The sequence below is a fragment of the Nocardia sp. NPDC050697 genome (genome assembly GCF_040654395.1).
Classification (GTDB): Bacteria; Actinomycetota; Actinomycetes; order Mycobacteriales; family Mycobacteriaceae; genus Nocardia.
This window is the reverse complement of record NZ_JBFAHY010000002.1, coordinates 564095-676987: the sequence shown is the minus strand read 5'-3', so window position 1 is coordinate 676987 and position 112893 is coordinate 564095. Positions and strand designations below refer to the sequence as shown.

Here is a 112893-nt window from a genome sequence, read left to right as displayed (position 1 = left end):
CGCGAGGTGCACGGTGCCGAGCCGCCCGGACCGCGGCTCGACCAGCGGCAGCACCTGCATGGGCTGCTCCGCCAGCAGCTGGACGCACTCGGCGACGGTGGCGCAGCGATCGAGGAAGTACTGCCCCCAGAGCGAGACCGCGAGCGCTGGCAAATCCGGAGCACGCTCCCCGAAGCCGGACTCGGCGAGCCACAGCACGTGCGCCCCGAGCCCGCGCTCGTTGATGCCGTCGGTGCTCGCGCCGTCCCACACGGTGGCGGCAACACTGCCGTAGGTCGCCGTCCAGCGCAGCGGATTCGGGTCGCTACCGTGGCCGACGCGGGCGGCGCCGCGCGGGAGCGCCCAGAGGTTGGTGTCCATCTCCTCGGGCCAGTCCATATTCCGCCCGACCAGTACGCCCTGCCCGCTCGCCGCCCACATCGCCCGTGTGCACATGCGCTCTCCTCGCGCTCGGCTACCGCTGAGTTACCTGGCGCACATGCTACTGCCGATCAGCCGTGCAGCGCGGTATGCAGCGTGGCGGCCCACTGCTGCACGATCAGCTTCCGCCGCACCGAGTCGTCGGTGAGCACATCGGCCAGCCCGAGCCCGCGGGCCAGGTCCAGGGTGGCCTGGACCAGGTGGTGCGCGACCGGGTCGGAGTCGTCGACGCCGAGCGCCTCGACCGCGCGCCGGTGCGACACCCGGCCGAACTTGGCCTCCAGCGGGACGATGCGCTGGCTGAGCACCGGGTCGGCGGCGGCGTGCGTCCACACCTGGAGCGCCGCCTTGAAGAGCGGGCTGGTGTAGGACTCGACCAGCCCGGAGACGACCGCCTCGGTGCGCGCGACCCCCGAGGTGTCGGCGAGCGCGGCCGACTCCGCCCGCGCCTGGCCGGTGCGCACGTCGAACATGTACTCGAGCGCCGCGGTGATCAGATCCTCCCGGGTGGGGAAGTGGTGCTGGGCGGCACCGCGCGAGACCCCGGCGCGCTCCGCGACCACCGCGACCGTCGCTGCGGCCCAGCCGAATTCGGCCAGGCAGTCGATGGTCGCCTCGAGCAGCCGCTGCCGGGTGGCGCGGCTGCGGTCCTGCTTGGGTTCGTGCGGAGTCACCATGCGCTCATTCTGCCCAGGAGGGCGGGCGGCGCTGCAAAAAGGCCGTCATCCCCTCGCGCACCTCGGCGCTGCCGAAGAAGCTCGCCGAGCGCTGCGCGAGCTCCTCCGCCGAGCTGTCGAAACCCGCCAGAATATCGGCATTGACCAGGCGTTTCGCCTCGGCCAGGCCCTGCGGCGCGCCCTTGCGCAGCTCGGCGAGCAAACGGGTGATCTCGGCGGCCGGATCCTCGGCGGCAACGGTCACCAATCCGATCGCCGCCGCGACCTCCGGACCGAACTTCTCGCCGGTCAGGTAGTAGCGGCTCGCGGCGCGCTGATCCAGCCGGGGCAGCAGCGTCAGCGAGATCATGAACGGCGCCAACCCGATTCGCACCTCGGTGAGCGCGAAGCTGCTGCCCGGCCCGGCCACCACGATGTCGCAGCCCGCCACGATGCCCATGCCGCCGGCCCGGACATGGCCGTCGATCCGGGCCAGCACCGGCTTGGGGATCTCGACCAGCCTGCGCAGCACCCCGATCATGCCGCGGGTGCGCTGGTCCGCGGCGACCGCCGGATCGGCATCGCTCGCCTCGCTCAGATCCGCACCGGCGCAGAAGGTGGTGCCGGTGTGGGTGAGCACGATGCCGCGCACGGCGTCGTCCGCGGCGGCGGCGTCCAGCCCGGCCAGCAGCTCGGCGACGAGCCTGCTGGAGAGCGCGTTCCGGTTGTGCGGCGAGTCGAGGGTCAGCGTGGCGAAGCCATCGCCCACCTCGTAGCGCACCAGCGGCTCGGCCATCAGTACGACTTCGGCAGGCCCAGCGAGTGCTGGGCGACGAAGTTGAGCACCATCTCCCGGCTCACCGGCGCGATCCGCGCGATCCGGGCCGCGGCCAGCATGGAGGCGAGCCCGACCTCCTTGGTGAGCCCGGAGCCGCCGTGCGTCTGCACCGCCTGGTCGAGCGCCTTGATGCTGGCCTCGCCCGCGGCGTACTTGGCCATATTGGCGGCCTCGGCGGCGCCCATCTCGTCGCCGGTGTCGTAGAGCACGGCGGCCTTCTGCATCATGAGCTTGGCCAGCTCGACCTCGACCTTGGCCTGCGCCAGCGGGTGCGCGATGCCCTGGTGCGCGCCGATCGGAGTCTTCCACACGGTGCGCTCGCGGGCGTACTCGACGGCCCGGTCCAGCGCGTAGCGGCCCATGCCGACGGCCATGGCGGCGCCCATGATGCGCTCCGGGTTGAGCCCGGCGAAGAGCTGCATGAGCGCGGCGTCCTCGCTGCCGACCAGCGCGGTGCCCGGCAGCCGGACATCGTCGAGGAAGAGCGTGAACTGGGTATCCGGCTCGATGATGTCCATCTCCTGCGCCGTCTTCTCGAAGCCGGGGGCGTCGGTGGGCACGATGAAGAGCGCGGGCTTGAGCTTGCCGGTCTTGTGGTCCTCGGTGCGGGCGACGATCAGCACCGCCTCGGCCTGGTCGACGCCGGAGATGTAGACCTTGCGGCCGTTCAGGATCCAGTCGCCGCCGTCCCGGCGCGCGGTGGTGGTGATCTGGTGCGAGTTGGAGCCGGCGTCCGGCTCGGTGATGCCGAAGACCATCTTGGCGGAGCCGTCGGCGAGCTTGGTCAGCCACTCCCGCTTCTGCTCCTCGGTGCCGTACCGGGTGATGATGGTGCCGCAGATGGCGGGCGAGACCACCATGAGCAGCAGCCCGGCGCCCTGCGCGGCGAGCTCCTCCATCACCAGCGCGAGTTCGTACATGCCCGCGCCACCGCCGCCGTACTCCTCCGGCAGGTTCACCCCGAGGAAGCCGAGCTTGCCCGCCTCGTCCCAGAGTTCGTGCAGCGGTTCGTGGTTGCGCGCCCGCGGCAGCACGTAATCCAGGTAGGAGTACTTGCCCGCGAGCGCGGCGACGGCCTGCCGCAGCGACTTCTGCTCGTCGGTTTCGATGAAACTCATGCCTTCTCCTCGGATTCCGCGGGGTCGACCACCGCGAGGACGGTGCCGACATCGACCTGATCGCCGACGCCGACGTGCACGGCGCTGAGCACGCCGTCGGCCGGGGCCGCGATGGTGTGCTCCATCTTCATGGCCTCCAGCCAGAGAATCGGGGTGCCCGCGGTGACCGCGGCCCCCACCTCGGCGCCGAGCCGGATCACGGTGCCCGGCATGGGCGCGAGCAGCGAACCGGTGGCCACCAGGTCGGCCGGGTCGGTGAAGCGCGGCAGCTTGCGCAGCGCCACCGGGCCGAGCGGGGAGTCCACCGCGACCAGGTCGCCGTACCTGGCGACGGCGAACTGCCTGCGCACCGGCCCGCGCTCGCCCGGCACCGCGAGCACCACCCGCTCCGGGGTGGCTTCCAGCACCTCCAGCCCGTCGTGGCCGTCGACCGCGATCACCCCGCGGGTGACCAGGTAGCCGATCTCGTGCACGGCGCCGTCCCTGCCCTCGAACCGCTTGACGGCCGGCTGCGAGGGCAGGTTGCGCCAGCCGCTCGGCAGCCCGGGCACCGCCCGCGCCGCCGCCCGGTTGGCGGCGGCGTCGGCGAGCGCGGCGGCGACGGCGGAGAGCTCGGTGCCGCCGGCGTCGGTGAGCGGCGCGGCGAGCGCGGCGAGGCCGTGCGTGGCGAAGAAGGCGGTATCGGTGTCACCGGCCAGGAAGGCGGGGTGCCGCAGCACCCGGACCAGCAGGTCGCGATTGGTCACCAGGCCGTGCAGCTCGGCCCGCTGCAGCGCGTTCGCGAGCAGCCTGGCCGCCTCGCCGCGGGTCTCGGCGACCGAGATGACCTTGGCCAGCATGGGGTCGTAGTGCACCCCGACCACCGAGCCGTCGACCACGCCGGTATCCAGCCGGAGACCCGAGCGCGCGGGTAGGTCGAACTCGGCCAGCACGCCGGGAATGGCGATCCGGTGCACGATCCCGCTCTGCGGCTGCCAGTCCTGCGCCGGATCCTCGGCGTACAGCCGGACCTCGATGGAGTGCCCGCGCTGCGCGGGCGGCTCGGCCGGCAGCGCCGCCCCGTCGGCGATCTCCAGCTGCCAGCGGACCAGGTCCAGCCCGGTGGTGCACTCGGTGACCGGGTGCTCCACCTGGAGCCGGGTGTTCATCTCCAGGAAGAAGAAGTCGCCGCGCTCGTCGGCCAGGAACTCCACGGTCCCCGCGCCGGTGTAGCCGATCGCCTCGGCGGCCAGCCGGGCCGCCTCGAAGAGCCGCTCGCGCATGCCGTCCACCCGCTCGACCAGCGGCGACGGCGCCTCCTCGACCACCTTCTGGTGCCTGCGCTGGATCGAGCACTCGCGCTCGCCGACCGCCCAGACGGTGCCGTGCGTATCGGCCAGCACCTGCACCTCGATGTGCCTGCCGGTCTCCAGGTAGCGCTCGCAGAAGACGGTGGGGTCGCCGAAGGCGGACTGCGCCTCGCGGCGGGCGCCCGCCAGCTGCGGTTCCAGCTCGGCGAGTTCGCGGACCACCCGCATGCCGCGGCCGCCGCCGCCCGCCGATGCCTTGATCAGCACCGGGAGCAGGTCCGCGGTGACCTGCGCCGGGTCCAGCTCGGCGAGCACCGGGACCCCGGCGGCGTCCATCATCTTCTTGGCCGCGACCTTCGAGCCCATCTGCTCGATCGAAGCGACCGGCGGGCCGATCCAGGTGAGCCCGGCCTGCTCGACCGCGCGGGCGAATTCCGCGTTCTCCGAGAGGAAGCCGTAGCCGGGGTGCACCGCGTCGGCGCCGGCGGCCAGGGCGGCCTCGATGACGAGGTCGCCGCGCAGGTACGTCTCACCGGGGGTGTTGCCCGGAAGCCGGACGGCCGCGTCGGCCTCCGCCACATGCGGCGACGCGGCGTCCGCATCGGAGTACACGGCGACGGTGCCGAGCCCCATGCGGCGGCAGGTCGCGAAGACCCGTCGCGCGATTTCGCCACGGTTGGCGACGAGCACTGTTTCGACAGTCACGGAGACGCCCCTACATCCGGAAGACGCCGAAGCCCGCGGCGCCCTCGATCGGTGCGGTGTGCACGGCGGAGAGCGCCATGCCGAGCACGGTGCGGGTATCGCGCGGGTCGATCACGCCGTCGTCGTAGAGCCGCCCGGACATGAACATGGCCAGCGACTCCGCCTCGATCTGCGCCTCGATCATGGCCCGCATCCCGGCGTCGGCCTCCTCGTCGAAGCCCTGCCCGCGCGCCTCGGCGGCGGTCCGGCCCACGATGGAGATCACCCCGGCCAGCTGCGCCCCGCCCATGACCGCGGATTTCGCGCTCGGCCAGGCGAAGACGAAGCGCGGGTCGTAGGCGCGCCCGCACATGCCGTAGTGCCCGGCCCCGTAGGAGGCGCCCATGAGCAGCGAGATGTGCGGCACCGTCGAGTTGGAGACGGCATTGATCATCATCGAGCCGTGCTTGATGATGCCCTTCTGCTCGTACTCCTTCCCGACCATGTAGCCGGTGGTGTTGTGCAGGAAGAGCAGCGGGGTGTTGCTGCGATTCGCCAGCTGGATGAACTGCGTGGCCTTCTGCGACTCTTCGGAGAAGAGCACGCCGCGCGCGTTCGCCAGAATGCCGACCGGGTACCCGTGCAGCTCGGCCCAGCCGGTGACCAGGCTCGATCCGTAGAGCGGCTTGAACTCGTCGAACTCCGAGCCGTCCACGACCCTGGCGATCACCTCGCGCGGGTCGAACGGGATCTTGAGGTCGGGCGGGACGATGCCGAGCAGCTCCTCGGCGTCGAAGAGCGGTTCGCGCACCGCGGCGCGCGGCGCGGGGCCCTGCTTGCGCCAGTTCAGCCGCCGGACGATGGAGCGGCCGATCCGGATGGCGTCCTGCTCGTCCACCGCGTAGTAGTCGGCCAGCCCGGAGACCCTGGCGTGCATGTCGGCGCCGCCGAGCGATTCGTCGTCCGACTCCTCGCCGGTCGCCATCTTCACCAGCGGCGGCCCGCCGAGGAAGACCTTGGAGCGCTCCTTGATCATGACCACGTGGTCGGACATGCCGGGGATGTACGCCCCGCCCGCCGTGGAGTTGCCGAAGACCAGCGCGATGGTGGGAATTCCGGCCGCCGAGGCGCGGGTGAGGTCGCGGAACATGCGCCCACCGGGGACGAAGACCTCCTTCTGCGTGGGCAGGTCGGCGCCGCCGGACTCGACCAGCGAGATCACCGGCAGCCGGTTCTCCCGCACGATGTCGTTGACCCGCAGCGTCTTCCGCAGCGTCCACGGATTCGAGGTGCCGCCGCGCACGGTCGGGTCCGGCGCCACGATCATGCACTCGACGCCCTCGACCACCCCGATCCCGGCCACGGTGCTGCCGCCGACGTGGAACTCGCTGCCCCACCCCGCCAGCGCGCAGAGCTCCAGGAACGGCGAGTCCTCGTCGATGAGCAGCTCGATGCGCTCGCGCGCGGTGAGCTTGCCGCGCTTGCGGTGCCTGGCCAGCTTGTCCGGCCCGCCGCCCGCGACGGCCTTGGCGAACTCCGCGCCGACCTCCAGCAACTTCTCTTCCATCGCCGCGGCGGCCGCTTCGTACTCCGGCGCGGCGGTGTCGACGGTACTGCGCAGCACGGTCATGACTGGTACCCCAATCGCTTCGCGGCCAGTGCGGTGAGGATCTCGGTGGTGCCGCCACCGATGCCGAGGATGCGGATATCACGGTACTGCCGCTCGACCTCGGCCTCGCGCATGTAGCCGAGCCCGCCGAAGAGCTGAACGGCCTGGTTGGCGACCCACTCGCCCGCCTCCACGGCGGTGTTCTTGGCGAAGCAGACCTCGGCGATGAGGTCGGTCTCGCCCGCCGCGGCGCGCTCGACCACGTGCCGGGTGTAGACCCGGGCCACGTCGGTGCGGCGGGCCATCTCGGCGAGCGTGTTCTGCACCGCCTGCCTGCTGATCAGCGGCCGCCCGAAGGTCTCCCGGTCGCGGCACCACCGCAGCGTGAGGTCGAGGCAGCGCTGCGCCTGGCTGTAGGCCTGCGCGGCCAGCCCGGCCCGCTCGCTCACGAATGCCTGCGCGATCTGGGCGAAGCCGCTGTTCTCCGGGCCGACCAGGTTGCCGACCGGCACCCGGACGTCCACGTAGGAGAGCTCGGCGGTGTCCGAGGCGCGCCAGCCCATCTTGTCCAGCTTGCGGCTCACCGTGAAGCCGGGCGTGCCCTTCTCCACCACCAGCAGCGAGACCCCGCCCGCGCCCGGCCCGCCGGTGCGCACCGCGGTGACCACGTAGTCGGCGCGGCAGCCGGAGGTGATGTAGGTCTTGGCGCCATTGACGATGTAGTGGTCACCGTCCCGGACCGCGCTGGTGGTCAGGTGCCCGACGTCGGAGCCGCCGCCCGGCTCGGTGATGGCGAGCGAGCCGATGAGCTCACCGGCCAGCGTCGGCCGCACCCACCGCTCGATCTGCTCCGGATCACCGGCCGCGACCAGGTGCGGCACCGCGATGCCGCAGGTGAAGAGCGAGGCGAAGAGCCCGCCGGAGCCACCCGCGTAGTGCATCTCCTCGCAGACCAGCGCGGCATCGATGCCGTCGCCACCCGCGCCGCCGACGGCCTCCGGGAACTGGATGCCGAGCAGCCCGAGCGCGCCCGCCTTCTTGTGCAACTCGCGCGGGAGCTCGCCGTCGCGCTCCCAGTCGTCGAGGAACGGGAGCACCTCCCGCTCGACGAAACCGCGGACGGTGCCGCGCAGTTCGCGCCGCTCCGGGGTGTTCCAAGGATTGTTCACAGCAGCTCCGTGGGAATCTCGACGTGCCGGGACCGCAGCCATTCGCCGAGCCCCTTCGCCTGGGGATCGAATCGGGCCTGGTAGGCGACGCCCTTGCCGAGCAGGCCGTGCACGACGAAGTTCAGCGCGCGCAGGTTCGGCAGGACGGTCCTGGTGATCGGGAGCTCCGCGGTCTCCGGGAGCAGGGCGCGCAGCGCGTCGACGGTGAGCGTGTGCGCCAGCCAGCGCCACTGCTCCTCGGTGCGCACCCAGACGCCGACATTGGCATTGCCGCCCTTGTCGCCGCTGCGCGCCAGCGCGATCGTGCCGAGCGGCAGCGTCTCGGTGGCGGAGGTCGGCAGCGGCTCCGGCAGCTCGGGTTCGGCGACCTCGAGCAGGTCGCGGGTGGCGGCGGGGGCGCCGATCCGCACGATCGCGCCGTCCGGCAGCACCGCGGTGTGCCTGACCGCCTCGGCGGGCACGTACCCGGGGGTGAAGACGCCGTAGGGCGCGCCGTTGCCGGGCGGCGAGGTGAGGGTGAAGCCGGGGTAGCTCGCCAGCGCCAGCTCCACCGCGACGGAGGAGAAGGCGCGCCCGACCTTCTTCGGGTCGGGGTCGCGCACCACGCAGCGCAGCAGCGCGGAGGCGCGCTCCTCGGTGTCGGCGTCCGGCCGGTCCAGCCGGGCCAGCGACCACTCCAGCTCGGCCGGGCGGGTGGGCAGCCAGGACTCCAGCTGCCGCCGCGTGAGCTCGGCCTTGGCCTCGATATCGAGGCCGGTGAGGACGAAGGTCATCTCGTTGCGGAAGCCGTCCAGGGTGTTCAGCGAGACCTTGGTGGTGGGCGGCGGCGCCTCGCCGCGTACTTCGTCGATTCGCACCCGATCGGGACCGTCCTGGGTCAGCCGGATGCTGTCCAGCCGGGTGGTGACGTCCGGCCCGGCGTAGCGCGCGCCCTGGATCTCGTAGACGAGCTGCGCCGCGACGGTGTCCACGGTGACGACGCCGCCGGTGCCCGCGTGCTTGGTGATCACGCTGCTCCCGTCCCGGCGCAGCTCCGCGATGGGGAAGCCGGGGCGGCCCAGGTCGGCGATCTCGGTGAAGAAGGCGAAGTTGCCGCCGGTCGCCTGGGTGCCGCACTCGATCACGTGCCCGGCCACCACCGCGCCCGCGAGGGCGTCGTAGTCGCCGGCACCCCAGCCGAAGTGCGCCGCCGCCGGACCGGCGACCAGCGCCGCGTCGGTGACCCGGCCGGTCACCACGATGTCGGCGCCCGCGCGCAGGCACTCGGCGATCCCCCAGGCGCCCAGGTAGGCATTGGCGGTGAGCGGGGTGCCGAGGCCGAGCTCGGCGGCGCGGTCGAGCAGGTCGTCGCCGGTGACGTAGGCGATCTTCGGCTGGAGGCCGAGCCGCTCCGCCACCGCGCGCAGCTGCTCCGCGAGCCCGGCGGGGTTCAGCCCACCGGCGTTGGCGACCAGCTTCACGTTCTGCTCCAGGGCGAGCCCCAGACAGTCCTCGACCTGGCGCAGGAAGGTCTTGGCGTAGCCGAGCGCGGGGTCCTTCATCCGGTCCCGGCCCAGGATGAGCATGGTGAGCTCGGCCAGGTAGTCGCCGGTGAGGACGTCGAGCCCGCCGCCGTCGAGCATCTCCCGCATGGCGACGGCGCGGTCACCGTAGAAACCGGAACAGTTGCCGATCCGGAGCAGCTCCGGGTCGGCCGCGAGACTGGTCACGCGGGTGCCCTCCTGTGCAAGCGTCGTAGCGGTTCGAGGGTGACACCGGGGCGATAAAAAAGCAAGCCCGCGTGCTTGTTACTGGGTTCGGTACGCTGCGGTCGTGTCCTCGAACCTCACCGTGCTCCTGCTTCTCGCGCTGGCCGGGTTTCTGCTCGGCGGGGCGATCACCCTGTGGAAGACGCAGCGGTGGCTGGCGGTTTCGCTCGGCGTGTGCGCGGTGCTCGCGGGGGTCGGGGCGTTCGTCTGGGGTTAGGCGTCGCGGACGTCAAGGCCCCGCTCGGCGAAGGCCTTGAAGTCCTGCATGTGCTGCCGCGACTGCTTGCGGAACGAACCCGGCATCAGGCGCCCGAGCAGTCGGACGATCCTGCTGTCGAACCGATACTCGCTCTCACTCTCCCAGAGCGTCGTCTCCGGACCGGCCACGGTGAGCCGGTCGCGGACGGCGCTCCACATGCCCGGCCCAGCGATCTCGCGGTCGAAGTGCACGGTGACCTCGTCGGGGATATCGCGCAGCTCGACCGGCTCGCGGCGGGTGATCGTCTCGACGCACTCCGTCTCCCGCGAGCCCTGCCGCATGATCACCCGCGACTCGGTGCCGAGCTGACCGTGTTCGCCGCGGATCGGCTCGTGCACCACTACCCCGCGCAGCCATTTCGGGATGTTCGCCGGGTCGGCGAGGAGTTGGGCGACTCGCTCGCGGGGGAGGGCGATCTCGATCGAGGTGGTGTATCGCACGATGCCGAAGTCTATCAGCCTTCACTTATATAAGCCCGGCTGCGGCCCGCCGTCCGACGGGCCGCGCCGAGCGACGAACTACCCCGCCGGAGCGAGCTCCAGCAACCGCCGGGCCCCGGTGACCTCCGCACCGGCCCAGAACGTCTCCGTACACCCGTCGCCCGCACCGCGCACCCCCGATGCGGTCAGCGCGCAGGACTTGAAGGCCCGCCCCGCAACGCTCACCCGATGTCGAGCGGGCCGCATGCGGCGGCCGAGCTCGTCGGGCGGCGGTCCACCCCACAGCACCGTCTCGGAGTGCCCGCCGCCGAGGTGCGGCACCATGTCGGCGCGGTAGCTGTCGACGGCGATGGCGAGCACGTCCGGCCGGATCTCCCTGACCGCGGCGGCGGGCCAGTGCTCCAGGTCGAGCGGGACGGCACCGAGGATTTCCAGGGGGCGCACGGCGGCGGGGTCGGAGACGGGGACGATCACCTCCCACCCGGAGGCCCGCATATCGAAGAGCCAGCCGCCGAGGTGGTGCACCACCTCGGCGACGGCGGGCGCGACCACCACTAATCGATAGCGGAGCTCGCATCGGCGGGCATGCGCTCGCCATTCGGTCGGTGAGTAGGTGCCGAAACCACGTTCGGGCAGGTTCGCGGATCGTACTGCCATGTTCCATCCGTTCTCGATGCCACACCGGCGGCAGCTCACCCGACCATGACCGCGCGGCACGAAGGCGCGCGCGATTCGCCTCGACGAGGAACGGGCGACGACGCACCGGGACTGGGGGCTGGGCGTCGCGCTCGGGCGAAAGCGTGCCGCATCCACGGTAACGGGGTTACTGCGATCGGTTCGCGAAACGGCGGATTCCGACCGGTCCGCTCGAAACCGGGACCGAGCGGTCGCCCGGCGCTCTGACTTATTCCGCCATGAACTGCGGAAACCTCCCCGGTAACGCGCCGCCGGGATTGACACCGGCGAGACTCACTCTCAGGTAACCATGTTACTGTCCAGTCGGACCACATCGTGACCCGTCGCACAGCGCGGGCCGCGGGGTGACCGAGGACATCCCGGCGAAGGGGCCGGGGTGGTGGCCAGGGAGAGTTCGGGATGGATCGACAGCAGCGGCAGCCGCGGTGGCGGGGCCGGATGACGGCGGCGGCGCTCGCGCTCGCCTGTGCCGCCGGGCTCACGGCGGTGGCGGCCCCCGCGACGGCCGAGCCGGTGAGCGGCTTCTACGTCCCGCCCGCGCAGATCCCGGCCGAGCCGGGCGCGGTCATCAAGACCCAGCCGCTCTCGCTCTTCGCCACCCTGCCGACCGAGCAGGGCTGGCCGGGCAAGGGCGAGCTGATCATGTACACCAGCACGCTGCAGGACGGCACCCCGGTCGCCACCACCGGCACCTTCATCGCCGCCGCCGGACCGTGGGCCGGCCCGGGCCCGCGCCCGACCGTGGTGATCGCGCCGGGCACCTCGGGCCAGGCCGATCGCTGCGCCATGTCGGTGGCCTTCTCCACCGGGCTCACCGCCTTCGCCGACCCCTCGCCGAGCATCTCGGCCAACCAGGAGCTGCCCTCGTCGGCGGCCTGGGCCGGGCTCGGCGCGAACGTGGTGATCCCGGACTACATCGGGCTCGGCACCCCCGGCATCCACACCTACGGCAACCGGTTCGAGCAGGGCCACGCGGTGCTCGATGCCGCGCGCGCCGCCAACTCCCTGGCCGGCGTCGGCCCGGAGACCCCGCTGGTGCTCTGGGGCTACTCGCAGGGCGGCGGGGCCACCGCGGCCGCCAACGAGCTGCTGCCGGAGTACGCGCCGGAGCTGAACCTCAAGGGCACCTGGGCCGGCGGCCCGACCGCCGACCTCTCGGCGATCCTGAACCAGATCGACGGCGCGCTGATCGGCGGCGCCATCGGCTACGCCATCAACGGCATGCTCGCCCGCTTCCCCGACCTGCAGCGGGCGCTGGAGCGGGTGAGCAGCCCGGCGGGCCAGAACATGCTCGCCACGCTCAGCGAGACCTGCATCGGCGACCTGATCTTCCGGCACCCGTTCCTGCGCACCAATTCGCTCACCGTCGACGGCCGCTCGCTGAGCGAGCACCTGGCCGACATGCCGGAGGCCGCCCCGGTGCTCGCCGAGCTGAAGGTGGGCACCCTGAAGCCGCACGCCCCGGTGCTGATCACCAGCGGGCGCAATGACGACACCGTGCCGTACGGCCAGGCCAAGCAGCTCGCGAACGACTGGTGCGGCCTCGGTGGCACCGTCGAATTCCGCACCAACGAGCTGCCGCCGATCCTGCCGGGCTTCACCATCCCGAACCACTTCGGCCCGGAGCTCATCGACGGTTTCAGCCCGAACAGCGTGATCGCGTACCTGCTCGACCGGCTCGCGGACAAGCCGATCTCCGGCTGCTCCATCGACTGATCGGAAACATCGTTCTACCATTCCGAGAATCGGAATCTCGGATCGAGGGCGCGTAATGGGATCGAGCACGGTGCGCAGGGTGGCGGCGGTGCTGGCCGGGGCGGTGCTGCTGCCGGTCGGGGTGGTGGCGGCCCAGCCGCCCGCCGCGGTGCGGCACATCGCGACGGTCGCGGACCGCGCGGCCGCCCCGGCGGCCTGCGGCCCCGGCTCAACGCCGGAGACCGGGCTGCAGGGCGAGGTGCCCGCCGCCGATCGGGCGAGCGGGCGCAGCGCCGCCGGATACCGGTGCAATATCACCCGGATCGGCGGCTTCGACGGCCCCGGCGGCGGCATCGTCTCGGCCGCCTTCGAGCACTGCGTCTACGTCGGCAGCTTCTTCCCCGGCAGCCTCACCGGCCCGAGCCCCGGCGTGCAGGTGCTCGATGTCGCGGATCCGGCGAACCCGGTCCCCACCGCCACCCTGACCGAACCGGCCATGCTGGCAGGCACCTGGGAATCGCTCAAGGTGCACGAGGGGCGCAAGCTCCTGGCCGGCGCGGGAGTGCCGCTGCTCACCGGGGCCGGGCTGCTCTCGGTCTACGACCTCACCGACTGCGCGCACCCGCGGCTGCTCAACCCGGGGCCCGGCACCGCCGCCACGCAGCCGCTGCCGATCATCGCGCACGAGGGCGGCTTCTCCCCCGACGGCCGCACCTACTGGTCCTCCGGCACCGCGCCGGGGCTGCTCAGCGCCGTCGACCTGACCGACCCGGCGCAGCCGCGGGTGCTCTGGCAGGGGCTGCCCGGGCTCTCGGTGCACGGCATCGGCTTCAGCCCGGACGGCGACCGGCTCTACCTCGCCAACAACTTCGGCGGGCTCACCGTGCTCGACACCTCGGCGGTGCAGCGCCGCGACCCGGACCCGCGGGTGCCGACGCTCTCGGCCACCAGCTGGACCGACGGCTTCGCCACCCAGCACGCCGTCCCGGTGACCTACGGCGGGGTGCCACACCTCTTCGTGGTGGACGAGGCCGGGTCCGGCGGGGTGAAGATCTTCGACGTCGCCGATCCGGCGCAGCCGAGACCGGTGAACTCCATCAAGCTGGAGATCAACCTGCAGGCCAACCAGGACACCGCGCTGGCCTCCAGCTTCGGCGGCTCGCTCTTCTCCTACGACGCGCACTACTGCGCCGCCGACCGGCCGCGCGACCCCACCGCGCTGGCCTGCGGGTGGCTGGCCTCCGGGATCCGGGTTTTCGACGTGCGCGACCCGGGCGCGGTCCGGGAGATCGCCTACTACAACCCGCCCGCGCGCACCGGGCAGCCGGCCGGGGCGAACTCGCCGCAGTCGCTCTTCTCCATCGCCGGGGTGCCGCTGCTGAACTCCGGCGCGCTGATCCAGGCGCTCGCGGCCGGGGTCTTCGATCCCGCGCAGGCGCTCAGCGGGGTGCGTAGCGATCGGCTGACCGGGGATCAGTCCGCGGACCTGTGCTTCTCGCCGCCCGCGTGGCGCGGAAACCAGCTCTGGGTGACCTGTTCGGACAACACCTTCCAGACGCTCGCGCTCGATCCCTCGGTGTACACGCCACCGGCGGATCAGCAGACGACGGTCGGCTCCTAGTCGCGCTTGCGGCCGGACTTCGGCCGTCGCGGGGCCGCGGCTGCGGGTTTCGCCGGGGCGGGATCGCGCGGCGCGGTCCCGCCCTCGGCAGGCGCCTGCCCGTTCCGCGCGGGCTTGCCCGCCTTGGCCGCGTTCGCCTTCGGCGCCGTGCCCTTGCGAGCCTTCGGCGCGGCGCTCGCCCCCGGGCGCGGCTCGCCGACGCTCAGCACGAAGAGCCGCAGATCCTCCGGGACCCCGCTCAGCGGCGCCGCGAAGAGCCCGCGGCGGTACGGCTTCACGCTGCCGCCGAGCAGCTCCAGCGTCTCCGGCTGCAGCGCGCGCAGGGTGGCCTCGGAGAGCATGGTGTTCCCGTTGCCGCCCGCCTCCATGACCCTGGCCGCGATGGTGACGTCGACGCCGAGCCAGTCGCCGCCGATCTCCCGGGGCGAGCCGGTGTGCAGCCCCATCCGCATGCGCGGGCGGTAGTCGCCGAAGTCGACGGCGCCGAGCGCGCGCTTCATGGCGACGGCGGCGGCGAGCGCCTGGTCCGGGGAGTCGAAGACGGCCATGAGGCCGTCGCCCATCCGCTTCACCACCGTCCCACCGCGCTCCGCCACCGGCGGCTCGATGGCCAGCGCGACCCGGCGCAGCAGGTCGAGCGTGGCCTGGTCACCGGCGGTGAGCGACCAGCGGGAGAAGGCGACCAGGTCGGTGAAGAGCACCGTGACCTCGGTGCTGCCCCGGCCGCGGCCGACCCGCTCCAGCATGGCCTGCCACACCTGCAGCGCGCCGAAGCCGACCTCGCGGGCCGCGCTCGGGGTGTCGCCGACGAGCCGGTCGGCGGCGCGGGCGACGGCCCGCGGCCCGCCGGGGCCAGTGACCGAGAGCGGGTCCCCGAACGCCGGGTCGCCCGGTAGCTGGTGCCTGGCCCGGCGCAGCGCGCCGATGATCTCCTGCCGCCGGTTCGCGGAGTTCATCAACTCGGCCAGCCGTTCGCGCCGCGCGCGGTAGCCGAACGCGGAGGGGTCGGGCACCGCCTCCGGCTCCGGCTCGGGATCGGCACCGCCGGATGTCGGTCTCACGGTGCGAGGGTATCGCAGGGCCTGCCGGGAAAGCGGGGCCGAAGGTCACAGGTATCCGGAAAACGGCAGCGCAACGGCGGAAAAGGGCGATGGACGCACCGGGCCCGGTGTGGCTGGTGCCACACCGGGCCGGCGACAACGACCACCGGGCAGTGGCGGCCGATGTGGGGCCACGACCTCCGGGGAGGCCGGGGCCGCACCCGAGCGGCGAGGGACGTCGGCTCGGGTGGCTCCGGGGTCGCCCCCATTCCGGGAGTAACCGATTGTTAGCGGTTCAGGCGTCCCTGCGGTCCGCGTACACCAGGGCGGCGACGTAGACCACCGCGACGAACGCGATGAAGTAGAGCAGGCTGCCCCACACGCCCCAGTGCCAGTTGCCGCCGACCTCGGCGACGGTCAGGAACCGGTTGATGTTCTGGAAGGGCAGGAAGGGTCCCACATTACGCCCGAAGTTGCCGAAGGCACTCAGCAGCGGCTCCAGCAGCAGCGACCAGAGCACGATCAGCGAGATCGCCGCGGCCGACTGCCGGACCAGCACGCCGACGCCGACGGCGAGCACCACCGCGAGGAAGGCGTAGATCGGGATGCCGTAGACCGCCCGCCACTGGCCGTCGAAGGTGAGCGCGACGGTGGCCTCCGAGCCGCCGACCACCTTGGCCACCGCGACCGCGCCGAAGGCGACGAGGGTGCTCAGCACCGCGCCGTACACCCCGACCAGCCCGGCCTTGGTGAGCAGCACCGTGTACCGGTTCGGCACCGCCTGGAAGGTGGTCCTGATGACGCCGAAGCGGTACTCGCTGGTGACGGTGAGCGCCGCCAGGATCATCAGCACCATGATCCCGAAGCCGGTGACCCCCGAGGTCGCGGTGCTGACGTCGAGCGCGGGCATGCCCGCCTCCGGGTCACCTGCCGAGGTCCGCACCACCAGGGCGAAGAGCGCGGCGAGGCCGAGCCCGAGCGCCACGATCACCGCCGAGCACCACCAGGGCGACCTGGTCGAGGTGAGTTTGATCCGCTCCGCTGCCAGCACGCCCATCAGAGCGCACCTCCCATCACCTGGTCGACTCCGCTGCCGTGGTACTCGACCGCGCCACCGGTCATCCGCATGAAGGCGTCCTCCAGCGAGGCGCGCTGCGGCGCCAGCTCCAGGAGGGTGATGGCGTTCTCCCCGGCCAGCGTGCCGACGGCATCGCTGGTGACCCCGGCGACCACGAGCGCGGGGCCGTCCTGACCGGCGCCGTCCTCGCGCACCGTCATCCCGGCCGAGGTGAGCAGGCTGCGCAGCTGGTCCAGCTGCGGGCTGCGCACCCGGACGGTGGCCTCGGAGGCCCGCTCGATGAACTCCTGCGTGCTGGAGTTCGAGATCAGCTCGCCGCGGCCGATCACCACCAGGTGGTCGGCGGTCTGCGCCATCTCGGAGAGCAGGTGGCTGGAGACCAGCACGGTGCGGCCCTCGCCGGCCAGCCGCTGCATGAAGCGGCGGATCCAGAGGATGCCCTCCGGGTCGAGGCCGTTCACCGGCTCGTCGAAGAGCAGCACCTCGGGGTCGCCGAGCAGCGCCCCGGCCAGGCCGAGCCGCTGCGACATGCCGAGCGAGAAGCCGCCCGCCGCCTTGTTCGCCACCTCGGAGAGGCCGACCAGCCGCAGCACCTCCTCCACCCGGTCCCTGCCGATGCCGTTGGAGGCGGCCATCCAGTGCAGGTGCGAACGCGCGGAGCGGTTCGGGTGCACCCACTTGGCGTCGAGCAGCGCGCCGACGGTGCGCAGCGGGTTCTTCAGCTCCCGGTACGGCACCCCCTTCACCAGCGCCGTGCCCGAGGTGGGGGTGTCGAGTCCGAGGATCATCCGCATGGTGGTGGATTTGCCGGCACCGTTCGGCCCGAGGAACCCGGTCACCTGCCCGGGCCGGACGGTGAACGTCAGATCCCGCACCGCGACCGTCTGGCCGTACCGCTTGGTCAGGCCCTTCAGTTCGATCATTGCCCCAGCATTCCGCACCGGGGGTGCTCCGCGCGTCGGCAGCAAGTCGCGGCGCGCGTCATCCTCGCGGAGGACCCGGCCCGGATTACAGCTCGGGCGAGGAGGCCTGCGCCCAGAAGCGCTTGGGGATGCGCCCGGCCAGCCGGGCGGCGTACCCGGAGCGCACCGCCTCGGCCATGGCGGCGGCCATGAGCGCCGGTTTCCTGGCCCGCGTGACCGCGGTGGCGAGCAGCACGGCCGAGCAGCCGAGCTCCATGGCGAGCGCGGCGTCGCTGGCGGTGCCGATGCCGGCGTCCAGGATCACCGGGACCCCCGCCCCGGCCACGATCATCTCGATATTGTGCGGGTTGCCGATGCCGAGGCCGGTGCCGATCGGCGAGCCGAGCGGCATCACCGCGGCGCAGCCCGCCTCCTCCAGCCGGCGCGCCAGGATCGGGTCGTCGCTGGTGTAGGGGAGCACGGTGAAGCCCGCGTCGACCAGCTGCTCGGCGGCGTCCAGCAGCTCGACCGGGTCCGGGAGCAGGGTGCGCTCGTCGGCGACCACCTCCAGCTTCACCCAGTCGGTCTCCAGCGCCTCGGCGGCGAGCTGCGCGGTGAGCACCGCCTCGGCGGCGGTGCGGCAGCCCGCGGTGTTCGGCAGCGGGGCGATGCCGAGCCGCTTCAGCAGGTCGAGCACGCCGGTGCCGCCCGCCGCGTCGATCCGGCGCATGGCGACCGTGGTGAGCTCGGTGCCGGAGGCGAGCAGCGCCTCCTCCAGCACGGTCAGGTTCTCGGCGCCGCCGGTGCCCATCACCAGCCGGGAGCCGAACTCCCGGCCCGCGATGCGCAGCGGCTCGAACTCCGCGGCCTGCACCGCGGCGGCCTCCGGCGTGGCCAGCTCAGCCACCCTGGACCGCCGTCAGCACCTCGATGGACCAGCCGCGGCCGACCGGCTCGTCCCAGCGCGACTTGGGGAACACCGCGCCGTCGACGGCGAGCGCGACCCCCTGCGTCGGCAGCTCCAGCCGGTCCAGCAGCTCGCGCACCGAGAGCGGCTCGGCGAACTCGTGATCGGCGCCGTTCACGGTGACCCCGATCGGGATGGACGTCGTCATCGCACTCCTCCTGTATCTGCGGTGGTGCTCCGGGCGAGCAGCCGCCCCGGGTCCGCGGCCGCGGCCTCCGGCAGCGGGTCACCGTCGAGTAGCGCGAGCACCGCGTCGGCGGTGAGCGGCACCGCGAGCATGCCGTTGCGGCCGTGCCCGGTGGCGGCGAGCACCCGGTCGTCCAGCGCGCCGATGAGCGGCAGGTTGTCCGGGGTGCCCGGCCGGGAACCGGCGCTCGCCTCGGCGAACTCGTACTCGGCGATGGCCGGGAAGACCGCCTCGGCGTCGGCGATCAGATCGCGCACCCCGCCCACGGTGACGGCGGTGTCGAAGCCCGCCTCGTACTGGGTGGCGCCGACCACGATCCCGTCGCCGCGCGGCACCAGGTAGAGCGCGCGGCCGTGCACCCTGGCCCGGATCACCCGGCTCGGCGCGGGGGCGGCTCCGGGGCGATGCCGCAGCCGGAGGATCTCGCCCTTGACCGGGCGCACCGGGAGGCCGGGCCAGAGCCGGGCGGAGGCGGCGCCCGCGGCGAGCACCACCCGATCGGCGTCGAGCGCGGCGAGGTCGTCCACCCGGTCGGCGTCGACCCGGACCCCCGCCATCTCGGCGGCGGCGCGCAGCGCGGTGATCAGCGCGCGGTTGTCGATGGCGGGTTCGCCGGCGAGCAGCCCGGCGCGCACTGTGCGGGCCAGCCCGGGTTCGTGCTCGCGCACCCCGGCGCGGTCGAGCAATTGCAGCCGGTGGCCGTGGTCCGCGGTGAAGTCGGCGATGGTGCGCAGGTCGGCGGCGTCGGCCTGGTCCAGCGCGACGGTCAGCGTCTGCTCGGCGACGAAGAGCGGGATGCCGGTGCGCGCGGTGAGCCGGTCGGCGAAGCCGGGCCAGCGCGCGAGCGCGGCGGCGCCGAAGCCGAGCACCCGCTCCTCGCCGGGCCAGCCCTCGGAGAGCGGGGCGAGCATGCCGCCCGCCACCCACGAAGCGCCGGAGGCGATCTCCGGGTCGGCGATGGTGACGGACCACCCGGCCTCGGCGGCCCGCCATGCCACGGCGAGCCCGATGGCGCCGCCACCGACGACGGCCAGAGTCCGCATCCGCTCCACCTGCCTCCTTGTCCGTATCCACGGTAGCGCGGGGAGCACCCCCGGTTCCCGCACGGGCCGCCGCGCGAGCGAGGCCGGGTCGACGGGCGGGAGCGGGGTGACTACCGTCCTTGTTCATGCAACCCGGCCACCCGGTTCCGCCGATCACCCCCGCCCGGCCCGTTCCGCCGCGGGACCGGCTCGGCACCGCCCGGCTCTACCTCTGCACCGACGCCCGCCGCGAGCGCGGTGACCTGGCGAGCTTCGCCGAGGCCGCGCTGGCGGGCGGGGTCGACATCATCCAGCTGCGGGACAAGGGCTCGCCGGGCGAGGCGAAGTTCGGCCCGCTGGAGGCCAAGCAGGAGCTGGGCGCGCTCGCCGAGCTCAAGGCCGCCACCCGCAGGCACGGCGCGCTGCTCGCGGTGAACGACCGCGCCGATATCGCGCTGGCCGCCGGTGCCGATGTGCTGCACCTGGGCCAGGACGACCTGCCGCCCTGGTACGCCAGGAAGATCCTCGGCCCCGACGTGGTGCTCGGCCGCTCCACCCACGACCGCGACCAGGCCCGGCTGGCCGCGCTGGACGAGCACATCGACTACTTCTGCACCGGCCCGCTCTGGGCCACCCCCACCAAGCCGGGGCGCGAGGCCGCCGGGCTGGAGCTGGTGCGCGAGACCGCCGAGGCCGCGCCCGCGCGGCCCTGGTTCGCCATCGGCGGGATCGACGCGGAGCGGCTGCCGGAGGTGCTGTCGGCGGGGGCGTCGCGGGTGGTCGTGGTGCGCGCGATCACCGCGGCCGACGACCCCGAGGCCGCCGCGCGGGCGCTCAAGTCCGCGCTGCTGGCGGATGCCTGAGCCGTGCGGTCAGGAGAGCACCTGGCAGCGGGTGAGCGCGAAGACGGCGGGGGCGGGGGGCGGCACCGCCGCGGCGACGGCGGATTCCCGTGCCTCGGCGTCCCGGTCGACGATCCGGGCGAACTCGCCGGGGCCCGCGGGCTCGGCGTGCAGCCAGACGAAGCCGCGGTCGGCCAGGTCGACGGTGCGCGGCAGCGCCTTGGCCAGCCGGTCGTCCTCGGTGAGCCCGGCCGGGTCGATCCGCGCGGGGGCGGCCCGCAGCCCGGGCCAGGCCAGCGCGAAGCCGGGGTGCAGCGGGCGGTCGGCGACGTCGTCCTCCGGCACCCAGGCCAGCTCGGTGCTCTCCCGGTTCCCGGTGAGGGCGAGGGTGAACGGCGCGTCCGCGACGACGGTGGTGTAGGTCCAGCCGCTGGCGGCCTCGGCGGTCACCCGCTCGGCGCGCACCCGGACGTCGTCCGGGCGGATGCCCGCCTCCTCCCACGCCTCGCGCACGGCCGCGTGCACGTTCGTCTCGTGGCTGTCCCGTGCGCCGCCGGGCAGCGCCCAGGTGCCGCCCTGGTGGCTCCAGAGCGCGCGGTGCTGCAGCAGCACCGCCGAACCGCCGCCGGCCAGCGGCGCCCGCAGCAGCAACCCCGCCGCACCGAAGCGGCCCCAGTGCTTCAGGCCGTCCGGGCCGAGCGACCAACCGTCCCCGTCACCACGCATCCGCACAACCCGCTCTCGTCCGGCCGCGGTGCTCCCGCCGGGGGCGTCGTACACACCGCGACTTCCGTACGACCACAATAAACTCCGAACGCGCGCAGGTGCTCGCCCGGAACTGGAGGTGGAGATGACGCCGGTGGATACCGACGTGCGGATCTTCGCGGCCTCCTCCCCCGGCAAGCTGCTCGCCATGGGCATGCTGCTGGTGCTGGTCTGCCTCACCGCGGGGCTCACGACCTCGGACGAGGTCGGCGGCAGGCAGGACGCGCTGCGCACGCTGCTCGCCGACTCCGAACCCGACGCGTACTCCGCGCACAGCCTCTACACCGCGCTCTCGGTGGCCGACGCCGCCGCCGGGACCGCCTTCATCGCGGGCGGCATCGAGCCGCAGCCGGTGCGCGACCGGTACAGCCAGGCGGTCGGCGAGGCCGCCGCCGAGCTGGTCGCGCGCTCCGGGCACAGCGGCGAGCCGGCGGACGGCCCGGACACCACGCTGCGCACCGGGATCGCCACCGGGCTCCCGGTCTACACCGGGCTGGTCGAGACCGCGCGCACCGCGAACCGCAGCGGCTACCCGGTCGGCGCCGCGTACCTCAGCGAGGCCTCCAACCAGATGCAGACCGTGCTGCTGCCGATGGCGGGCGACCTGCACGAGCACCGCTCGGCCGCGGTGGTGCAGGCCCAGCGCGACCACGTCCGCCCGCCGTGGAAGGCGATCCTGCTGCTCACCGTGGCGCTGCTGGCGCTGCTCTGGGCGCAGCGGGAGCTCGCGCACCGCTGGCACCGCACGCTGAACCCCGGGCTGCTCACGGCCAGCGTGCTGCTGCTCGCGCTCTTCGCCTGGACCGTGGTCGCCGGCTCGATCTCCGCGGTCGCCATGGTGCACGGCCGTGACCAGGGCGCGGTGCCCGGCTCCCGGCTCACCGAGAGCCGGATCCTGGTGCAGCAGGCGCGCGCCGCCGAGACGGTGAAGCTGGTGCGCCGGGACGCCACCGGCGACTACGACCGCACCTTCGAGGCCGGGATGGCCCGGCTCGGTGAGCTGCTCGACGGCTACCCGCCCGGCGCCCCCGCCGCGGACGATATCGCCTCCGCCCGCGCAGCGCTGACCCGCTGGCAGGGCGCGCACCGGCGGATGAACGACACGCTGAACCGCGGCGACTGGGTCGGGGCCGCGATCGTCGCGACCGGGCCCGGCTCGGCGGACTCGGCGGCCCAGGTGGAGGCGCTCGACACCGCGCTGGAGCACGCCGTCACCGAGACCAGGGACCGGCTGCGCGGTGAGGTCGCGACCGCGCTGCGGGTGCTGAACCTGCTCGCGCCCGGCGCGTACCTCATCGGCATCGTGGCGGCGGTCTGCGTCGTCCTCGGATTGTGGCCGCGGCTGCGGGAGTACCGATGAAGGCGACGATTCCGCTGCTCCTGCTGCTCGCGCTGACCGCGGTCGCCGGGTGCGCGGAGCCCGCCGCGCCCGGGGTGATCACCCGCACCGCCGAGTACACCGCGCCGCCGCTGCCCGCGCAGGCGGTGCCGATCACGCCCGGCGCCCCGCTGCCGACCGCCGCCACCGAGGACTGCGGCGACCCGACCGCGAGCCTGCGCCCGACCGGCGCGCGCACCGGCCCCGCGGTGGACGCCATCCGGAGCCGCGGGCGGCTGATCGTCGGGCTGGACGCGGGGAGCAACCTGCTCAGCTTCCGCGACCCGGTCTCCGGCAGCATCGTCGGGTTCGACGCCGATATCGCGCGCGAGGTCGCACGGGATCTGTTCGGCGACCCGAACGCGGTGGAGTTCCGCAGCCTCGGCTCGGCGGACCGGGAGCGCGCGCTGGTCGACCGCACGGTGGACATGGTGGCGAAGACCATGACCATCACCTGTGAGCGGCGCCGCAGCGTCACCTTCTCCAGCGTGTACCTGCGGGCGCAGCAGCGGGTGCTCGCGCTGGAGAACTCCGGGATCAACGGGATCGGCGATCTGGCCGGGCGCCGGGTCTGCGTGGTGCGCGGCACCACCTCGCTGGACCGGATCCGGCTGCAGCAGCCCGCCGCCACCGTGCTCACCGTTCCCACCTGGGCCGATTGCCTGGTCGTGCTGCAGCAGCGGCAGGTCGACGCGGCCAGCACCGACGACACCATCCTGGCCGGGCTGGCCGCCCAGGACCCGTACACCCGGGTGGTCGGGCCGGGCATCGCCGACGAGCCGTACGGGATCGGCATCCCCAAGGGCGACGACGACCTGGTGCGCGCGGTCAACGCCACACTGGAGCGGATTCGCGCCGACGGCACCTGGAGCGCGATCCACCGCCGCTGGCTCGCCGTGCTCGGCCCCTCCCCCGCCCCGCCCGCTCCGACCTACCAGGACTGAGCGCCATGCCCGAATCCGCTGCCCCGCCCCCGGACGAGGTGTCGCCGGAGACGCAGCGCGTCCCCAGCTCCGCGCCGGAGACCCGCCGCGTCCCGTTCCCCGGCGACGGGGAGTCCAGCTCCGCGCCGGAGACTCGCCGCGTCCCGTTCCCCGGCGACCGGGTGCCGAGCGCCGCGCCGGAAACTCGGCGCGTTCCATTCGGCGACGACCCCGGCACGCAGCGCGCCGACGGCGCGGCGACGGGGGCACTGGCCCCGACCGGAACGGCATCCGGCCGCACCGCCTCGGTGCGCAGCACCCGGACCACCCGCACCCGCCCGACGGTGCGCAAACTCGGCGCCGGGCTGGTCACCATCCCCGCGGTCCCCCCGGCCGACCCGCTCGCCGCGGTGCTCGACGACCCCGTCGTCGCCGAGGCCAAGCGCTTCTGCTGGCGCTGCGGCTCCCCGGTCGGCCGCGGCCGCGAGGGTGCCGCGGGCAGCACCGCGGGCACCTGCCCGACCTGCTCCGCCCCCTACGACTTCCGCCCCGCCCTGCACCGCGGCGACATGGTCGCGGGCCAGTACGACATCCAGGGCTGCCTCGCGCACGGCGGCCTCGGCTGGATCTACCTCGCGGTGGACCGCAATGTCGACGACCGCTGGGTGGTGCTCAAGGGCCTGCTGCACGCCGGCGACGCCGAGGCGCAGGCGGTCGCCATGGCCGAGCGCCGCTTCCTGGCCGAGGTGGCGCACCCGAGCATCGTCAAGATCCACAACTTCGTCGAGCACACCGCGGGCGCCGGGGCGAGCATCGGCTACATCGTCATGGAGTACGTCGGCGGCCACTCGCTGCGCGATGTGCTGGACAGCCGCCCGCGCCCGGAGCGCATGCCGGTCGCCGAGGCCATCGCCTACGTGCTGGAGATCCTGCCCGCGCTGGAGCACCTGCACGGCATGGGGCTCACCTACAACGACCTCAAGCCGGACAACATCATGATCACCGAGGACCAGGTCAAGCTGATCGACCTCGGTGCCGTCGCCCCCATCGAGGCGTACGGGAACCTGTACGGCACCAAGGGTTTCCAGGCGCCGGAGATCGCGAACACCGGCCCAACCGTCGCCTCGGACGTCTACACCGTCGGCCGCACCCTGGCCGTGCTCACCCTCCGGCTACCCACCGAGGGCGGCCGCTACCTCGACGGCATCCCGGACCCGGCCGAGCACGAAGCGCTGCGCCGCTACCCCTCCTTCCACCGCCTGCTGCTGTGTGCCACCGACCCCGAGCCGGAGCACCGCTTCCCCTCCGCCCGGACCATGGCGGCGCAGCTCACCGGCGTGCTGCGGGAGATCCTCGCGCTGGACACCGGCGCCGAGCACCCGCAGCTCTCCACCGTCTTCAGCCCGCCGCGCGCGGCCTTCGGCACCGAGGGCATCGTCCGCCGCACCGACGCCTACCTGGACGGCATCGCCAGGAACGAGACGCTGGACGCCGCCGAGATCGCCGCCGCGCTCCCGGTCCCGCTGCTCGACCCCGCCGACCCCTCCGCCCCGCTGCTCGCCGCCACCGTGCACCCGGACCCCGAGCAGACCGTGCGCGCGCTGCAGGATGCCCGCGAGCGCGCCGCCACCGATCCCGCGAACGCCCCGGAGACGCTCGATCTGGAGCTCACGCTGGCCGAGGTCAAGGTCCGGCTGGACCGCGGGGAGGCCGAGCGGGCGCGCGAGGTGCTCGCCCGGCTCGGGGACGAGGACGACTGGCGGATCCCGTGGTTCCACGGCGTCGCCCAGCTCCTCGACCGCGAGCACCACGCCGCCTACCGCGATTTCGACCGGGTCCTCGATCTGCTTCCCGGCGAGATCGCCCCCAAGCTCGCCCTCGCCGCCACCGCCGAGCTCCTCGCCCGCGACGCGCGGCCCGACCCGGCCGAGCCCCCGCCCTCCGCCGCGTACCGAGCACCCGCGAGCGGGACCGCCGAGCAACCGCCGACCGGCAGTACCGCCACACCGACACCGCCCGCCGGGCAACCACCGGCGGCGAGCACCGTGGTCTCGGCACCCGCCGACGACTCCTGCGATTTCGCGACCATCGCGCGCCGCTACTACGAAACCGTCTGGCGCACCGACCGCGCCGTGGTCAGCGCCGCCTTCGGCCTGGCCAGGCAGTGGTCGGCCCGCGGCCGCACCGCGGAGGCGGTGCGCGCCCTGGACGAGGTCCCGCCCACCTCCAGGCACTATGCCACCGCCCGCACCACCGCGGTGGTGCTGCTGCTCACCGCGCACCCGCCCGCCGCCCTGGACGAGAGCACCCTGCAGCGCGCCGCCGCCCGGGTGCAGGCGCTCCCGGAGGGCGAGCCCCGCGCCACCCAGCTCCGGGTGCTCGTCCTCGGCGCCGCCCTCACCTGGCTGCAGGCCGGGAACGAGCCGGAGCGCCGCACCCTCTTCGGCGCCCCCCTCACCGAGCGCGCGCTCCGCGACGCCACCGAATCCGGGCTGCGCGCGCTGGCCCGCGCCGCCCCGACCCGCACGCACCGCTACGCCCTGGTCGACCTGGCGAACACCGTCCGCGCCAAGACCTGGTTCTGATCCCCGCCGGAGCGCCGACGCGCTGGGAGACCTACCCCTCCACCACCGCGACCGCCGCCCGCGCGATGGCCAGCTCCTCATTGGTCGGCACCACCAGCACCGCCACCTCGGCCCCCTCCGGCGAGATGACCCGCGCCCCGCGCTCCTTCGCGATATTGCGCTCCGGATCCACGGCGATCCCGTACCGCTCCAGCCCGGCCAGCGCATCGGCGCGCACCCCGGAGTCGTTCTCCCCGACCCCGGCGGTGAAGGTGATCGCCTGCACCGCACCGAGTTCGACCAGGTACGCCCCCAGGTAGCGCCGCAGCCGATGCACATACACGTCGTAGGCCAGCCGCGCCGCCCCCTCCTCGGCCTCCAGCAGCCGCCGCAGCTCCCGGAAGTCGTTCACCCCGGCGAGCCCCCGCAGCCCGGACTCCCGGTTCAGCAGCCGATCCACCTCGTCCACCCCGACCCCGTTGCGCAGCAGGTGGGTGAGCACCCCGGGGTCGATATCGCCGCCGCGGGTGCCCATGACCAGCCCCTCCAGTGGCGTCAGCCCCATGGTGGTGTCCACCGCCCTGCCCCCGCGGATGGCCGAGGCCGATGCCCCGTTGCCCAGGTGGAAGACGATCTGGTTCAGCTCCGCCGGTTCCCGCCCGAGCAGCAGCGCCACCTGCCCGGAGACGTACTCGTGCGACGTCCCGTGGAACCCGTACCGCCGGATCCCGTACCGCTCGGCGGTCGCCGTGTCCAGCGCGTACGTGCGCGCGGCGGGGGGCAGCCCGTGGAAGAAGGCGGTGTCGAACACGGCGACCTGCGGCACCCCGGGCAGCAGCCGGCGCGCGCTCTCGATCCCGGTGCGGTTGGCCGGGTTGTGCAGCGGCGCCAGCTCGGCCAGCTCGGAGATGGTGGCGAGCACCTCGTCGTCCACCAGCGTGGGCCGGTAGAACACCTCGCCGCCGTGTACCACCCGGTGCCCGACCGCGGTGAGCCCGGCCCGCGCCAGGTCGTACCCGGTCTCGGCGAAGAGGTCGAAGGCCACCTTCAGCCCGGCCTCGTGGTCGGGGATCGCCAGCTCGCGCTCCACCTCCCGATCACCGGCCCGGTGCTCGACCCGGCCGTCGCCCTCGCCGATCCGCTCGATCAGCCCGGAGGCGAGCACCTCCCCGGAATCCGGGTGCAGCAGCTGGTACTTCAGCGAGGAGGACCCCGAGTTGAGGACCAGCACCGTCGACATCGCTCTCCTACCCCTATCCCTGTGCCTGGATGGCTGTGATGGCCACCGTGTTCACGATGTCGGCCACCAGCGCGCCCCGCGACAGGTCGTTCACCGGCTTGTTCAGCCCCTGCAGTACCGGGCCGATGGCGACGGCGCCCGCACTGCGCTGCACCGCCTTGTAGGTGTTGTTGCCCGTATTCAGGTCGGGGAACACGAAAACCGTTGCCTTTCCCGCCACCTGGGAATCGGGCAGCTTGGCATCGGCCACCGTCGGCTCGATCGCCGCGTCGTACTGGATCGGCCCCTCCACCGGCAGCTCGGGGGCGCGCTGCCGCACCAGCTCGGTGCCGACCCGCACCTTGTCCACGTCGGCGCCGCTGCCGGATTCGCCGGTGGAGTAGGAGAGCATCGCCACCCGCGGCTCGATGCCGAAGCGCTGCGCGGTGGCGGCCGAGGAGACGGCGATATCGGCGAGCTGCTCGGAGGTGGGGTCCGGCACCACCGCGCAGTCGCCGTAGGCGAGCACCCGGTCGGCCAGGCACATGAGGAAGACGCTGGAGACCGTGGAGACCCCCGGCACCGTCTTCACGATCTCCAGCGAGGGCCGGATGGTGTGCGCGGTGGTGTGCGCGGCACCGGAGACCATGCCGTCGGCGATCCCCTCGTACACCATCATGGTGCCGAAATAGGAGATGTCGGTGACGGTCTCGCGGGCCCGCTCCAGCGTCATCCCCCTGTGTGCGCGCAGCTCCGTGTAGATCTCGGCGAAGCGCTCCAGGTGCTCGGAGCCGAGCGGGTCGAGCACCTCGGCGGCGGCGATATCGACGCCGAGCTCGGCGGCGCGGGCCCGGATCTTCTGCTCGTCGCCGAGGATCACCAGGTCCGCGATCCGGCGCTGCAGCACCCGCCCGGCCGCGCGCAGGATGCGGTCGTCGCTGCCCTCGGGCAGCACGATGCGCTTGCGGTCCGCCCGCGCCCGCTCGATGAGCTGGTACTCGAACATCTGCGGGGTCACGATCTCGGTGCGCGGCAGGTCGATCCGGGCCAGCAGCTCGGCGGCGTCGACGTGCTCCTCCATCAGGGCCAGCGCGTTGTCCACCTTGCGCGAATTGCCCGAGGACATGCGGCCCCGCGTGCCGTGCGCGGCGCCCGCCGTGTCGTAGGTGCCGAGCTTCGTGGTGAGGATGGGCAGCCGCGGCCGCAGCCCGGTGATGAGCCGGGAGATGGCCGGGTGCGGCAGCATGCCGCCGTTCATGATGATCCCGGCGAGCGAGGGGAAGCCGTCGGCCTCGTGCGCGGCCACCACGCCGAGCAGCACGTCCGAGCGGTCGCCGGGGGCGATCACCACCACGCCCTCGGTGAGCCGCTCCAGGATGTGCTCGGCGGTCATGCCGCCGACCATCACCGCGAGCGCCTCGCGGTGCAGCAGCTCCGGGTCGCCGCTCCAGAGCTCGCCGTCGACCGCCGTGCACAGCTCGGCCATGGTCGGCGCGATCAGCAGCGGCACCTCGGGCAGCGTCCAGCTCGGGACGTCGAAGCCGGCCAGCTCGGCCCGGATCGCGCCGAGCGCGTCCGGGTCGCAGCGGTTCGCCACGATGGCGACCGACTGCGCGTGCTCGGCCTTCAGCTCGCCGGTGCACAGCTCGACCAGCTGCCGCACCTCGTCCGGGGTGCGCCCGGCGCCGCGGACCACGAGCAGCACCGGCGCACCGAGATTCACCGCGATCCGCGCGTTGAAGCGCAGCTCGCTGGGGCTGGCGACATCGGTGTAGTCGCTGCCGACCACCACCACCGCGTCGCACACCGCGGCCACCTCGTGGAACCGCATGACGATCTCGCTGATCGCGGCGTCCGGGTCGGCGTGCACCTGGTCGTAGGTGACGCCGACCGCCTGCGCGTAGTCGATATCCGCGGTGCTGTGCTCCAGCAGCAGCTCCAGGATGTAGTCCGGCTCGGCGGTGGAGCGGGTGATCGGCCGGAAGACCCCGACCCTGGCCGCGGTGGCGCACAGCATCTGCAGCACTCCGAGCGCCACCGTCGACTTCCCGGTGTCGCCCTCCGGGGAGGCGATGTAGACGGTGGACGGAGCGTGATCGGCCATGGCGACGAGCTTAGTGAAGGAACCGGACGGATCGCCCGGCGCGATCGGCCCCGGCATGAACTGTCGGCAACCGCACCGCGAACGGCGTTATTCGTCGAAGGGGGTGCGGGTGCGGCCCACCAGATCGGCCACCGAATCGATCACCGCGGTCGGCCGGTACGGGTACGCCCCCACCGACGCCACGGTGGAGATCCCGGAGGTCACCAGGATGGTGCGCATGCCGGCCTCCAGCCCGGAGATGACGTCGGTGTCCATCCGGTCGCCGATCATCACCGTCGACTGCGAGTGCGCGCCGAGCCTGCGCAGCGCCGAGCGCATCATGAGCGGGTTCGGCTTGCCGACGTAGTACGGGTCGCGCCCGGTGGCCCTGGTGATCAGCGCGGCCACCGAGCCGGTGGCGGGGAGCACGCCGTCGCGCGAGGGGCCGGTGGCGTCCGGATTCGTCGCGATGAAGCGCGCACCCCGCTCGACCAGGCGAATCGCGGTGGTGATGGCCTCGAAGGAGTAGGTGCGGGTCTCGCCGAGCACCACGTAGTCCGGGTCGCTGTCGGTGAGCACGTAGCCGATCTCGTGCAGCGCCGTGGTCAGCCCGGACTCGCCGACCACGTACGCGGTGCCGTTCGGCCGCTGGTCGTCCAGGAAGGTCGCGGTGGCCAGCGCCGAGGTCCAGATCGCCTCCTGCGGGATGTCCAGCCCCGAGTGCCGCAGCCGCGCCTGCAGATCGCGCGGCGTGCGGATGGAGTTGTTGGTGAGCACGAGGAACGGGATCTCGTTCTCCCGCAGCTCGCGCAGGAAGATGTCCGCCCCCGGGATGAGGTGGTCCTCGTGCACCAGGACACCGTCCATATCGGTCAGGTAGGACAGAATCGGTTCGTCGTTGGCCAGCACGGAGCAATTATCGCGCGTCCTTCCCTTCCGCGCGGCGCGCCGCCCTGGTGGCGCGTGCCATCCGGAACAGGTAGGCCGGGGTCGGCGGCACCCAGGCGAGCTGCTTGGCGGTGCCGAGGTCGTCGCGGTTGGCCCAGTGCTCGATCAGGAGTCCGTCGGCGATCCGGAACCAGTGCGTCTGGGTGGTGGCGAAGGTCCGCCCGGTGGGCGGGAAGGCCTGCTCCACCCGGCCCTCGGCGTTGTAGGTGACGAAGGGGCCGGTGTGCCGCCCGGACATGGTGGTCCGCACCACGACGAGGTCGCCCTCGGCCACCACCTCGTGCACCTCCCAGCGCAGGTCGGAGTAGGCGGCGCGGAGCCAGAGCGCGGTCGCGTGGAACCCGGAGGGGCCGGGCACGCGGCAGGCGGGCGGCTCGTCGATCGCCTCGCGGTTGGTGGCCTCGGGGTGGATGACGGCGTCGAAGTCGGGTTCCGCGCCGGTCGCCATGATCTCGATCCCGCGCAGGGCCAGCGCGCGGGGGTCGGTGGAAAGGGTCATTCGGGGTTCCTCGCTGATCGAAGGGGTTGCAGAGGTGGATCGCGTGCGGCTGCCCGGATGTCAACGGTTCGGCGGCGCCGGTTTCGGGGGCCACGCCCGGCGACGGCTTCGGCCGGTGAGGCGCGGGCCGGTGTTACCGCCTGCGCTTGGGACACCCCGGCCGACATTCCTACGGCGATGCGCGCGGGCCGGTGCTACCGCCTGCGCGCGGACACCCACAGCCGGCGATAATCGCTGGCCGCCGGCGGCGTGCTGCGCGAGGATGGGAGCGCGCGGCGGGCCCCGCCTGCGCGCACCGGCCGCCGAGGCCGCGATCGAGCCGCACCACCCCCGCCGGACGCGCGCCCTGCCGGTCCGGCCCAGCACCAGGAGCCCCGGCGATGACCGACCCGACGCACCCCCGCTTCCCGCGCTCCGCCCGCTACCACCCGGACTGGCTCCGGGCGGCGGTGAGCGGCGGCGCCAACCCGCTGTGGCTCACCGAGTGGCTCACCGAGGCGATCGAGCTGCGCCCCGGCATGCGGGTACTCGACCTGGGCTGCGGCCGCGGCGCCTCCTCGGTGTTCCTGCACACCGAGTTCGGCGTCGAGGTGTGGGCGGTCGATCTCTGGTTCGATGCCGCCGAGCGGGCGCAGCGCTTCCGGGACGCGGACGTCGCCGACGCGGTCTACGCGCTGCACGCGGATGCCCGCGCGCTGCCCTTCGCCCCCGGCTTCTTCGACGCCGTGCTCAGCATCGACTCCTTCGTCTACTACGGCACCGACGACCTGTATGCCCAGTACCTCACCCGCTTCCTGCGCCCCGGCGGCCAGCTCGGCATCGCGGGCGCCGGGCTCACCACCGACCCGGGTTGGCCGGTCCCCGAGCACCTCGCCCCCTGGTGGGAGCCCGCGCTGGCCTGCCTGCACACGGCGGAGTGGTGGCGGGCGCACTGGACGCGCAGCGGCCTGCTCGAGGTCGAGCTCGCCGACACCATGCCGGACGGCTGGCAGCGCTGGGTGGAGTGGCAGCACGCCGTCGCCCCGGACAACACCCCCGAGATCGCCGCGCTGGAGGCCGACCGCGGCCGCCACCTCGGCTACGTGCGCGCGGTCGCCCGCCGCCGCGCCGACGTCGAGCCGGACCCGCCGATCACCGCCGTTCCCGCGGAGTACACCCCGCACCCGCTGCTGCGCGACCCCGCGCCCGGCGTCGGATAGCGCCGCTCCTCTATGGTCGATGCAGGCGGGCGCCCGGCACGAAGTGCCCGCGGCAACGTGGCGACAGGAGCGGCGCACATGGCAGACCTCAAGCTCGGGTACAAGGCCTCGGCGGAGCAGTTCGGACCGCGGGAGCTGGTGGAGATCGCCGTCCTCGCCGAGGAGCACGGCCTCGACAGCGCGACGGTCAGCGATCACTTCCAGCCCTGGCGGCACAAGGGCGGCCACGCTCCCTTCTCGCTGGCCTGGATGGCCGCGGTCGGCGAGCGCACGAAGCGGATCCAGCTCGGCACCTCGGTGCTCACCCCCACCTTCCGCTACAACCCCGCGGTGATCGCCCAGGCCTTCGCCAGCATGGGCGTGCTCTACCCGGGCCGGATCATGCTCGGCGTCGGCACCGGCGAGGCGCTCAACGAGATCGCCACCGGCTACAAGGGCGAGTGGCCCGAGTTCAAGGAGCGCTTCGCCCGGCTGCGCGAGTCGGTCGCGCTCATGCGCGCGCTCTGGACCGGTGACCGGGTCGACTACGACGGCGAGTACTACCACACCGTCGGCGCCTCCATCTACGACGTGCCCGAGGGCGGCATCCCCGTCTACATCGCCGCAGGCGGCCCGGTGGTCGCCCGTTACGCCGGCCGCGCCGGCGACGGCTTCATCTGCACCTCCGGCAAGGGCATGGAGCTCTACACCGAGAAGCTGCTGCCCGCCGTCGCCGAGGGCGCGGCCAAGGCCGAGCGCGACCTCGACCCCATCGACAAGATGATCGAGATCAAGATCTCCTACGACACCGATCCGGAACTGGCGCTGGAGAACACCCGCTTCTGGGCCCCGCTCTCGCTCACCCCCGAGCAGAAGCACTCCATCACCGATCCGATCGAGATGGAGGCCGCCGCCGACGCGCTGCCGATCGAGCAGATCGCCAAGCGCTGGATCGTCGCCAGCGACCCGGACGAGGCCGTCGAGCAGATCAAGCCCTACCTCGACGCCGGCCTGAACCACCTGGTCTTCCATGCCCCCGGCCACGACCAGCGCCGCTTCCTCGACCTCTTCCAGCGCGATCTCGGGCCGCGGCTGCGCAAGCTGGGCTAGGAGTCCAGTTCCAGCCGGTCCATTGTCGCCGCGAGTTCGGTGAGCGCGGCGACGATCTCGGCGAACCGCTCGGCGCCGAGTTCGGCGGCGAGCCGCTGCGACACCAGCGCGTGCTGCGGGGAGATCCGGCGCACCGCGGCCAAGCCTTCGTCGGTGACGGCGACCAGTTTGGCGCGCCGGTGCGCCGGATTCTCCCGGTACTCGGCGAGCCCCTTGCCGACCAGCAGGTCGGCGATGCGCTGCACGCTCTGCCTGGTGATCCCCATGGCCCGCGCGATGCCCGCCACCGGGAGCGGCTCGTGCAGCACCGCGCCGAGCACCTGCCACCAGGCGGCGGTGAGCCCGGCGGGCGCGGCGAGCTTCTCCGCCACCGCGAGGAAGCGGCCGTTCAGCGCGAACGAGGTGATGGCCGCGGTGCTGAACAGCTCCTGCTCGGTCACGCCCCGTGCTCCGCGAGCACGGCGTAGGCGCTCGGGTCGCGCTCGGCGAAGAGCCGGAACCAGGCGTCGAGCACCTGCGGCTCGTAGACGTCGAGCGCCGCGAAGACCTGGTGCGCGAAGTGGAAGGGCGCCAGCGAGGTCGCGGTGATCACATTGCCGTCGGTGACCGCGGGCTCGTCGCGGTAGCGCGCGCTGCCCGCGTAGCCGCTGGCGGCGAGGTAGCCAGGGTCGTTGCTGGTGTGCGCCCTGGTATCGAGCAGCCCGGCCTTGGCGAGCCCGAAGGTGGCGCCGCAGATGGCCGCCACCGGCCGCCCGGCGTCCAGGAAGTCGCGGGCCAGCTCGGCGAAGCCCGCCAGCTCGTCGCCCTGATCCCAGAGGCTCGCCCCCGGCAGGATGAGCGCCGCCGCCCGGTCGAGTTCGACCTCGGCCAGATCCACGTCGGGCAGGACGCGCATGCCGCCGCCGGTGGTCACCGGCTCGGTGCCGCGGCCGACGGTGCGCACCATCAGCGAGCCCGGCTCGCGCTGCAGCTCGGGGTTGTTGAGGTACGCGATGGCGGCCCCGACCTCCCAGTCGGCCAGGGTGTCGTAGACCGCCGTGTACACGATGCGAGGTTCCGAAGTCATGACAGCATCCTGTCAAACATGACAGGATGCTGTCAATGGCTCAGCCCAGCGCGTGGTCCAGATCCGCGATCAGGTCCTCGACGTCCTCCAGCCCGACCGAGACGCGCACGACGCCGTCGGTGAGCCCGATCCCGGCCCGCCCCTCCGCGCCCATGGCCCGGTGCGTGGTGGTGGCCGGGTGCGTGATCAGCGTCTTGGCATCGCCGAGGTTGTTCGAGATATCGATCACCCGCAGCCGGTTCAGCACCTCGAAGGCGCGCTTCTTGCCCTCGTCGGCGCCGGCGGCGAGCTCGAAGGTGACCACGGTGCCGCCGCCGCTCATCTGCGTGGTGGCCAGCTCGTGCTGCGGGTGCGTCTCCAGGAACGGGTAGCGCACCCAGCCCACCGCCGGGTGCCCCTCCAGGAAGCGGGCCACCTCGAGCGCCGCCTTGGTGGAGTGCTGGACTCGGAGCGGCATGGTCTCCAGCCCCTTGAGCAGGGTCCACGCGTTGAACGGGCTGAGCGCCGGGCCGGTGTGCCGCATGAGCGTCTTCACCGGGCCGTCGATGTACTCCCGGTCGCCGAGGATGGCGCCGCCGAGCACCCGGCCCTGGCCGTCGATGTGCTTGGTGCCGGAGTAGACCACCACGTCGGCGCCGAGCTCAAGGCTGCGCTGCAGCAGCGGGGTGGCGAAGACATTGTCCAGCACCACCTTCGCGCCCGCGGCGTGCGCGAGCTCGCTGACCCGCCGCACGTCGACCAGGTTCTGCATGGGGTTGGCCGGTGTCTCGAAGAACACCGCCTGGGTGGGCACCGAGAGCGCCTGCTCCCACTGGTCCAGATCCTCGCCGTCCACGAAGACCGTCTGCACGCCCCAGCGCGGCAGGATCTCGTTGGCCACCACGAAGCAGGAGCCGAAGAGGCTGCGCGCGGCGACCAGCCGATCCCCGGCCTTCAGCAGCGCGCCGAGCGCGGTGAAGACCGCGGCCATGCCGCTGGCGGTGGCGAAGCACGCCTCCGCGCCGTCGATCAGCCGCATCCGCTCCTCGAAGACGGCGACCGTCGGGTTGCCGTACCGGGAGTAGACGAAGTGCTCCACATCACCGGTGAAGGCGGCCTCCGCCGCCTCGGCGCTCTCGTAGACGAAGCCCGAGGTGAGGTAGAGCGCCTCGGAGGTCTCCTCGAACCCCGAGCGGCGCAGCCCGCCGCGCACGCCGAGCGTGGCCGGGCCGACGTTCTCCGGCAGCGGCCGGTCGAAGGCGCCGCCGGTGATCACGACTGCCGCCAGGGCAGGCCGTCGGCGCGCCAGCCGGCCGAGCCGCGGTGGCCGGTGCCGTCCAGCGGGCCCTCGAAGCCGTCGATCACGTTGTAGGAGGGGGCGATTCCGGCGCCGGTCGCCAGGCTCGCGGCGTTCGCCGAGCGCTGGCCGGAGCGACACAGGAACACGACCGGGGCCTCCGGATCGCGCCCGTCGAGCGCTCGCTTCAGCTGCTCGAGGAAGGCCGGGTTGGGCGAGCCGGTGCCGTCCACCCACTCGATCAGCGCGGTGGGCCGGTCCAGCTCGGTGGTGTCCGGCACCCCGACCCAGCGCCACTCCGCCTCGGTGCGGACATCGATCAGCACCGCGGACGGATTGTCGCGCAACAGCTCCCACGCCTGCTTCGGGGTGATGTCACCGGCATAACTCATGTCGAACCTCCTGTGAATCCACGCTTGCCGCAGGGAAATGCCGATACGGCCAGGTCGTCACCCGGAGCACCCCGCCGCGGAGGAGGGTTGCCGACCAGCGAGCCGGGGCTTGGCGCTGGTTCTCATGACCTTGCGAACCGAGATTGCCCCGGGAAAGCGGGTGCTGTCAATACGAGTTCTCCCGCGTCCGGGCGCGTCATCCGCAGACCAGCCAGCGGTCGCCTTCCTTCGCCAGGGTCCAGGTGGCGGTGGCCGTGCGGCCGGCCACCCGCGTGGTCACCGTGATCCGGCCGCGCTCGCCCTCGACCACCGGGTTCGCCAGCTCGGCGACCTCGATATCGGTGCTGGTTTCCGGCCCGCCGAGCTGCTCGGCGAGCGGCGAGGCGGCCTCGTCGAAGCCGGGGCAGGCGGTGCCGGGCGGGGGCACCAGGTCGCTGCGGCCGCGCGCGTCGGCGTAGTTGCGCACCGCGGCGGCGAGTTTGTCCGCCTCTGTGACATTTTTCTCAGCCGGCGAGAGCACCCCGGCGATCACGATCCCCACCAGGACCAGCACCGCGAGCACGCCGGCGGCCACGAACGGCACGATCGATCGGACTTCCGGCTCGTCGCCGCCGGGCTGCTGCTCGCTCATCCCTCGATGATCACCGATGACCTGGGCCGTCGGCGCACCGGCCCCGGCAGGATACGCGCTGCGCACCCGGGTCGCGGACCGAGCGGAGCAGGGCCGATAGAATGGCTGCTTGCGACTCGTGCCGGAGCCGCCGTCCGATGCTCCGGGGAGAATGGGAGCGCGATCTCAGGTTAGCCTGGGCTAAGTAGACGCCAGATGAACGTATCGACCGAAGGTGCGCGTGAACATGACCGAACAGAGTGAGGCGGCCCGGCCGCTCCGCATTGCGATCGTGGGTGCAGGCCCGGCCGGGATCTACGCCGCCGACGCGCTGATGAAGTCCGACGCGGACGTCTCCATCGATCTCTACGAGCGGATGCCCGCGCCGTTCGGGCTGATCCGCTACGGCGTCGCACCCGACCACCCGCGGATCAAGGGCATCATCACCGCGCTGCACAAGGTGCTGGACAAGGAGCAGGTGCGGCTGCTCGGCAATATCGACTACGGCACCGACATCACCCTGGACGATCTGCGCCGCTTCTACGACGCCGTGATCTTCTCCACCGGCGCCAACGCCGACCGCGCGCTCACCATCCCCGGCATCGACCTGGACGGCTCCTACGGCGCCGCCGACTTCGTCTCCTGGTACGACGGCCACCCGGACGTCCCGCGCAGCTGGCCGCTGGAGGCCGAGAAGGTCGCGGTGCTCGGAGTCGGCAATGTCGCGCTCGACATCGCCCGCGTGCTCGCCAAGACCGGCGACGAGCTGCTGCCCACCGAGATCCCGCCGAACGTCTACGCGGGGCTCAAGCAGAACAAGGCCGTCGAGGTGCACGTCTTCGGCCGCCGCGGCCCCGCGCAGGCCAAGTTCACCCCGCTGGAGCTGCGCGAGCTGGACCACTCGCCCACCATCGAGGTCATCGTCGACCCCGAGGACATCGATTACGACGAGGGCTCCGAGGCCGCGCGCAGGCACTCCAAGCAGGTCGACATGGTGGCCAACACGCTCGAGCAGTGGGCCATCCGCGACCAGGGCAACCGCCCGCACAAGCTCTTCCTGCACTTCTTCGAGGCGCCGACCGAGGTCGTCGGCGACGCCGAAGGCAAGGTCGTCGGGCTGCGCACCGAGCGCACCCAGCTGGACGGCACCGGCAATGTCAAGGGCACCGGCGAGTACCGCGACTGGGAGGTGCAGGCCGTGTACCGCGCGGTGGGGTACCTGTCGCAGAACATCACCCAGCTGCCCTTCGACGACCAGGCGGGCACCGTGCCGAACGAGGCGGGCCGCGTCCTGATCGACGAGAACGCCGACGGCAAGGCCCGCTACCTGCCCGGCACCTACGTGACCGGCTGGATCAAGCGCGGCCCGGTCGGGCTCATCGGCCACACCAAGGGCGACGCCAACGAGACCGTCGCTTGCCTGCTCGACGACAGCAAGGATTTCCCGCGCGCCGAGAACCCCGCCCCCGAGGCCGTGATCGAGTTCCTCGAGGGCAAGGGCGTGCCGTACACCACTTGGCAGGGCTGGTACCGCCTGGACGCGCACGAGCGCTCGCTGGGCGAGCCGGAGGGCCGCGAGCGGGTGAAGGTCGTGGAGCGCGAGGACATGCTGCGCGCCAGCGAGCCGAACAAGGTCTAGGGCGCGACGCCTGCCGGAACGAACCGTCCGGCAGGCGACAGCCGCACCCACCTCGAGGCATTCTGTACACGTGTTCGATGCCCACGTCCACATCTTCGACCCGCGGTTCCCGCTGGCCGAGAACGAGGGACACCTGCCCTCCTCCTACACCGTCGCCGACTATCGAAAGCGCATGGCGCGCTACGACATCAGCGGTGGTGCCGTGGTCAGCGGCTCCTTCCAGGGGACCGACCAGACCTACCTGAGGGCGGCGCTCGCCGAGCTCGGCGCGGGCTGGGTCGGGGTGACCCGGCTCGACCTGGATGCCTCCGACGAGGAGATCCTGCAACTCGACGAGATCGGCGTGCGGGCGCTGCGGTTCAACCTGAAGCGGGCGGCCGGGGACATCACCCAGCTCACCCAGCAGGCGGTGCGCGCGCACGACATCGCGGGCTGGCACGTCGAGCTCTACATCGACGGTTCCATGCTGGCCTCGCTGCAGCCCGTCGTCACCAAGCTGCCCGCGCTCTCCGTCGACCACCTCGGCATGTCCGCCGAGGCCGTGCCGTACCTGCTCGACCTGGTCGACCGCGGCGCCCGGGTGAAGGCCACCGGCTTCGGCCGCGTCCAGATGCGCGTCCCCGACACGCTGCGCCGCATCCACGCCGTGAACCCGCAGGCGCTCATGTTCGGCACCGACCTCCCCGGCACCCGCGCGGGCCGCCCCTTCCGCGACTCCGACGTCGACCTGCTCTGCGACGTCGTCGGCACCGACATGCACGCGGTGCTCGAGGACAATGCCCGCACCTTCTACAAGCTCCCCGCCCGGCACCGCCCCGCCGGCTCCGACCCCCGCCCCGGCCGCTGGCAGGCGGTTCCCGCTGACCCGCCGACGCTCCCGCTGCGCCGCGACCAGCTCCCCCCGCTCGACCCCAACGCCACCCTCCCCCTGCCGGTGATCGAGTAGCTCAGGCGATCACCGCGCCGATCAGCCACACCCCGGTGGCCACCAGCGCCCCGAACAGCTCGATCAGGATCGACAGCCCCACCCCCTTCAGCGCGTGCCCCGTCGACCTGCGCGCCTGCTCCCCGTCGGGCAGCCGCTGGAGCTCCGACAGGTACACCCCGAGCACGAACCCGAGCACCAGCCCGACCACCGGCACCACGAAGAACCCGACGATGCCGAGCACCGCCCCGATCAGCAGGGTCCGATTCGGCACCCCCGCCGCCTTGATGTTCTTCCCCGGCCACGTGTACTTCACCACGCCCGAGATCACCAGCAGCACAGTCGCTATCGCCAGGATCGCCCACGCCGTCGCCCCGCCGGTGACGAACGCCCAGACGGCGATCGCGCCGAAGATCAGGATCACGCCCGGCAGGATCGGCACGATGATGCCGATGAGGCCGGCCAGGATCACCAGGCCGACAAGGACCTCGCCCCATACGCTCACGGGAACATTGTCGCCGATGTCCGGGTCGCATGCAGTATCTCCCGGAGTATGGTGATAAGTATGGCCACGAAGAAGATCACCGTCACTATACCGGAGGAACTTCTGGAGGAGGTCCGCACGGAGATCGCCGAACGCGGCCTCTCGGCGTACATCACCGAAGCAGTTCGCGCGCAGCGAGATCGCGACCTCGTCGGCGAGCTCGCGGACTGGCTGGAACAGGAACACGGAGCCGTCACCGCCGAGGAGGCCGCGGCAGCCGACCGGGAACTCGACGACCTGCATGCCGAGCACCTTCGTCGCCGGGCGGCCCTCGGCGGCCAAGGCGCCGCGTGACACCCGCACGCCGACCTCAACCGGTACCGCAGACCTTCGTTCTCGACAGCGAAGCTCTGGCGCTGGCCGTCCGCGGCGACCGCGCCATGCTGGCCCGGCTGGCCAATGCCCGCGACGGCCGTGTCGACGTGATCACCTCCCCGATGACCCTCATCGAGGCGCACGACCCCCGAATTCCCGCTGCACGATGGAACTGGGTGGCCTCCCGGATGCGGGTGGCGACGGTCGGCAAGGATGAAGCGCGCGCGGCACATGAGCTACTCACCGCCGCCGGGCTGCACGGACACAAATACGCGATCGACGCCGTGCTGGCGGTGGTGGCCATCGGACAACCGGGGTTCGTCACCGTTCTGACCTCGGACGTCGATGATCTGGAGCGGCTGTTGCCACCCACTGTGCTCGTCCGGAAGGTCTGATTCCGCCGCCTCGACCGGCAGCGCGGCGGCCGCGCATAGACCGCCAACCCCTTGTTGTCATACTGTCAATACGAACGGCCGCGACAACGAACCGAGGTAGGGCGTGAGCACAGGAACCACCGGCAAGCAGGGCCCGCTCGCGGGCATCAAGGTCATCGAACTGGCCGGGATCGGCCCAGGGCCGCACGCGGCACTGCTGCTCGCCGACCTCGGCGCCGACGTGGTGCGCGTGCAGCGCCCCAATCTGCTGCCCGGGCACATGGAGCGCCCGCAGTGGCGCGGCCGCACCATCGTGGAGGCCAACCTCAAGGACCCGGCCGATATCGAGAAGGTGCTGAGCCTGGTCGAGAAGGCCGATGTGCTGATCGAGGGGTTCCGGCCCGGCGTCACCGAGCGCATGGGGCTCGGCCCGGACGCCGTGGCGGAGCGCAACCCGCGCGTCGTCTACGGCCGCATGACCGGCTGGGGCCAGGACGGCCCGCTCGCGGACCGCGCCGGGCACGACATCAACTACATCTCCATCACCGGTGTCCTGCACGCCATCGGCCGCAAGGGCGAGCGCCCGGTGCCGCCGCTGAACCTGGCCGGCGATTTCGGCGGCGGCTCGATGTTCCTGGTCTTCGGCATTCTGGCCGCGCTGGTCGAGCGGCAGAACTCCGGGAAGGGCCAGGTCGTGGATGCGGCCATGGTGGACGGCGCGATCTCGCTGTCGCACATGATCTGGGGCATGCGCGGCGTCGGGCTGTGGTCCGAGGAGCGCGGCACCAACCTGCTCGACACCGGCATGGCGTTCTACGACACCTACGAGACCTCCGACGGCAAGTACATGGCGGTCGGCGCCATCGAGCCGCAGTTCTACGCCGAGCTGCTGAAGGGGCTGGAGATCGACCCCGCCGGGCTCCCGCACCAGATCGACCCGAACGGGCAGGAGGAGCTGAAGAAGCTCTTCACCGAGAAGTTCAAGTCGCGGACCAGGGACGAGTGGGCCGCGGTCTTCGAGGGCACCGACGCCTGCACCAGCCCGGTGCTCACCTTCACCGAGGCCGAGCAGAACCCGCACCTGGTGGCGCGGAACAGCCTGGTCGATATCGAGGGCGTGGTACAGCACGCACCCGCGCCGCGGTTCTCGCGGACGCCGCCCGAGGTGCCGAGCGCGCCGCCCACCGAGGCGACGCCGATCGACAAGGTCTGGGCGGACTAGCTTTTCCCGGTGGCGCGGAGTTGTCCGCGCCACCGGCTATCGTTCCGGCCGTGGCACACACGTATGCGCTCTACCTCTCGGGAAACTTCCTCCAGGAGAGCGAACTCGACCGTCTCCCCGGCTTGATCGCCCCCGAGGTGCTCTCCGGGGAGCGGATCTTCCACGACCCCGACCTCACGATCTACGAGGAAGAGCTGCGGATCGACGGGAGCCGCAGCTGGTACGCCGTCGACGGCGAATTCGTCCTCGGCCGGGACATCGCAAACCCCGGCGCCGAGTGGCGCATCAGCTACCTGAAGCTCGTCACCGACGGCAGCCGGGACGACGCGGAACAGCTCGCCGAGCGGCTCACCGAAGAGCTGGAGTTCGATCACGACGATGCGCCGGACGGTGATCTGCTCCCTGCGGGCGAGACGGTCGGCACGTGGGAGGACGACCACGGGCAGTGGGATCTCGCTCTGGTGCGGTTGTAGCGTTGCCGCTGTGGCACAGGGGAATACGTACGCGCTCTACGCATCGGGCAATTTCATTCAGGAGACCGAGCTGGATCGGCTCGGTGGGTGGATCGCACCGGATGTTCTCAGCGGGAAGCTGATCTTCGAGAACCCGTTCCTGGTGTTCCACGACGATCTCGCGCTGCGGGTCGACGCGAGCCGGAGCTGGTACGTGGTCGACGGTGGGTACGTGCTCGGGCGTGATCTGGCCGCGCCGAACGGAGATTGGCGCGTCGGGTACCTGCGCCTCGTCACCGATGGGACCGAGGCGGATGCGCTGCGGTGGATCGAGGAGATCGAAGACGGGACCGAACTCGATCGGCTCGACCAAACGGGACTGGATGATCCGCTCGGTGAGATCGTCGCAGCCTGGGAAGATCCTCACGGGCAGTGGGATCTCGCTCTGGTAGCTCAGCCGAACTGATCGAACTCCCCAGCGGCGGCACCCTTCAGGAAAGCGCTCCACTCGGCCCGGGTGAAGGCAACGGCACCGGCGTCGCGAGCATTGCTGTTGCGCACATACACCGTGCCGGCCGCGCCGGCGACCTCTACGCAGGTGCCATTGTCGGTGAAGCTCGACACTCGCCAGTCGAGCGCGTTGAGGTCATCCACGGTTCCGGGTCTCCCATTCCTCTGCCAGCTCGAGAACGAACCTGCGCGATTCCTTCGGGGTCAGAGCGATCTTCGCCGCGTGGTCGAACGCGCTTGCGAAGTATCCCACCTCGTCGGCTTCGGTGATGAATCGCCCGCCCGCGTAGCTCTCGAAATGCACTCTCGGCGAGCCCCAGGGATGCGTCATGATCGAGAAGCAATTGAGCCGCCGAGCCTCGTACTGCCCTACCTCGTAGGTGGTGATTCGGACCGTGACGTTCGGCAGCTCGGAAAGCTCTGCGAGACAACGCAGCTGATCGACCATGACGGCCGGCGTCCCGACCTTCAACCGCAGGGCCGACTCGGGCATGATCACATCGAGCTCGAGCTCTCCCGATCGAACTCGCTTCTGTCGGTGTAGCCGCTGATCGACAGCTTGCTGCACATATGTATCGGAGACGCCTGACACACCGATCCGGCTCACGAGTCCTTCGACGTAGCTCGGGATTTGGAGCAGTCCGTAGATCGCTCTCGGCTCGTGCGTCCGGATCGTCGTGGCGGATTGCTCCATCCCGAGATACGTCGACAGCCACTCGGGCACCTCGCCCTCGACCGTTGGAACGCTGCTCAGCATCGCGGACAGTTCATCCATCGTGATGCCGAGCGCGTCGGCGTACTTCGTGCGTTGGGCTGGATGCGGAGTTCCCTCATTCCGCTCCCACCGGCCCAGTGTGGTCCGATCCACTTCGACCTCTGCGGCGATCTGCTCCTGCGTCTTGCCGGTGGCCTTTCGAGCATCGATCAGCCGATGTCTGCGCATAAACGCATCGTAGGTGCGGTCTGCGCGCCGTGGTCCGAATCCGGCGATGCGCCAACATTGACCTTCATCAGGGGAAATCGACTCAGGGGGTCAATCATGCGGGATCTGCCGCAGCGGATTCCAGCTGCCCATGTGTACCCGAAGCGTGAGGCCGAACGGCCGCCGGTTCATCTACTTCTCCGTGTCGCAGCCGCTCTCGCTGAATGTACTGCTACGAACGGCGGCGCAGATGGTCGTCGATGATCGACACCGATACGGCTGCGATCAGGAGCCGATTCAGCTCACCCAGCACGCGGCCGAGCTGATCCTGCGCTTGCACGACCACGGCGTATCTCGGACTTGCGCCCGGCAACTCGCCGCACTCGCGTTCCTCTCCAATCCACAAGCCTCCGAATACGAATGACGACCTGCGCCCTTACTGCACTGGTGCTGGGCCTTCTGGCTTTCATCGTTGTCGTCCTGAAGCCCTGGTGGACCGATGAGTAACCCTCAATAGGTGAGCGGCTGCAGAGGGTCGGCGGCGCGGGGGGTGAGGGCTTCGTACGCGCTGGCGATCGACTTGACCGCCAACCGCAGATCCGCCTCCTGATGCGTGTACGGCAGACGCAGGAACCGCTCGAAAGCACCCTGCACGCCGAACCGCGGGCCGGCGGTCAGCAGGACTCCGTGGTTCGGGGCGGTGGCGGCCAGGGCCGTGGAGACCGGCGCGGGCAGCTGCGCCCAGACCGACATCCCCCCGGTGCTCGGCGCGACCCGCCAGTCCGGCAGCTCTTCGGCGATCGCCTCCAGCAGCGCCGCCCGCTGCGCGCGCAGGTGACTCCGGCGCCGATCGAGCAGGGTGTCGGAGATGCCGAGGAGGTGGACAAGGGCGAGCTGGTCCATGACGGGGGTGCCGAGGTCGACGGTGGAGCGGATGCCGAGCAGCTTGGTGATGAGCGCCTGGTTGGTGCGGATCCAGCCGACCCGCAGACCACCCCAGAACGATTTCGACGCCGAACCGATGGTGATGATCTCCGCCCCCTTGGCGAAAGCGGCTGCGGGGGGCGGGGGTTCAGACCCGCTGAGGTCGAGTTCGCCCATGGACTCGTCGACGACGATGGTCATGCGGGTTTCCCGGGCGATGGCGGCGAGTTCGGCGCGGTCCTCGGCGTTCATGCGCTGGCCGGTGGGGTTGTTGAAGTCGGGGACCAGGTAGGCGAGAGTGGCGGCGGTTTGCCGTGCGGCGCTGCGGATTCCGTCGAGGTCCCAGGCGGTGTCGGGGTCGTCGGGGCGGAGCGGCACGGGGACGGGGCGGGCGCCGACATCGCGGATGGCCTCGATGCCGTTGGGGTAGGTGGGGTGGTCGATGAGGACGCGGGCCGCGGGCGAGGTGAGGACGTTGAGCAGCAGGCGGAGGCCGTGCTGGGCGCCGAGCGTGACCAGGATCTGGTCGGGGCCGGTGGGGAGGCCGCGCTCGGTGTAGCGGCGGGCGATGGCCTCGCGGAGCGCGAGCACGCCGACCGGGTCCATGCCGTGGGTGCCGAGGAACGACGGGATGCCCTCGAGGGCGGCGGCGTAGGCCTCGCGCATCTCCGGTGGGGCGGTCATGGCGGCGTAGGTGAGGTCGATGGTGGGCTGCTCGGGCTGGGTCATCATGGCGAGGATGCTGCGGGAGGGTTTGCTGCCGTCGTGCTGGACGGCGGCGGGGAGCGCGACGGTGCTGCGCGAGCCCTGCCTGCTTATCAGGTAGCCGTGCTCGCGGAGCAGGGCGTACGTGGAGGTGATCGTGGTGCGGCTGACGCCGAGCGTGGTCGCCAGGTCGCGTTCGCTGGGGAGTGCGACGCCGAGCGGGGCGCGCCCGTCGTGGATGAGCAGCCGGATGCCCTCGGCCAGGGCCAGGTAGGCGGGGCGGGAGGTGCGCCTGCCCTCCGCCTCGTCGCCCGCGCTGCGCCAGTTGCCCAGGTCGCGGGTGAGGCTGGCCGCGCCGATCACTCTTGTCGCCATAGAGTCCAGTATTCGGCAAGTGGCTATGTATCGGCAAGTCCAGTTGGCGCAGGCTCATTCCTATGACCGCACTTCTCACCCTCTTCGCACTGGTCGGCTTCGGGTTGCTGGCCTACTACTACGCGCCAAAGGACGGCGAACCGCCCTGGTATCCGGAGCGCTTCCGTTCGTTCCCGCGCAATGACCCCGGGCCGTCCTCCTACGACCTGCACCGGCAGCTGGCCGATCTGGCCGCGCTGCGGGCCAGGGAGGCCAGTTCGGCGGAAACGCGCCGGGGCGGCACCGAAAGGTCCACTGATCGGGAAGTGGCCTGATTTCCGTCGGGCCGGTCTGCGCCGAACGTGTCGGTGCGTACCGGCAGACTGGGGGCATGGCGACCGTCGTCTTCGATACCGAGCTGGGTGCGTGTGCGCTCAGCTGGCGCGGTGCCGCGGTGACCGGGTTCGCGCTACCGGAGTCCGATCCGGAACTGCTGCGGGCCCGGTTCACCGAGCGCGACGGCGCGCCGCCGCTGAGCGCGGCCCCGGCCGGGGAGATCGCGGCCGCGGTCGCCGCTATCCGTGGCCATCTCGCCGGGGAGCTGGACGATCTGCGGTGGATCGCGCTGGATCTGTCCGGGGTGCCGCAGTTTCATCGGGAGATCTATCGGATCATCCGGGAGGTGGGGCCGGGGCGGACCATCGGGTACGGGGAGGTCGCTGCTTTGGCGGGGGCGCCGCGTGGGGCGCAGGCCGTGGGGCGGGCGATGGGGCGGAATCCGATTCCGCTCATCATCCCGTGTCATCGGGTGCTTGCCGCCGACTATGCGCTGCACGGGTTTTCGGCGCCGGGTGGGGTTGATACCAAGCAGCGGATGCTCGCTATCGAGCGGACGTCGGGGTTCGGTGAGCCGACGCTGTTCTAGACGCCGCGGAACTCGATGTGGACGAACCGCGTGTTGTCGTCGCGTATGTCGACGGTGACGTCGCGGATCATCACCTTTCCGGCCGCCGAGGTGAACCAGGCTTCCTGCGCCTGCTCCACCCTGGGCGACGAGGCCAACGGCGGCCCTGCGATGGTCTCTATAAGGCCGAACCGCGTGCGCAGGCTGAACTGAGCGGGAAATCGCGACTGCTCCAACATTGCCGCGAGGCCGTCGGGAGTCGTCCGCACCGCGATCTGATACTTCCGATCCCGGATTATCTCTCGTTTGACGAGCAGTACCGTGGAATCGGATGGCAGGACCCAATCGCCATAGTCGGTGGCTTCCCGCACCAGTTCCTGGCTCACTGATTCCTCGGCATCGGGCACTTTCATCCGGTCGACCGCGTGATTGGTCGCGCGCTGGCATCCGTACAGACCCAGCGCGACCAGTACACACAGGCTGAGGAACCACGCCAACCACACCCGCCCCGGGCGAGTACCGCCAGTCATCGCGGCGTCCCGGTTCCACTCGGTGGCGGAAGATTCAGATCGCTCATGGCAGGCAGATCTCCGGAGTAGTGCTTGATCGTCGAAGAACCGGACATATCGAATTCTTTGGCCAGGCCTGCCGTATGCAGTGCCCCGAGTTCCCGATCGGTCCACGTGAACCCGGCGATCTCGGTCGTTTTGTCACCGTCCCAGTTGTACCGATCGGCGAGATGGCACTGATAATCGAGATCGATCCGATACGCGGAGGCGTCCACTCTATCGATTCGCACAACGCCGGAGGCGGCCGCCTCGACCGATCCGATCGCGAGGTACCAGTCCCTGTCGTCGAAGGTGTATTCGTACCAGCTCGTCTGGAACGAAGCAGAGGTCGCGGCTGCGCTGACCTGACCGACGCTGCTCACGACAGACCAGATGTACTCGGTGATCACCTTGTCGAAATGCCGCTTCAACGCGGGCTCGTCGTTCATGATCCGATCGGGGTCCAGCGTCACCGGATCGCCGTTGTTCGCGAGGTAGTGCTCCAGATGGTCGGCCGCGTTGTGCAGGCCGGCGGAGTCCGCTGCCACCACCGCGACGATCATCTGATCGAAGAACTGCAGATCATCCCAGCGTGCGTACAGGGGCTGCGAACCGTGGGCACCCTGGCCGGGATCGGGCTTCGGCGGTGTCGGCATGCCGGGAACCTCAACCATCGCTAGATCCCCGCAATTCGCAGTACAGTGTCAGAATATGGCATCGAATCGATCCTCCCACCACACAGTGTCGCCATACCCGAATCGACGCACGCCGAGGCCGACTGCGATCTTGTTCGGGAGATCGAATTCGGTACCGACGAGCGAAGGTGTCGAGCGCTTCGGAATGTAATCCAACACCGCCGCGACCTTGTCAACCGCTGCCTGAATCCGTTGCTGACGCGAGGAGGTCTCGGTTTCCAGTGATTGCAGACCTGCGCTGATTTCCGACCGCATCGCGCTGTTGATCGGTTTGTCGATGTAGGGCGCCCACGCGCCGAGCGGGAACGTTGCCCCCAGGAAGGACATCGGCTGCAAGATTCTTTCGCACAGGTCCGCCGCCTGGTTATAGACCAGCCGTTCGATGTACGCGCCGCCGGCCTCGACCGTCTTCGACACCGCCTCGAAATCCAGACTCCTCGCGCCAGTTGTCTGTGCCAATGCGGTCGAACTCGCCGCGAACGATTGGGCCGCCGCACCGGACCAGAAGCCCATCAACCAATTGGTGCCGGATGCCAGATTGCCCTGCGTCACATAGTCGTTGATCCCTAGCAATCCGATTCGCTTACCGATCGCCCGCACAGCTTCCCAGTCGGCCGCCAACGGAGTCAGCAGATCGATCGTTGGTCTGAGACCGGTGGCGGAGCTCACCCGATCGTCATAAACGGAGAGCGCCTCGATGACGGACTGGACGAGCCGACGAATAGTCCGCGGCTCCTCCGTGACCTCCGCCAGGCTGGGAAGTTGCAGCCCGCCGAATCGGCTCACCCCACCTTCGTCACCGTTGAGTGGCGCGCTGACCGCGATCGAACTGCCTGGGGTTCCGGAGAGCCCAGCGGTTGACGCGTCCTCGGTCTGGGCGAACCGGCCCGCCGCGGTCGACAGGTTCGTCCCGAGAAGTTCGACGGCGGACGCTTCCGCACTGAGCTCTGTGCCCACCGCATTGCGGAACTTTTCCGCGGCGCGGGCCAGGGTCGAGATCAATCCGGTCGACTCCGCGGGCAAGGCCACCGCCGGCAACAAGCGGGCCGCGTTCGATGTCGAACAGGCCTGCGAATCCCTGAGATCCGCGGCGAAGCCATTGAGGCTCGGCAGCGCTACCGACAGGTCACTCACGCCGCTCCTGCGGCTGATCGTGCACTTCCCACCCGGACATGTTCATTCTCAACAGCATGCTGTCCCCCTCCGGCGAGGAGTGTATCCCGTCAGGGCAGCGGGTGCTCCCGGTAGAAGAGGCAGGGGTCGCCGGTGAGGGTGCCGTCCTGACAGGCGAAGTAGGTCTGCAGACAGGAATTGGTGGTGCAGCCGAGCTGGAGGAGTCGCTCGCGGATGCGGAGGTTGCGGTCCTGAGCCGATTCGGTCGGGCTCGGCGATTCGGATGTCACCGTGACGGTGCTCTCCTCGGCGCCGCAGCCGAGCAGGAGCACCGCGGATGCCAGCAGTGGAAGCATCCAGCGGACGGCCGTTCGGCCTGCTGTCGTCATCGCTCTCCCTCCCGCGCGGGTACACAGCGTAGCGCCGCGTTCCGCACGGGGGCGGGCGATCACCTCACCCGAGAACGTCGTGCCGGACGATCGTCTGATCCCGCCCCGGCCCGACCCCGATGCACGAGATCCGCGCCCCGGACAACTCCTCCAACCGCAGCACGTACGCCTGCGCGTTGGCGGGCAGCTCCTCGAAGGTGCGCGCGTGCGAGATGTCCTCCCACCAGCCGGGCATCTCCTCGAAGATCGGCTTGGCGTGGTGGAACCCGGTCTGCGTGGTCGGCATCTGCTCGACCCGCTCGCCGTCGACCTCGTAGGCGACGCAGATGGGCACGCGGTCCAGGCTGGAGAGCACGTCGAGCTTGGTGAGGAAGTAGTCGGTGATGCCGTTGACGCGGGTGGCGTAGCGGGCGATCACGGCGTCGAACCAGCCGCAGCGGCGGGCGCGGCCGGTGGTCACGCCGACCTCGCCGCCCTGCTTGGCGAGGAATTCGCCGTACTGGTCGAAGAGCTCGGTGGGGAAGGGGCCGGAGCCGACGCGGGTGGTGTAGCACTTGAGGATGCCGAGCACGGTGTCGATCCGGTTCGGGCCGATCCCGGCGCCGACGGCGGCGCCGCCCGCGGTGGGGTTGGACGAGGTCACGTACGGGTAGGTGCCGTGGTCGACGTCGAGCAGGGTGCCCTGCGAGCCCTCCAGCAGCACGGTCTCGCCGCGCTCCAGCGCCTCGTTCAGCTGCAGCCTGGTGTCGGCGATGCGGTGGGTGAAGCCGGCGGCCTGGGCGAGCACCTCGTCGACCACCTGCTGCGGGTCGAGCGCGCGGCGGTTGTAGATCTTGACCAGCACCTGGTTCTTGAATTCCAGTGCGGCCTCGACTTTTTGGGTGAGGATCTTCTCGTCCAGCACGTCCGCCACCCGGACGCCGACGCGGGCCACCTTGTCCTGGTAGCAGGGGCCGATGCCGCGGCCGGTGGTGCCGATCTTCTTGTTGCCCAGGAACCGTTCGGTCACTTTGTCGATGGCGACGTGGTACGGCATGATCAGGTGCGCGTCGGCCGAGAGCAGCAGCCCGGAGGTGTCGACGTCGCGCTGTTCCAGCCCGGCCAGCTCGTCCAGCAGCACACCGGGATCGACCACGACCCCGTTGCCGATCACATTGGTGACGCCGGGGGTGAGGATGCCGGACGGGATGAGGTGCAGCGCGAACTTGTCACCGTTCGGAAGCACCACGGTGTGGCCGGCATTGTTGCCGCCCTGGTACCGGACCACCCACTGCAACCGCTCACCGAGCAGATCGGTCGCTTTGCCCTTTCCCTCGTCGCCCCACTGGGCGCCGATCAGGACGATTGCCGGCATGGTGCTGACTCCTACGGTTCGAGGCGCAGCACCCCTTGTGCTGCAGCTACCTGCCGTACTGGGGCGGTGGCCGGGAGGACAGTCTAGCCGACCGGCCTCGCACGGCCGGGAACCGCTGTTCTCCACGCTGTGCCGCGCGCGGCTAAGCTCGCACGGTGCGGACCGGCGATCGGCCGGTCGCGGCGGGCGGAGCGCAGGCGGTCGTCGGACCGAGGAAGGTGTACGGCCACGGTGAGTACCCACGTTCTCCGCTGTGCGGACGCGCCCGTCCCCATCGCGCTCGCCTCGCAGCCGACCACGCAGACCGATCCGGTCCCGGCCACCTCGGTGGTGGACGAGCTGCTCCCGGTGCTCGCCGCGGACAGCCAGCCCCGGCTCATCGTGCTCGGCGCCGACGCGGCGCTCGCCGCCGTGCTCACCCACCTCATGCGGACCGAGCGGTTGCACGTCGAGATCGGCTACGTGCCGGTGGAGAAGACCTACGGCTCCCGCGCCTACCAGACCGGCACCGGCAACGCGGCGGCCAAGCGCGCGCTGGAGGGCAGGGCCGCGGAGACCCCGCTGATCCGGGACGACACCGGCACCGTGCTGGTCGGGCGGGCCACGCTGACCGGGCCGGAGGGCGCGGCGCTGGAGGGCGAGGTCTACGTGGACGAGCAGCGGCTCTTCACCGGGGCGGTCCGGGCGCTGCTGGTCTCGCCGTCGCTCGCGGAGCCGGGGGTGCGGGCCTGCGTGCGGCGCCGGTTCCGCAGGCGGCGCTGGCTGGAGGGCAGGGCGGCGCAGCTCGGCACGCCGGGCGCGGTGGTAACCAGGGACGGCGTCGCGAGCGACCGGGTGGTCAAGCGCGCCAGCTTCTACCGGCACCACGAGCCCTGGCTGCTGGTGCGATGAGCCTGCCCGCGACGCGGCGCGCGGTGCGCCCGAGCCCGATCTTCCTGCTCGTCCTCGCGGTCGCGATCGGCGGCGGAGTGCTGGCCTGGACCGCCGAGCTGGATTCGGTGCGGGCCAAGGCCGGTGTCTTCACGCTGGTGGTGGCGGGCTGGGTGGTGACGCTCTGCGTGCACGAGTTCGCGCACGCCTACGCGGCCTGGCGGGCGGGTGACCGGGAGGTCGAGATCCGCGGCTATCTCACGTTGAACCCGCTCAAGTACAGCCACCCGCTGCTCTCCATCGGGTTGCCGATCGTGTTCATCGCGCTCGGCGGGATCGGGCTGCCCGGCGGGGCGGTGTACGTGCGCACCGATTTCGCGTCCAAGCACGTGCAGCGGCTGATCTCGGCGGCGGGGCCGCTGGTGAACCTGGTCTTCGCGGTGCTGCTGCTGGCGGTCGTGCGGGTGTTCGGCAGCTCGAGCGAGCACGCGGCATTCTGGTTCGGGCTGAGTTTCCTGGCGTTTTTGCAGGTCACCGCCGCCCTGCTGAACAGCCTGCCGATTCCGGGGCTGGACGGGTACGGGGTGCTCAAGCCATCGCTGAGCTACCGCACGAGGCGTGGGCTGGAGCAGTTCGAACCGTTCGGCATGCTGCTGGTCTTCGCGCTGCTCTTCACCCCGGCGATCAACGCGGTCTTCTTCGACGTCGTCTACTGGCTCTTCGAGCTCTCCGGCGTGCCGGAGCTCTGGTCCCGCTACGGCGGCTACCTCACCCGGTTCTGGACGTAGGGTGGGTCGCCCGGCTCACCGGGGAGGAGCCGGGCGACCGCATTCGGCCCGCGGGATCCCACCGAGGTGGGAGCGCGGCCCCGCCGACCGAAGCTTCGGGCCGCGCACCCCTCGTGGCTCGGCCCGGGGAGAACGTTAGGGATTCCGCGCCGCCGGGACGCGAGTAGCGCACTACTCGACTACTCGACCGGGCGCACGTACGGGTTCTCCACGGTGGGCGGCAGCAGCGCGATGGCCGAGATCCGCTTCATCCCGCAGACCTGCATGAGATCCACGACGGCCGACCTGAGCTGCGCGAACACCACGTGCGCGGAGAGCCCGGCGCCTGCGACCAGCTCCGGTCGGGCGGCCTTGGCGATGCTGCGCAGCACCCGGGCGGCCTCGGCCTGGTCGGGCTGCTCGCCCGGGTCGGCGAGCATCATCCGGCGCACCACCTCGACGGCGTGGCCGAGCTGCTCGACGGCGTCGATCAGCCGCTGGTCCAGGATCTCGTCGTCCCGGATCAGGCTGAGCGAGCGGCGCAGCAGCACGCGGACATTGCGCACCGCGTTGTCCAGCGGGTCGGCGGTGGCGCCGACCCGCTCCAGCCGGGCGCGGGAATTCCAGTACAGCGGGGAGATGCGGCTGATCTCCCTGCCGCCCTCCAGGGTGGAGCGCAGCGCGTCGATCTGCGGCTGGGTGGCGCGCATGGCGGTGAGCGCGGCGCGCACCTTCTCCGGGTCCTGCTCCAGCAGCCCCTCGCCGCCCTGCAGCAGGGCGTCGCGGGTGACGGCGAGGACGTCGGCGGCGTGGTTGCGGGCGCGGCGCACCGGGTGCAGCGGGATCGCCGCCACCACGACCACCCCGACCAGCCCGCCGACCAGCGCGTCGACCATCCGGGAGAGGTCACCGCCGGAGGCGGGCGGCAGCAGCGTCGCCACCAGCACCGCCGAGCCCGCGGCCTGGATGGAGATGATCGAGCCGCCGTCCAGGAAGATCGCCAGCGCCATGGCGACCGCCACCACCAGCGCGATCTGCCAGACCCCGGTGCCCACCCGGGAGATGAAGACGTCGCCGATGCCGATGCCGACCGCGACGCCGACCACCAGCTCCACCGAGCGGCGCACCCGCGCCCCGAACGAGATGCCGATCGAGACCACCGCCGCCGTCGGCGCGAAGAACGGCTGCGGGTGGCCGATCACGGTGTGCGCGATGAACCAGGCCAGCGCGGCGCCGACCGAGCACTGCAGGATCGGCAGCGCCGAGGTGCGCAGCCGGTCCGCGGAGCGGCGGAAGCGGTCCGCGGAGCTCAGCCCCGCGGCCCTCACCCGATCGCGCGCCGCCGTCACCGGCGGGTCAGTCCAGGCCGAGCTCGGCCGCCGCCCTCGGATCGCAGTCCTCGAGCAGGTCGAGGCAGCGCGCGTACTCGTCGCTCTCGCCGACCGCCTTCGCGGCCCTGGCCAGCGCGCCGACGCTGCGCAGGAAGCCGCGGTTCGGCTCGTGGCTCCACGGGACCGGGCCGAAGCCCTTCCAGCCGTTGCGGCGCAGCAGGTCGAGGCCGCGGTGGTAGCCGGTGCGGGCGAAGGCGTAGGCGGCGACCACGTCGTGGTTCACCTCGCCCTCGCCTGCCCGGTCGAGCGCCGCCTCGGCCAGGTGCGCCCAGGCGATGGAGGCCGACGGGTGCGCGGCCGCGACGACGACCGGATCGGCGCCGCCGTCCAGCGCGTCCTCCGCGTCGTGGAGTTCCGGAAGCAGGACCGGCTGCGGGCCGAGCAGATCACCGAACGAGGTCATGGGGATCATTGTGCACCGCTCCCGGAAATGCTCGATAGGCTGGCGCGCAACTCACAAGACCCGGCCTGGAACGAGGGGTAGTAGGTGTCCCACCCGAACGACGAGACGAACCCGGTATCCGGAGATTCCGCGCCTACGGAGGCTATTGCTGGTCAGGGGGGTGATGCGGTGACCGAGAAGGTGGAGTTGGGTAGTTCTGCTGGGAGGCAGGGGGATTCGGGTTCCGGGACGGATGATGCGGGTCGGTCCGCGCAGACGCCCGGTGGGGGTGGTCCGGTGAGCGGTGGGGTGCAGGGCGCTGGTGCTGCGCGAACGGGGAGCGGGGCACCCGAGGGTGACCGGCAAGAGGCGGGGAGTGCACAAGCTGCGCCGGCGGGCGACGGTGAGCCGGCCGGGGTAGCGGCTTCCGAGGCGGCGGATGCGGCCGGAACGGCGCAGGGGGCCGGCGGTGGTCAGGCTCCCGCCGGGGCTAAGCCTGCGCAGGGCGCGGGTAGTGCTGCCGCTGGCGGCCCCAAGCCGCCACAGGCACCCGCCGGGGGCGAGACTCCGCAGGGGGCTGCTGGGAACAAGCCTGCGCCAGCACCTGGACCGGCCGGGGCGCCGCAAGGGCCGGGTTCGCCCCAGGAGCCGAGCGGAAGCAAGCCGCCGCAGGGTCCAGAGAGCGCCGCGCCCGAGGGGCCCGGTGGAGCCAAGCAGCCGCAAGGCCCGGGGAATGCCGCGCCTCAGGGAGCCGGTGGAAGCACGCCGCCGCAAGCACCCACCGGAGCCGAGCAGCCCCGGGGCCCGGGGAGCGCCGCGCCTCCGGGAGCCGGTGCGAGCACGTCGGCGCAAGCACCCGCGGGCGCCAAGCAACCACAGGGCCCGGGGAGCGCTGGACCGCAAGGGTCCGGCGGAAGGCCGCCGCAGCAACCTGCCGGGGCACGGCCGGCGCAAGGACCCGGCGGTGCCGGTGCGCCCCAGGGACCCGGCGGGAACAGGCCGCCGCAAGCACCCGCGGGGAACAGGCCGCAGGGCCCGGCTGAGCCCGGCTCGGCTCAGGGACCGGGCGGGAACCGGGCGCCGCAAGCGCCCGCAGGGGCCAAGCCGCCGCAGGGTGGTAGCGGATCGCCCCAGGGGCCCGGCGCAGCCAAGCCGCCGCAGGCCGGCCCGCCGAAGTCGGCCGGTGGGACGCCTCCGCAGGCCGCCGGTGGCACGGCTCCCGGTGGAACTGCACCGCAGCCCGGCAAGGCTCCGCAGGCGCCCGGCGGGACCCCGCCGCAGCCCGGCAAGACTCCGCAGGCACCCGGCGGGACTCCTCCACAGCCCGCCAAGGCTTCCGGCGGGGCGGCACCGCAGGCCAACGGCACTACGCAGGCAGCTCCCCCGGCTACCGGCAAGAGTCCGCAGCCCCCCGCGGGCAGCGAACCGCAGAACGCCGCGGACAAGACCGAGAAGATCGCGCGACCCGAGGCCGAGGACAACTCGGCGGACGAGACCGTCGCGATGCGCGCGGTCCCACCCGCGGGGAACGCCGACGCCCCGACCCAGGCCTTCCCGGTGCAGCAGCAGGGCGACCCGGACGGGGTGACGCAGCGGATCCAGCGCACCGACCGGGTGCCCGGCGCGGTCCCGCTGAGCAAACCGCCGAGCACCCCGCGCCCGGCCCCCGGCCCGAAGCAGGCGGGCGCCCAGCGCCCGACCGGCCCGCACCAGGTCGAGGAGACCCGCCCCTCGGACCCGCAGCGCCCGCCCGAACCCCGCCAGTCCTCCGCCCCCTCCCCCGCCGACATCCAGCCGACCCGCCCGGCCCAGCAGCAGCAGCGCCCGATCGCCCCGCCGCAGCGGATCGAGCCGCAGCAGCAGCAACAGCCGGCCGAGCAGCGCAAGGGCCAGAAGAAGCTGCTGCTGATCGGCGGCGCGGTGGTCGTGCTGATCGTCGCGCTGGTGGCGATCATCGCCGCGCTGGCCGGCGGCGGCGAGGATCCGCCGGAGACCCAGGTGCGGAACGCGATCGCCCAGTACACCTCGGCGTTGGACCGGGGCGATCTGGCCGGGCTGCGCGGCTCCACCTGCGGCGCGCTGCACGACTACTACCAGGGCATCTCGGAGGACGATTTCGCCGGTGTGCACCAGGTCTCCCAGCAGTCGGGGAGCATCCCGGTGGTGGAGAAGGTGGACGCGGTGCGGGTCACCGACGCCACCGCGCTGGCACAGGCGACGGTCTTCATCCGCTCCGACCCGAACACCAAGACCGAGCGCACCTTCGACCTGCAGCGCACCGACACGGGGTGGAAGGTCTGCGAGCCGCAGACCGGCACGCCCTGAACCCCGAGCGGTCACCGTCCGTTCACGCCAGTAGCATTTCCGCATCATGCGCGATCAGACGACGACGCTTTCGGGGGTTAAGGACGTGGCGCAGACACAGACGCTCACCGGTCAGCGGTTCCGGGTACGGGACCGCTACGAGGTGGGGCGCGAGAAGATCAGGGAGTTCGCCAGGGCGGTACAGAACGGGCACGGCGCGCACCACCGGGAGGCGGACGCGGCGGCGCTCGGCTACAGCCGGGTGCTCGCCCCGCCCACCTTCTCCTCGGTGATCGGCCTCGCGGCGACCCGCGCCCTGCTCGACTCGGTGCTCACCGAGTACGACATCTCGCAGATCCTGCAGACCGACCAGGTCTTCGAGATCCACCGCCCGCTGCTGGCGGGCGACTCCGTCTCCAGCGAGCTCCTGATCGATTCGATCCGCAACTTCGGCGACAACGACTTCGTCAACGTGCGGTTCGCGCTCACCAACGAGCAGGGCGAGGTCGCGGTCTCCGGCACCACCACGATCGTGGCCCGCCGGGGCGCCGAGGTCGACGCCGACCTGGTGACGGCGGTGGAGAACATCGTCATGCACTCGCGCCCGATGGAGCAGGTCGGCGCGCTGGACGAGAGCGACGTGCTGATTCCGCTCGGCATCGGCCCGGCCCCGGAGAACCCGCCGCGGCGGGAGCGGGCGCCGCACACCATCCCGGATTTCGCGGCGCTGGCCAAGGGCGACGAGCTGCCCACCGGCACCGCGCGGCTCACCCGCGGCGACCTGGCGAACTACGCGGGCGTCGCGGGCGACCCGAACCCCATCCACTTCAGCGAGCACGCGGCCAAGCTGGCCGGGCTGCCGACGGTGGTGGCGCACGGCCTGCTCACCATGGGGCTGGCCGCCGGGTACCTGACCGACTGGCTCGGCGACCCGACCGCGATCGAGAAGTTCAGCGTGCGGTTCTCCGGCTTCGTCCCGGTGCACACGACGGCGCCGAGCACGGTCGAGTTCGGCGGCCGGATCAAGTCGCTGGATCCCGAGCGGCGCTCCGCGACGGTGCTGCTCTCCGGAACCTCGGAGGGGCGCAAGCTCTTCGGGCGCGCGGTCGCCGAGGTCCGGCTCGGCTGATTCAGCCGAGCTCGGCGTGCATCAGGTAGACGTTGTAATCGCTCCAGGTGGTGATGGTGAAGTAGAGGTCACCGCCGCGCGACCACGGGTGGATGAAGCCGCCGTAGAGCTCCGGGTAGTCGAGCACGCTCACCGTCGGCGTGCTCGGTGACCAGACGCCCTGCGGCGAATCCGCCTCGCGCACCACGATGGCGGCCTTGGCGGTATCCAGGTAGCTCATCTGCCAGACCCCGCGCTCGGCGTCGAACCGCACCGAGAGCTCGCCCGCCGGCGCGTCGACCACCGGGGTGGCCGCGGCGGCGCCGCCGACCGGGGTCCAGGCCCCGTCCCGCCAGTACTGGTACGCGGTGGTGTTGAGCACCTGGTCCTTCGGCACCCGGGCCAGCCCGACCGCGCCGAGCCTGGTGTTCGGGGTGCCGAAGAGGTAGACGTACTCGCCCTGCGGCACCATCGCGCTCACCTGGAAGTTGGAGACGCCGAAGATATTGTCCCAGCGTGCGTGCGGGTCCTCGGTCCAGGTGCTGCCGCCGTCGTCGGAGTAGGCGATGCCGCCGTAGTTGGTGTAGAAGGTGCCGGGCGCGCTGTGCCAGGTGCGGATCGACATGTAGCTCAGGAACTGCCGGGAGCCGATGGCGAAGCCGGAGGTGGGGATGGTGGTGATCTCCACATTGTCCATCTTGCGGCTGGAGAGGATCTCGGCCGCGTGGCAGCGGCCGTCGGTGACCATGCGGTCGAAGGTGACGCCGTCGCTCAGCTCCCGGTCGGTGCTGAAGGCGAGCACATTGCTGCGCCAGTCGCCGCCCATGCCGCCCGGCGGGTGGAAGCCGTTGCCGACGGTGTCGCCGAAGGCCATGGCGATCTCGCCGGGCGCGCTCTCCCACATGATCCCGAGGTCGGTGCCCTCGACCTGCCAGCGTTTGTCGGTGCGGTTGATCGAGGAGGCGCCGGTCTGCTTGGCCACCTCGCGCACCTCGCCGACCCGCGGCGCCGCGGGCGCGGGCGACTGCGGGGCCGGGTCGACCGGCGGCCGCACCGGCTCCGGCGCGGGGGGCTGCGGCGGCGGAACGACCCCGGGGGCGGGGAGCGCGAAGTAGAAGGGCTGCGGGTTGAGCAGCAGCTCCGGGATGCCGAGGCGGCGGGCCACGCTGGGCGGCGGGTCGGGCTGGTCGGTGAGCTCGGGGCAGGGGTTGTGGCACGGGTCGTCGGGCAGCGCCGTCTCCTGCCGGACCGGTTGCGGCGCGGGCGGTTCCGGGGGGAGCACGGTGACGACCGGGTACGGGATCGGCACCTCGAGCGTCTTCGGCACCAGCGGTTCGTGCACCGGCGGCGGGTCGGTCACGCAGGGGCCGGTGCCCGGCACCGGCGCGGGCTCCTCGGCGGCGGCCGGGCCGCTCGCCAGCACGCCCGCGGCGCAGAGCACCGCACCGAGCACCGCCATCGTCCGCATCCCCGCAGACCCCGTCATCAGCGCAGTTCCCCTCGTCGGCAGACCAACCGGACCCGATCGCGTGCGACCCTACCGGCCGCACCGGCCCGGCACTCGCCGGATCCCGCGATCCGCGCCCGGTCCCCGGCGGAGCCGCACTCAGCCGACCGGCCCTCGGCCGAGCCACTCAGCGATCGGCATGGAACGTGAGGACGGTGGCACCGATCCGGATATTGTCCCCGTCGGCCAGCGGCGCGCCCTCGTCGATCGCCTCCTCGTTGATGAAGACGCCGTTCGCCGAGTTCAGGTCCTTGATCAGCAGCCCGGCCCTGGTCGGGGTGATGGCGGCGTGGTAGCGGCTGGCCTTGGGGTCGTCGAGGACCAGGTCGTTGTCGGTCATCCGGCCGATCCGGATTCCGCTCGGCGGGATGACGACGGCGCGGCCGTCGGCGAGCCGCAGCTGCCCGCTGCGCACGGTGCGCGGGGTCTCGGTGACCGTCTCGGTCATGGCCGCGGCGAGCTGGCCGGTGCGCCGGTGCTCGCCCGCGTGCAGCGGCTCCTGGCGCAGCACCCGCTGCTCCAGCTCGATGAGCGCGGGGCCGGGGTCGATGCCGAGCTCGTCGGCGAGCACGGTGCGCACCCGGCGGCAGGCGTCGAGCGCGTCGGCCTGCCTGCCGGAGAGGTAGAGCGCGGTGATGAGCTGGCCCCAGAGCGGCTCGCGCAGCGGGTGCTCGTTCGTCACCGCGACCAGCTCGCCGATCACCGAGGAGGCACGGCCGCAGGCGATCTCGGCATCGAACCGGGCCGAGGTGGCGAGCAGCCGCTCCTCCTCCATGGCGGTGGCGAAGCTGTCCGCGAACTGCAGCCCGGCCAGGTCGGCCAGCGCCCGGCCGCGCCACTCGCGCAGCGCGGCGGCGAAGTGCTGGGCGGCGCCGGCGTGATCCCCGGCCTCGGCCGCCCGCGCGCCCGCCTCCCGCGCCGCCTGGAAGCGACCCAGATCGCAGGCCTCCTCGGAGACCTCCAGCCGGTACCCGGACGCCTCGGTGCGCAGCACCAGCGCCGGGTCGATACCGGAGTTGCGCAGCGCCTTGCGCAGATTGGAGACGAAGACCTGCAGGCTCGCGGAGTAGGAGTCCGGCGGGTCCTCGTTCCACACCATCTCGGCGAGCGCCGACGACGAGACCGCCCGGCGCCGGTTCACCGCCAGCGCGGCGAGCAAGGCCCGTGGCTTGGGCCCGCCGAACGCCACCGGCACACCGCCGACGAGCAGCTCGACGGACCCGAGCACGCGCACATCGAGACTCATGTGCTCAAGCCCTCGTGTGGAGTCAGGGGTCAGGCGCTGATCGACTTCCCCGCGGACCTCAGATCATTGCACGCCTCGACCACGCGCGCCGCCATCGAGGTCTCGGCCTTCTTCAGGTAGCTGCGCGGGTCGTAGACCTTCTTGTTGCCGACCTCGCCGTCGATCTTCAGCACGCCGTCGTAGTTGGTGAACATGTGGGCGGCCAGCGGGCGGGTGAAGGCGTACTGGGTATCGGTGTCGACGTTCATCTTCACCACGCCGTAGTTCAGCGCCGCGTCGATCTCGGACTTGAGCGAGCCGGAGCCGCCGTGGAAGACGAAGTCGAAGGGCTGCGCGTCGGCGCCGAGGCCGAGCTTGGCGGCGGCCACCTTCTGCCCCTCGGCCAGCACCTCGGGGCGCAGCTTCACATTGCCCGGCTTGTAGACGCCGTGCACATTGCCGAAGGTGGCGGCGAGCAGGTACTTGCCGTTCTCGCCCGCGCCGAGCGCCGCGATGGTCTTCTCGAAGTCGTCGGCGGTGGTGTAGAGCTTGTCGTTGATCTCCGCCTCGACGCCGTCCTCCTCGCCGCCGACAACACCGATCTCGACCTCGAGAATGATATTGGCCGCGGCGGTGGTCTTCAGCAATTCCTGGGCGATCTCCAGGTTCTCGTCGATCGGCACCGCGGAGCCGTCCCACATGTGCGACTGGAACAGCGGGTTCTGCCCGGCGTTCACGCGCTCCTGGGAGATCGCGATCAGCGGGCGGACGAAGCCGTCCAGCTTGTCCTTCGGGCAGTGGTCGGTGTGCAGCGCGATGGTGACGCCGTACCGCGCGGCCACCACGTGCGCGAACTCCGCCAGCGCCACCGCGCCGGTCACCATGTCCTTGACGCCGAGGCCGGAACCGAATTCCGCGCCGCCGGTCGAGAACTGGATGATGCCGTCGCTGCCCGCGTCGGCGAAGCCCTTGATGGCCGCGTTGATCGTCTCCGACGACGTGCAGTTGATGGCGGGGAATGCGAAGGAGTTCGCCTTGGCCCGGCCGAGCATCTCGGCGTAGACCTCCGGAGTCGCGATAGGCACTGGTGAGACCTCCGTGTTGAGCGGCACTGGCTGAGTGCGGCGAAAGAGACACATATGTCGGTCACCACCCTAGGCCAGGGCATGTTCGCGGCCCAGCAGGGGCGTGCCACCGCTGCGCGAGCGAAACTCCGGGAAACCGGTACTGTTGTCAAGGTGATTTCGCTGGTGGCTCTCGGCACGATGGGGACTCGGTACGCCGGGGCGGGTTCTCGGGCGCTGAGCGAGCGGATTCGCTAGCAGGTGTCCGGAGTGCAGCAATTTCTGGCGGTCGGCACCTTCGATCCGCTCGTCTCGGCCGGCCCGGCGGTGGTGTGGGCGGTGGTGCTCACCTTCGTCTTCCTGGAGTGCGCGGTGCTGCTCGGGCTCTTCCTGCCCGGCGATTCCATGCTGGTCACGGCGGGCATCGTGATGGCCTCGCACGCCTCGGGGGAGGCGCACGTCTGGGCGCTCTCCGGCGGGGCCATGGTCGCCGCCATCGCGGGCAACCAGGTGGGGTACGTGATCGGCCAGCGCACCGGGCACCACATGGTGGCGCGGAAGAACGGCCGCTACATCAATGCCAAGAATTTGCAGCGCGTCGGCGACCTGCTCCGCAAGCACGGCTTCCTCGCGGTGCTCGTGGCGCGCTGGATCCCCTGGGTGCGCACGCTCTGCCCGATGGTGGCGGGCGCCGCCGGGATGGACCACCGCAAGTACACGATCGCCAGCACCATCGGCGCCGTCATCTGGGCCCCCGTGCTGTTGCTGATCGGCTACTACGCCGGCGGCTTCCTGCAGCGGCTGCCCTGGCTCATGCCGGTGGTCATCGTCGGGCTGGTGCTCGCGCTGGTCTTCGGCACGATCTTCGGGGTCAGGCAGTACCGCCAGGAGATGGCGCGGCCGATCGAGGACTACGACCTCGACACCATGCCGATCCAGGTGATCAGGGAGCGTTAGAGCCCGGCGGCGGCGACCTGGTAGGCCGCCTCCATGAGCATCCAGCCGGAGAGCTGGACGGCCAGGTCGCGCTCCGGGACGGCGGAGGCGGTGACCGAGCCGCCGCTGGTGAAGCGGCCCGCGCCGACGCTGTTGCCCGGCAGTTGCGCGGGCTTGCTCCAGTCATTGCCGAAGAGCGGCTCGCCCTCGACCTCCAGCCGGTTCGCCCACGCCGCCTCGGCCGACTTCCGCACCAGCGCGGCGGCGATCCTGCGGTCCTCCTCCTGCACCGGGTCGTCGCCGGGCAGCATGACCGCGACCACCGCGAGGTAGCGCGTGAGGATGCCGTTGAAGAGCCCGCCGTCGCCGCCACCACCGCCGTTGATCACGTCGTTCGTGGTCATGGCGGTGCGGACCGCGCCGAGCAGCCGGTGCACCCGGTCCAGGTGCCGCTGGTCGCCGGTGTGCGCGGCGAGCTCCGCGTCCAGGCCGAGCACGACGCCCTGGCAGTAGCTGAAGACCGGCCGCTCGATCTCGCCGGAGGGCAGGTGGATGCCGTCCAGGATGAGCCCGGACTCCGGGTCGCGCAGCCTGGCGTCGAGCCAGTCCGACATCTCCTGGGCGCGGCCCCGGTAGCCCAGCCGGGTGAGCGCGATGGCGGCCGGGCCGTTGGCCGGGGCATTGAAGAAGTCGGAGCCGATGCGCCAGGGCAGGCCGCCGCCGCGGGCCGGGTCCCAGCCGTCGTAGAGCGCCTTCTCCAGCGCGCCGAGGGCGCGGCGGGCGGGCAGGTCCTGGGTGCGCTCGGCGCGCTCCAGCGCGATGGCGAGCCAGGCCATGTCGTCGTAGTACTTGTTCGTCCAGCCGGTCAGGTTGCGCAGCCGGTGGCTGCGGGCCAGCGCGGCGACCCGGCGGCGGCGGGCCGGGGTCGGCACCCGGTTGGCGGCGTCCACCGCGCAGTCGATGAGGTGCGCCTGCCACCAGTAGTGCCAGTTGAAGAAGGCGCGCTCGCGCCGGGTGGCGGGCCAGCCGACCACGCCGAGCGCGGTGCGCGGCAGCACCCAGACCGAGCGCAGGTGCCGGGAGAGGATCGCCGACTCGGCCATGTCCGCGCGCTCGGACCACAGCGCGGGGGTCGCCGCGCCGCTCGATTCGGACTGTGGGCGGCCGCTCCGCGAGGTCATACCGTCCATGGTGCCAGGTCGGCGCGGGGATTCGCGGCCCATTCGTGACCGTTCCGGCCGTGTCCCGGTGCGGCGCGCCGGTGCGGCATGCGCCGGGCTCTCGTCACCAGGCGGTGCCGAGGTCGGCGTGCTGCCGGATCCAGGCGTGCATGGCGATACCGGCCGCGACGCCGGCGTTGATGCTCCTGGTCGAGCCGAACTGGGCGATCGAGACGGTCAGCGCGGCCGCGGCGCGGGCGGAGTCGGTGACGCCGGGGCCCTCCTGGCCGAAGAGCAGCAGGCAGTCGCGCGGGAGGGTGGCGGTCTCCAGCGGGACCGCGCCGGGGACATTGTCCACCGCGACCACCCGCAGCCCGGCGCTGTGCGCGTACGCCGCCAGCTCGGCGGTGCTCTCGTGGTGCTCCAGGTGCTGGTAGCGGTCGGTCACCATGGCGCCGCGGCGATTCCAGCGCCGCCTGCCCACGATGTGCACCGCGGCGGCGGCGAAGGCATTGGCGGTGCGGACGACGGTGCCGATGTTCGCGTCGTGCCCGAAGTTCTCGATCGCCACGTGGAACGGGTGCCTGCGCGCGTCGATATCGGCGACGATCGCCTCCCGCGTCCAGTACCGGTACGCGTCCACCACATTCCGCCGGTCCCCGGTCTCCAGCAGCTCCGGATCGAGCCGCGGATCGTCCGGCGGCTCGCTCCCGTACTCCGCCCGCCACGGCCCCAGCCCGTGCGGATGCTCCCCCCACTCCGTGGGTCCCACCGGCTCGGGCGTCTCGGGGTCGGGCACCCGGACATGCTAGTACGTCGAGGTTGTCGAGGTTCCCGCGACGACGGCGATGATGATGGCGACGACGATCACGAGGATGGTGAGGACCAGGATGACGGTGCCGATGATGCCGCAGATGTAGCCCGCCAGGACGGTGCTGCGGCCGCCGATGGCGCCGCCGGAGTTGTCGATCTCCTTGAGCGCCTTGCCGCCCATGACGAAGGCGACCGGGCCGAGGAACTGGCAGAGCACGAGGCCGAGCACGCCGACGATGATGATGGTGGTGGCCTGCGGGTGGTCCGGCGGCCGGAAGTAGGGTTGCTGCGGGTACCCGGGCGGGGGGTAGGTCATGCGGCAGATCGTACGGGGTGGTGCTGGCTACACCGGGAATTCGGCGGCTCGCCTCCTCGCCCGCGCGCACCGGGGCGGCGAGCATGGATTCATGACCGAAACCCCGGCCCGCGCCGTCCTGCTCGCTCCCTTCCGCGCCCGCACCTGGCGCGATCTGGCCTTCGTGCTGCTCGCGGTCCCGCTCGGCGGGCTGGTGGGGCTGTACCTGCTGATCGGGTTCGGGATCGGGTTGTCGTTGACGGTGCTGCTGGTGGGGGTGCCGCTGGTGGCGCTGGTGCTGCTCGGCGGGCGGGTGTGGGGCCGGGTGTACCGGGCGCTGGCGGCGGCGCTGCTCGGGGTCGCGGTGCCGGAGCCGCCGCCGTTCGCGCCGAAGCCGGGGTTGGTCGGCTTCCTGACGGGGGCCTTCGGTGACCGGACCTCCTGGCGGGCCCTGCTCTTCCTGGTGCTGCAGGTGCCGCTGGGCGCGGTGGCGGGCTGGAACGTGCTGCTCGCGGTCGGCATCGCGGGGATGCTCGCGCTCTCCCCGCTGATCTGGCTGCTCACCGACCCGGTGAATGTCGACGCGCGGGGCGTCGAGCACCACTCCTTCATCCAGTTCGGCGACTATTACGTGGACTCCTGGCCGCGGGTGCTGCTGGTCGGCGCGATCGGCGTGCTCTGCTGCCTGGTTGCGCCGTGGTTGCTGCGGGGGACCGCGCTGCTGCACGGGCTGCTGGTCCGCGGGCTGCTCGCGCCCACCGGGCGGGATCGGGAGCTGGCCGAGCTGACCGCGAAACGGCGTGCCGCGGTCGACGATTCGACCGTCACGCTGCGCCGGTTGGAGCGCGACCTGCACGACGGCACCCAGGCCAGGCTGGTCACCATCGCCATGGCGCTCGGCCGCGCCGAGCAGCGGCTGCGGTCCGGCGCCGATGTCGGCGACCTCGTCACCGCGGCGCACGCCGGCACCAAGGAGGCGCTGGTGGAGCTGCGCGAGCTGGTGCGCGGCATCCACCCGCCCGCGCTGGAACTCGGGCTGGAGGCGGCGCTGGAGACCCTGGCGGCGCGGTGCGCGGTCCCGGTCGAGCTGCACTGCGCGCTGCCGGTGCGGCCGAGCCCGGCGATCGAGGCGATCGCCTACTTCTCGGTGGCGGAGCTGCTCACCAATGTGGTGAAGCACGCCGGGGCCGGGGCGGCGGTGGTGCGGGTGCGCAGCGACGCGGAGACGCTGGCGCTGACGGTCCGGGACGAGGGGCGCGGCGGGGTGCTGCCGCCTCCGGTCTCCGAGCAGCCGGTCGGCGGGCTGGCCGGGCTCGCGGCCAGGGCCCGCTCGGTGGACGGCGAGCTCACCGTCGTGAGCCCCGAGGGCGGGCCCACCGTCGTCACGGTGACCCTGCCGGTGGCGGTGCCGGAGTGAGTCAATGGGGCGCGCACGGCACCGGCCCAGCTCCCCGGCAGTGGGCCGGACTCCGGGCGGCCCTGCCGTGACCGCGCCACTGCGAGTGGTGATCGCGGAGGACTCCGCGATCCTGCGCGACGGCCTCGCCGACCACGGCCACGAGGTGGTCGCCATGGCGGGCGACGCCACCGCGCTCATCGCGGCGGTCGCCGAGCACCGCCCCGACGTGGCGGTCGTCGATATCCGCATGCCGCCCACCTTCACCGACGAGGGGCTGCTCGCCGCGCTCGAACTGCGCCGCGGCCACCCGGGCACCGGCGTGCTGGTGTTCTCGCAGTGGATCGAGACCCGCTACGCCACCGAGCTGCTCGCGGCGGGCGCGGCCGGGGTCGGGTACCTGCTCAAGGACCGGGTGGCCGACGTCCGCGAGTTCGTCGAGGCGCTCGCCCGGGTGGCGGCGGGCGGCACCGCGCTCGACCCCGAGGTGGTGAGCCAGCTCATGAACGCGGGCCGGACCGGCCTGGACCGGCTCACCCCGCGCGAGCGCGAGGTGCTGGAGCGGATGGCGCAGGGGTTGAGCAATGCCGCCATCGCGGCCGCGCTGCACGTCACCGAGCGGGCGGTGGAGAAGCACATCGGCAATATCTTCACCAAGCTCGACCTGCCGCCCTCCGACACGCACCACCGCCGGGTGCTCGCGGTGCTCCGGCTACGGGGTTGAGGCGTGCGCGGCCGGGTCGGCGAGCAGGTACTGCGCCGCGGCATAGGTCGCCAGGATGACGCCCTCGGCCACCCGCCGCGAGCGCTCCCCGCGCAGCAGCAGCCTGCGCGCCACGATGAGCCCGTCCGAGACGGTGAAGAGCAGCGCGCCGAGCCCGAGCCGGCTGCGCGGGTCCTCGTCCGGCAGGACGACCCCGGCCACGGTGGGCGAGTTCGGCGCCAGATCGGGGTCCGAGGCGAGTACCCCGGCCGCGCCGAGCGCGAGGCCGTACCCGGTGAGCGGCGCCGCCACCGCGGGCGCCCGCATCCGCAGCAGCCCGGCGGCCCCGGCCCAGGCCAGCAGCCGCGGCACCGCGGCGGCGGCGGTCGGCCGGGCCCCGCGGCGCCACCAGAGCGCGGCGTAGCAGCCCTGCATGACCCCGAACGCCGAGGCGCCCGCGACCAGCCTGCGGTCGTCGTCCGGGTCGATGAGCAGCACATCGCCGACGGTGGCGGCGCCGAGCGCCGCGAGCAGCGTGCTCCGCTCGGCCGGGTCGATCGCCTTCCCGGCCACCGCGACGTCGGCGGCGAGCAGCGGCATGAGCAGCGGCTTGCCCAGCCACTGCCAGCGCTCACGGCCGGTGACGGCCCCGGCGACGGTGAGCGCCGCCGCGGCCAGGAACCCGGCCCGGAACGGCCGCATCAGAAGCTCGGCTCCTTCGGCGCGGGCGGCAGCGTGACCACCTGGCCCGCGTAGCTGAGCCCGGCGCCGAAGCCGAGCAGCAGCGCGGTCTGGCCGCCCTTCGCCTTCCCGCTCACCAGCATCTCCTCGATGGCGAGCGGGATGGAGGCGGCCGAGGTGTTGCCGGTGTTCTCGATGTCGTTCGCCATCGGGATCTCGTCGGCGAGGCCGAGGTTCTTCTTCATGAGCTCGTTGATCCTGGCATTGGCCTGGTGCGGGATGAAGACCTCGAGCTCCTCCTTGGAGACCCCGGAGACCTCGAGCGCGGTGGAGAGCGCGCGCGGCAGCGTCACCGCGGCCCAGCGGAAGACCCGCGGCCCCTCCATCCGGATCACCATGCGGCCGACCGGATCTGCGGCCGGGTCGGTGCCCTGCAGCTCCTCCGCGCGGTCCTCGTAGGCGAGGATGTCGTAGTTCTGCGAGATGGCCAGCGCGTTCTCGCCGTCGCTGCCCCAGACGGTCGGCGAGATGCCGTTTTCCTCGCTCGGGCCGATCACCACCGCGCCCGCGCCGTCACCGAAGATGAAGGCGGTGCCGCGATCGTGCGGGTCCATCCCGACCGACATGGTCTCGACCCCGATGAGCAGCACGTACTTCGCCGACCCGGCCCTGATCAGATCCGCGCCGACACCGAGGCCGTAGCAGAACCCACCGCAGCCGCTCTCCAGATCGAAGGCCGCGACCCCGTTGATGCCGAGGTCGTAGGCGATCGAGGGGGCGCCGTGCGGGGTCTTGTACGGCCAGGTGCCGGTGGCCAGGATGACGGTGCCGATCTCGGCGCGGTCGATCCCGCTGCTCACGATGGCCCGCTCGGCGGCGGCGACGGCGATCGTGCGGACCGTCTCCTCGCCGCTGATCCAGCGCCGGTTGCGGATCCCGCTGCGCTCGAAGATCCACTGATCGGTGGAGTCGAGGACCTCGCAGACCTCGTCGTTGCTCACGAGGCGGGCGGGTCGATACGCACCGATACCGAGCATCGCCACATTCTCTCGGCCCTTGTTGACAGCAATGCTCACCACGGGTGACTCACACGACCCTTCGAAAAACACGATAAACCGCTCATCAGGCTAGCCCAGCTCTAGATCGGCCAATCCGAGGATCGACCGGTACTCCAGCCCCTCGGCTGCGATCACCTGGTCGGCGCCGGTCTCCCGGTCGACGACGGTGGCGACGCCGACCACCTCGGCGCCGGCCTCGCGCAGCGCGCGCACCGCCGTGAGCGGGGAGTTCCCGGTGGTGGTCGTGTCCTCCACCACGAGCACCCGGCGCCCGACGACGTCCGGGCCCTCGATCCGGCGCTGCATCCCGTGCTCCTTGGCGGCCTTGCGCACCACGAAGGCATTGATCGGGCGGCCGGGGGCGTGCATGACGGCGAGCGCGACCGGGTCGGCGCCCATGGTCAGCCCGCCGACGGCCTCGAATTCCCAATCCGCGACCAGCTCGCGCAGCAGGCTGCCGATCAGCGGGGCAGCCCGGTGGTGCAGGGTGGCGCGGCGCAGGTCGACGTAGTACTCGGCGTGCTTGCCGGAGGAGAGCGTCACCGGGCCGTGCACGACGGCCAGCTCGCGCACGAGGCGCGCCAGCTCACCCCGGTCGGCGGAGCCGGAGCGGTGCTGAGCCGTCTCGATGGCGTGGTCGATCATCTCGTCTCGCGTCCTTTCGCGTGCGTCGGACAAAAATCCGGCGCGCCTGTCGCACGAGCGTCCGCCGGTCGCGGTCTCCGGTACGCGCGCGCAGCCATCGACGCACGATCCGGCTGTCGTCGGGATCCGGCTGCGGCCGGACCACGGACCAACCCTCGGTTGCAGAATACGTGTCCGGCGGGCGTACCGGTTACTGCGGGACCGGCCCCTGGTAGGGGCGGAACCCGGGGTGGAACGGGCCGCCGGGGCGGTCGCCCGGCTCGTCGCCGTCGGCGTCCGGCTCGGGGGCTGGCTGCCGCTCCTGGCGGCGCGGCTCGTCCCGCTTGCCGGGGACGACGGCCAGGCTCGGCCTGCGCTGCGCCGGTTCGGCGCCGGGATCGGCACCCGGCCGCTCCTCGGCGCGCGGCCGATCGGCGGATTCGGCTGCGGCATCGCGGTTTCCGGCCGCGTCGTCGGCGTCGTCCTCGCGGCGCGGCTTGGCCCGGCCGCCGGGGCGGCCGAAATCACCGTCGCCGTAGGTGTCGCTCTCCGGCGGAAGCACGTGCAGCAGACCGGAAAGGCGAAGAACCGCGTCGATCGAGGTCTCCCAGTCGCGGGAGCCGGTGCCGATGGAGAGCATGCCGAGGGTCCAGTTGCCCTCGCTCCACAGCATCTGCACGATGTCCGGCAGCGACTCGATGAACGCGACCATCCGCTGATCCACGGCGTGCCTGGCGATCTCGGGGTTGGTCGCGAAGACCACCCGGTCGCCGATGGCGCCGAGCAGCTCCAGATCGGCGTCCTTCGGCGGGGACGCGGTCTTCAGCCGCATGTCCACGTCGATGTCCGAGCCGATCTGCCTGCGCACCGCGATCAGCGTCGCCGAGTCCTCCAGGTCGAAGAGCACGAACTTCTCGCCCTTGCGGATACCGGAGACCACGTCGACCGCGGAGAGGTAGCCGAGCTTGGCCAGCGCCCCGCGGCGCCAGGTCGAAGGGAGCGCCGGCTCCACCGATACATAGGTGTATCCCTGGGCCTTGGCCCACACCTGGCGCGCGTGACCGGTCCGCTGCCGTTGCGCCCGGTCGAAATACAGCAGGACGACCGCGCCCACCAGGGCGATCGCCGCCAACCCGAACCACATCTCCGTCATCGCCGCACAGCCTAACCAGCCGATCCCGTGATTGCCCCGCACCCTCGGCTCGTGGCGCCCCGGGTCGCTGTCCGCGCGGTCATCGGCCACCCCCGGAAAGCCCGGTGCTGATGATGATCTCGGCGAGGATATTGCCGTCCGAGCCCTTGTCGCCCTGCACCACGACCATCTCGCCGACCGGCAGGTCGGCGGCCTTCGTCACGCCGAGCGAGATGACCTGGGTGCTGGCGTCGGTGCGGACGGTGACGGTCTTGCCGTCCAGGGTGCGCAGGGTCAGGGTGCCGCCGTCGTTGGCGGTGATCGACCCCATGGCGCTGCCCAGATCCTCCAGGCCGGGGAGGCCGGGGAGCCCGCTCGGCAGCGCCGGGAAGGACGGGGTGGTCTGGTTGCCCGATGGCGGCGCGGTGGTGCGCGCGGGCGGGCGCGTCGCGGTGGTCGTGGTGCCGGAGGCGGTCGAATCGTCGTCGCCGCCGGTGAAGTACAGCCCGGCGAAGACGCCGAGCACCCCGATCAGCAGCACGACGGCGAGGCCGAGGCCGATCCACAGCCCGGTATTGCGCTTGGGCGGGCGCGGCGGCGGGCCGCCCTGGTACCCGGGTTGCTGCGGGTGGCCGGGCGGCGGCGGGCTGCCCCAATTCTGCTGCTGTGGCTGGCCGTATGCCTGCGTCGGCGGCGGTTGCTGCTGGTAGGGCTGCTGCGTGGTGCCGCCCCGGCCCTCGTACGGGCCCCACTGGCTGTCGTACGAGGGAAATTCGCGGGTCGCGTCCGGGGGTGGCGGCGGCGTCCATTCGCCGTACCCGCCCGCCGAGCCACCGAAGACGTTCGTTGGCGGTGCGCCCGACGCACCCGGCGCGCCGAGGTGTCGGGTCGGACTGTCGTCCGGCCGCTGCCCCCAGGGATCCTTCGGGTTCGTCATAGCTACAGGGTACGAACTGCGAGAGGCGCGGTCACCTGTATGGGTGACCGCGCCTCTGCATTCTCAGCGACCGACCAGGAGCCCGTCACCGCCGGGGCTCACGGAGACCTTGACCGTGTCGCCGTCGCCGACCTCACCGGCCAGCAGTTCCCTGGCGAGGGTGTCGCCGATGGCCTGCTGGATCAGCCGGCGCAGCGGGCGCGCGCCGTAGACCGGGTCGTAGCCGCGCACCGCCAGCCAGAAGCGGGCGGAATCGGTGACCTCCAGGGTGAGCCTGCGCTGGGCCAGCCGCTTCTGCAGCTGCTCCAACTGGATGTCGACGATGTGCTCCAGCTGCTCCTCGTCCAGGGCGTGGAACATGACCACGTCGTCCAGGCGGTTCAGGAACTCCGGCTTGAACGCGGAGCGCACCGCGTTCATGACAAACTCCTTCTCGCCGCCCGCCCCCAGGTTGGAGGTGAGGATGAGGATGGTGTTGCGGAAGTCGACCGTGCGGCCCTGGCCGTCGGTGAGCCTGCCCTCGTCCAGCACCTGCAGCAGGATGTCGAAGACATCCGGGTGCGCCTTCTCGATCTCGTCGAAGAGCACCACCGTGTACGGCCGCCTGCGCACCGCCTCGGTGAGCTGGCCGCCCTGGTCGTACCCGACGTAGCCGGGCGGCGCGCCGACCAGGCGAGCCACCGCGTGCTTCTCGCTGTACTCGCTCATGTCGATCCGGATCATGGCCCGCTCGTCGTCGAACAGGAAGTCGGCGAGCGCCTTCGCGAGCTCGGTCTTGCCGACGCCGGTGGGGCCGACGAAGAGGAACGAGCCGGTGGGGCGGTCCGGGTCGGCGACGCCCGCGCGCGCCCGGCGCACCGCGTCGGAGACGGCCTGCACCGCGTCCAGCTGGCCGACGACCCGCCTGCCCAGCTCGTCCTCCATCCGGAGCAGCTTCTGGGTCTCGCCCTCCAGCATCTTGCCGACCGGGATGCCGGTCCACGAGGAGACCACCTCGGCGATGTCGTCCGGGCCGACCTCCTCCTTGAGCATGAGCTCGCCGGTGCCGGCCGCCGAGCTCTGCTCGGCCTCGGCCAGCTGCTTCTCCAGCGCCGGGATCCGGCCGTAGCGCAGCTCGGCGGCCTTGCCGAGGTCGCCGTCGCGCTCGGCCCGCTCGGACTCGCCGCGCAGCGTCTCCAGCTCCTCCTTCAGGGTGCGCACCCGGTCGATGGCGTTCTTCTCGTTCTGCCAGCGGGTGGTGAGCTGGTTCAGCTTCTCGCGGTCGTCGGCGAGCTCGGAGCGCAGCTTCTCCAGCCGCTGCTTGGAGGCCTCGTCGGTCTCCTTGCCCAGCGCGACCTCCTCGATCTCCAGCCGCCGCACCGCGCGCTCCACCACGTCGATCTCGACCGGGCGGGAGTCGATCTCCATGCGCAGCCGGGATGCCGACTCGTCGACCAGGTCGATCGCCTTGTCCGGCAGGAACCGGGAGGTGATGTAGCGGTCGCTCAGGGTCGCCGCCGCCACCAGCGCGGAGTCGGTGATCCGGACGCCGTGGTGCACCTCGTACCGCTCCTTGATGCCGCGCAGGATGCCGACGGTGTCCTCCACCGACGGCTCGCCGACCAGCACCTGCTGGAAGCGCCGCTCCAGCGCCGCGTCCTTCTCGATGTGCTTGCGGTACTCCTCCAGCGTGGTCGCGCCGACCAGCCGCAGCTCGCCGCGGGCCAGCATGGGCTTGATCATGTTGCCCGCGTCCATGGCGGACTCGCCGGTGGCGCCGGCGCCGACGATGGTGTGCAGCTCGTCGATGAAGGTGATGATCTGGCCCGCGCTGTTCTTGATGTCCTCCAGCACGGCCTTGAGCCGCTCCTCGAACTCGCCGCGGTACTTCGCGCCCGCGACCATGGCGCCGAGGTCGAGCGAGACCACCGACTTGCCGCGCAGCGACTCCGGGACGTCCCCGGCGATGATCCGCTGGGCCAGCCCCTCCACGATGGCGGTCTTGCCGACGCCCGGCTCGCCGATCAGCACCGGGTTGTTCTTGGTGCGCCTGCTCAGCACCTGCACGACGCGCCGGATCTCCGTGTCCCGGCCGATCACCGGGTCGAGCTTGCCGGAGCGGGCCGCCTCGGTGAGGTCGGTGGAGTACTTCTCCAGCGCCTGGTAGGTGCCCTCCGGGTCCGGGCTGGTGACGCGGGCGCTGCCGCGCACGGCGGTGAAGGCCTCGCGCAGCGCCTCCGGGGTGGCGCCGCGGCCGGTGAGCAGCTTGCCCACCTCGGAATCGCCGGAGGCCAGCCCGACCAGCACGTGCTCGGTGGAGACGTACTCGTCGCCGAGCTCGGTGGCGAGCCGCTGCGCCGCGGTGATGGCGGCGAGCGCCTCCCGCCCGAGCTGCGGCGCGGTGGTGGCGCCGGTGGCGCGCGGCAGCCGATCGACGATCAGCTGCGCCTCGCGCCGCACGCCGGCCGGGTCCACCCCGACCGCCTGCAGCAGCGGGGCGGCGATCCCGTCGGTCTGGTCGAGCAACGCCACCAGCAGATGCGCCGGACGGATCTCCGGATTGCCCGCGGCGGATGCCGACTGCAGCGCCGCGGTCAGCGCCGCCTGGGTCTTGGTGGTGGGATTGAACGAGTCCACGGTCACCCTTCCTGGCTGTAGTTCTGAGGTTGCTTCGTTCAACGTGCAAAAGGTTGAGTCTGTTCCGCTCAACTCTAGATTTTTCCGCGGCTTCGCGCATCCCCCGGTGGCCGCATCCGCCTGCCGCCGCCCGCCCGGCACACCGATGACCGATTTTCGGGGATACTCGTGGCGAGACAGTTCGAAGAAAGGACTCCCCACGTCGTGGATGCGCGATCTGCTGCGCTGGTCCGCGCGAACTTCCGGGCGGTGCTCGACGCACCGCACGGTGCCGAGCGGTTGATCAGCGCGTTCTACGGTCACCTGTTCGCGGAGAACACCGCTCTTCGAGAACTGTTCCCGCCGACGATGGAGATGCAGGCCAAGCGGGTCACCACCGCCGTGCAGTTCGTGCTGGACAACCTGGAGCACTGGGAACGGGCCCAGGCCTTCCTGGAGCAGCTGGCCAGGGACCACCGGAAGTACGGCGTCGAGGCCGCGCACTACGACCTCGCCGGACGCGCGCTGCTCGCCGCGCTGCGCACCTACCACGGCCGGGACTGGACCGTGGGGCTGGAGGAGGGCTGGACCGACGTCGCCATCCTGATCTCCGCCTCGATGGCGATCGGCGCGAACTCGGACAAGTCCCAGCCGTACTGGGAGGCGACCGTGGTCGGGCACCGGCGGGTGCTGGAGGACCTGGCCATCGTGCGGCTGCAGTCGGACAGCCCGATCCCGTACCTGGCCGGGCAGTACGTCCCGGTGATGCTGCCGCAGCGCCCCAAGATGTGGCGCTACCTCTCCCCCGCCATCCCGTCGAACCCGTACGGCGAGATCGAGTTCCACGTGCGCAAGGTGCAGAGCGGCTGGGTGAGCACGGCGGTGGTGAACGAGACGGCGGTCGGCGACCGCTGGCAGATCGCGGGCCCGCTCGGCAACCTGCACATCGACCGGGAGAGCGGCCGCGACGTGCTGCTGATCGGCGCGGGCACCGGCATCGCGCCGCTGCGCGCGCAGCTCATCGAGATGAGCCGCAGCGGGGTGAACCCGCGGGTGCACTTCTTCATCGGCGGCCGCTACCCCTGCGACCTCTACGACGTGGAGAACATGTGGCAGCTCTCGCAGAGCAACCCGTGGCTCACCGTGGTCCCGGTCTGCGAGCAGAAGACCAATCCCTGGTGGTATCCGCACGCGCCGAGCGAGGAGCCGTACGGCATGCACCGGCGGCTGATCGGTAATCTCGGGGCGGTCGTGGCGAGCTTCGGGGCATGGGCCGACCGGCAGATCCAGATCGCGGGCTCGGCCCGGATGATCGCCGACACCCGCAGGGCGCTGCTCGCGGTCGGCACCCCCGAGTCGATCATCCAGAGCGACCCCGTCGGCTAACGGAAGAGAGACATGGACATCGATCCGAGCCCGCTGGACGGCCCCGACCCGCGCGCGGTGGGCGACGGCGAATGGTCGGCGACCGTGGTCGGGCACCACCGGCTCCGGCACGACGTCGCGGTGATCCGGCTGATCGGCGAGTTCGTCCCCTTCCGGGCCGGGCAGTCGGTGCAGGTCCGGGTCCCGCAGCAGCCGACGGTGAGCAGGCGGTACTCGCCCGCGCTTCCCCCCTCGCTCGACGGCAAGCTGGAGTTCCACGTGCGCACGGTGCCCGGCGGCTGGCTGAGCGGCGCGATCGTGGCCGATACCCAGCCCGGCGACGAGTGGCGGATCAGCGCCCCGATGGGCAGCTTCACCGTCGACCCGGCCGGCGACGAGGTGGTGATGATCGCGGGCGGCACCGGGCTGGCGCCGATGCGCTCGCAGCTGCTCGAGCTGGCCAGGGCCGAGCAGCCGCCGCGCACCTACCTCTTCGTCGGCGGGCGCTCCCCGCGCGACCTCTACGCCGACGACATGCTCTTCCTGCTCGCCACCGAGCTGCCCTGGCTCACCGTGATCCCGGTGGTCGAGCGGCCGGACGACCCGAGCTGGCTGGACGAGTGGTTCGAGCGCTCCCGGGTGGACATCGGCTTCCCCGCGGAGGAGCGGCTGCACGGCACGCTGGCCGAGGTGATCGGCACGCACGGCGCCTTCGATCGGCACCAGGTGCTGGTCTGCGGCTCGCCGGGGATGACGCGGGCGACCGTGGAGCGGCTCATCGATATCGGGACGCCGGTGGAGCGCATCCAGTACGAGGGGCTGTAACCGCTCAGAAGAGCGGGTCGTGCCGGATGTGGTCGGCCGGGGTGCCCGCGGCCATCAGCCGGAACTTGCTGGTCTGCACCATCGAGGGCGGGCCGGCGATCTGCACGTCCCGCTCGGTCCACGGGGTGTAGGCCGCCACCACCTTGCCCACCTGGCCGGTGAGCCGCGGCTCCAGCCCGGGGAGTTCGCGCTCCGGGTCGGTCGGCCCCTCGTACCACCAGGGGTTCTCGTCGCTCTCGGTGATCGGGGTGACGGTGAGCCACTTGTTCGCCACGGCCAGCTGGCTCAGCGTCTCCAGGTCGTAGAGGTCGCACGGGTGGTGGCCGCCGACGAAGAGGTGCACCTTGGGGTTGGTCCGGCGCTGCGCCATGGCCATGAGCTGGGCGCGCAGCGGGGCCAGGCCGGTGCCGCAGGCCACCATGAGCATGGCGCGCTTGGTGTTGCGCGGCAGCCCGAGCCCGCCGAGCGGGGAGCCGAGCAGCCACTGGTCGCCGACCGCGGTATTGGTCACGATGGCCGGGCTGACCCAGCCGCCGGAGACCCCGCGCACGTGGAACTCGACCTCGCCGCTCGCGTTCGGCGGCACCGCGGGCGAGAGGTAGCGCCACATCCGCGGCCGGGAGGGGATCTGCACGCTCAGGTACTGCCCGGCCGCGTACTGCATGGGCTGGTCCAGCTGCACCCGGACCACGGCGAGGTTGCGCAGCACCTCGCGGCGCTCCACCACCACCCCGCGCCAGGCCGACGGCGTCGTCTCCTTGGCGGCCGCGCCGATCATGGTCTCGGCGATGACCTCGAGCCCGGCGTCCCACGCCTGCTCGACCTCGTCGGTCCAGAGCTCGGTGCCGGTGTACTGCCGCAGCGCCTTCTTCATGGAGCGGCCGACGGCGATGTAGTGCTCCGGCCGCACCCCGTACTTGCGGTGGTCGCGGCCGAGCTGGGCCAGGAACGGTTGCAGCTTCTCCGGCTCGTCCAGCTTGTCGAGGGCATAGGTGATGGCCTGCACCAGGCGGTCGCGCTGGGCGTCCATGGCGGCCGGGAAGAAATCGCGGATCTGCGGATAATCGGTGAACAAGATCGCGTAGAAACTCCGCGCGAGCGCCTCTCGGCCCCCCTCTTCCGCGGCAACCGCCTTGAACGTCGTCCTGACCAGCGCGACGGTCCGCGAATCCATTTGTGTCACAACCCCATTTCGCACTCGAACTCTACCGGGGAACACTTGTCGGCAGCCGATGGAAACGAGTCTAGGGGGAAGTTTGCCAGCATGGGAGCGATGCGCTGGAATATCACGCGCATATTTCATAAAATACTGGATGGCCTGTTCAAAAATGCCGATAAACCGACCGTAAGTTTGTGTAGCCAGGAAATTTCGGTCCGGTATCAGCCGAATAGGGCCGAAATGCCAAGAGCCCTCGACGGGCACTGCTCCGGGAGCGGGTGCGCCGTCGAGGGCTGTTGATTTGCTGGCGAATTCCGCAATTCGCCCGCGGCTACCGCGCGTGTCTATTGCGCGGCTGCCAGACCACCAGCGCGGTACTGCGTTGCTGGGGCGCCAGATCCGGCCGGTAGCCCGCCCGCAGGCGCTCCACCTCCGCCGCGAGCTCGGCGACCTGTTCGCGCAATTCCTCGACCTGGTTGGTCAATTCGATGATCCGTTTGATACCGGCGAGGTTGACGCCCTCGTCCTGGGAGAGCCGCTGCACCTCGCGCAGCAGCTCCACGTCCCTGGCCGAGTAGCGCCTGCCGCCACCGGACGTCCGCTGCGGCGTGACCAGGCCGAGCCGGTCGTACGTGCGCAGGGTCTGCGCATGCATACCGGCCAGCTGGGCCGCGACCGAGATCATGAAGAACTCGGCCCGCGCCGCGTTGGACACCTGTTTCGGATCGTCGGACATTACGCACCTGCCCATCCCGCACGAGGATCGAAGCCGCTGGACTTCTCCGCCTCCTGATACCGCTGCAGCGCCTGGACGGCATTGTCGTCCAGCTTCGGCGGCACCGCGACCTTCACGGTGACCAGCAGGTCGCCCGCGCCGCCGCTGCGCTTGGGCACACCGCGCCCGCGCACCCGGAGGATCCGGCCGTCGGCGGTGCCGGGCGGCACCTTGACCCCGACCCGGCCGTCCAGCGTCGGCACCGAGACCGTGGTGCCGAGCACCAGCTCCGCGTAGCTCACCGGCAGCACCAGGGTCAGGTCGTCGCCATTGCGGCCGAAGACCTTGTCCTGGCTGACGTGCACGGTGACGAACAGGTCGCCGGAGGGCGCGCCGCGCAGCCCGGCCTCGCCCTGCCCGGCCAGCCGGATGCGCTGCCCGTCGCCGACGCCGGGCGGAATCCGCACGGTGATGGTGCGGGTCCGGTTCTGCACACCGGTGCCGCGGCAGTCGACGCACGGATCGTCGATCAGCGAGCCGGTGCCACGGCACTCGTCGCAGGGCTCGCTGAACCCGAAGGCACCCTGATTCCGGCTGACCACACCCGCGCCGTTGCAGTTCGGGCAGGTGCGCGGGCTGGTACCCGGCTTGGCACCGCTGCCGTGGCAGGTGGTGCACGGCGCCGGGCTGGTCATCCGCAGCGGGACCGTGACGCCCTGGGCCGCCTCGCGGAAGCCGAGGGTGGTCTCGGTCTCGACATCGGCCCCGCGCCGCGGCCTGCTCGCCGCGCCGCGCGGCCCGCCGCCGCGGTTGAAGAGCCCGCCGAGCAGGTCGCCGAGGCCGCCGTCGCCCGCACCGGCGGCGCCGCCGCCGAAGATATCGCCGAAGTCGATGTTCTGGGAGAACCCGCCTCCGGCGCCCGGCTGGAATCCGCCGCCGCGGCCGAAACCGCCGCCCGCGAAGAGCTTCCTGGTCTCGTCGTACTCCCGGCGCTTGGCCGGGTCGGAGAGCACGGCGTGCGCTTCGCTGACCGCCTTGAACCGCTCCTCGGCCCGGTTGTCGCCGGGCCTGGCGTCGGGATGGTTATCCCTGGCCAGCTTGCGGTAGGCCTTCTTGATCTCGTCCTGCGAGGCGTCGGCGGAGACACCCAGCTCCTTGTAGAAGTCCTTTTCGATCCACTCCCGCTGGCTCACCGAGCATCTCCTCCTCTCGCGCTTCTATCGTCCGGTCGTCTCGGCATCAGCTGCTCCCGATGCCGTGGCGTCCTCGCCGGTCGCGGAATCCGCTGAATCACCGGTCTTCTCACCCGATTCTGCCGTGGTTGCCGGCACCGCGTCGGTGACTCCGACGAGCGCGTGCCGCAGCACCCGCTCCCCGAAGCGGTAGCCCTTGCGCATGACCAGGCCGAGCACCGGATCGGCGCCGTCGCCCTCGTGCTGCACGGCCTCGTGCAGGGTCGGGTCGAAGGGCTCGCCCGCCGTGCCGAACTCCTCGAGCCCCTGCTTGCGCAGCGCCTCGGCGAGCTTGTCGGCGACCGACTTCAGCGGGCCGGACTCCAGGTCGCCGTGCGCGCGCGCCCGGTCCAGATCGTCCAGCACACCGAGCAGCTCGGTGACGACGGCGGCCTTGGCCGAGTCGGTCGCGGCCTTGCGGTCGCGCTCGACCCGGCGCCGGTAGTTGGCGTACTCGGCGGTGAGCCGCTGCAGGTCGGCGGTCAGCTCGGCCTCCTTGCCCGCGGCGGGGGCCTCCGCCGCGGGGTCGGCGCCGTTTCCGTTCGTCTCGCCGCCGTTCTCGGTGCCCGGCTCGGGAGCCCTGTCGGGCTCCCTGACCTCACCGGACTCCGGATCGATCTTGCGCTTGTCGACGAAGGTGACCGGCTCCTGCTGCTCCGAGCTCACTTCTTCTCCGTGTCGACCGGCTCGTCCACGACCTCGGCGTCGACGACCTGGTCGTCGGCCTGGCCCTGCTGGGGCTGGCCGTCACCGGCCGCGCCCTCGGCCGCCGAGGACTCGTAGATCGCCTGGCCCAGCGCCTGCGACTCGGTGGCGAGCTTCTCCACCGCGGCCTTCACGGCGGCGATGTCGGTGCCCTTCAGCGCCTCGTTCGCCTCGGCGATGGCCGCCTCGACCTTGGACTTGACGTCCGCGGGCACCTTGTCCTCGTTGTCCGCGATGAACTTCTGGGTCTGGTGCACCAGCGACTCGGCCTGGTTGCGGGTCTCCGCCTCCTCGCGCCGCTGCTTGTCCTCGGCGGCGTGCGCCTCGGCGTCCTTGACCATCCGGTCGATCTCCTCCTTGGACAGGCCGGAGCCGTCCTGGATCTTGATCGTGTTCTCCTTGCCGGTGCCCTTGTCCTTCGCGGTGACGTGCACGATGCCGTTGGCATCGATGTCGAAGGTCACCTCGATCTGCGGCACGCCGCGCGGGGCCGGCGGGATCCCGGTCAGCTCGAAGGAGCCGAGCAGCTTGTTGTGCGAGGCGATCTCGCGCTCGCCCTGGAACACCTGGATCTGCACCGACGGCTGGTTGTCGTCGGCCGTGGTGAAGGTCTCCGAGCGCTTGGTCGGGATGGTGGTGTTGCGCTCGATGAGCTTGGTCATCACGCCGCCCTTGGTCTCGATGCCCAGCGAGAGCGGGGTGACATCGAGCAGCAGGACGTCCTTGACCTCGCCCTTGAGCACGCCGGCCTGCAGCGCGGCGCCGACGGCGACGACCTCGTCCGGGTTCACGCCCTTGTTGGGCTCCTTGCCGCCGGTGAGCTCGCGGACCAGATCGGTGACCGCGGGCATCCGGGTGGAGCCGCCGACCAGCACCACGTGGTCGATATCGGCGACCTTGACCCCGGCGTCCTTCACGACCTGCTGGAACGGCGCGCGGGTGCGATCGAGCAGATCACTGGTGATCCGCTGGAACTCGGCGCGGCTCAGCTGCTCGTCCAGGAAGAGCGGGTTCTTGTCCGCGTCGACCGTGATGTAGGGCAGGTTGATCGAGGTGCTCTGCGAGGAGCTGAGCTCGATCTTCGCCTTCTCCGCGGCCTCGCGCAGCCGCTGCAGCGCCATCTTGTCCTTGGTCAGGTCGATGCCCGCGCTGGCCTTGAACTTCTCGACCAGCCAGTCCACGACGCGCTGATCCCAGTCGTCACCACCGAGGTGGTTGTCACCGGAGGTGGCGCGGACCTCGACGACGCCCTCGCCGATCTCGAGCAGCGAGACGTCGAAGGTGCCGCCACCGAGGTCGAAGACCAGGATGGTCTGCTCGGTCTCGCCCTTGTCCAGGCCGTAGGCGAGCGCGGCCGCGGTGGGCTCGTTGACGATGCGCAGCACGTTCAGCCCGGCGATCTGGCCGGCTTCCTTGGTGGCCTGGCGCTGGGCGTCCTCGAAGTACGCGGGGACGGTGATGACCGCGTCCGCGATCTCCTCGCCCAGGTACGCCTCGGCGTCGCGCTTCAGCTTCATCAGCGTGCGCGCGCTGATCTCCTGCGGGGTGTACTTCTTGCCGTCGATCTCCACGTCCCAGTCGGTGCCGATGTGGCGCTTGACGGAACGAATGGTGCGGTCGACGTTGGTGACGGCCTGGTTCTTGGCGGGCTGACCCACCAGCACCTCACCATTCTTCGCGAACGCGACGATCGACGGGGTGGTCCGCGATCCCTCCGAGTTCGCGACGACGACCGGCTCGCCGCCTTCGAGAACGGCGACGACCGAGTTCGTGGTCCCGAGGTCGATTCCGACCGCACGAGCCATGGTTGGTTCCTCCTTGTTGACGTCCCAAGCTGAGTAACGCTGAGCGTGGTCGGCTCAATCCTGCACCCATCTCCGACGGGCGTCAACCGAAACTTGAGCTTGCCGCACTCAACTCTGTCGAATGGGCTCAACCGGGGGCGCGCGCGATCTATTCCCGGACCGCCGCGGCGAGCTCGTCGTCCAGGGTGACCCGGACCAGCGCGGCGGCCAGCTCGGCCCGCTTGCCGCGCGGGGCGAGGTCGGCGAGTTCCCCCTCGTCGCCCGGAAGGCCGAGAGCGGTGGCTCCCTTCCGCGCGCGCTCGTCGAAGTAGGGGCCTGCCCACGGCCAGACGTCCTGCACCTCGCGCAGGAAGATGGCGGCGCCGGTCGGGCCGATGCCCTTGAACTCCCGGAGCAGCTCGGCGGCGCGGTCGCGGTCGCCGTCCGCCTGCTCGGCGAGTTCGCGCAGGTCGCCGTGGTAGCGGTCGAGCACGGTGTGCGCGTTCTCGCCGAGCCGGGTGGCGGTGCTCTCGTCGTAGCGGCGGTAGTGGCCGCGGCCGAGCGCGTCGACGAGCTCCTGCCAGCCGGCGTCGGCCACTCGCCGCGGGGTGCCGAAGCCGCTGCGCACCAGTTCGCGGGCGGCGCCGATGGCGAGGTCGGCGGAGATCGGGGCGCTCAGCAGGTCGGTGAGCATCAGCAGGCGGAACAGCGGCGCGGGTTTGTCGTCGAGGGTGATCCCGGCCTGCGCGGCGAAGGTGCCGCCCGCCTTCGTCAGCAGCGTTTCGACGACGTCGTGTCGGCTCATGGTCGCTCTCCTCTCGGGTCACCGGGGGCGTACCCGGTCGCCGACCGATCAATTTCGGCGGGCCGGGCCGTCGGCACTGCCGAGACGACGACGAGGAGGATCGGATGGAGCGCGCCGAGATCATGGGGTGGACCGCGGAGGTGCGGCTGGGGGTGGCCGGGCTGCTGGCGACCCTGGAACCCGCCGAGTGGCAGGTGCGGTCGCTGTGCCCGGCCTGGACCATGCACGAGCTGGCGGCGCACCTGACGCTCTCCACCCGGGACACGCTGCGCGGCGCGCTGCGGGCCGCCGTGCGCGCCCGCTTCGACTTCGACCGGATGACCGAGACGCAGGCGAAGGAGCGGGCGGCGCTGTTCACCCCGGCCGAGCTGATCGCGCAGATCAGAGCCGACGCCACCTCCCCGCGCCGCGCCCCCGGCGCCGGGCCGCTCGACCCGCTGGCCGACTTCCTGGTGCACAGCCAGGACATCGCCCGCCCGCTCGGCCGCGCCCACGCGGTGCCGCTCGCGCCCACCCTAGCCGCGCTCGACCACGTGCGGAGCAGCGTGTTCTGGGGCGCCCGCAAGCGGCTGCGCGGCATCCGGCTGATCGCCACCGATTGCGACTGGAGCGGCGGCGACGGGCCGGACGAGCTCCGCGGCACCGCCTGCGACCTGCTGCTGGTCGCCAGCGGGCGGCCGGCCGGGCTGGTCGAGATGACCGGCTCGGGGGTGCGGCGGGTGGCGGCGGCGCTGTAGCACCGCCGCGCTCCGCAATCCGTGCGGCGGGCCGGTCCGCGTGCAAAGCTGGTGATCATGAACGGTTTCCGGGCGGGGGTGCGCCGATGACGTCGGACGCCGGACTCGATCCCGCCGCCGTCGAGATCGGCACCTTCCTGCCGCGCTCGCCGCAGCTGGTCTGGCGGGCGCTGACCGAGCCTGCGCTGCTGGAGCGCTGGCTCATGCCGTCGGTGGGGTTCGCGGCGACTCCCGGCACGCACTTCCTGTTCACCCTTCCGGCCAGTTCGCCGGGCGAGATCGCCTGCGAGGTGCTCACCGTCCGCGTCCCCGAGCAGCTCACCCTGGCCTGGGTCGACGTGCGGGCGCCCCGGCCCGCGCGCTGGCCGCTCGACCTGACCATCCGGCCGCAGGGCCGCGGCACCAGGCTGCTGCTCACCCAGACCGGTTTCGACATCGCCGACCGGCGGCAGAAGATGGCCCGCAATGCCATGGAGCGCGGCTGGCGCTCCGGGCTGAGCCGGCTCGCGGAGTTGCTCGCCGACGTGGATCCCTAGGCGGCGGATCCTGGCCTAGAGCTGGCTCAGGGCGCCCTCGGCGCTGCGGGCCGCGGTCAGGCAGGCGGCGCTGGTGGCCTGGTCGGCGAGCGGGTGCTTGGCCCGGGAGCGCCACTTGCGGACGGCGTCCAGCGCGGCGGCGCGCAGCGCGGCCGGGGCGGCGTCCGGCGGCAGCCCGAGCCGCAGGTGCGGGGCGATGCCCGCGCCGCCGGCCAGCCGGTGCAGCTCGGCGAGATCGGCGGCGGGGAGCGGGAGTTCGTCGGTGCGCAGCCGGCCGAGCAGCCGGAGCTCGGCGAAGCCGTGCACGTCGGCGAGCAGGGTGCGCACCCGGGGCAGCAGCCGGTCGGCCTCGGTGCCCGGGTAGCCGCGCAGCACCCGGTCCAGCGCGGTCAGCGCGGAGTGCGCCTTCAGCTGGTCGGCGCGCTGGCCGAACTGGGTGTCGAGCACGCCGCGCAGCTCGTCCACGCCGCTGCGCGCGGTGAGCTCGGCGGCGAGCGCGGCGGAGTCCCTGATGCCGAGCCGGATCAGCGTCACCGCCATCCGGATGCCGAAGAGCCCGAAGCGCTCCGCGATCTGGAAGCGCAGCTCCGGCGGGACCGGCAGCGGAATGTCGGGGCGGGCGAAACGATCCGCGGAGAGCAGCGCGGCGCTCAGCTCCGCCGTCGGCACCGCGGCCAGCGCCTCGAACGCCGCGTACTCCTGCTGGCGCAGCGTGGCGGCGGCGAAGGCGAGCAGCCCCGCCACCGGGATCACGGCCTGGCACAGCCCGGTTCGCTCCAGCTCGCCGGCGAAGCGGGCGGCGACATCGCGCGCCGAGTGCAGCGCGTCCAGCGCGCCCGCGCCGATCTCGTCCGCCCTGGAGACCACGCCGATCACGCCGAGCGGCCCGGTGCCGCCCGCGGTGCCCGCGCCGACCCGCTCCAGGAAGCGCACGTCGGCATCGTCCAGCCTGCGCAGCAGGTAGACCACGGCATCGGCGCCGGGCAGCGCGACGGCCGCGTCGTCCTCCGGGGTGAGCAGCCGCGCGGTGCGCCGGGAGACCTCGCGGGAGAGCGAGGAGGTGCCTGGGGTGTCGATGATCGTGGTGGCGGCCAGCGGCGCGGCCGGCCACTCCACCTCCAGGTGGTCGATATCCCGCGGATGGCCGCTCTGCCAGCGCAATCCGTCCAGATCGAAGGTGAGGCCATGAGCGCCGCCTGCCCGGCGCACCACCACATTGGCGCGGTCGCCGTCCGGCGCGAGCGCGGTGACGCTCGGCGTCGGGCCGTTCCGGTACCAGGTGACCACCCGGGTGCACTCGGTGGCGTCGGTGGGCGCGATATCCTGCCCGACCAGCGCGTTCAGCAGCGTCGACTTACCCGCCTTGATCGAGCCGGCGAGCGCGACCCGCAGCGGCTGCTCCAGCCGGCCCGCGCAGTCGCCGAGCAGCGCGCGCGGCCGCGTGTCCCTGGCGAAGGCGCGGCGCGCGGTCTCGATCAGCGCCTGCGCCTCGGGCACGAGCCCCGCGGCGCCACGGGTGGTTCCAGAGGTCATCCGGTTACCGTACCGGCGGATTGCCCGGCGATTGCGGGGGTGTCGGCGGGCATCATGGCGGTGGCATGGCGGCGCAGTTCGGCGACGACCCGCAGCTGCCGCTCCAGCTCCGCGCAGCGCTCGGCGCGGCGGGTGGATTCCATGCTGGCGGCGTCCTGGGTGGCGCGCAGCGAGTCCTCCAGCGAGCGCAGCCCGCGCTCGGCGACGCCCGTGTAGTGGTCGCGCAGCGCACGGTGGATGCGGTGCAGCCGGTCCTTCGACTCCTTGCCCGCCTGGAACGCGACATCGTCGACGAAGCGCCGCACCGCCGTCTTCGCCTCGCCCCTGCGCCGCGCCAGCCTGGCCTGCTTGTCGTCGCGGAAGGCCTTGCCGCCGACCAGCACCCCCGCCCCGAGCGAGATCGGGTTCAGCATGGCGAGCCCGGCGAAGGTGCTGGCCAGCCCCACCATCAGCACGCCGCCGTAGGAGCCGCGCATGCCGACCAGCAGTTTGCTGCCGAAGCCGATGTCGGACTCCAGGTCGGCCAGGGTGCCGGAACCCGCTCGGCTGTCGCCGGATTCGAGCGCGCCGCGCACGTCCGGCAGCTCGACCGCGCCCAGCTCGGCGAAGTGCTCCGCGACCCGCTCGGCCAGCCGGGCCGCGCGCTCGTGGGTGAAGAGCAGGTTGTCGCCGAGCGCGCTGTCCACGCTCAGCCCCAGCCACTCCGCGATCCGCTCCCAGTGCCTGCCCGGGTCGTGGTCGTCGATCCACTCCTCGCCCTCGCGGGCGATCGCGCGGAGCCGTTCCCGCAGGTCGTGGTCGGTGTCGCCGGCCAGGTCGGTGATGCCGTCGCCGAGCGTCTGCTGCCAGGCCGCGGTGCGGCGGTGCAGCTCCTCGGCGGCGGCCTTGGCGGTGCGCAGCTCCTGGAGCGCGGCGGCGCCCTTGTCCGGGTCGCGCAGCGCGACCAGTTCACTGCCGAGCGCGAGCGCGAGATGCTCGGCGGTGGCGGCGATATCGCGGGCCACCCCGGCGCGGACGGCGGCCTGGTCGCGGGCGACCACCTCGTCGCGCAGGAACTGGTAGAGCTCGCCGAAGCCGGACTCCAGGCCGAGCTGGCGGTCCTGGGTGCGCATGGCGTGCTCGCGGAGCAGGGCGGAGACCGGGATGATCGGCAGGTTCAGCTGGGCTCTGTCCAGATGGCCGATGTCGGCCTCGTGCACCCGGCGCCAGTGCGGGTACAGGTCGGTCTTGGTGAGCAGCAGCGCGACCGTCGGGCACAGCTCGCGCACCTGGCGCAGGAAGATGAGCTCGGGCTCGGTGAGCTCGGTGGAGGCGTCGGAGAGGACCAGCACGGCGTCCGCGGTCGGCACCATGCCGAGCACCGTCGCCGCGCCGGGGCCGGAGCCGCCGACGCCGGGGGTGTCCACCAGCACGATGCCATCCGCGAGCAGCGGGTTCGGGGCGTGCAGCTCCAGCCGCAGCACCCGGCGGCCCTCGGCCAGCGGGGTGCGCGCGTCGATGCCCGCGACGGCGTCCGGCGGGACCGGAACCCGCACCTCCGGCGAGCCCGCCTCGGTGCCGGCCAGCACCAGCTCCGCGCGCGGCTCCGCGCCGTGCGCGAGCAGCATCGGCAGCGCCGTGCCGCCGCCGTCGCCGACCGGGCACAGCTCCACGTTCAGCAGGGCGTTCACGAACCGGCTCTTTCCCTGGCCGAGCTGGCCCGCGATCACGATCCGGCGGCGCGGGTCGCGCACCCGCTCGGCCGCCGCCTGCAACCGGTCCACCAGGTCGGAGCGGCGCGCCGCGCGCGCCACCGCGATCGTCTCGGTGAGCACCGGGAGCAGCGGGAGGGCGGGGGCGTTCGGCGTCGGTGCGGTCATCGGCTCGCCTTTCGTCGCGCGGAAAGGCTGCCCGCCCCTTTCCGTGGGACGGGCAGCCTGTGGATCATGGCCTGGATCAGTGGAACAGGCCGTGATCGGTGTCCGTGTCGAGGTGCGCGTCGCTGCCGCTCTGCGAGCTGCCGAACAGCGAGCTCTCCCCGGTCACCGAGCTCGCCCCCGCCGCGCCGCCGGTGCCGCCGCCGGAGAACGAGGTGTCGCCGAAGGCGCTGGAGACGTCGACCGAGTGCCAGGCGCTGCTCGCCGACGAGGCGGTGCCGGAGAGGGAGCCGCCCAGTTCGGCGCCGGAGTTCGCGGCGCCGCCGAGTGCGCCCGAGGCGCTGCCCGCCGCCGTTCCGCCGAGGTCGGCCGCGCCGGAGAGGGTGCCGCCGAGGTCGGATGCGCCGCCGATGGTGCCGGTTGCGGTGGTGCCGAGGTCGGTGGTGCCGTTCACGGCGCCGCCCACGCCGGAGGTGAGCTGACCGCCGAGGTCGGTGGTGCCGCCCACCGCGCCGCCGAGGCCGGTTTCGAGGCCGGAGGTGAGCTGGCCGCCCAGGTCCGCCGTGCCGCCCAGGCCCGTTTCGAGGCCGGAGGTGAGCTGGCCGCCGAGGCCCGCCGTGCCGTCCACCGCGCCGCCCAGGCCGGTTTCCAAGCCGCTGGTCAGCTGGCCACCCAGACCGGCGGTTCCGTCCACGGCGCCGCCGATGCCGGACTCCAGCCCGCCGGCCAGTTGGCCGCCCAGACCCGCCGTGCCGTCCACCGCACCACCCAGGCCGGACTCCAGGCCGCCCGCGAGCTGGCCACCCAGGCCGGCGGTCCCATCGACCGCGCCGCCAAGCCCTGCGGCGAGCTGGCCGCCGAGACCCGCAGTCCCGTCCACCGCGCCGCCCAGACCGGCGGCGAGCTGGCCACCCAGGCCCGCGGTACCGTCCACCGCGCCGCCGAGGCCCGCGGCCACCTGGCCGCCGAGGCCGGCTGCACCGTCGACGGCACCGCCGAGGCCGGACTCCAGGCCGACGGTCAGCTGGCCGCCGACGCCCGCGGCACCGTCGACCGCGCCGCCGAGCCCGGTCTCCAGGCCGCCCGCCAGTTCGCCGCCGAGGCCGGCGGTTCCGTCGAGCGCACCGTCGAGGCCGGTGACCACGCCGCCGGTGACGTCGGAGAGGCCGGTCTCGAGGCCGGCCGCGGTCTCGCCGCCCGCGGCGAGGACGCCGCCGACGGTGCTGGCGAGGCCGGTCTCCAGGCCCGCGCCCGCCTGTGCGCCCGCGTTCAGCGCGCCGTCGAGGCCGGCGCTCAGATCACCGCCGAGTCCGGCGGCGGAGTCCAGGGCGCCGTCCAGCGTCCCGCCGAGGTTCGTCGTGGCATCGACCGCGCCACCCAGACCGGCACCGAGACCGGCGGCAGCGTCGACCGCACCGCCGAGGCCCGCGCCCAGCCCGGCGGCCGCATCTACCGCACCACCGACACCCGCGCCCAAGCCCGCGTCCACTGCGCCACCGAGGCCGGCTTCGAGGTCGGCGGCGGAATCCAGCGCGCCGTCGAGGGCGCCGCCGACACCGGCACCCAGACCGGCGGCCGCATCCACCGCACCACCCACTCCCGCACCGACGCCGGCGGCACCGTCCACCACGCCGCCGAGAGCGCCACCGAGGCCGGCGGCCGCGTCCACCGCACCGCCCACACCTGCACCGAGACCGGCAGCCGCGTCGATCGTCCCATCGAGGGCGCCACCCAGGCCGGCGGCGGCATCCACCGCACCGCCGACTCCGGCGCCCAGGCCCGCACCGACACCCGCCGCGCCGTCGAGCGCGCCGCCGAGACCGGCGCCGGCCCCCGCAGCGGCATCGACCACACCGCCCAGGCCGGCGCCGACACCGGCGGCCGCGTCGACCGCACCGCCGAGACCCGCGCCGAGACCGGTCGTGGCATCCACCGCGCCGTCGAGGGCGCCGCCAACACCCGCACCCAGACCGGCGGCCGCGTCGACCGCGCCGCCGACACCCGCGCCGAGACCGGCAGCCGCGTCGACCGTTCCATCGAGGGCACCGCCGAGGCCCGCGCCCACACCGGCAGCGCCGTCGACCGCGCCGCTCAGCGCACCGCCCACACCGGCGCCGATGCCCGCGGCCGCGTCGACCGCGCCACCCAGGCCCGCGCCGACTCCTGCCGCAGCATCCACGGCACCGTCGAGGGCGCCGCCCAGACCGGCCGCGGCGTCGACCGCGCCACCGGCGGCGCCGCCCAGGCCAGCGGCCGCGTCGACGGCTCCGCCGAGGCCGGCACCCAGACCGGCGCCGACACCCGCGACACCGTCCAGGGCGCCACCGAGGCCCGCGCCCACACCGGCTGCGCCATCGACCGCACCGTTCAGCGCGCCGCCGAGACCGGCACCGACGCCCGCGGCGGCGTCGACCGCGCCGCCGAGGCCGGCACCCAGCCCGGCGGCGGCATCCACCGCACCACCGAGGGCGCCGCCCAGACCTGCGCCGACACCGGCGGCACCGTCCACCACTCCGCCGAGCGCGCCACCGAGACCGGCGGCAGCGTCAACCGCGCCCCCGACGGCACCGCCCAGCCCGGCGCCCAGACCGGCAGCAGCGTCGACAGCGCCACCAACAGCCCCACCCAAACCCGCACCCAGACCAGCGGCCGCATCTACAGCGCCCCCGACGGCACCGCCGAGACCGGCGCCAAGACCCGCGGCGGCATCAACCGCACCACCGACAGCACCACCCAGACCAGCGCCGAGACCGGCAGCGGCGTCCACCGCACCACCCACGGCACCGCCGAGGCCCGCACCAAGGCCCGCGGCGGCATCGACCGCACCGCCAACAGCACCCCCGAGACCGGCACCAAGACCCGCGGCGGAGTCGACCGCACCGCCAACAGCACCCCCGAGCCCGGCACCAAGACCCGCGGCGGCATCCACCGCACCACCCACAGCACCACCGAGCCCCACACCAAGACCGGCGGCCGCGTCAACGGCTCCGCCGAGCCCGGCCCCGAGCCCGGCCGCAACATCCACAGCCCCGTTCAGAGCACCCCCGAGATCCACTCCGGCATCCACGGCCCCACCCAGCCCGAGATCGATATCCGTATCGACCGACCCCGCGAGATCCAGATCCGCGACCGCCCCGATGGCAGCCGACCCCGCCGCCCCGATCACAGCGGCGGCCGCCGCCTGAGCCCCCGCCGCGACGATGGCCGACAACTGCGACCCGCCCGCGACGAACGCCGACTCCGCGACCATGGGCGCGACGGCGGCGATGTCCTCGGGGCTCACGTCGGAGAGCCCGGCCGCGGCCAGCGCCCCGGTCGGGTTGTTGCAGTACCCCACCGCGGCTTCACGATCACGCAGCAGGTCGAGGATGAACTCGAGGATGGCGTTCGGGGTCATGGGTTCGTCTCCTGGGTTCGGCGGGGCCGAGCGGCCCGCTGCAGTCGGAATGACTTTCACGCTAGGAGCGCGGGGCGTTACGCCGAAACGGGGCGCACCCCCAATGCTCGTGGGGGCATTTCGTTAGGGGTTCGAAGCGCATTAGGGGAATTTCCCCGAACCTGCCCGGAATCGGTAACGGCGCTCCCCCAGCAACCGACAGAGCTGGTGCGCCGGGTGCGCACGCAGTAGGGCAGCGACACATCGGACCAACAGTTCTCGAACGGGGTTCAGGAATGACACAGCGTCTGGCGCTCGGCATCACCGTCGGTGCGTACCGGTCGGCCGTCGCGGCTATCGCCGCCGACGATCGTGACGGCGAATCCGCCCGGGTCACGGCGCACCCAAGCGTGCTACGGCTGACGGCGGACGCCGCGCCCGCGTTCGGCACCGCGGCGAGGCCGGGCGGGCGGCACTCCGGCGACGCCGTGCTGGAGGGCTTCCTCGCCCGGGTCGGCGATCCGGTCGCGATGCTGGCCGAGGATGGATCCGAGCACGTCGCGGAGGATCTCGTCGCGACATCGGTGGCCTGCCTGATCGAGGAGGCGGCCGGGTACGCCGACCCGGTGACGGTCGCCTGTCACCCGGCGTGGTGGTCGAGACACACGGTCGAGGCGCAGCGCGACGCGCTGGCGAGGGCGGGGCTGGACGACGTCACCCTGGTCCCGGAACCCGCCGCCGTGCTGCGGCTGCTCGACGCGGGCCGCGCCCCCCGCGAGGACGGCGCGGTGGTGGTCTACGACCTCGGCGCCACCGGCCTCACCGTGTCGGTGCTGCGCACCGGCGCGCAGTCCGGAATGCTCGCCGCCCCGGTGCGCAGTACCGAGGTGGCGGGCGCCGAATTCGATCTGCTCACCATGCGTTACGTGCTGGCAAATGCGATGGGTGAAAACGATTTCGACCCCTTCGATCCGGTGGTGGAACGGGAATTGTCGGCGCTGCGCGAGCGGTGCCGGAAAGCGAAGGAGGTCCTTTCCCGGGACACCGCCACCGTGGTCGAGGTCCGGCTGGACCCGGCGGCGGGGCCGCAGCGGATCCGGCTGGTCCGCGGCGAGGTCGAGGATCTGCTGCGCGCCCCGCTGCTGACCTCCGCCGAGCTCGTCCGCGACGCGCTGCACCGGGCCGGGGTCGAGCTCGGCGATGTGCGCCGGATCGTGCTCACCGGCGGCGGGGGCGCGATTCCGCTGGTCACGGAGGTGCTCTCGTCCGAGTTCGGGCTGCCGGTGGCGGCCGCGGGCGACCCGGAGAACGCCGCGGCCCGCGGCGCCGCCCTGCTCGCCGCCGATCTGGCGAGCACCACGGTGCAGAACACCCCCGCGGTCGCCGCCGACGACACGGAGACAAGGGCGATCCCGGCGCTACTCCCCGATCTACCTGACCCGCCGCAACCGCGCGGGCGCTTCACCGGCCGCCAGCGGGCCGGCATCGTGGCGGGCGCGGTGACCGCGCTCGCCCTGCTCGCCACCGGCACGCTCGCCCTCGGCACCGGCACCTTCGGCGGCGGCGAATCGACGTCCCCCTCCACCGTGCAGAGCCCGGCCGAGGCGGTGGGCGTCCCCGCCTCCGACGCCCCGGCCGTCCCCGGCGTCATCCCGGTCGACGCCACCGGCCAGCCGGTGACCGCGGCCCCCGGCACCGTCGCGAACAACGGCACCCCGGGCACCGCGGCCGTACCGAACGGCCAGCCGGGCCAGCCGACCCAGCAGCAGGCCGGGAGCCCGGCCCCCGATCAGCCCGCACCCCAGCAGGCCCCCGCCCCCCAGGCCCCGGCGCAGAACAACGGCGGTGTCACCCCGCCCCCCGCGAACAGCGGCGGCGCACCTCCGCAGACCGTCGTGATCCAGCCCCCCACCGCCCCGAACGTGAGCGTGCCGACCGGCGTGCTCAACGACACCGTCGACGGTCTCGGCGGCGTCGTCGGCGGCGTGGGTGACACCGTCGGCGGCGTGGTGGGCGGCGTCGGCGAGGTACTCGGAGGCTCCGGTGGCTGAGGCTGCCTTCGACACCCTCCCGATCGCGCGCGAGATCCTGCGGGAACTCGAGGCCGGCTCCGCGGAGCCGACGGTCTACCTGGTCCGCGGCCGCTCCGGCACCGGCAAGTCCACGCTGCTCGCCGCCATCAGGGCGCAGCTGCGCGCCGCCGGGATCCCGGCGCGCGACACCGTCTCCGGCACGGCGCGGCCCGCGCACCAGGCGGGCCGCCCGGCTCCGGCGCGCGCGGCCGCCCCCGCGCCGAACCGCGTTCCGCTGCAGGGCCGCCCCGCCCCCCGGCTTCCGGTCCCGAGCAGGCAGCCGCCACCGCGCCGCCCCGGCTCCCCGGCCGTGGTCGGCGCTGCCCGTCCGCAGCAGACGCCGCAGCGCGAGGCCGCGCTGGTGATCGACAACGCGCACACCCTCGGCGATGCCGAGCTGCTCGCGCTGTGCCGGGCGATCGACGCCGGGCAGCGCACCGTGGTGATCGCGGCCCAGCCCCGCCCGCACGACGCCCGGTTGCGCCGGCTCGCCGACACCGTGGCCAGGCGCGGCCGGGTGGTGGAGCTGCGCGCGCTCGGCGCGGCCGAGATCGTTCCGTTCGCCCGCGAGCTCGGCATGGTGGTGCCGCGCTCGGTGGCCAAGCACATACACCAGCTGACCGCGGGGAACCGCGGCGGCGTCGTCGCGGCGCTCACCGCCGCCAGCTCGGCCCGGCTGGACGCCGGGATCGCCACCGTGGACGCGGCCGTCACCGAGTGGGCCCGCGGCCTGCTCGGCGCGGTCGAGCCGGACCTGCTGGAGACGCTCGCGGTGGCCACCACCGGCACCGGGCTCGACTCCAGCGAGCTGGTCGAGGTGCTCGGCGTCCCGGCGGGCGCCGCCGACGCGCTGATCGACCGGGCCAGGGCCAGCGCCCTCGTCACCGATGCCGACCTGCTGCTCGACCCGGCCATCGCGCCGCTGCGCACGCTGCTCGGGGACCGCCGCTTCGTCGCGGTGCAGCGCAGGCTGCTCTCCGCGCGGCTGGACGCCGGGCTGCTGCGCGACCACACCGCGCTGCTGCTCGCCGAGTCCGGCGTGCGCGACCCCCGGCTCGCCGAGTTCCTGTGCCACGCCGCCGAGAAGGCGGGCGCGGAGGCGGTCCGCTACTACCGCGCCGCCGTGGCCGCGGGCACCGACCCCGACACCATCGCGCTGCCGTGGGCCGAGGCCGCGCTGCGCGCGGGCGACGGCGAGGCGGCGCTGCGGCTGGCCGAGCCGGTGCTGGCCCGGCTCGGCGGCGCCGACCCCGGCGCGCTCGACCCCGCCGCCACCGCCCCCGACCTCGCCACCGCCGTCCGGATCTGCGCGACGGTGCTGGTCCGGCGCGGCCGCGCCGCTCGAGCCGCGCAGCTCTACGGCTGGCTCGGACCGCACCGGGCCGGCGCGGACTGGGCGACCGGCGCCGCCGTGCAGTACCTCGCGGGCGACGCCGCGGGCGCCGCCACCATGTCGGCCTCGGCCCGGCAGTGGCCGCCGACCGAGGCCAACGCGCACGCCCGCCGCGTCGTGGAGGCGCTGGAGCGCACCGTCGCCCCGCGCCCCGACCCGACCGGCCGGGGCCGGATGGCGCTGCTGGAGGACGGCGAGGCGGGCACCGCCGCCGCGGTCTCCGCGCTGATCGGGGTCGCGCACGCGGCCGCCGCCACCGAGCGGCTGCTGCCCTGCGCCGCGACCACCATCGCCACCGTGCTCTGCCTGAGCATCGGCGAGCCGCGCCGCGCCATCGACGCGCTGCGCCGGGCCGAGGCCGACGGCAACGCGGGGCAGCAGCCCGGCGTGCTCGCGGCCTGGGCGGCCATGCTCGGCGGCGACGAGCGCACCGCGGCCGACCGGGTCGCCGCCTTCGACCATGCGGCCCTGGAGCCGAGGGATCGGCTGCTGGCGCACGGCGTCGCGGTCGGGCTGGCCCGCCGCTCCGGCGACCACACCGCGCTCACCCTGGCCTGGGAGGCCGCGGTGCCGCTCTTCGACGAGGTCGACGCCGACCTGCTGACGCTGCTGCCGATCGGCGAGCTCTGGCTGGCCGGGATCCGGCTGCGCGACGAGCGCCGGATCGCCCCGCTGGTGGCCGCCGGGTACGGCGTGCTCCGCCGCCTCGGCGAGCCGCCCGCCTGGGCCAATGCCTTCCACTGGTACGGCGTGCAGGCCGCGCTGGCGCAGGAGCGCCCGGACGACCTGCTGCCGCACGCCGGGCAGCTCAGGGCCGCGGCCGAGGCGGGCGACCGGCACGCCGCGGTGCTGGCGCAGGCGGGCCGCACCTGGGTGCTCGTGCTGCGCGGCGAGGTGGCCGCGCCCGCGGTCGAGGCCGCGGTGGCGCAGCTGGCCGCGCTCGGCCTCACCTGGGACGCCGCCCGGCTGGCCAGCGAGGCCGCGCTCGCCGCGGCCGACCCGGCCGCCGCGACCGCGCTGCTCAAGCTGGCCCGCACGGTGCGCTCGGAGGCCAGGCCCGCCGACACCGCGCCCCGGCCGCGCACCCCCGCCGCGCACCCGGCGCCGGGCACCGCCCCGGCGGCCGTGCTCAGCGAGCGCGAGCGCGAGGTCGCGGAGCTGGTGCTGCTCGGGCTGACCTACCGGGAGATCGGCGCCCGGCTCTACATCTCGGCGAAGACGGTGGAGCACCACGTCGCCCGGATCCGGCGTCGAATCGGTGCCCAGTCCCGTTCGGAGTTATTGTCGATGCTCCGCGCCATGGGACACGGCTCGCTGCTGGTGTGACGCCTGGTCGGGAGAAACCTGTCCGGGTGGACGTCGAAGCGAGGTAAACAGGATGGCCACTGGTGTGGGCCTGCGCATTGCCGACGACGAATGCGTCGCCGCGATCGCGACCGACAGCGGGGCGGAGGGGGATCTCCCGGACGGCGAGCCGCACTACATCGTCCGCACCTGCGTGCTGCACATGTCGGACGACGGCGACGCCGCGCTCGGCGGCGAGCCGCCGGACGGCTACACGCACTCGATCCGGCACTTCGTCGGCGCCATCGGCGACCCGAACGGGGTCACGGTGGACGACGGCGAGGCGTACCGGGCCGAGGATCTGGTCGCGACCGCGCTGTTCTGCCTGATCAACCTCTCCGCCGACTACCTGGTCGGTCCGGCCGAGTTCTACGCCACGCACCCGAACAGCTGGCCGCCGGAGCACGTGCAGGGGCTGCGCGAGGCGCTGGACTACCTCGGGCTGCGCTCGGTGGTGCTGGTGGACGAGGCCGACCTGCCGCCCGCCGCCGGGCTGGACCGCGGCCGCATCCTGGCGCACCACGCGGCCCGCTCGGCGCTGGCCGCGGTGCTCGCCACCCCGGCCGGCACCACCCCGCCGGATCCCTCGCAGCCGCCGGTGCACGCGCTCGAGGTCACCGATGTCATTCCGAGCGTCGACGCCGCGGGCGCGCGGCCGCAGGCGTACTCGGCCGCCATGCCCGCCGCCGAGCCGGTGATGGCGGAGCCGGCCGCGACCACCGGCGAGCCCGCCGCGGCGACCCCGGCCACCGTGCCGCCCGCCCCGCCGGAGCACCGCACCCGCAATCGGATCGTGCTGCTGATCGCCGCCGCGGTGGCGCTCGGCACGGTGCTCGGCGGGATCGGCATGGCGTTGATCTTCCGCGAATCGACGGACCCGAAGGTGCCGCCGCTGCCGGATGCTCAATCGTCGCTGCCGCCGGTCACCTCGACCACCGCGCCGCTGCCCCCGCCGCCGCTGCCGCTCAGCACCGAGCCGGGCGTCGTGGTCACCATGACCACCACCGTCCCGGAGCCGGCCCCTGAACCGCCGCCACCCCCGCCGACCAGCGAAGAGCCGACGAGCGGTGCACCGACCACCACCCGGACCACCACCCGGCGGACCACCACCACCAGGGCGCCGTGGCAGCAGCCGTGGCCGCCGACCTACCCGCCGGGATTCCCGACCTGGACTCTGCCCGGTTACTGAGGAACGGTCCGACCGCCCGGTTCTCGGGGGTAGATCATTCCGCTCGCCGATTGCCCACGACCTATACGCATTCGTGCCCTAGAGTGTTGCGCTGACCGGACTTTCCCCACCGGGTGGTCCGCTGAACGATGATCTTCGTGGGTGCGGTACACCTGCCCCCACTGATGGCTGGCACGTCGGTGCCGACGAAGGGACTTCATGCGCAAGCTGGTGGCGCGTCGCGCCGCGGTCAGGGCAGCCGGCATCGCCGCCGCGACGACCGTCATTCTCGCTCCCCTGCTCTGCTCCGGCGCCGCCACCGCGGCACCGGAACAGCTCGCCGCCGACGCGCTCCCCGCCGAACTGGTCCAGGCCATCGCGCGCGATCTGCAGATGACCCCCGTCGAGTACCTGGACCGCGCCGCGCGCGCCCAGGAGCTGCGCAGCTACGCCAGCGACTTCCGCGCCGAGCGCCCCGGTGATTTCGCCGGCGCCTGGATCGGCCAGGACGGCAGGCCGGTGGTCGCGGTGACCTCCCCCGAGGCGGCGCAGATCGCCACCGCCGACGGCTACCAGACCCGGCTCGCCCCGGTGAACGCCGACGGCCTGGAGGGCTCGCTGCAGCAGTTCGGCCAGTGGGTCAACACGCTGCCGAAGGAGCTGGCGCAGGCCATCCAGTCGGTCGCGCTCGACTTCCTGAACAGCCAGCTGGTGGTCAGCATCGCCAACACCCCCAACGGGCACGTGCTCAACCTGCCCACCCTGATCGCCAACGTGAAGGTCATCCTGACCCCGGGCGGCGGCGGGCCGGTGGAGCGCAGGCCGATGGCGGGTGACACCTACATCACCTCGAACCTCTCGCTGCACGACAGCAACCTGCAGGGCGTCGACGTCTGCTCGTTCGGCTTCAACAGCGTGGACGCGGCGGGCCGCGCGCTGAACATCAGCGCCGGGCACTGCGACCCCAGGCTGGGCGAGGGCGACCAGCGGGCCACGGTGTACCAGCCGAACGTCAGGGACATCCCGAACAGCCCCGCGCTCGGCACCTTCGCGCAGGCCAACCTGGGCGGCGCCAGCGGCCTCGACTTCTCGGTCATCGAGCTGAACGAGCACGCGGTCGGGCTCGGCATGGACCAGCCCTCGGTGCGCGGCTCCAACGGCACCACGCTGCACATCACCGGCACCGCCGACCCGATCACCGGCGCGCCGATCTGCAAGTCGGGCCAGTCCTCCACCTTCACCTGCGGCTACGTCGTGGCGGACCGGGTGGAGACCCAGCTCTACACCGCGGAGGGGGAGAGCCGCACCATCCGCGGCTTCGCCAGCTCCGCCTGCACCCTCGGGGGCGACAGCGGCGGGGCGATCGTCTCCGGCACGCTCGCCCTCGGCATCACCAGCGGGTCGAACGCGGCCGACGCACCGAACTGCAACGAGGCCAATGTGGCGCTCGCGCAGTACGGCGGCACGGCGACCCTCGGCATTCCGATCCGGCCCATCCTGGCCGAGATCGATGCCGCCTCCGGCGGTGGCACGGGCTCCGGGATCACCGTCCGGACCAAGCCGGTCACCAGCTGAAATTCGGCAAACTGTCGGTGACCGCCGACACACGCCGGATCTGTCCGAATCGCAGCCACGCAGCACAGGGGACGAGTAGTGATAGCGGACCGCACACCATATAGTCTGGGCATGCTTCTGCCACGCACCGGCAGCCGGCGGCCTGCCGCCCGCTCCGGAACATTCCGAAAGACCGTGATCGCGGCCTCGGCCGCGGTCCTGCTGTTCGGCCCGACCGCGGCAGTAGCCTCCGCAGACCCGGCGCCCGCCGCCGAACTGCCCGCCGATCTGGTCGCCGCCGTGCAGCGCGACCTGAAGATCTCCGCCGACGAGTACCTGACCCGCGCCGATGTCGCGCAGCAGGTCGCGGCCTTCGCCACCAATGCCCAGCGGCAGTTCCCGCAGGTGTTCGGCGGGGCGTGGCTGGACGACGCGGGCCGCGCGGTGGTCGCGCTCTCCCAGGGTCCCGGTGCCGACGAGGCCAGGCAGGCCGCCGAGTCCGCCGGGTTCGAGGTGCGCAATGTCGCCAAGAGCGAGGCCGCGCTGCGCGGCGAGAAGAGCGCCTTCGAGCGCTGGCTGGACGGCCAGCCGGCCGAGATCGCGAACCTGGTGCGCGGCGTCGTCATCGACACCGTGAACAACAGCATCGCGGTCCGGGTAGACCAGGCCGGGCTGCCCATGCCGAGCTTCGTCGACCCCTCCCGGGTGATCGTCATGGCCCCGCCGATCGCGGGCGAGCAGGCCCCCAAGCCGCAGGCGACCGAGATCGCCGAGGCCAACGGCCAGCTCGCCGCCGGCGACGGCTACGCCTCGGTGGCCGGCGACACCTCGCTGCGCTGCTCGCTCGGGTTCAACGGCACCGACCGCAACGGCAACGTCGTGAACATCACCGCGGGCCACTGCAACCCGGACATCCCGTCCGCGGGCACCGGCAACGCGGCGGGCGTGTACGAGGTGGCCCGCGGCGATCGCCTCGGCGCGCAGCTCGGCAGCTTCGCGAAGTCGGTGCTCGGCAACCAGGACTACTCGATCATCCGGGTCAACGACCAGGTGGCCGGGCGCTTCGCCAACAACACCGTGCGCGCGGGCGGCGCCGCCCCGATCGCCATCGAGGGCGTGGCCAGCCCGGTCGTCGGCGCCCCGGTCTGCAAGTCCGGTGCCCGCACCGGCTTCAGCTGCGGCGTGGTGAACGCGATCGACCAGACCGTCCAGGTCGGCGACCGGGAACTCACCCAGAGCTTCTCCGCCACCATCTGCGCGCTGCCCGGCGATTCCGGCGGCCCGCTGGTCTCCGGCCGGATGGCGCTCGGCATCTCCAGCGCCTCGTCGGTCGCCGACTACCCGGTGTGCGAGATCCCCAACCTGATCGGCGCGCTCACCGGCAATGTGCCGCAGCTCTTCGCGCAGCCCGTGAGCGTCGTGCTCTCGGACAACCCGGGGCTCCGGGTACGTACCGGCTAGTAGGTACCGGGCAGTAGCAGAGAAGGCCGGGAGCGGATGCGCTCCCGGCCTTCTCCGTTTCAGAGCCCGTGGGCATGGCCGGAGCCGCCGAAATACAAGTCGGCGCAAAACATCACTGTGCGACCGCGGTTTCCGGTCCGCTACCACCCGGACCGGAGGATTTTCGGGGCGCTGAGCGCCACGCTGCCGCATCGGACCACCGGCCCGAGGGTCCTGGGTACCCCCGACACCGGAGAACGCCCTGCGGGCACGGGAACGCGAAACGGCCCGGACCTCGAATCGAGGTCCGGGCCGTCCCGGGATTTCGTGCCTCAGCGCTTACTTCGGCTGATCGGCAGGCTTCTGCTTGTCGGCCCACTTGGTGGTGCCGTCGGCCGCGGCGATGGTGTTCACCAGGTCGATGCCGGCAATGGCGAGCGCCGGGCCGCCGATGCCGGCGCCCGCGATGGCGGCCGGGATGCAGCCGACACCGAAGAGCGGGAGCCCCATGATGCAGCCGGTCACGCCGCCCGCGATGGCGCCGACGGCGGTGCCGAGGAAGCTGCCCACCGCGGTCGCGATGCCGAACTGGCTGGCGAACTCGTTCTGCGCCCGCTGGTTCTCGATCGGCGAGGCGATCGGCTTGACGTTCACGTTGACCGTGTTCGCCTTCTCCTCGGGCAGCGCCGGCTGCGCCTCCGGGGTCAGCTCGAGGACCTTGCCGTCCTCCTTGACCACGGGCTTCACCGGGACCGAGATGTCACCGAGCGAGAAGTCCACCGGCAGCGTCATGACGACGTTGCCCGCGCCGTCCTTGACGTTGTAGTACTCCACCTCGTCGACGCCGTTGGTCTCCTTGGTGAGCTCGAAGGTGCCACCCTTGAGCGTGGTGACGACCGTCTTGTCGATCAGCTTCACCGAGTAGTTGATCGGCGCCGCAGGGTCGGCGGCCGGCGCGGGGTTCGCGTACGCCGTGCCCGCCCCCACGGTCAGCGCGCCGATGACCAGCGCGGCAGCCGCGGCGGTTCTCCGGAGATTCAATGCAGTTGTCCAATCCATTCTCAGGGGATGTTCGCGGCCCGCTCTCTCCATACGCGAGAGCTCGTCATCCCGGAGCACAGGCGACCCGGGACCTCCCCGAGCGGTGTGGAAATCGGGCACGGCGAACAGAACGTCGTGAGCCTAATGGAACGGACCCCGGGATGCGAGATTCCTTACTATTGCTAGCTAGTTAGCGTGCCCTTATCGAGCTGGGCCTTCGGCACGGCATTTACCGTGATCATTGCTCCCCCGAGGGGTGGGCGCGCAGAATTTCCGGTGATGTTCATCACAGGCATTTTTCGGGTCAAGCCCCAGTAAGACGGGGCAAACAGCCGAAGGGTGATCGTACGATGGACAGGGTAAGTTACTGGCGAGTAACTTACCCCGGGTTAGGATACGAGCCATTCGAGTACCGGCGGGTTTCCGACCCTGCTCGTGTTGCTTCTAAAGAAAGGTCGCGACATGAATGCCCTGACAGTGACGCTGGGCACGATTGGAGCGGCGCTCAGCCTGCTGTGCTGGGCGTCGTTCTTCGGCGGCGTCCGGGACATCGTCCGCGCCATCATGGTGGGCCAGCCCGCTCCCGATCGCTGGCGGCCGTTCTTCCCGCGCTTCAAGCAGATGGTGATCGAGTTCCTGGCACACACCAGGATGAACAAGTTCCGCACCGTCGGCTGGGCGCACTGGCTGGTGATGATCGGCTTCATGGGCGGCGCCATCCTGTGGTTCGAGGCCTACGGGCAGACGTTCGATCCGGCGTTCCACTGGCCGATCATCGGCAACACCGCCGCCTACCACCTGTGGGACGAGATCCTCGGCATCGGCACCATCGTCGGCATCGGCGCGCTGATCGTCATCCGGCAGCTGAACCACCCGCGGGTGCCCGACCGGCTCTCCCGCTTCAGCGGCTCGAAGTTCGGCCCGGCCTACGTCATCGAGACCATCGTGCTGCTCGAGGGGCTCGGCATGGTGATGGTCAAGGCGGGCAAGATCGCGACCTACGGCCACGCGAACCCGGCCACCGACTTCTTCACCATGCAGGTGGCCAAGCTGCTCCCGGCCAGCCCGACCATGGTGTCGATCTTCGCCTTCATCAAGCTGATGTCCGGCATGGCCTTCCTGTACTTCGTCGGCCGCAACATCACCTGGGGCGTGGCCTGGCACCGCTTCTCCGCCTTCTTCAACATCTACTTCAAGCGTGAGAACAACGGCGGCGTGGCGCTCGGCGCGGCCAAGCCCATGATGTCCAAGGGCCGCGCCCTTGACATGGAGAACGTCGACCCCGACACCGACACCCTCGGCGCCGGCCGGATCGAGGACTTCTCCTGGAAGGGCTGGCTGGACTTCACCACCTGCACCGAGTGCGGCCGCTGCCAGAGCCAGTGCCCGGCCTGGAACACCGGCAAGCCGCTCTCGCCGAAGCTGCTCATCATGTCGCTGCGCGACCACGGCAAGGCGGTGGCGCCGTACCTGCTGGCCGGCGGCCGCAAGGATCCCGGCGGCGACGAGGTCGGGCTGGTCGACGCCGACGGCAAGCCGGACGAGGCCGCGCTGGCCCGCATCGCCGACGCCGCCAAGGCCGAGGCCGAGCGGCCGCTCATCGGCGACCACGAGGCAGGAGGCATCATCGACCCCGAGGTGCTGTGGTCCTGCACCACCTGCGGCGCCTGCGTCGAGCAGTGCCCGGTGGATATCGAGCACGTCGACCACATCATCGACATGCGCCGCTACCAGGTGCTCATCGAGTCGGAGTTCCCCTCCGAGCTGGCCGGGCTCTTCAAGAACCTGGAGAACAAGGGCAACCCCTGGGGCCAGAACGCCAAGGACCGGCTCAACTGGATCAACGAGCTCGACTTCGACGTCCCGGTCTACGGCAAGGACGCCGAGAGCTTCGACGGCTACGAGTACCTCTTCTGGGTCGGCTGCGCCGGCGCCTACGAGGACCGCGCCAAGAAGACCACCAAAGCCGTCGCCGAGCTGCTCGCCACCGCCGGCGTCAAGTACATGGTGCTCGGCCAGGAGGAGACCTGCACCGGCGACTCCGCCCGCCGCGCCGGCAACGAGTTCCTCTTCCAGCAGCTCGCCATGCAGAACATCGAGACGCTGAACGCCGTCTTCGAGGGCGTGGAGGACCGCAAGAAGAAGATCGTCGTCACCTGCGCGCACTGCTTCAACGCGCTGAACAACGAGTACCCGCAGGTCGGCGGCTCGTACGAGGTGGTGCACCACACCCAGCTGCTGAACCGCCTGGTCCGGCAGAAGAAGCTGGTCCCGGTCGCCCCCGTGGCGCAGAACATCACCTACCACGACCCCTGCTACCTCGGGCGGCACAACAAGGTCTACAACGCCCCGCGCGAGCTCATGGCCGCCTCCGGCTCGACCCTGGTCGAGATGCCGAGGCACGGCGAGCGCTCCATGTGCTGTGGCGCCGGTGGCGCGCGCATGTGGATGGAGGAGCAGCTCGGCAAGCGGGTCAATATCGACCGGGTGGACGAGGCTTTGTCCACCTCGCCCACCAAGATCGCTACCGGGTGCCCGTTCTGCCGGGTCATGCTGCACGACGGGGTGACCGCGCGGCAGGAGAGCGGGCAGGGTGAGGGTGTCGAGGTCATCGACGTCGCGCAGCTCATGCTCGATGCGATCGAGCGGGTCGATTCGGCGGTGCTCACCGAGAAGCTGACGGTTGTTCAGGAGCCGAAGGTCGAGGAGGAGCCGGTCGCCGAGCCGGAGCCCGTCGCCGCGGCGGCCGAAGCCGAGGCCGAGCCGGAGGCGAAGCCCGCTGCGGCCAAACCCGCCGGTGGTGGGCTCGCCATGAAGGGCGGCAAGGCGCCCGGTGGCAAGGGCCTCGCCATGAAGGGCCCGGCCAAGGCGCCGGGTACCAAGGCCGCGGCTCCCGCCGAGGCTTCCGACACCGAAGCTCCCGCTGAGCAGAAGCCCGCTGCGAAGGCCGGTGGGCTCGCCATGAAGGGCGGCAAGGCGCCCGGCGGCAAGGGCCTCGCCATGAAGGGCCCGGCCAAGGCGCCCGGCGCCAAGGCTGCTGCCCCGGCCGACGCGACTGCCGACGCCGTGACCGCCGAGCCGGCGGCCGAGGCTCCGGCCGCTGCTCCCGCGAAGCCGGTCAAGGGGCTGGCCATGAAGGGCGGCGGCAAGGCCCCCGGCAAGGGTGCGCCCAAGCCGCCCGGCAAGAAGGCCCCCGCCGCTACCGAGGCGGGCGCGTCCTCCGAAGCCGAGTCCACTCCCGCGTCTTCGGAGGCGGAAGCGACCTCTGCGTCCTCGGGGGCGGGAGCGACCGCCGGGGCGAGCGAGAGCAAGCCGACCGTCGCGGCCAAGGGCCTCGCCATGAAGTCCGGCTTCAAGAAGGCCGGGCCGAAGGCGCCGGGCGCCCCCAAGCCCGCCGCCGCGGACGCGGCGAAGGCCCCCGCCGAAGCTCCGGGCGAGGCCGAGGCGAAGGCTCCTGCCGAGGCCCCCGCCGAGGTCGCGCCGCAGGCCGAGTCGGAGGTTCCGACCGAGGCCGACACCGCCACCCAGGCGGACGTCTCGGCTCCGGCGACCGAGAGCAAGCCCACGGTCGCCGCCAAGGGGCTCGCCATGAAGTCCGGCTTCAAGCGCCCCGGCCCCAAGGCCCCCGGCGCCCCCAAGCCGGCTCAGGCCGAGGCGACCGCCGCCCCGGCGGCGGAATCCGACGCCCCCGCGGCCGAGGAAACCCCGGAGCCGAAGGCCGAGGAGACCCCCGCGCCGCAGGCAGCGGAAACCTCGGAGCCGCAGGCCGAGGAAACCCCGGAGCCCGAAACCGCCGAACCGGAGACCCCGGCATCCGCCGAGTCCACCAACGGCCACAGCGGCAACGGCTCCCCCGGCACACCCCCGCCGACCGCCAAGCCCGGCGGCCTCGGCTTCAAGTCCGGCGCCAAGTCCCCCGGCCGCAAGGGCTGACCCGACCACCACGAAAAGGCGCCCGGATCACACGATCCGGGCGCCTTTCGCGTAACCGCTGAAACTCAGCGAGAGAGCTTCGCGTACCGCGCGAGATGCTCGTCAGCGGTCCCGAACTCCCGCTGAACAGCCGTGAGCCGCTTGAAGTAGTGCCCGATGGCCAGCTCTTCGGTCATCCCCATGGCCCCGTGCAACTGCACCGCGTTCTGCCCGATGAACCGCGCCGCCCGCGCGATCGTCACCTTGGCGGCCGAGGCAGCACGCGCACGAGCCGCCGGTTCGGCATCCAGGGCCGCGGTCACCAGGTGCGAGGCGGCGATGGCCTGCTCCAGCTCCATGTACATATCGACCATGCGGTGCTGCAGCGCCTGGAAACTGCCGATCGGCACCCCGAACTGCTGCCGCTGCTTGGCGTACTCGACGGTGTCGGCGAGCACCTTGCCCATCGCCCCGACCGCCTCGGCGCAGACAGCGGCGATGGCGCTGTCGATGGTCGGCGCGATCACCTCCCAGGCGGCGCCCTCGACGCCGAGCAGCGCGTTCGGCGGGAGCCGGAGCCCGGTGAAGGTCAGGTCGGCGCCGACCCGGTCGTCGATGGTGCGGTAGGAGTGCACCTCGACCCCGGCGGGCGGGTTCGCGGCGTCGAACTCCAGCAGGAAGAGCGAGATGCCGTGCTCGTCGCGGCGCTCGCCGGAGGTGCGGGCCGAGACGATCAGGTGGGTGGCGAGCGGCGCGCTGGTGACGACCACCTTGGCGCCGTCGAGCACCCAGTCCTCGCCGTCCCGGCGCGCGGTGGTGCTCACGTCGTGCAGCACGTGCCCGGCGGTGGCCTCGGTGGCGGCGAAGGCGATCCTGGCGTCACCGGAGACGATCTGCGTGAGCACCTCGTCGGCGCGGTCGCCACCGGCCCGGTCCAGCAGCCCGGCGCCGACCACGACGGTGTCGAGGAACGGCTCGATGACCAGCGCGCGCCCCAGCTCCTCGGCGATCACCCGCAGCTCGACGGCACCGCCACCGGAGCCGTCCACCCGCTCGGGCAGCGTCGCGCCGAGAATGCCGAGCTCATCGGCGAAGCCACGCCAGACGGCGGGCTGCCAGCCCAGGTCGGACTTGGCCGCTACGCGGCTCTTCTCCAGGTCGTAGCGCGCACCGAGGTACGCGGCGAGCGCGGAGCGGAGCATCTCCTGCTCCTCGGTCAGGGTGAAGTCCATCAGAGCCCCAATGCTGCTTTGGCGAGGATGTTTCGCTGAATTTCATTGCTGCCCGCGTAGATCGAGCCCGCGCGGTCGTTGAAGTAGCGCAGCGGCGCGACGGCCTGCCACTCGGCGCCGCTGTGGTAGCCGTCGGCGGGCGGGGTGTAGCCCGCCACCGGGCCGCCCGGCATGGCCGCGTGCGGCTGGTAGACCCGGCCGCGCGGCCCGGCCGCCTCCAGGGTGAGTTCGGTGAGCTGCTGGCTCAGCTCGGTGCCGAGCACCTTGAGCATCGAGGAGGCCGGGCCGGGGTTCTTGCCCTTGGCCATGGCCGCGAGCGTCCGGTACTCCAGCACCTCCAGCACGTCGGTGCGGATCCGCACATCGGCGAGCTTGGCGGCGAAGGCCGGGTCGTCGAGGAGCGGGCGGCCGTCCGGGCCCGGCTGCTCGGCGGCGGCGTCGGCCAGGTCCTGCGCGAGCACCTGCAGCCACGGCGCCGCGGCCCCGCCGCGCTCGTGCACCAGCAGGTACTTGGCGACGGTCCAGCCCTCGTCGATCTTGCCGAGGACGTTGCTCTTCGGCACCCGGACCCCGTCGAAGAAGACCTGGTTCTGCACCTCCTCGCCGGAGCTCATGACCAGCGGGCGGATCTCGATGCCCGGCTGGTTCATGTCGATCAGCACGAAGGTGATGCCCTCCTGCTTCTTCTGGCCGCGGGTGGTGCGCACCAGGCAGAAGATCCAGTTGGCCTCGGTGGCGTGCGTGGTCCAGATCTTGCTGCCGGTGCAGACGAAATCCTCGCCGTCGTCGACCGCGGCCATGCTGAGCGAGGCCAGGTCGGAGCCGGCCTCCGGCTCGGAGTAGCCCTGGCAGAAGAAGACCTCGCCGGTGAGGATGCGCGGAAGGAAGAACTCCTTCTGCTCCTTCGTGCCGAAGGCGATGATCGCCGGCGCCACCATCCGGATGCCCATGGGCGAGAGCGCCGGCGCGCCCGCCAGCGTGGACTCCCTGGCGAAGATGTGGTGCTGGGTCAGGCTCCAGTTCTGCCCGCCGTACTCCACCGGCCAGTGCGGCGCCGCCCACCCCTTGCGGTGCAGGATGTGCTGCCACTCCATGCTGGCCTCGTGATCCGGGTAGACGCTGGTCGCCAGCCTGCCCGCGCGCCGGATCTCCGGCGTCAGCTCGGCGTCGAGGAACGCCCGCACCTCGTCTCGGAAGGCCAGGTCGGCCTCGGACCAGTCGTATTCCATCTGTCCTCCCGGAGGGTTGTCCTTTCCCGCACTCTAGAGCAAAACTGATGGCGTCCGCCAGCAGATGTTTTTGGCTGGTCAGCAGCCGTGCCGGGTCAGTTCGGTGAACGCCTTCGCGTACCCGGCGGACTGGTAGAGGTAGTCCCAGGCCCAGCGCGCCGGGGAGAGCCGCGGGCTGGGGTCGGCGAAGAGCAGTTCGCCGGGCCAGCAGTGGCCGAGGATGTAGCGGGCCCGGGAAATGTGCGGGGTGAAGGTCACCACGATCACCCGGGTCCAGCCGCGTTCTTGCGCGAGGCGGGCCAGCTCCCGTCCCTCGCCGCGGGTGGTGCGCGGGCTCGGGTCGAAGCAGCGGACCTCGAAGCTGTAGCCGCCGTGGCAGATGCGGTTGACCAGCGGACTGCCGTCGTACGGGTCGGAGAAGAGGACGAGCGGGGCGTAGCCGTCGCGGGCCAGCCGCAGGGCCAGTTCCTCGCGGCCGTCGTGCGCGCCGCCGAGGACCAGGATGGCGTCGGCCGGGGCGGGGGCGTCGCGCTGCGGGGTCACGTAGACGGGCCAGAGCGCGGCGACACAGATCGCCACCGCCACCCCGAGCAGCAGCGCCGCGCGACGGAACCCGGTCACGGCGCGATGCTAGCCCGGTGCCGGGCGCGGACGGCGTCGGCACGGCCGCGACGCGAGCCGGGTGCGCACGACACCTCGGCCGGGCGGCGCGGACCGGACTCGCGCGCCGCTCCAGTCCGCCCCCGACCTGGGACAACGCACCAACGAGCTCGACTTCTCCGCATGTACATCTACTGTTGCGTCCCCCCTTGCCTCGCTGACGCGACGCGGCCACAGTCGCGGCTTACCAATCGATCATGCGATGCACAGTCTTCGGAACCGGGTACCTGGGCGCTACGCATGCGGCGTGCATGGCCGAACTCGGGCACGACGTGATCGGGGTCGATGTCGATCCGGGCAAGGTCGCCAAACTCTCCGACGGTGTGACGCCGTTCTACGAACCCGGCCTCGAAGCGGTGCTGCGCCGCAACCTCGACGCGGGCAGGCTGCGGTTCACCACCTCCTACGCCGAGGCCGCCGCGCACGCGGAGGTGCACTTCCTCGGCGTCGGCACCCCGCAGAAGAAGGGTGAGTACGCCGCCGACCTCGGCTACGTGCACGCCGTCGTCGACACCCTGGCGCCGCTGCTGGAGCGGCCGTCGGTGATCGTCGGCAAGTCCACCGTCCCGGTCGGCACCGCGGCCGCGCTCGGCGAGCGGGCCCGCGCGCTCGCCCCGGTCGACGTCGAGGTGGCCTGGAACCCGGAGTTCCTCCGCGAGGGATTCGCGGTGCGGGACACCCTGCGCCCGGACCGCCTCGTCCTCGGCGTGGATCGCGAGCGCGGCGCCTCCGCCTGGGTCGAACAGCAGGTCCGCGAGCTCTACGCCGACCTGCTCAACGCCGAGGTGCCCTTCCTCTTGACCGATCTCGCCACCGCCGAACTGGTCAAGGTCTCCGCCAACGCCTTTCTGGCGACCAAGATCTCGTTCATCAACGCCGTCTCCGAGGTCTGCGACGCCACCGGCGCCGACGTCACCGTGCTCGCCGACGCCCTCGGCTACGACGAGCGCATCGGCCGCCGATTCCTCAATGCCGGACTCGGTTTCGGCGGCGGCTGCCTGCCCAAGGACATCCGCGCCTTCATGGCCCGCGCAGGCGAGCTCGGCGCCGGGCACGCCGTCGCCTTCCTGCGCGAGGTCGACAACATCAATATGCGCCGCCGCAGCAAGGTGGTCGACATGGCGGCGCAGGCCTGCGGCGGCTCGCTGCTCGGCGCCAACGTCGCCGTGCTCGGCGCCGCCTTCAAGCCGGAATCCGACGACGTGCGCGATTCACCCGCGCTCAACGTCGCCGGAATGATCCAGCTCAACGGCGCCGTCGTCACCGTCTACGACCCCAAGGCGCTGGAGAACTCGCGCCGCATCTTCCCCACCCTCAACTACGCGACCTCGGTGGTCGAGGCGTGCGAGCGCGCCGACGTGGTGCTGGTACTGACCGAATGGGACGAATTCACCGCGCTGCGTCCAGTTGACCTGGAGCCCGTGGTGCGGGCCAAGCGCGTCATCGACGGCCGTAACTGCCTCGATCGTGACGTTTGGCGAGATAACGGATGGGTATACGCGGGCCTCGGCACGTCGTAGAGTTGACGTCGGGCAGGAGCGACTGCCGGACGACCAGTCCTGCCGCCAGCAACGTCGGACGACGACGGTATGTTCGGGAGTGGGCTTACCGTCGGCAACCCGGCGCGGGCTCGCATGTCGTGCGGTATTCGCGAAGATGGGCTGCTGATGAGTTCGGTACTGGGAGTTTCGGTGGGGGCAGGGGCCGTCCGTCTGGCACGCCCGCACGCCGGCTCCGCCCCCCAGGCCGGCCCGGCCTATGACATCCAGACCATCCCGGTCGGTCGGCAGCCGGTCGAGGAGCTGACCGCCGAGGCCATCGGCGTCACCTGCGAGGCCACTCCGGATGTCGGCGCCACCGCCATCTCCTACCGCAGTGAGCAACAGGCGCGGGCATTGCGCGCGGCTATGGCGCGGCAACAGCTCACGAATTACGAACTGGTGCCCGAGGTTGTCGCCGCTTTGGAGTACGTGCACCGCACCGGCGAGATTCGCGGGATCTCCTCGCTGGTCGTGTACGACCTGGGGAGTTCCGGGCTCACCGTGAGCGTCGTCGATGCGCAGAATCGCGAGGTGCGGCACAGTGAGCGCACCAGCGATATCAGTGGGGACTACCTGGATTCGCTGATCCGGGAGCAGCAGATCGCCTCCGGGCGGATCGCTCATCCGCAGGATCCGGCTGGGCTCGCCGCTTTGGATGCGCTCTGCCGCGAGGCCAAGGAGCAGCTTTCCAGCAATACCGCTGTCGCGCTCCCCAGCGAGCAAGGCTTGGTTCTGCTGGCGCAGGAGAACTTCGAGGCTTTGATCATGCTGGCGATCGAATCGTCGGCGCGGATGGCGCGGGACGTGATCGTTCGCTCCGATCGGCCGGTGCACGGTGTGCTGGCTATCGGTGGGTGTGCACGAATTCCGCTGGTGGCCAAGGTGCTCGAGCGGTGGATGGGTGTGCCGGTGATCGTGCCCGCCGAGCCGGAGACGGTGATGGCGCGCGGCGCCGCGCTGCTCGCCCGGCCGGTTCGGCCCGTCGCTCCGCCGGTCGTCCACCCCGGGCAGCCGCTCACCGCCGTGCCCGGCGAAAATCGTTTGGATGACGCGGATCTCGCGCCCGCCTGGCTCTCCGCACCCGCTGCGCGGGGTGAGCGTCGCGGGGTCAGTGGTGCGGTGCTCGCGGTGAGCGCGCTCGCCGTCGTCGCCGCTATCGGGCTCGGGCTCGGGTATGGGCCGCAGGTTTTGGAGCGGGATTCGCATCAGCAGGGTGAAGGTGACACCGCGGTGCCGACCACCAGCGTTCCGCGCACCACCACGCTCGACCCGTCGATCGCGGTCGCCCCCGCTACCACTACCGAGACGGTGCACGAGTCGGTCGCTGTCCCGCCTCGGCGCACCGAGACCACCGAGGACCAGGCGCCGGCTCCCGCCCCGCCCGGCCCCAACACGTTCGTTGTTCCCGGCCTGCCGCCGATCGTGGTTCCGACCATCCCGCCCCTCTTCCCGCCCCCGCGTTAGCGACTCGCGTCGGGCCGCCCACAAAACAGCGAACTGTCGCGTGTGGCAGTAGTTTCAGCGAGCGTCGCTGGCCGCAGCACGACAACGGGACCGGACAAATCATCGGCGCTCGAGCGGCCATGGCACCGGTGGCTGTCCATCGACCAGCTCGTCCCAGTACCCCGCGAGGTGGCCGACCTCGAACCAGGCCGCATGCAGCAATTCCGGGCTGACCGCGTGCAACATTCGCTCGGCGGTGATGTACGCGGCGGCCAGATCGTCGATGACGAGGGCGCAAGCTGCGGCGACAGCCGGGCGAACGCCGTTGTGGCTGATGAGCCACTCGGCGATCTGCCCCCCGAGCGCAGCGCGGCCGGCTTCGAAACCGCGTCGCAGCCGGGGTAGCGCGCCCGTACCCGGTGTACCGAAACCGGCATTCGGGCGCGCTTCGACAGGTCGGTGTCACGGTCGCCGACCGAAGCGCGAAACACTGCGGTGAGCGCGCGCCAGCGTCAGAGGCGGTGGTCATGCCAGGCAGCTGACCGGACCGGCCCTACTCGCGAGAATGCCGCGAGCGCGGCGGCTCATCGTGCCGCGGCCACCCCTGCGGCGGCGGCACCGGCGCCCGGGTCCCCTGCGGCGGCGTCGGAGCATCCGCCCAGGACGAACTCGGCTTCATGGGCCGCCGCTTCCCGGACTCGTCCGTCCGGGAAGAAGGCCGCCGAACTCGCTCCGTCCCCTGCCCTGGCGTCCGCGCACCGGCCCGTGCCGGCTTCCGCGCATCAACGGGCCGCCGAGCCGGACGCACCGGCTCCTTCTCCTTCCCCCCGAACGGCCGAGCCAGGAGGGTAGCGATGATCGTCGTCAGAGGCACCGACAGCGCCAAAGCGATACCACCGACCGCGGACCGGGCGATCTCGATCGCCACCGCATCCCCGACCAGCACATCCCTGATAGACCGCCCCGCAACGCTGAACAGCAGCAGCAGCGGCAGCGCCCCACCGGCATACGCGAGCACCAGCGTGTACACGGTGCTGGCGATGTGATCCCGCCCGACCCGCATGGCAGCGGCGAAGATCTCCCGCCGCGACGCCTTCTCATCCAGCGCCGCCAGCTCGAAAGCAGCCGCCGCCTGGGTGATGGTGACGTCGTTGAGCACGCCGAGTGAGCCGATGATGAACCCCGCCAGCAGCAGCCCGGTGATGCTCACATGCTGCAAATAGGTGGCGACGTTGGTGTTCTGCTCCTCGGAGAGCCCGGTGATCCGGGTCATCTCGATGACGATCCAGGAGAGCACCGCCGCCACCACCATCGAGGTCAGCGTGCCGAGCAGCGCCGAACTGGTGCGCAGGTTCACTCCGTGCGCCAGATACAACACCGAGTAGAGGATCAGCGAACCCGCCACCAGCGCAACCGGTATCGCCGGTTTGCCGTCCAGCAGCGCGGGCAGCATGAAGACCACCAGCACCCCGAAGGCGAAGCCGAGGCCGAGCAGCGCCCGCAACCCGCGCCACCGCGCGACCACGACGATCACCACCACGAACGCGATCACGATGATGGTCAGCGGGAACCCGCGCGCGTAGTCGTCGAACGAGTACATGGGGGTGCCCGCGGGATCCGCCTGCCGGACTATCCGGATCTCGTCGCCGACCCGCAGATCCGGCTGACCGGGTCCGGGCGCGATCTCGAAGAGCGTGCGGTTGCCCTGGTGCACCCCGGAGTCGATGCTGATCAGCGAACGCTGGCACTCGTAGGCATTCACCCGCGGCGCCTCGGGCGTCTCGGCGAAGACCTTGCCCTGCGAGGGGCTGCCGCACGCCCCGATGTCCTGCTGGATCACGGTGCCCGCCTCGGTCTGCACCGCGCCGCCGCCCGCGTTCTGCATGGGCAGCGGGATCTCGACGTGCTGCTCGCTCGGCCACAGCAGCACCGCGCCGGCCACCACCAGGATGCCGATCACGGCGAGCAGGCCGACGACCACCCTGGCCGCGGTCGCGCCGATCGCGATGGGCCCGGAATGGTCGTGATGGTGGTGGTGATGATCGCTCACCGGGCGAGCTTAAAGGATGTGGTTGTCATGTCCGCGAGTGCGCGGGAGCGCTGCCGCGAAGGCGGCGGGGAGGGGGAATCGGGAAGGGGCGGCGGAGAGCAGGGGGATGTCTCCGCCGCCCGCGAGCCGACGGCCCAGGGGGGTAGGCGGCCGGACCCGAAGGCCGGATTGTCCAGGGGGGGTAGACAATCCGACCGGGCACTCGAAGTGCCGAGGCCCACTGTACACAAACGTCCTCGTTTTGCGCTAGTCAGTCTTCAAAACTCGCTTTTATCCATACGCGGAGTTTGTTTCACCGCCGCTAAACAGGGGCTTTACTGCCTGTAGGAGGAGAGAAAGTTCCCGAAGCGCTCGATGGCGACGGCCAGATCGCGGGCCCACGGGAGCGTCACGATGCGCAGGTGGTCGTGGTTCGGCCAGTTGAAGCCGGTGCCCTGGACCATCAGGATCTTCTCCTGCAGCAGCAGGTCGAGCACGAGCTTCTGGTCGTCGTGGATCTCGTGCACCTCGGGGTCGAGGCGGGGGAAGGCGTAGAGCGCGCCCTTGGGCTTCACGCAGGAGACGCCGGGGATCATATTGAGCCGCTCCCACGCGACATCCCGCTGCTCCAGCAGCCGGCCGCCGGGCAGGATCAGGTCGTCGATGCTCTGGTGCCCGCCGAGCGCCACCTGGATGGCGTGTTGCGCGGGCACATTCGGGCAGAGCCGCGACGAGCAGAGCAGGTCGATGCCCTCCAGGAAGCCGGCGGCGTGCTCCTTGGGGCCGGTGATGGCGAGCCAGCCGGAGCGGTACCCGGCCACCCGGTACGCCTTGGAGAGGCCGTTGAAGGTGAGACAGAGCAGGTCGGGGGCCATGGTGGCGAGCGAGATGTGCTTGGCGTCGTCGTACAGGATCTTGTCGTAGATCTCGTCGGCGAGCAGCAGCAGCTGGTGCCTGCGGGCCACGTCGGCGAGCTGCTGCAGCACCTCGGCGGAGTACACGGCGCCGGTCGGGTTGTTCGGGTTGATCACCAGCAGCGCCTTGGTGCGGTCGGTGATCTTGGATTCGATATCGGCGAT

The 112893-nt window shown here is 72.0% G+C and carries 101 protein-coding genes, 3 pseudogenes and 1 riboswitch (2 of these 105 only partly in view); of the genes and pseudogenes, 39 read left to right on the top strand and 65 right to left on the bottom strand.

Features of this window, described 5'->3' with window-relative positions; genetic code table 11:
• The 8 genes in view from AB0H71_RS10740 to AB0H71_RS10705 are tightly spaced (at most 56 nt apart) and all read right to left on the bottom strand, a layout consistent with a single transcriptional unit that may run on beyond the window.
• Positions 1–435: the start of a linear amide C-N hydrolase gene (locus AB0H71_RS10740; RefSeq protein WP_357017804.1), read on the bottom strand. 528 nt of this gene lie to the left of the window's left edge; the window shows 435 of its 963 coding nt (coding positions 1–435); it begins with the start codon at positions 433–435; its stop codon lies off the left edge, out of view.
• Between the two features lie 56 nt (positions 436–491).
• Complete coding sequence (locus AB0H71_RS10735; RefSeq protein WP_357017801.1) at positions 492–1097, bottom strand: TetR/AcrR family transcriptional regulator; 606 nt, start codon at positions 1095–1097, stop codon at positions 492–494.
• A 4-nt stretch (positions 1098–1101) separates the two neighbouring features.
• Positions 1102–1872 (bottom strand): enoyl-CoA hydratase family protein, encoded by a 771-nt coding sequence (locus tag AB0H71_RS10730; protein WP_357017798.1) that lies wholly within the window; start codon positions 1870–1872, stop codon positions 1102–1104.
• Positions 1872–3032 (bottom strand): acyl-CoA dehydrogenase family protein, encoded by a 1161-nt coding sequence (locus AB0H71_RS10725; protein ID WP_357017795.1) that lies wholly within the window; start codon positions 3030–3032, stop codon positions 1872–1874. Before AB0H71_RS10725 ends, AB0H71_RS10730 begins: the two co-directional genes overlap by 1 nt.
• The gene (locus AB0H71_RS10720; RefSeq protein WP_357017792.1) at positions 3029–5026 is read right to left on the bottom strand and encodes a biotin carboxylase N-terminal domain-containing protein; all 1998 of its coding nucleotides are present in this window, start codon (positions 5024–5026) and stop codon (positions 3029–3031) included. Before AB0H71_RS10720 ends, AB0H71_RS10725 begins: the two co-directional genes overlap by 4 nt.
• A gap of 10 nt (positions 5027–5036) precedes the next feature.
• Entirely contained in the window at positions 5037–6635 is a 1599-nt protein-coding gene (locus AB0H71_RS10715) for a carboxyl transferase domain-containing protein (protein WP_357017789.1), read from the bottom strand.
• On the bottom strand, positions 6632–7825 hold the full coding sequence (locus tag AB0H71_RS10710; protein WP_357017786.1) for an acyl-CoA dehydrogenase family protein: 1194 nt from the start codon (positions 7823–7825) through the stop codon (positions 6632–6634). Before AB0H71_RS10710 ends, AB0H71_RS10715 begins: the two co-directional genes overlap by 4 nt.
• Positions 7780–9492 (bottom strand): acyclic terpene utilization AtuA family protein, encoded by a 1713-nt coding sequence (locus AB0H71_RS10705; RefSeq protein ID WP_357017783.1) that lies wholly within the window; start codon positions 9490–9492, stop codon positions 7780–7782. Before AB0H71_RS10705 ends, AB0H71_RS10710 begins: the two co-directional genes overlap by 46 nt.
• A gap of 103 nt (positions 9493–9595) precedes the next feature.
• Between AB0H71_RS10705 and AB0H71_RS10700 the strand changes: the two genes are divergently transcribed.
• Positions 9596–9748 (top strand): hypothetical protein, encoded by a 153-nt coding sequence (locus AB0H71_RS10700; protein ID WP_357017780.1) that lies wholly within the window; start codon positions 9596–9598, stop codon positions 9746–9748.
• Here AB0H71_RS10700 and AB0H71_RS10695 read toward each other — a convergent pair.
• Both AB0H71_RS10695 and AB0H71_RS10690 read right to left on the bottom strand, forming a co-directional pair.
• The gene (locus AB0H71_RS10695) at positions 9745–10230 is read right to left on the bottom strand and encodes an SRPBCC family protein (protein WP_357017777.1); all 486 of its coding nucleotides are present in this window, start codon (positions 10228–10230) and stop codon (positions 9745–9747) included. The genes AB0H71_RS10700 and AB0H71_RS10695 overlap by 4 nt on opposite strands.
• 78 nt (positions 10231–10308) lie before the next feature.
• Positions 10309–10782: a hypothetical protein gene (locus tag AB0H71_RS10690; protein ID WP_357017775.1), complete on the bottom strand. Its 474-nt coding sequence runs from the start codon at positions 10780–10782 to the stop codon at positions 10309–10311.
• Positions 10783–11325: 543 nt separating this feature from the next.
• Here AB0H71_RS10690 and AB0H71_RS10685 point away from each other — a divergent pair.
• Both AB0H71_RS10685 and AB0H71_RS10680 read left to right on the top strand, forming a co-directional pair.
• Positions 11326–12642 carry a lipase family protein gene (locus tag AB0H71_RS10685; RefSeq protein WP_357017772.1) on the top strand — a complete coding sequence of 439 codons (1317 nt, stop codon included), beginning with the start codon at positions 11326–11328 and terminating at the stop codon, positions 12640–12642.
• A gap of 55 nt (positions 12643–12697) precedes the next feature.
• Complete coding sequence (locus AB0H71_RS10680) at positions 12698–14242, top strand: hypothetical protein (RefSeq protein WP_357017769.1); 1545 nt, start codon at positions 12698–12700, stop codon at positions 14240–14242.
• Positions 14243–14442: 200 nt separating this feature from the next.
• On the opposite strand, the pseudogene AB0H71_RS10675 reads toward AB0H71_RS10680, so the two are convergent.
• The 6 genes and pseudogenes from AB0H71_RS10675 to thiO all read right to left on the bottom strand — a co-directional run.
• Positions 14443–15198: pseudogene (locus AB0H71_RS10675) on the bottom strand (adenylate/guanylate cyclase domain-containing protein); the annotation flags it as partial.
• Positions 15199–15577: 379 nt separating this feature from the next.
• Positions 15578–16339, bottom strand: coding sequence for an ABC transporter permease (locus AB0H71_RS10670; RefSeq protein WP_357017766.1), 762 nt, complete (start codon positions 16337–16339; stop codon positions 15578–15580).
• The gene (locus tag AB0H71_RS10665; RefSeq protein WP_357017763.1) at positions 16339–17283 is read right to left on the bottom strand and encodes an ATP-binding cassette domain-containing protein; all 945 of its coding nucleotides are present in this window, start codon (positions 17281–17283) and stop codon (positions 16339–16341) included. Before AB0H71_RS10665 ends, AB0H71_RS10670 begins: the two co-directional genes overlap by 1 nt.
• Positions 17284–17368: 85 nt before the next feature.
• On the bottom strand, positions 17369–18160 hold the full coding sequence (locus AB0H71_RS10660; protein WP_357018500.1) for a thiazole synthase: 792 nt from the start codon (positions 18158–18160) through the stop codon (positions 17369–17371).
• 1 nt (position 18161) lies between these two features.
• Positions 18162–18377: a sulfur carrier protein ThiS gene (gene thiS / locus AB0H71_RS10655; protein ID WP_357017760.1), complete on the bottom strand. Its 216-nt coding sequence runs from the start codon at positions 18375–18377 to the stop codon at positions 18162–18164.
• Positions 18374–19459: a glycine oxidase ThiO gene (gene thiO, locus AB0H71_RS10650; RefSeq protein WP_357017757.1), complete on the bottom strand. Its 1086-nt coding sequence runs from the start codon at positions 19457–19459 to the stop codon at positions 18374–18376. Before thiO ends, thiS begins: the two co-directional genes overlap by 4 nt.
• Positions 19460–19584: 125 nt before the next feature.
• Between thiO and thiE the strand changes: the two genes are divergently transcribed.
• On the top strand, positions 19585–20301 hold the full coding sequence (gene thiE, locus AB0H71_RS10645) for a thiamine phosphate synthase (protein WP_357017754.1): 717 nt from the start codon (positions 19585–19587) through the stop codon (positions 20299–20301).
• Positions 20302–20310: 9 nt separating this feature from the next.
• On the opposite strand, the gene AB0H71_RS10640 is transcribed toward thiE, so the two are convergent.
• Positions 20311–21006, bottom strand: coding sequence for an NUDIX hydrolase (locus tag AB0H71_RS10640; RefSeq protein ID WP_357017752.1), 696 nt, complete (start codon positions 21004–21006; stop codon positions 20311–20313).
• Positions 21007–21130: 124 nt separating this feature from the next.
• On the opposite strand from AB0H71_RS10640, the gene AB0H71_RS10635 reads away from it, so the two are divergent.
• The 3 genes from AB0H71_RS10635 to AB0H71_RS10625 are packed head-to-tail and all read left to right on the top strand — an operon-like array spanning position 21131 to position 25931.
• Positions 21131–22405, top strand: coding sequence for a hypothetical protein (locus AB0H71_RS10635; protein WP_357017749.1), 1275 nt, complete (start codon positions 21131–21133; stop codon positions 22403–22405).
• Positions 22402–23367: a transporter substrate-binding domain-containing protein gene (locus AB0H71_RS10630; RefSeq protein WP_357017746.1), complete on the top strand. Its 966-nt coding sequence runs from the start codon at positions 22402–22404 to the stop codon at positions 23365–23367. The genes AB0H71_RS10635 and AB0H71_RS10630 overlap by 4 nt, the downstream gene beginning before the upstream one ends.
• Before the next feature lie 5 nt (positions 23368–23372).
• Positions 23373–25931 (top strand): tetratricopeptide repeat protein, encoded by a 2559-nt coding sequence (locus tag AB0H71_RS10625; protein ID WP_357017743.1) that lies wholly within the window; start codon positions 23373–23375, stop codon positions 25929–25931.
• A 31-nt stretch (positions 25932–25962) separates the two neighbouring features.
• Here the strand turns inward: AB0H71_RS10625 and AB0H71_RS10620 are convergent, their stop codons facing one another.
• The 4 genes from AB0H71_RS10620 to AB0H71_RS10605 all read right to left on the bottom strand — a co-directional run bounded on the left by AB0H71_RS10620 (position 25963) and on the right by AB0H71_RS10605 (position 30659).
• The gene (locus tag AB0H71_RS10620; RefSeq protein ID WP_357017740.1) at positions 25963–27150 is read right to left on the bottom strand and encodes an acetate kinase; all 1188 of its coding nucleotides are present in this window, start codon (positions 27148–27150) and stop codon (positions 25963–25965) included.
• 13 nt (positions 27151–27163) lie between these two features.
• Positions 27164–29233, bottom strand: coding sequence for a phosphate acetyltransferase (gene pta / locus AB0H71_RS10615; RefSeq protein WP_357017737.1), 2070 nt, complete (start codon positions 29231–29233; stop codon positions 27164–27166).
• An 87-nt stretch (positions 29234–29320) separates the two neighbouring features.
• Complete coding sequence (locus AB0H71_RS10610) at positions 29321–30079, bottom strand: HAD-IIA family hydrolase (RefSeq protein ID WP_357018497.1); 759 nt, start codon at positions 30077–30079, stop codon at positions 29321–29323.
• 49 nt (positions 30080–30128) lie between these two features.
• Positions 30129–30659: an ester cyclase gene (locus tag AB0H71_RS10605; protein WP_357017735.1), complete on the bottom strand. Its 531-nt coding sequence runs from the start codon at positions 30657–30659 to the stop codon at positions 30129–30131.
• A gap of 380 nt (positions 30660–31039) precedes the next feature.
• On the opposite strand from AB0H71_RS10605, the gene AB0H71_RS10600 reads away from it, so the two are divergent.
• Positions 31040–31858: a class I SAM-dependent methyltransferase gene (locus AB0H71_RS10600; protein ID WP_357017732.1), complete on the top strand. Its 819-nt coding sequence runs from the start codon at positions 31040–31042 to the stop codon at positions 31856–31858.
• Positions 31859–31936: 78 nt separating this feature from the next.
• Positions 31937–32947, top strand: a complete 1011-nt coding sequence (fgd, locus tag AB0H71_RS10595; protein ID WP_357017730.1) for a glucose-6-phosphate dehydrogenase (coenzyme-F420) — start codon at positions 31937–31939, stop codon at positions 32945–32947.
• Here fgd and AB0H71_RS10590 read toward each other — a convergent pair.
• From AB0H71_RS10590 to AB0H71_RS10570, 5 genes are all read right to left on the bottom strand, one after another.
• Positions 32944–33387 (bottom strand): MarR family transcriptional regulator, encoded by a 444-nt coding sequence (locus AB0H71_RS10590; protein WP_357017727.1) that lies wholly within the window; start codon positions 33385–33387, stop codon positions 32944–32946. The two genes, fgd and AB0H71_RS10590, sit on opposite strands and share 4 nt — an antisense overlap.
• Positions 33384–34013 carry a DJ-1/PfpI family protein gene (locus AB0H71_RS10585; protein WP_357017724.1) on the bottom strand — a complete coding sequence of 210 codons (630 nt, stop codon included), beginning with the start codon at positions 34011–34013 and terminating at the stop codon, positions 33384–33386. The genes AB0H71_RS10590 and AB0H71_RS10585 overlap by 4 nt, the downstream gene beginning before the upstream one ends.
• Before the next feature lie 40 nt (positions 34014–34053).
• A complete protein-coding gene (locus tag AB0H71_RS10580; RefSeq protein WP_357017721.1) occupies positions 34054–35268 on the bottom strand; it encodes an O-succinylhomoserine sulfhydrylase in 1215 nt (404 codons plus the stop codon).
• Complete coding sequence (locus AB0H71_RS10575) at positions 35265–35681, bottom strand: rhodanese-like domain-containing protein (RefSeq protein ID WP_357017718.1); 417 nt, start codon at positions 35679–35681, stop codon at positions 35265–35267. The genes AB0H71_RS10580 and AB0H71_RS10575 overlap by 4 nt, the downstream gene beginning before the upstream one ends.
• A gap of 15 nt (positions 35682–35696) precedes the next feature.
• Positions 35697–35811: riboswitch (SAM riboswitch) on the bottom strand.
• Between the two features lie 66 nt (positions 35812–35877).
• On the bottom strand, positions 35878–36312 hold the full coding sequence (locus AB0H71_RS10570) for a hypothetical protein (RefSeq protein WP_357017715.1): 435 nt from the start codon (positions 36310–36312) through the stop codon (positions 35878–35880).
• A gap of 226 nt (positions 36313–36538) precedes the next feature.
• Here AB0H71_RS10570 and AB0H71_RS10565 point away from each other — a divergent pair, with 226 nt between their 5' ends.
• The gene (locus tag AB0H71_RS10565; RefSeq protein ID WP_357017712.1) at positions 36539–37930 is read left to right on the top strand and encodes an FAD-dependent oxidoreductase; all 1392 of its coding nucleotides are present in this window, start codon (positions 36539–36541) and stop codon (positions 37928–37930) included.
• A 70-nt stretch (positions 37931–38000) separates the two neighbouring features.
• Positions 38001–38876, top strand: coding sequence for an amidohydrolase family protein (locus tag AB0H71_RS10560; RefSeq protein ID WP_357017710.1), 876 nt, complete (start codon positions 38001–38003; stop codon positions 38874–38876).
• Between the two features lies 1 nt (position 38877).
• On the opposite strand, the gene AB0H71_RS10555 is transcribed toward AB0H71_RS10560, so the two are convergent.
• Positions 38878–39360: a DUF456 domain-containing protein gene (locus AB0H71_RS10555; RefSeq protein ID WP_357017707.1), complete on the bottom strand. Its 483-nt coding sequence runs from the start codon at positions 39358–39360 to the stop codon at positions 38878–38880.
• A 60-nt stretch (positions 39361–39420) separates the two neighbouring features.
• Here AB0H71_RS10555 and AB0H71_RS10550 point away from each other — a divergent pair, with 60 nt between their 5' ends.
• The 5 genes from AB0H71_RS10550 (at position 39421) to AB0H71_RS10530 (ending at position 42228) form a co-directional block, all read left to right on the top strand.
• Entirely contained in the window at positions 39421–39693 is a 273-nt protein-coding gene (locus tag AB0H71_RS10550; RefSeq protein WP_357017705.1) for a hypothetical protein, read from the top strand.
• On the top strand, positions 39690–40109 hold the full coding sequence (locus AB0H71_RS10545) for a DNA-binding protein (protein WP_357017702.1): 420 nt from the start codon (positions 39690–39692) through the stop codon (positions 40107–40109). Before AB0H71_RS10550 ends, AB0H71_RS10545 begins: the two co-directional genes overlap by 4 nt.
• A gap of 103 nt (positions 40110–40212) precedes the next feature.
• Positions 40213–41310, top strand: a complete 1098-nt coding sequence (locus tag AB0H71_RS10540) for a CaiB/BaiF CoA-transferase family protein (protein WP_357017699.1) — start codon at positions 40213–40215, stop codon at positions 41308–41310.
• A 50-nt stretch (positions 41311–41360) separates the two neighbouring features.
• Complete coding sequence (locus AB0H71_RS10535; RefSeq protein ID WP_357017696.1) at positions 41361–41783, top strand: hypothetical protein; 423 nt, start codon at positions 41361–41363, stop codon at positions 41781–41783.
• A 10-nt stretch (positions 41784–41793) separates the two neighbouring features.
• The gene (locus AB0H71_RS10530; protein ID WP_357017693.1) at positions 41794–42228 is read left to right on the top strand and encodes a hypothetical protein; all 435 of its coding nucleotides are present in this window, start codon (positions 41794–41796) and stop codon (positions 42226–42228) included.
• Here AB0H71_RS10530 and AB0H71_RS10525 read toward each other — a convergent pair.
• Complete coding sequence (locus AB0H71_RS10525; protein ID WP_357017690.1) at positions 42216–42416, bottom strand: DUF397 domain-containing protein; 201 nt, start codon at positions 42414–42416, stop codon at positions 42216–42218. The two genes, AB0H71_RS10530 and AB0H71_RS10525, sit on opposite strands and share 13 nt — an antisense overlap.
• The gene (locus AB0H71_RS10520; protein WP_357017688.1) at positions 42409–43215 is read right to left on the bottom strand and encodes a helix-turn-helix transcriptional regulator; all 807 of its coding nucleotides are present in this window, start codon (positions 43213–43215) and stop codon (positions 42409–42411) included. Before AB0H71_RS10520 ends, AB0H71_RS10525 begins: the two co-directional genes overlap by 8 nt.
• 145 nt (positions 43216–43360) lie before the next feature.
• On the opposite strand from AB0H71_RS10520, the gene AB0H71_RS10515 reads away from it, so the two are divergent.
• Positions 43361–43618 carry a hypothetical protein gene (locus tag AB0H71_RS10515; protein WP_357017685.1) on the top strand — a complete coding sequence of 86 codons (258 nt, stop codon included), beginning with the start codon at positions 43361–43363 and terminating at the stop codon, positions 43616–43618.
• Positions 43619–43704: 86 nt separating this feature from the next.
• Here the strand turns inward: AB0H71_RS10515 and AB0H71_RS10510 are convergent, their stop codons facing one another.
• Entirely contained in the window at positions 43705–45198 is a 1494-nt protein-coding gene (locus AB0H71_RS10510; protein ID WP_357017683.1) for a PLP-dependent aminotransferase family protein, read from the bottom strand.
• A 62-nt stretch (positions 45199–45260) separates the two neighbouring features.
• On the opposite strand from AB0H71_RS10510, the gene AB0H71_RS10505 reads away from it, so the two are divergent.
• Positions 45261–45512 carry a hypothetical protein gene (locus tag AB0H71_RS10505; protein ID WP_357017680.1) on the top strand — a complete coding sequence of 84 codons (252 nt, stop codon included), beginning with the start codon at positions 45261–45263 and terminating at the stop codon, positions 45510–45512.
• A gap of 56 nt (positions 45513–45568) precedes the next feature.
• Positions 45569–46102 (top strand): MGMT family protein, encoded by a 534-nt coding sequence (locus AB0H71_RS10500; RefSeq protein ID WP_357017678.1) that lies wholly within the window; start codon positions 45569–45571, stop codon positions 46100–46102.
• On the opposite strand, the gene AB0H71_RS10495 is transcribed toward AB0H71_RS10500, so the two are convergent.
• The 5 genes from AB0H71_RS10495 to AB0H71_RS10475 form a co-directional block, all read right to left on the bottom strand.
• Entirely contained in the window at positions 46099–46578 is a 480-nt protein-coding gene (locus AB0H71_RS10495) for a hypothetical protein (RefSeq protein ID WP_357017676.1), read from the bottom strand. The two genes, AB0H71_RS10500 and AB0H71_RS10495, sit on opposite strands and share 4 nt — an antisense overlap.
• A gap of 29 nt (positions 46579–46607) precedes the next feature.
• Positions 46608–47303 (bottom strand): hypothetical protein, encoded by a 696-nt coding sequence (locus AB0H71_RS10490; RefSeq protein ID WP_357017674.1) that lies wholly within the window; start codon positions 47301–47303, stop codon positions 46608–46610.
• 30 nt (positions 47304–47333) lie between these two features.
• Positions 47334–48458, bottom strand: a complete 1125-nt coding sequence (locus AB0H71_RS10485; RefSeq protein WP_357017671.1) for a hypothetical protein — start codon at positions 48456–48458, stop codon at positions 47334–47336.
• Between the two features lie 89 nt (positions 48459–48547).
• Positions 48548–48826 (bottom strand): hypothetical protein, encoded by a 279-nt coding sequence (locus AB0H71_RS10480; protein WP_357017668.1) that lies wholly within the window; start codon positions 48824–48826, stop codon positions 48548–48550.
• A 64-nt stretch (positions 48827–48890) separates the two neighbouring features.
• Complete coding sequence (locus AB0H71_RS10475) at positions 48891–50180, bottom strand: adenylosuccinate synthase (RefSeq protein WP_357017665.1); 1290 nt, start codon at positions 50178–50180, stop codon at positions 48891–48893.
• Between the two features lie 231 nt (positions 50181–50411).
• Here AB0H71_RS10475 and AB0H71_RS10470 point away from each other — a divergent pair, with 231 nt between their 5' ends.
• Together AB0H71_RS10470 and AB0H71_RS10465 are read left to right on the top strand one after the other, a co-directional pair.
• A complete protein-coding gene (locus tag AB0H71_RS10470) occupies positions 50412–51071 on the top strand; it encodes a hypothetical protein (RefSeq protein WP_357017662.1) in 660 nt (219 codons plus the stop codon).
• Entirely contained in the window at positions 51068–51838 is a 771-nt protein-coding gene (locus AB0H71_RS10465) for a site-2 protease family protein (protein ID WP_357017659.1), read from the top strand. Before AB0H71_RS10470 ends, AB0H71_RS10465 begins: the two co-directional genes overlap by 4 nt.
• Before the next feature lie 179 nt (positions 51839–52017).
• On the opposite strand, the gene AB0H71_RS10460 is transcribed toward AB0H71_RS10465, so the two are convergent.
• The gene (locus AB0H71_RS10460) at positions 52018–53145 is read right to left on the bottom strand and encodes an FUSC family protein (RefSeq protein ID WP_357018494.1); all 1128 of its coding nucleotides are present in this window, start codon (positions 53143–53145) and stop codon (positions 52018–52020) included.
• Positions 53146–53173: 28 nt separating this feature from the next.
• Positions 53174–53611, bottom strand: coding sequence for a DUF3151 domain-containing protein (locus tag AB0H71_RS10455; protein ID WP_357017657.1), 438 nt, complete (start codon positions 53609–53611; stop codon positions 53174–53176).
• 1482 nt (positions 53612–55093) lie between these two features.
• Between AB0H71_RS10455 and AB0H71_RS10450 the strand changes: the two genes are divergently transcribed.
• On the top strand, positions 55094–55915 hold the full coding sequence (locus AB0H71_RS10450; RefSeq protein WP_357017654.1) for a hypothetical protein: 822 nt from the start codon (positions 55094–55096) through the stop codon (positions 55913–55915).
• An 85-nt stretch (positions 55916–56000) separates the two neighbouring features.
• Positions 56001–57023, top strand: coding sequence for a fused (3R)-hydroxyacyl-ACP dehydratase subunits HadA/HadB (locus tag AB0H71_RS10445; protein WP_357017651.1), 1023 nt, complete (start codon positions 56001–56003; stop codon positions 57021–57023).
• A gap of 1 nt (position 57024) precedes the next feature.
• Here the strand turns inward: AB0H71_RS10445 and AB0H71_RS10440 are convergent, their stop codons facing one another.
• The 3 genes from AB0H71_RS10440 to fbaA all read right to left on the bottom strand — a co-directional run bounded on the left by AB0H71_RS10440 (position 57025) and on the right by fbaA (position 60819).
• Positions 57025–58470: a DUF4185 domain-containing protein gene (locus AB0H71_RS10440; RefSeq protein ID WP_357018491.1), complete on the bottom strand. Its 1446-nt coding sequence runs from the start codon at positions 58468–58470 to the stop codon at positions 57025–57027.
• 166 nt (positions 58471–58636) lie between these two features.
• Complete coding sequence (locus AB0H71_RS10435; protein ID WP_357017649.1) at positions 58637–59755, bottom strand: BTAD domain-containing putative transcriptional regulator; 1119 nt, start codon at positions 59753–59755, stop codon at positions 58637–58639.
• A gap of 29 nt (positions 59756–59784) precedes the next feature.
• Positions 59785–60819, bottom strand: coding sequence for a class II fructose-bisphosphate aldolase (gene fbaA, locus AB0H71_RS10430; RefSeq protein WP_357017646.1), 1035 nt, complete (start codon positions 60817–60819; stop codon positions 59785–59787).
• 249 nt (positions 60820–61068) lie between these two features.
• Between fbaA and AB0H71_RS10425 the strand changes: the two genes are divergently transcribed.
• On the top strand, positions 61069–61755 hold the full coding sequence (locus AB0H71_RS10425) for a DedA family protein (RefSeq protein WP_357017643.1): 687 nt from the start codon (positions 61069–61071) through the stop codon (positions 61753–61755).
• On the opposite strand, the gene AB0H71_RS10420 is transcribed toward AB0H71_RS10425, so the two are convergent.
• From AB0H71_RS10420 to AB0H71_RS10410, 3 genes are all read right to left on the bottom strand, one after another.
• Positions 61752–62837: a glycoside hydrolase family 76 protein gene (locus AB0H71_RS10420; RefSeq protein WP_357018488.1), complete on the bottom strand. Its 1086-nt coding sequence runs from the start codon at positions 62835–62837 to the stop codon at positions 61752–61754. The genes AB0H71_RS10425 and AB0H71_RS10420 overlap by 4 nt on opposite strands.
• 181 nt (positions 62838–63018) lie before the next feature.
• The gene (locus AB0H71_RS10415; protein WP_357017640.1) at positions 63019–63693 is read right to left on the bottom strand and encodes an RNA methyltransferase; all 675 of its coding nucleotides are present in this window, start codon (positions 63691–63693) and stop codon (positions 63019–63021) included.
• A gap of 9 nt (positions 63694–63702) precedes the next feature.
• Positions 63703–64023 (bottom strand): DUF4190 domain-containing protein, encoded by a 321-nt coding sequence (locus tag AB0H71_RS10410; protein ID WP_357017637.1) that lies wholly within the window; start codon positions 64021–64023, stop codon positions 63703–63705.
• A 91-nt stretch (positions 64024–64114) separates the two neighbouring features.
• Between AB0H71_RS10410 and AB0H71_RS10405 the strand changes: the two genes are divergently transcribed.
• Together AB0H71_RS10405 and AB0H71_RS10400 are read left to right on the top strand one after the other, a co-directional pair.
• Positions 64115–65419, top strand: a complete 1305-nt coding sequence (locus AB0H71_RS10405) for a sensor domain-containing protein (protein ID WP_357017635.1) — start codon at positions 64115–64117, stop codon at positions 65417–65419.
• 79 nt (positions 65420–65498) lie between these two features.
• A complete protein-coding gene (locus AB0H71_RS10400; protein ID WP_357018485.1) occupies positions 65499–66122 on the top strand; it encodes a response regulator transcription factor in 624 nt (207 codons plus the stop codon).
• On the opposite strand, the gene AB0H71_RS10395 is transcribed toward AB0H71_RS10400, so the two are convergent.
• The 6 genes from AB0H71_RS10395 to clpB all read right to left on the bottom strand — a co-directional run bounded on the left by AB0H71_RS10395 (position 66111) and on the right by clpB (position 73149).
• The gene (locus AB0H71_RS10395) at positions 66111–66803 is read right to left on the bottom strand and encodes a lysoplasmalogenase (protein ID WP_357017632.1); all 693 of its coding nucleotides are present in this window, start codon (positions 66801–66803) and stop codon (positions 66111–66113) included. The two genes, AB0H71_RS10400 and AB0H71_RS10395, sit on opposite strands and share 12 nt — an antisense overlap.
• The gene (locus AB0H71_RS10390) at positions 66803–67861 is read right to left on the bottom strand and encodes a beta-ketoacyl-ACP synthase III (RefSeq protein WP_357017630.1); all 1059 of its coding nucleotides are present in this window, start codon (positions 67859–67861) and stop codon (positions 66803–66805) included. The genes AB0H71_RS10395 and AB0H71_RS10390 overlap by 1 nt, the downstream gene beginning before the upstream one ends.
• A 48-nt stretch (positions 67862–67909) precedes the next feature.
• Positions 67910–68485: an orotate phosphoribosyltransferase gene (pyrE, locus tag AB0H71_RS10385; protein ID WP_357017627.1), complete on the bottom strand. Its 576-nt coding sequence runs from the start codon at positions 68483–68485 to the stop codon at positions 67910–67912.
• Between the two features lie 190 nt (positions 68486–68675).
• Positions 68676–69608, bottom strand: a complete 933-nt coding sequence (locus AB0H71_RS10380) for a hypothetical protein (RefSeq protein WP_357018482.1) — start codon at positions 69606–69608, stop codon at positions 68676–68678.
• Positions 69609–69696: 88 nt separating this feature from the next.
• Entirely contained in the window at positions 69697–70533 is an 837-nt protein-coding gene (locus tag AB0H71_RS10375) for a DUF5666 domain-containing protein (protein ID WP_357017624.1), read from the bottom strand.
• A 63-nt stretch (positions 70534–70596) separates the two neighbouring features.
• Entirely contained in the window at positions 70597–73149 is a 2553-nt protein-coding gene (gene clpB / locus AB0H71_RS10370) for an ATP-dependent chaperone ClpB (protein WP_357017621.1), read from the bottom strand.
• A gap of 204 nt (positions 73150–73353) precedes the next feature.
• On the opposite strand from clpB, the gene AB0H71_RS10365 reads away from it, so the two are divergent.
• Positions 73354–74514: an FAD-binding oxidoreductase gene (locus tag AB0H71_RS10365; protein WP_357017618.1), complete on the top strand. Its 1161-nt coding sequence runs from the start codon at positions 73354–73356 to the stop codon at positions 74512–74514.
• 12 nt (positions 74515–74526) lie between these two features.
• Positions 74527–75318, top strand: a complete 792-nt coding sequence (locus tag AB0H71_RS10360) for an FAD-binding oxidoreductase (protein WP_357017615.1) — start codon at positions 74527–74529, stop codon at positions 75316–75318.
• A gap of 4 nt (positions 75319–75322) precedes the next feature.
• Here AB0H71_RS10360 and AB0H71_RS10355 read toward each other — a convergent pair whose 3' ends face one another.
• The 6 genes from AB0H71_RS10355 to AB0H71_RS10330 all read right to left on the bottom strand — a co-directional run bounded on the left by AB0H71_RS10355 (position 75323) and on the right by AB0H71_RS10330 (position 81718).
• Positions 75323–76492: a globin domain-containing protein gene (locus tag AB0H71_RS10355; RefSeq protein WP_357017612.1), complete on the bottom strand. Its 1170-nt coding sequence runs from the start codon at positions 76490–76492 to the stop codon at positions 75323–75325.
• A gap of 316 nt (positions 76493–76808) precedes the next feature.
• Positions 76809–77213, bottom strand: coding sequence for a helix-turn-helix transcriptional regulator (locus tag AB0H71_RS10350; RefSeq protein ID WP_357017609.1), 405 nt, complete (start codon positions 77211–77213; stop codon positions 76809–76811).
• Positions 77213–78385 carry a molecular chaperone DnaJ gene (gene dnaJ, locus AB0H71_RS10345; RefSeq protein ID WP_357017606.1) on the bottom strand — a complete coding sequence of 391 codons (1173 nt, stop codon included), beginning with the start codon at positions 78383–78385 and terminating at the stop codon, positions 77213–77215. Before dnaJ ends, AB0H71_RS10350 begins: the two co-directional genes overlap by 1 nt.
• A 24-nt stretch (positions 78386–78409) precedes the next feature.
• A complete protein-coding gene (gene grpE, locus AB0H71_RS10340; RefSeq protein ID WP_357017603.1) occupies positions 78410–79090 on the bottom strand; it encodes a nucleotide exchange factor GrpE in 681 nt (226 codons plus the stop codon).
• Positions 79087–80934, bottom strand: a complete 1848-nt coding sequence (dnaK, locus tag AB0H71_RS10335) for a molecular chaperone DnaK (RefSeq protein WP_357017600.1) — start codon at positions 80932–80934, stop codon at positions 79087–79089. Before dnaK ends, grpE begins: the two co-directional genes overlap by 4 nt.
• A 148-nt stretch (positions 80935–81082) precedes the next feature.
• A complete protein-coding gene (locus AB0H71_RS10330; RefSeq protein ID WP_357017597.1) occupies positions 81083–81718 on the bottom strand; it encodes an endonuclease in 636 nt (211 codons plus the stop codon).
• A gap of 104 nt (positions 81719–81822) precedes the next feature.
• On the opposite strand from AB0H71_RS10330, the gene AB0H71_RS10325 reads away from it, so the two are divergent.
• Positions 81823–82455 carry a maleylpyruvate isomerase family mycothiol-dependent enzyme gene (locus AB0H71_RS10325; protein ID WP_357017595.1) on the top strand — a complete coding sequence of 211 codons (633 nt, stop codon included), beginning with the start codon at positions 81823–81825 and terminating at the stop codon, positions 82453–82455.
• Between the two features lie 86 nt (positions 82456–82541).
• Entirely contained in the window at positions 82542–82991 is a 450-nt protein-coding gene (locus AB0H71_RS10320) for an SRPBCC domain-containing protein (RefSeq protein ID WP_357017592.1), read from the top strand.
• A 15-nt stretch (positions 82992–83006) separates the two neighbouring features.
• On the opposite strand, the gene AB0H71_RS10315 is transcribed toward AB0H71_RS10320, so the two are convergent.
• From AB0H71_RS10315 to AB0H71_RS10300, 4 genes and pseudogenes are all read right to left on the bottom strand, one after another.
• The gene (locus AB0H71_RS10315) at positions 83007–84524 is read right to left on the bottom strand and encodes a dynamin family protein (protein ID WP_357017588.1); all 1518 of its coding nucleotides are present in this window, start codon (positions 84522–84524) and stop codon (positions 83007–83009) included.
• Positions 84521–86383: a dynamin family protein gene (locus tag AB0H71_RS10310; RefSeq protein ID WP_357017584.1), complete on the bottom strand. Its 1863-nt coding sequence runs from the start codon at positions 86381–86383 to the stop codon at positions 84521–84523. The genes AB0H71_RS10315 and AB0H71_RS10310 overlap by 4 nt, the downstream gene beginning before the upstream one ends.
• Positions 86384–86459: 76 nt before the next feature.
• A complete protein-coding gene (locus AB0H71_RS10305) occupies positions 86460–87140 on the bottom strand; it encodes a hypothetical protein (RefSeq protein WP_357018541.1) in 681 nt (226 codons plus the stop codon).
• A gap of 2538 nt (positions 87141–89678) precedes the next feature.
• Positions 89679–89777: pseudogene (locus tag AB0H71_RS10300) on the bottom strand (hypothetical protein); the annotation flags it as partial.
• Positions 89778–90052: 275 nt separating this feature from the next.
• On the opposite strand from AB0H71_RS10300, the gene AB0H71_RS10295 reads away from it, so the two are divergent.
• The 5 genes from AB0H71_RS10295 to AB0H71_RS10275 all read left to right on the top strand — a co-directional run bounded on the left by AB0H71_RS10295 (position 90053) and on the right by AB0H71_RS10275 (position 98748).
• Entirely contained in the window at positions 90053–91807 is a 1755-nt protein-coding gene (locus tag AB0H71_RS10295; RefSeq protein WP_357017581.1) for an Hsp70 family protein, read from the top strand.
• Positions 91800–94547: a LuxR C-terminal-related transcriptional regulator gene (locus AB0H71_RS10290; protein ID WP_357017578.1), complete on the top strand. Its 2748-nt coding sequence runs from the start codon at positions 91800–91802 to the stop codon at positions 94545–94547. Before AB0H71_RS10295 ends, AB0H71_RS10290 begins: the two co-directional genes overlap by 8 nt.
• A gap of 52 nt (positions 94548–94599) precedes the next feature.
• Positions 94600–95754 (top strand): hypothetical protein, encoded by a 1155-nt coding sequence (locus tag AB0H71_RS10285; RefSeq protein WP_357017575.1) that lies wholly within the window; start codon positions 94600–94602, stop codon positions 95752–95754.
• Between the two features lie 198 nt (positions 95755–95952).
• Positions 95953–97308 carry a S1 family peptidase gene (locus AB0H71_RS10280; protein ID WP_357017572.1) on the top strand — a complete coding sequence of 452 codons (1356 nt, stop codon included), beginning with the start codon at positions 95953–95955 and terminating at the stop codon, positions 97306–97308.
• Between the two features lie 111 nt (positions 97309–97419).
• The gene (locus tag AB0H71_RS10275; protein ID WP_357017569.1) at positions 97420–98748 is read left to right on the top strand and encodes a S1 family peptidase; all 1329 of its coding nucleotides are present in this window, start codon (positions 97420–97422) and stop codon (positions 98746–98748) included.
• 318 nt (positions 98749–99066) lie between these two features.
• Here the strand turns inward: AB0H71_RS10275 and AB0H71_RS10270 are convergent, their stop codons facing one another.
• Positions 99067–99768, bottom strand: a complete 702-nt coding sequence (locus AB0H71_RS10270) for a hypothetical protein (protein ID WP_357017566.1) — start codon at positions 99766–99768, stop codon at positions 99067–99069.
• 462 nt (positions 99769–100230) lie between these two features.
• Between AB0H71_RS10270 and AB0H71_RS10265 the strand changes: the two genes are divergently transcribed.
• Positions 100231–103701: a (Fe-S)-binding protein gene (locus AB0H71_RS10265; RefSeq protein ID WP_357017563.1), complete on the top strand. Its 3471-nt coding sequence runs from the start codon at positions 100231–100233 to the stop codon at positions 103699–103701.
• Between the two features lie 65 nt (positions 103702–103766).
• Here the strand turns inward: AB0H71_RS10265 and AB0H71_RS10260 are convergent, their stop codons facing one another.
• From AB0H71_RS10260 to AB0H71_RS10250, 3 genes are all read right to left on the bottom strand, one after another.
• The gene (locus AB0H71_RS10260) at positions 103767–104912 is read right to left on the bottom strand and encodes an acyl-CoA dehydrogenase family protein (protein ID WP_357017560.1); all 1146 of its coding nucleotides are present in this window, start codon (positions 104910–104912) and stop codon (positions 103767–103769) included.
• Entirely contained in the window at positions 104912–106141 is a 1230-nt protein-coding gene (locus tag AB0H71_RS10255; protein WP_357017557.1) for an acyl-CoA dehydrogenase family protein, read from the bottom strand. Before AB0H71_RS10255 ends, AB0H71_RS10260 begins: the two co-directional genes overlap by 1 nt.
• 78 nt (positions 106142–106219) lie before the next feature.
• Complete coding sequence (locus tag AB0H71_RS10250) at positions 106220–106762, bottom strand: YdcF family protein (protein WP_357017554.1); 543 nt, start codon at positions 106760–106762, stop codon at positions 106220–106222.
• A 236-nt stretch (positions 106763–106998) separates the two neighbouring features.
• On the opposite strand from AB0H71_RS10250, the gene AB0H71_RS10245 reads away from it, so the two are divergent.
• From AB0H71_RS10245 to AB0H71_RS10235, 3 genes are all read left to right on the top strand, one after another.
• A complete protein-coding gene (locus AB0H71_RS10245) occupies positions 106999–108321 on the top strand; it encodes a UDP-glucose/GDP-mannose dehydrogenase family protein (RefSeq protein WP_357017551.1) in 1323 nt (440 codons plus the stop codon).
• Between the two features lie 147 nt (positions 108322–108468).
• Positions 108469–109806, top strand: coding sequence for an Hsp70 family protein (locus AB0H71_RS10240; protein WP_357017549.1), 1338 nt, complete (start codon positions 108469–108471; stop codon positions 109804–109806).
• A 168-nt stretch (positions 109807–109974) separates the two neighbouring features.
• Entirely contained in the window at positions 109975–110190 is a 216-nt protein-coding gene (locus tag AB0H71_RS10235; protein WP_357017546.1) for a hypothetical protein, read from the top strand.
• 427 nt (positions 110191–110617) lie between these two features.
• Here AB0H71_RS10235 and AB0H71_RS10230 read toward each other — a convergent pair.
• A pseudogene (locus tag AB0H71_RS10230) lies at positions 110618–111835 on the bottom strand (YibE/F family protein); the annotation flags it as partial.
• A 314-nt stretch (positions 111836–112149) separates the two neighbouring features.
• On the bottom strand, positions 112150–112893 hold the 3' portion of the coding sequence (locus tag AB0H71_RS10225) for a pyridoxal phosphate-dependent aminotransferase (protein WP_357017543.1). 504 nt of this gene lie beyond the right edge of the window; only the last 744 of its 1248 coding nucleotides appear in the window; its start codon lies beyond the right edge, outside the window — the gene reads right to left on this strand; its stop codon occupies positions 112150–112152.

Coding starts and splice junctions, on each gene's coding strand:
- AB0H71_RS10480 (WP_357017668.1), bottom strand. CDS start 48,826: ATGACGACAGCAGGCCGAACGGCCGTCCGCTGGATGCTTCCACTGCTG.
- pyrE (WP_357017627.1), bottom strand. CDS start 68,485: ATGATCGACCACGCCATCGAGACGGCTCAGCACCGCTCCGGCTCCGCC.
- AB0H71_RS10280 (WP_357017572.1), top strand. CDS start 95,953: ATGCGCAAGCTGGTGGCGCGTCGCGCCGCGGTCAGGGCAGCCGGCATC.
- thiO (WP_357017757.1), bottom strand. CDS start 19,459: ATGCGGACTCTGGCCGTCGTCGGTGGCGGCGCCATCGGGCTCGCCGTG.
- AB0H71_RS10605 (WP_357017735.1), bottom strand. CDS start 30,659: ATGACCCTTTCCACCGACCCCCGCGCGCTGGCCCTGCGCGGGATCGAG.
- AB0H71_RS10550 (WP_357017705.1), top strand. CDS start 39,421: ATGGCCACGAAGAAGATCACCGTCACTATACCGGAGGAACTTCTGGAG.
- AB0H71_RS10375 (WP_357017624.1), bottom strand. CDS start 70,533: ATGACGAACCCGAAGGATCCCTGGGGGCAGCGGCCGGACGACAGTCCG.
- AB0H71_RS10435 (WP_357017649.1), bottom strand. CDS start 59,755: ATGAGTCTCGATGTGCGCGTGCTCGGGTCCGTCGAGCTGCTCGTCGGC.
- AB0H71_RS10320 (WP_357017592.1), top strand. CDS start 82,542: ATGACGTCGGACGCCGGACTCGATCCCGCCGCCGTCGAGATCGGCACC.
- AB0H71_RS10395 (WP_357017632.1), bottom strand. CDS start 66,803: ATGCGGCCGTTCCGGGCCGGGTTCCTGGCCGCGGCGGCGCTCACCGTC.
- AB0H71_RS10450 (WP_357017654.1), top strand. CDS start 55,094: ATGCGCGCGGTCCCACCCGCGGGGAACGCCGACGCCCCGACCCAGGCC.
- AB0H71_RS10610 (WP_357018497.1), bottom strand. CDS start 30,079: ATGGACGGTGTCCTGGTGCACGAGGACCACCTCATCCCGGGGGCGGAC.
- AB0H71_RS10260 (WP_357017560.1), bottom strand. CDS start 104,912: ATGGACTTCACCCTGACCGAGGAGCAGGAGATGCTCCGCTCCGCGCTC.
- thiS (WP_357017760.1), bottom strand. CDS start 18,377: ATGACGACGTCCATCCCGATCGGGGTCACCGTGAACGGCGCCGATCAC.
- AB0H71_RS10710 (WP_357017786.1), bottom strand. CDS start 7,825: ATGGCTGCGGTCCCGGCACGTCGAGATTCCCACGGAGCTGCTGTGAAC.
- AB0H71_RS10420 (WP_357018488.1), bottom strand. CDS start 62,837: ATGGCCGAGTCGGCGATCCTCTCCCGGCACCTGCGCTCGGTCTGGGTG.
- AB0H71_RS10570 (WP_357017715.1), bottom strand. CDS start 36,312: ATGAGCGAGCAGCAGCCCGGCGGCGACGAGCCGGAAGTCCGATCGATC.
- AB0H71_RS10500 (WP_357017678.1), top strand. CDS start 45,569: ATGGCGACCGTCGTCTTCGATACCGAGCTGGGTGCGTGTGCGCTCAGC.
- AB0H71_RS10465 (WP_357017659.1), top strand. CDS start 51,068: ATGAGCCTGCCCGCGACGCGGCGCGCGGTGCGCCCGAGCCCGATCTTC.
- AB0H71_RS10475 (WP_357017665.1), bottom strand. CDS start 50,180: ATGCCGGCAATCGTCCTGATCGGCGCCCAGTGGGGCGACGAGGGAAAG.
- AB0H71_RS10680 (WP_357017769.1), top strand. CDS start 12,698: ATGGGATCGAGCACGGTGCGCAGGGTGGCGGCGGTGCTGGCCGGGGCG.
- AB0H71_RS10315 (WP_357017588.1), bottom strand. CDS start 84,524: ATGACCTCTGGAACCACCCGTGGCGCCGCGGGGCTCGTGCCCGAGGCG.
- AB0H71_RS10355 (WP_357017612.1), bottom strand. CDS start 76,492: ATGGATTCGCGGACCGTCGCGCTGGTCAGGACGACGTTCAAGGCGGTT.
- AB0H71_RS10265 (WP_357017563.1), top strand. CDS start 100,231: ATGAATGCCCTGACAGTGACGCTGGGCACGATTGGAGCGGCGCTCAGC.
- AB0H71_RS10520 (WP_357017688.1), bottom strand. CDS start 43,215: ATGCGCAGACATCGGCTGATCGATGCTCGAAAGGCCACCGGCAAGACG.
- AB0H71_RS10240 (WP_357017549.1), top strand. CDS start 108,469: ATGAGTTCGGTACTGGGAGTTTCGGTGGGGGCAGGGGCCGTCCGTCTG.
- AB0H71_RS10410 (WP_357017637.1), bottom strand. CDS start 64,023: ATGACCTACCCCCCGCCCGGGTACCCGCAGCAACCCTACTTCCGGCCG.
- AB0H71_RS10455 (WP_357017657.1), bottom strand. CDS start 53,611: ATGACCTCGTTCGGTGATCTGCTCGGCCCGCAGCCGGTCCTGCTTCCG.
- AB0H71_RS10405 (WP_357017635.1), top strand. CDS start 64,115: ATGACCGAAACCCCGGCCCGCGCCGTCCTGCTCGCTCCCTTCCGCGCC.
- dnaK (WP_357017600.1), bottom strand. CDS start 80,934: ATGGCTCGTGCGGTCGGAATCGACCTCGGGACCACGAACTCGGTCGTC.
- AB0H71_RS10600 (WP_357017732.1), top strand. CDS start 31,040: ATGACCGACCCGACGCACCCCCGCTTCCCGCGCTCCGCCCGCTACCAC.
- AB0H71_RS10330 (WP_357017597.1), bottom strand. CDS start 81,718: ATGAGCCGACACGACGTCGTCGAAACGCTGCTGACGAAGGCGGGCGGC.
- AB0H71_RS10630 (WP_357017746.1), top strand. CDS start 22,402: ATGAAGGCGACGATTCCGCTGCTCCTGCTGCTCGCGCTGACCGCGGTC.
- AB0H71_RS10665 (WP_357017763.1), bottom strand. CDS start 17,283: ATGATCGAACTGAAGGGCCTGACCAAGCGGTACGGCCAGACGGTCGCG.
- AB0H71_RS10635 (WP_357017749.1), top strand. CDS start 21,131: ATGACGCCGGTGGATACCGACGTGCGGATCTTCGCGGCCTCCTCCCCC.
- pta (WP_357017737.1), bottom strand. CDS start 29,233: ATGGCCGATCACGCTCCGTCCACCGTCTACATCGCCTCCCCGGAGGGC.
- AB0H71_RS10620 (WP_357017740.1), bottom strand. CDS start 27,150: ATGTCGACGGTGCTGGTCCTCAACTCGGGGTCCTCCTCGCTGAAGTAC.
- AB0H71_RS10295 (WP_357017581.1), top strand. CDS start 90,053: ATGACACAGCGTCTGGCGCTCGGCATCACCGTCGGTGCGTACCGGTCG.
- AB0H71_RS10490 (WP_357017674.1), bottom strand. CDS start 47,303: ATGGTTGAGGTTCCCGGCATGCCGACACCGCCGAAGCCCGATCCCGGC.
- AB0H71_RS10730 (WP_357017798.1), bottom strand. CDS start 1,872: ATGGCCGAGCCGCTGGTGCGCTACGAGGTGGGCGATGGCTTCGCCACG.
- AB0H71_RS10440 (WP_357018491.1), bottom strand. CDS start 58,470: ATGCGGACGATGGCGGTGCTCGGTGCGGTGCTCTGCGCCGCGGGCGTG.
- AB0H71_RS10625 (WP_357017743.1), top strand. CDS start 23,373: ATGCCCGAATCCGCTGCCCCGCCCCCGGACGAGGTGTCGCCGGAGACG.
- AB0H71_RS10715 (WP_357017789.1), bottom strand. CDS start 6,635: ATGACCGTGCTGCGCAGTACCGTCGACACCGCCGCGCCGGAGTACGAA.
- AB0H71_RS10310 (WP_357017584.1), bottom strand. CDS start 86,383: ATGACCGCACCGACGCCGAACGCCCCCGCCCTCCCGCTGCTCCCGGTG.
- fgd (WP_357017730.1), top strand. CDS start 31,937: ATGGCAGACCTCAAGCTCGGGTACAAGGCCTCGGCGGAGCAGTTCGGA.
- AB0H71_RS10685 (WP_357017772.1), top strand. CDS start 11,326: ATGGATCGACAGCAGCGGCAGCCGCGGTGGCGGGGCCGGATGACGGCG.
- AB0H71_RS10640 (WP_357017752.1), bottom strand. CDS start 21,006: ATGCGTGGTGACGGGGACGGTTGGTCGCTCGGCCCGGACGGCCTGAAG.
- AB0H71_RS10380 (WP_357018482.1), bottom strand. CDS start 69,608: ATGTGGTTCGGGTTGGCGGCGATCGCCCTGGTGGGCGCGGTCGTCCTG.
- AB0H71_RS10245 (WP_357017551.1), top strand. CDS start 106,999: ATGCGATGCACAGTCTTCGGAACCGGGTACCTGGGCGCTACGCATGCG.
- AB0H71_RS10735 (WP_357017801.1), bottom strand. CDS start 1,097: ATGGTGACTCCGCACGAACCCAAGCAGGACCGCAGCCGCGCCACCCGG.
- thiE (WP_357017754.1), top strand. CDS start 19,585: ATGCAACCCGGCCACCCGGTTCCGCCGATCACCCCCGCCCGGCCCGTT.
- AB0H71_RS10565 (WP_357017712.1), top strand. CDS start 36,539: ATGACCGAACAGAGTGAGGCGGCCCGGCCGCTCCGCATTGCGATCGTG.
- AB0H71_RS10350 (WP_357017609.1), bottom strand. CDS start 77,213: ATGTCCGACGATCCGAAACAGGTGTCCAACGCGGCGCGGGCCGAGTTC.
- AB0H71_RS10505 (WP_357017680.1), top strand. CDS start 45,261: ATGACCGCACTTCTCACCCTCTTCGCACTGGTCGGCTTCGGGTTGCTG.
- AB0H71_RS10275 (WP_357017569.1), top strand. CDS start 97,420: ATGCTTCTGCCACGCACCGGCAGCCGGCGGCCTGCCGCCCGCTCCGGA.
- AB0H71_RS10285 (WP_357017575.1), top strand. CDS start 94,600: ATGGCCACTGGTGTGGGCCTGCGCATTGCCGACGACGAATGCGTCGCC.
- AB0H71_RS10725 (WP_357017795.1), bottom strand. CDS start 3,032: ATGAGTTTCATCGAAACCGACGAGCAGAAGTCGCTGCGGCAGGCCGTC.
- AB0H71_RS10575 (WP_357017718.1), bottom strand. CDS start 35,681: ATGAGTTATGCCGGTGACATCACCCCGAAGCAGGCGTGGGAGCTGTTG.
- AB0H71_RS10325 (WP_357017595.1), top strand. CDS start 81,823: ATGGAGCGCGCCGAGATCATGGGGTGGACCGCGGAGGTGCGGCTGGGG.
- AB0H71_RS10585 (WP_357017724.1), bottom strand. CDS start 34,013: ATGACTTCGGAACCTCGCATCGTGTACACGGCGGTCTACGACACCCTG.
- AB0H71_RS10255 (WP_357017557.1), bottom strand. CDS start 106,141: ATGGAATACGACTGGTCCGAGGCCGACCTGGCCTTCCGAGACGAGGTG.
- AB0H71_RS10510 (WP_357017683.1), bottom strand. CDS start 45,198: ATGGCGACAAGAGTGATCGGCGCGGCCAGCCTCACCCGCGACCTGGGC.
- AB0H71_RS10360 (WP_357017615.1), top strand. CDS start 74,527: ATGGACATCGATCCGAGCCCGCTGGACGGCCCCGACCCGCGCGCGGTG.
- AB0H71_RS10670 (WP_357017766.1), bottom strand. CDS start 16,339: ATGGGCGTGCTGGCAGCGGAGCGGATCAAACTCACCTCGACCAGGTCG.